The sequence below is a fragment of the Streptomyces sp. NPDC054883 genome (assembly GCF_053610645.1).
The window spans coordinates 1-111,407 of record NZ_JBSGYT010000010.1 but is presented as its reverse complement, the minus strand read 5'-3'; the positions used below and the strand labels follow the sequence as shown (position 1 = coordinate 111,407).

Below are 111,407 nucleotides of genomic sequence, written 5' to 3'. Positions count from 1 at the left end.
GGCCCGCTCGGTCAGCGTCTTCCACACTTCGCGGACCTGCGGCGCCAGTTCCTCCAGCGGCCCGTCGTTGTCGATCACGAGCGTCGCCACCGCCAGCCGCTGCTCCCGCGTGGCCTGCGCCGCCATCCTGGCCCGCGCCTCTTCCTCGGACATCCCGCGCAGCCCCGTCAGCCGGGCCAGCTGCGTCTCCGGCGCCGCGTCCACCACCACGACCAGGTCGTACAGCGGTGCCAGGCCGTTCTCGGCGAGCAGCGGTACGTCGTGCACCACGATCGCGTCGGTGCCCGCCGTGCCCTCCAGCTCGGCGGACCGGGCCCCGACCAGAGGGTGCACGATCGCGTTCAGTATCCGCAGTTTCTCCGGGTCGGAGAAGACGATCGCGCCCAGCCTGGGCCGGTCCAGCGCCCCCGCATCCGTCAGCACGGACTCCCCGAACGCCGCCACGACGGCCGCGAGCCCGGGTGTTCCGGGCTCCACGACCTCGCGCGCGATGCGGTCGGCGTCCACGATGACCGCCCCGTACCCCGCCAGCAGCCGCGACACTTCGCTCTTGCCGGCTCCGATTCCGCCCGTCAGGCCCACTTTCAGCATGCCCGGCAGCCTAAGGGCTGACCCGGAGGGATCAGCCCTCGCCCTCGCGCTCGGCCAGGAACCGCTCGAACTCCCGCCCCAGCTCCTCCGCCGAAGGGATCTCGGCGGGCTCCGCGATCATGTTGCCCCGGCTCTCGGCCCCGGCCGCCGCGTCGTACTGGTGCTCCAGCCCCTGGACCAGGGCGACCAGTTCCTCGTCGCCCTCCCGGATCTGCCGGTCGATCTCCGTCTGCGTGCGGTGGGCCTCGGTGCGCAGGGCGTGCGCCACGGCCGGCAGCACGAGCCCCGTCGCCGCGGTGATCGCCTCCAGGACGGTCAGCGCCGCGTCCGGGTACGGGGAGCGGGCGACGTAGTGCGGTACGTGCGCCGCGACGCCCAACACGTCGTGCCCGGCCTGGCCCAGCCGGAACTCGACCAGCGATTCCGCGCTGCCCGGCACCTGCGCCTCGTCGAACGGGCTGCGGTGCCCCGGCATCAGGTCGGTGCGGTTGCCGTGCGGGGTGATGCCCACGGGCCGGGTGTGCGGGACGCCCATCGGGATGCCGTGGAAGTTGACGGAGAGCCGCACGCCCAGGCGCTCGACGATCTGCCGCACGGCGACCGCGAAGCGCTCCCACTCCACGTCCGGCTCGGGGCCGGACAGCAGCAGGAACGGCGCGCCGGTGGCGTCCTGCACGAGGCGCACCTCCAGCTTGGGCTCCTCGAAGTCCGTCCAGTGGTCGCGCTGGAACGTCAGCAGCGGGCGCCTGGCCCGGTAGTCCACGAGCCGGTCGGCGTCGAAGCGGGCCACGACCTGGTGGGGCAGGGTGTCCAGGAGCCGCTCGACGATCTGCTCACCGGCCTCTCCCGCGTCGATGTACCCCTCGAGGTGGTAGAGCATGACCAGCCCGGCCGAGTCCTGGGCGAGCGCCAGATCGGCCACCGCCAGGCCCTTGGCGTCCCATTCGTACAAACCCTGTGGATCAAGCACCGCCACCACTCCTCCTCGCCGCGTTCTCTGCAAGAACGCCCAAGGGGGCGGCGCCATTCCCCAGTTGGCCGCTTTCCCGCGGAATCGGTCCGGGGCGGCGCGGAACGCGGGGGAAACGCGATGAGGCCCGCCCCCCGAAGGGGACGGGCCTCACCGTTCAGCTCAGCTCACTCGCGCGCCGGGCGCGGAGCGTGCCGCGTTGCTGCGATCAGCTCTGGCCGCCGGCCAGCTTCTCGCGGAGCGCGGCGAGGGCCTCGTCCGACGCCAGGGCGCCGGAGGTCTCGTCCGAACCCTCGGAGGAGTAGGAGCCACCCGAGATGTTGCCCGCACCGGCGTTGCCACCGGCGGCCGGGGCGGCAGCGCCCTCGGCAGCAGCGGCCTCGTCGGCCTCGCGGCTCTTGATGACCTGCGCCTGGTGCTGCTCGAAGCGGACCTGCGCCTCGGCGTACTGGCGCTCCCACGTCTCGCGCTGGGTCTCGTAGCCCTCGAGCCAGTCGTTGGTCTCGGGGTCGAAGCCCTCGGGGTAGATGTAGTTGCCCTGGTCGTCGTAGGACGCGGCCATGCCGTACAGGGTCGGGTCGAACTCGACCGACGCCGGGTCGGCACCGAAGGACTCGTTGGCCTGCTTGAGGGACAGCGAGATCCGGCGACGCTCGAGGTCGATGTCGATGACCTTGACGAAGATCTCGTCGTTGACCTGGACGACCTGCTCCGGGATCTCCACGTGGCGCTCGGCCAGCTCGGAGATGTGGACCAGACCCTCGATGCCCTCGTCCACGCGGACGAACGCACCGAACGGAACCAGCTTGGTGACCTTACCCGGGACGACCTGACCGATCTGGTGGGTCCGGGCGAACTGCTGCCACGGGTCCTCCTGCGTCGCCTTCAGCGACAGGGAGACACGCTCGCGGTCCATGTCGACGTCGAGGACCTCGACGGTGACCTCCTGGCCGACCTCGACAACCTCGGAGGGGTGGTCGATGTGCTTCCAGGACAGCTCGGAGACGTGGACGAGACCGTCGACGCCGCCCAGGTCCACGAAGGCACCGAAGTTGACGATCGAGGAGACGACGCCGGAGCGGACCTGACCCTTCTGCAGGGTGGTGAGGAACGTCTGGCGAACCTCGGACTGGGTCTGCTCGAGCCAGGCACGGCGGGACAGGACCACGTTGTTGCGGTTCTTGTCCAGCTCGATGATCTTCGCCTCGAGCTCCTTGCCCACGTAGGGCTGGAGGTCGCGGACGCGACGCATCTCGACGAGAGAGGCCGGCAGGAAGCCGCGGAGGCCGATGTCGAGGATGAGACCACCCTTGACGACCTCGATGACGGTACCGGTGACGATGCCGTCTTCTTCCTTGATCTTCTCGATCGTGCCCCAGGCACGCTCGTACTGAGCGCGCTTCTTGGACAGGATCAGACGGCCTTCCTTGTCCTCCTTCTGGAGAACCAGGGCCTCGATCTCGTCGCCGACCTTGACGACCTCGTTCGGGTCGACGTCGTGCTTGATCGAGAGCTCGCGGCTCGGGATCACGCCTTCGGTCTTGTAACCGATGTCGAGGAGAACCTCGTCCCGGTCCACCTTGACGATGACGCCGTCGACGATGTCGCCGTCGTTGAAGTACTTGATCGTCTCGTCGATCGCCGCGAGGAACGCGTCCGCGTCGCCGATGTCGTTGACCGCTACCTGCGGAGGGGTGGTGGCGGTGGTCTCGGTGCTGCTCGTCATGTGGGAAAGGGCTCCGGTTACGGACAGAAAGTCGTAGGTACTGCTACGCCGGGAGCCCTTATCGGCAACTGCCGAAGCCGGACAGCCAAGGAAGCCCCGAATCCGCGCGAGCGGGAGGCCTCGAAAACCGAGGGGACATCAACAGAAGCAAGCGCAGCCTGCTAGGTCTGAGGAGCACAGGCTCGCAGCGCAACTTGTAGCATACGGGGGCAGCCGGACAGGGTCAATGCGCGAAGGCGCACACCCCGGGCGGATCGCCGCATTACCGGCACAAATCGTGGGCGGGGAAGGCCCGCTGGCTCTCCCTCCCCACTTCTCGCAGACTACGACGACGGGCCCCATGAACAAAGAGGACTACCTCCCCGGAGACGCGTTCGAAATCGCCGACGGCGACGGGGACGGTTCCGACGCCGAGGCCACCCGCCGCGCGGCCGGCGAAGCCGAGAGCAGCCGGGCGAGCCGGGGCTGGTGGGACCGCAACGCCGACGAGTACCAGAGCGAGCACGGCGCGTTCCTCGGCGACGACCGCTTCGTCTGGGGACCCGAGGGCCTGGACGAGGAGCAGGCGGCCCTCCTGGGACCGGCCTCCTCCCTCCGGGACAAGGACGTCCTGGAGATCGGCGCCGGCGCCGCCCAGTGCTCGCGCTGGCTGGCCGCCCAGGGCGCCCGCCCGGTGGCCCTCGACCTCTCCCACCGCCAGCTCCAGCACGCCGTGCGCATCGGCGACGGCGACGGGCCGGGGGTGCGGCTCGTGGAGGCCGACGCCGGCCGCCTGCCCTTCCGCACCGGCTCCTTCGACCTGGCCTGCTCCGCCTACGGGGCCGTCCCCTTCGTCTCCGACCCGGTGAACGTCATGCGCGAGGTCCACCGCGTGCTGCGCCCCGGCGGCCGCTGGGTGTTCTCCGTCACCCACCCGATCCGCTGGGCCTTCCCCGACGAACCCGGCCCCGAGGGGCTGTCCGTCGCGGCCTCCTACTTCGACCGGACGCCGTACGTCGAGCAGGACGAGCAGGGCCGCGCGGTGTACGTGGAGCACCACCGCACCCTGGGGGACCGGGTCCGCGACGTCGTCGCGGGCGGGTTCCGCCTGGTGGACCTGGTCGAGCCGGAATGGCCCGCCTGGAACACCCAGGAGTGGGGCGGCTGGTCCCCGTTGCGCGGCAACCTGATCCCCGGGACCGCGGTCTTCGTCTGCGAGAGGGACTGAGCCCTTGATCCGCACCGCCGACCTGGACGCCCTTCCCGTACGGGCGGCCGTACCCGCCCTCGTCTCGGCGCTGGACGCGCACGGCGCGGCGGTGCTGTGCGCACCGCCGGGGACCGGCAAGACCACGCTGGTTCCGCTGGTGCTGGCCGGGCTGGTGGGGGGCGGCGAGCGGCGCCGGGTCGTGGTGGCCGAACCCCGGCGGATCGCCGCCCGGGCGGCGGCCAGGCGGATGGCGTGGCTGCTGGGCGAGGCCGTCGGCGGGTCGGTCGGCTTCACCGTGCGCGGCGAGCGGGTGACCGGCCCGCGCACGGCGGTGGAGGTGGTGACCTCCGGGGTGCTGCTCCAGCGGCTCCAGCGGGACCAGGAGCTGGCCGGCGTCGACGTGGTGGTCCTGGACGAGTGCCACGAGCGGCACCTCGACGCGGACACGGCCGCCGCCTTCCTCCTGGACGTACGCGCGGCCCTGCGCCCGGAGCTGCGCCTGGTCGCGGCCTCCGCGACGACCGACGCGGCCGGCTGGGCCCGGCTGCTGGGGGACGCGCCGGTGGTGGCGGCAGAGGGGGCCTCGTACCCGGTGGAAGTGGTGTGGGCGCCGCCGGCCCGGCCGGTGCGGCCGCCGCAGGGGATGCGGGTGGATCCGGCGCAGCTGGCGCACGTGGCCTCGGTGGTGCGGCGGGCGCTGGCGGAACGTTCCGGCGACGTCCTGTGCTTCCTGCCCGGCGTCGGCGAGCTCGCCCGGGTCGCCGGGCAGCTGGACGGCGTGGCCGCGGAGGTGCTCCAGGTGCACGGCCGGGCCGCCGGCTCCGTGCAGGAGGCGGTGCTGGCGCAGGCCGCGCACCGCCGGGTGATCCTGGCGACGGCGGTCGCGGAATCGAGCCTGACCGTGCCCGGCGTACGGGTGGTGGTGGACTCGGGGCTGGCCCGCGAGCCGCGGGTGGACCACGCGCGGGGCCTGGGCGCCCTGGCGACCGTACGGGCGTCGCGCGCGGCGGGCCGTCAGCGGGCCGGGCGGGCCGGTCGTGAGGCACCGGGGACGGTGTACCGCTGCTGGTCCGAAGCGGAGGACGGGCGGCTGACGGCGTACCCGGCGCCGGAGATCCGGATGGCCGACCTGGCGGCGTTCGCGCTCCAGGCGGCCTGCTGGGGCGACCCCGACGCGTCCGGGCTGGCCCTGCTGGACGCGCCGCCCGCCGGGGCGATGGCTGCCGCACGGGAGGTCCTGCGGGCGGTCGGCGCGGTGGACGGCGCCGGGCGGCCGACCCCGCGCGGGCTGCGGATGGCCCGGCTGGGGCTGCACCCCCGGCTGGCGCGGGCCCTGCTGGACGGCGCGGCCGTGCTGGGCGCGCGGCGGACCGCACAACTGGTGGCGCTGCTGAGCGAGGAGCCGCCGCGGGAGTACGGGGACGACCTGGCGGCCGCCTGGCGCGCCGCCCGGCACGGCGGCGACGCCTACGCGGGACGCTGGCGCGCGGAAACCCGCCGCCTGGAGCGCGCGGTGGGCGACCCGGCGGCCCCCGCCCCGGCTGACACCCCGGGCCCGCCGGCGTCCGGGGCGCGGGGCCCGGGGCGCCCCGGCTCCCTCCCCGACGACGCCGCCGCCGGGCTCGTCGCCGCGCTGGCGTTTCCCGAGCGGGTGGCGAAGGCCAAGGGCGGCGGGGCGTTCCTCATGGCCTCCGGGACGGCGGCCGAGCTCGGTGACGGGTCGGGGCTGCGCAGCGCGCCCTGGCTGGCCGTCGCCGTCGCCGACCGCCCCTCGCACTCCGCGTCCGCCCGGGTGCGGACCGCGGCGGTCATCGACGAGGACACCGCCCGGACCGCCGCCAACCACCTGCTGGCTTCCGGTGAGGAGGTGCGCTGGGAGAACGGGGACGTGGTGGCCCGGGCGGTGGAGCGGCTCGGCGCGGTCGAGCTGGTCGCCCGGCCGCTGCGCGACCCCGGCCCCGGGCAGGTCCGGGCCGCCCTCCTCGAAGGACTGCGCACCGAGGGACTCGGCCTGCTGCGCTGGTCCCCGGACGCGCGGACGCTACGGGCCCGGCTGGGCTTCCTGCACCGCACGCTGGGCGGCGCGTGGCCCGACGTGACGCAGGACGCGGCGCTGCTGGAGCGGGCCGACGACTGGCTGGAGCCCGAGCTGTCGCGGGCCCGGCGCCGCGCCGACCTCGCACGGATCGACGCGGGCCAGGCCCTGAACCGGCTGCTGCCCTGGGCCACCGGCGAGGCGGCCCGGCTCGACGAGCTGGCGCCGGAACGCCTGGAGGTGCCCAGCGGTTCGCGGATCCGCGTCGACTACGGCGCGGAGCACGGCCAGCCCGTGCTCGCCGTGAAGCTCCAGGAGCTGTTCGGCATGGCCGAGACCCCGAAGGTGGCGGGAGTGCCCGTCCTCGTCCACCTGCTGTCGCCCGCCGGGCGGCCCGCCGCCGTCACGGCCGACCTCGCCTCCTTCTGGCAGGGCGGCTACCGCGCCGTGCGCGCCGAGCTGCGCGGCCGCTACCCCAAGCACCCCTGGCCGGAGGATCCCGCGACCGCCGAGCCGACCCGGCACACCAACGCCCGGCTCAGGCGGTGAGTTCCCCGGCCCGGCGCCGGCCGCGCGCCTCCAGCCACAGCGCGAGCGCGAGGAGCACGAGCGCGCCGGCCGTCAGGCCCAGGGGCGCGTAGGTGTGCAGGGCGAGGACCTTCGTACGGTTCGACCGCACCAGGTCCACGGTGTACGCGGAGTAGTCCGGCCGCATCTTCACGTCGCCGGCGAAGACGGTCAGCCTGCCGTCGGGCGCGCCGGCCGCGATGCCGCCCCGCATCTCCTGCTGGATCTGCTGCTCGGCGTTGACGGGCGCGCCGGTCACCGGGTCGACCCAGAACATCGCCTTGACCGTGTACCAGAGGCTGGTTCCGGTGCTCTGCTCGAACGTCTTGGGGTCGATGCCCTCGATCGGCATCTTCTTGGGCAGCGGGACCTTGGTCCAGGGGACGGTCTGCTCGAAGTAGTAGACGTCCATGCCCTTGAACGTGCGGGGGCCGACGTAGTGGATGGGTGAGGAACTGCGCGTCTGCGCGTCGAAGTAGAGGTAGTCGCGCGGCTCGGTGAAGAACGGCCACTTGAACTCGATGCCCTCGCGCTCGACCGGGTCCCCGTCGACCATCTCGCCGGTGGCGTGGACCGGGTCCTGGGTGTGGGCGTCGAAGACGTACCGCTCGGGGATCTGGGAGACCATCTTGCCGTCCGGGCCCATGATGTAGGACAGGGTGTCCCAGACGACGACGTCCTTTCCGGCGCTCGCCTCGATCTCCTTCGACGCCTCGACGTTGCCCTTGAGCGTCTGGACGATCGTGACCTTGTCGACCTTCTTCGGCTGCATGCCGGCGGTGTAGTCGAGGAGGGTGGCGTCCTTCGCCTCCAGGACCATCTCCTGGTACTGGTCCGGCGGGATCTTGGCGAGGCGGGGGTACGCGTACCAGCGCAGCAGTGGTGCGAGCGCTGCGCAGAACACGGCTGCGGCAAGCAGGACGAGGCTGGCTCTGCGTCGCACGGCCGGGCCCTCCTCTACTTTCCGGGCGCGGGGGGCGCGGTGGTCAGCAGGGGCTTGGGCGAGGTAGTGCCTTCGGGCACCCCGAGCGCCGTGACGGCGAAGACGAGGGCCAGCGCGGCGGCCAGCCCGACGGCGGCGGCGGCGAGTGCGCGCATGCGGGGCTCCGGATCTGATGGGGTGTCAGGGAGGGGGCACCGTAGCAACGCGGGGCGGAGATGAGAACCGTTCGACTACGGGGTTTCGGAGCGGCTCGCGGAGGGCGTGGGGCCGGACTTCGGGGCGGAGGTGGGGGACGGCTTCGGGGCGGGGGTCGAGGTGGGGCTGGGCTTCGGCGTGGGCCTGGGGGTCGGCTTCGGCGTGGGCGTGGGGGTCGGCTTCGGCGTGGGCCTGGGGGTCGGCTTCGGCGTGGGCGTGGGGGTCGGCTTCGGAGTCGGCGTAGGCGTAGGCGTAGGGGACGGTGTCGGGGTGGGCGTGGGTGTGGGTTTCGGGGTGGGGGACGGCGTGGGCGTCGGCGTAGGGGTGGGCTCCGGCGCCGGTTCGGGACCCGGCTTCGTGGGGGTCGCGGTGCCCGTGCCGCCCTCGTCGGGTACCTCGTGCGCCCCGCCCAGGTAGTACGCGTACCAGGACCGCACGGTCCTCAGGTACTCCCCGGACTGGTTGTACGACAGCACGGCCCGGTCCAGGTCGGCGGCCGCCCCCAGGTCCCGGCTCCCCGCGCACAGGTAACGCCCGGCGGCCAGCGCCGCGTCGTACACGTTGTTCGGGTCCCGCCGGCCGTCGCCGTTGCCGTCCTGGCCCCAGACCGCCCAGGTGGACGGGATGAACTGCATCGGCCCGACGGCCCGGTCGTAGCGGGCGTCGCCGTCGTACGCGCCCGCGTCGGTGTCGGCGATGTCCGCGAAGCCGTTGCCGTCGAGGACGGGCCCGAGGATCGGGCGCAGTGTGGTGCCCGCGGCGTCCACCCGGCCGCCCCCCGCCTGCCCCGACTCGACCTTGCCGATCGCCGCGAGCAGTTCCCAGCGCAGCCCGCATCCGGGGTCGGTGTCCGCGACCTTCCGCTCGGCGCGCCGGTACGCCGCGAGCACGCTCGCGGGGATCCCCCGTGCGCCCACCGCCCCGCCGTGGGCCACCGGCTCGGTGTACGGCGCGGCTGCCTCCGCGGGCGCGGGCGACGCGGACCCGCCGGCCGACGGGGTCTCGGGCGGCTGCGGCCCGGCGGGCGGCGGGAGTTCGGTGGAGTAGGCGGTGTCCCCGCCCTGCCCGGCGGCCGCGGCGGGGCCGGGACCGGTTCCGGCCGCCAGGGGCGGCTTGTCCTCGCTCCCCGATGCGGGCCCCTGGGAGGCGGTCACCGCGGCCACCACCAGCGCCGAGACCAGGGCGGCGGCGCCGCTCCTGCGCAGCCAACCGAACCGGGCCGATATTCGTCCCCGCATGAGCCGGACTCCTCCCCGTCGACGTCCGCGTGACCCTACGTCAACTGCCTGCACAAGACACGTACAGCAGCCGGGACTTCACCATTTCCCCACGTCGTGCGCGGGTCGCGCATACTGTCCCGACCGATCGGAGACCGGAAGGGGCACCCGTGCCGTTCACTCTCAGCCATGCGGCGGCCGTGCTTCCGGCCGTGCGGCGGACCGGGCGGGCCCGTGGGCCGCTGATCGCCTCCGCCCTGGTACTGGGCTCGTTCGCCCCGGACACGTTCTACTTCCTGGACGCGGTCGTGGAAGGCGTGATGGGGTACGGCGATTTCACCCACTCCCTCCTCGGCGTGGTGACGGCCGACGCCGCGCTGACCGCCGCCCTGGCCGCCTGCTGGCTTCTTCTGCGCGAGCCGCTGGTCGCGCTGCTGCCGCGCGCCTGGCAGGGCAGGGTGCACGCTTTGGTGCGGGGCGAGGACTGGCGGGCCCGCCGCCGGCTGCCCGCGCTCGCGCTCCGGTTCTACCTCTCGGCGGTGCTCGGCTCCCTGACGCACGTGGTGTGGGACAGCTTCACCCATCTCGACCGGTGGGGAACGAACGCGCTGCCCGGGCTGGGAGAGCCGCTCGCCTTCGGTCTGCCCCTCTACTCCTACCTCCAGTACGGCAGTTCGGCGCTGGCCGGCTGTGCCCTGCTGTGGTTCACGGTGACGGCCCTGCGCCGCCTGCCGGCCTCGCCCGTTCCGCCGTCCGTGCCGTCGCTGGGGCGGGCGGAGCTCTGGTGCGCCGTCGCGCTGCTGGTGGCCTGCGTGGGGGCGGGGGTGACGATGCGGGTGCTGCGCTTCTTCACGTTCTTCGACCGGATCCGTACGCCCCTGGACATCATCCCGACCGTCTGTTTCGGCGCGGGCGGCGGCCTGGTTGTGGCGCTGCTGCTCTACGGGGCGCTGGTGCGCCTGCGCCACCGCGGCGGCGGCGAGCGGCACGACGGCGGCGAGCGGCACGACAACGACGGGCAAACGCGGACGCCCGTCCCCATCGCGTAGCGGGGACGGGCGCCGGTCCGGTGCCGGGCCGGGTCAGTGCGCGGCGGACTCCCAGTCCGGGCCGACGCCCACGGACACGTCCAGCGGGGCGCGCAGCTCGACGGCGGCCGCCATCTCGCGGCGCACCAGCTCCTCCACCTTCTTCCGCTCGCCGGGCGCGATCTCCAGCACGATTTCGTCGTGGACCTGGAGCAGCATGCGCGAGGTGAGCCCGGCGCCGGTGAGGGCCCGGTCGACGCGCAGCATCGCGACCTTGACGATGTCGGCGGCGGTGCCCTGGATGGGGGCGTTCAGCGCCATCCGCTCCGCTGCCTCACGGCGCAGCCGGTTGTCGCTGTTGAGGTCGGGCAGGTAGCGGCGGCGGCCCAGCACCGTCTCGGTGTACCCGGTGGCGCGGGCCTCCTCGACGACGCGCTGGAGGTAGTCGCGGACGCCGCCGAACCGCTCGAAGAACGTCTCCATCAGCCCGCGCGCCTCGGCGGGTTCGATGTTCAGCTGCTGCGAGAGACCGAAGGCGGACAGCCCGTAGGCGAGGCCGTACGACATGGCCTTGATCTTGCGGCGCATCTCGGCGTCGACCGCGGACCGCGCCACGCCGAACACCTGGGAGGCGACGGTGGTGTGGAGGTCCTCGCCCGACAGGAAGGCCTCGATCAGGCCCGCGTCCTCGGAGAGGTGGGCCATGACGCGCAGCTCGATCTGGCTGTAGTCAGCGGTCATGAGGGACTCGTAGCCCTCGCCGACGACGAAGCCGCGGCGGATGGCACGGCCCTCGTCGGTGCGCACCGGCACGTTCTGCAGGTTCGGGTCGGTGGAGGACAGGCGTCCGGTCGCGGCGACGGTCTGGCTGAAGCTGGTGTGCACGCGGCCGTCGGCGGCGATCGACTTGACCAGGCCCTCGACGGTGACGCGCAGCTTGGCCTGCTCGCGGTGGCGCAGCATGATCACGGGCAGTTCGTGGTCGGTCTGCGTGGCCAGCCAGGCCAGCGCGTCCGCGTCCGTGGTGTACCCGGTCTTGGTCTTCTTCGTCTTGGGCAGGTCCAGCTCGCCGAAGAACACTTCCTGGAGCTGCTTGGGCGAGCCCAGGTTGAACTCGTGGCCGACGGCCGCGTGCGCCTCCTTCACCGCCTGCTGCACGGCTCCCGCGAACTGCTGCTCCATGCCTTCGAGGTGGTCGCGGTCGGCGCCGATGCCGGCCCGCTCCATCCGGGCCAGCAGCTCGGAGGTCGGCAGTTCCATGTCGTGGAGCAGCTCGGCGGCGCCCACCTCGGCGAGCTTGCCGGTGAAGGCCTCGCCCAGGTCCAGGACGGCGCGGGCCTGCGCCATCAGGGCCTCCGCCTCGGCGGTCTCGTCGGCGCCGAAGGCGAGCTGGCCGTCGGCGGCGGCCGGGGCCAGCTCCCGGTGCAGGTACTCGTTGGACAGGGCGTCCAGCGCGAAGGAGCGGCGGCCCGGCTTGACCAGGTACGCGGCGAGCGCGGTGTCCATGGTGACGCCCGCGAGCGTCCAGCCGTGCTCCGGGAAGACCCGCATCAGACCCTTGGCGTTGTGCACGACCTTGGGCCGGGCCGGGTCGGCGGCCCAGGCGGCGAAGGCCTTCTCGTCGGCCTCGTCCAGCTCGGACGGCTCGAACCAGGCGGCGGGCCCGCCCGCCGACGCCAGCGCGATCTCGCTGACGTTGCCCTGGCCCAGGCCCCAGCTGTCGACGGTCGAGACACCGAGGGCCTCGCCCGCGTGGCTCTCCAGCCACGGGGCGAGCTCGCCCGCACCCAGCACGGACCCGTCCAGCTCCACCCCGGCCGCCGGGGCGGGGGCCGGCACCTCGGCCGCGCCCGGGTCCATCGCCAGCAGCCGCTCGCGCAGCGAGGCGTTGCGGATCTCCAGCACGTCCAGCACGCCGGTCACGGCCTGCCGGTCGTAAGGCAGGCGGGCCAGGTCGGCGGGGGCCTTGTCCAGCTCGACGTCCTTAACCATCTCCGTCAGGACGCGGTTGAGCTTCACCGACTCCAGGTGGTCGCGGAAGTTCTGCCCGGCCTTCCCCTTGACCTCCTCGGCGCGCTCCACCAGCTCCTTGAACGACCCGAACTGCGTGATCCACTTGGCCGCGGTCTTCTCGCCGACGCCCGGGATGCCCGGCAGGTTGTCGGACGGGTCGCCGCGCAGCGCCGCGAAGTCCGGGTACTGCTGCGGGGTGAGGCCGTACTTCTCCTCGACCTTCTCCGGCGTGAACCGGGTCAGCTCGGAGACGCCCTTCGTCGGGTAGAGCACGGTGGTGTGCTCGGAGACGAGCTGGAAGGAGTCCCGGTCGCCCGTGACGATCAGCACCTCGAAGCCCTCGGCCTCCGCCTGCGTGGCCAGCGTCGCGATGACGTCGTCGGCCTCGAAGCCGTCGATCGCGAAGCGCGGCACCTTCATCGCGTCCAGGAGCTCGCCGATCAGCTCGACCTGCCCCTTGAACTCGTCGGGCGTCTTGGAGCGGTTCGCCTTGTACTCGGGGAACTCCGTCGCCCGCCACGTCTTGCGGGACACGTCGAACGCCACCGCGAAGTGCGTGGGCGCCTCGTCGCGCAGCGTGTTCGCCAGCATCGACGCGAAGCCGTAGATGGCGTTGGTCGGCTGGCCCGTAGCGGTCGTGAAGTTCTCCGCGGGCAGCGCGAAGAACGCCCGGTACGCCAGGGAGTGCCCGTCCATGAGCATCAGGCGGGGGCGGTCCGCTGCGGTCGGCTGGTCGGTCTTCTTCGATGCTGAATCTGCCACGCCTCCGATCCTAGGCGTCCGCTGTGACAATCCGGGACGGCCGCTCTCGGCGTCCGCGATGCCGGCGGGGCGTGACAGGATCGGCCCGATACGCCACCGCTCGGCCCGCCCGACGCGATGTCCGACTGCTCGAAGGGGAGCGACATGGCCACCAAGCCGCCCGCAGGTGATCCCGTACAGGACGCGCCGCAGGTCGGGCCCCCGCAGCACGCGGCGGCCGGCCTGCCCGCGATCGTGCACACCCTCAAGATCGCCGAGCGGCAGATGGGCCTGACCCGCACCGCCCGCACCCTCCTCAAGGTCAACCAGAAGGACGGCTTCGACTGCCCCGGCTGCGCCTGGCCCGAGGGCGACGAACGCCACACCGCCGAATTCTGCGAGAACGGCGCGAAGGCCGTCGCCGAAGAGGCGACGCTGCGCCGGGTGACCCCCGCCTTCTTCGCCGAGCACCCGGTGTCCGAGCTCGCCGCCCGCAGCGGCTACTGGCTCGGCCAGCAGGGCCGCATCACCCAGCCCGTGTACCTGGCGGAAGGATCCGACCACTACGAGCCGGTGTCCTGGCAGCGGGCCTTCGAGATCATCGCGGAGGAACTGCGCGCCCTCGACTCCCCCGACGAGGCCCTCTTCTACACCTCCGGCCGCACCAGCAACGAGGCCGCCTTCCTCTTCCAGCTCTTCGCCCGCGAGTTCGGCACCAACAACCTGCCGGACTGCTCCAACATGTGCCACGAGTCCTCGGGCTCCGCACTGAACGAGACCATCGGCATCGGCAAGGGCAGCGTCTCCCTGGAAGACCTCCACCAGGCCGATCTGATCATCGTCGCGGGCCAGAACCCGGGCACCAACCACCCGCGCATGCTCTCCGCCCTGGAGCGGGCCAAGTCCGCCGGCGCGAAGATCATCTCGGTGAATCCGCTGCCCGAGGCCGGCACCGAGCGGTTCAAGAACCCGCAGAAACCGCTCGGCATGCTCAAGGGAACGGCCCTGACCGACCTGTTCCTGCAGATCCGCATCGGCGGCGACCAGGCCCTCTTCCGCCTCCTGAACAGGCTCGTCATCGAGGCCGACGCGGCCACCGACGAGGCGTTCATCCGCGAGCACACCCATGGCTACGAGGAGTTCGCGGCCACCGCGAGGAAAGCCGACTGGGACGAGACCCTCACCGCCACCGGCCTGACCCGCCCCGACATCGAACGCGCCCTGGCCATGATCCTGGCATCCGAGCGCACCATCGTCTGCTGGGCCATGGGCCTCACCCAGCACAAGCACGCCGTCGCCACCATCCGCGAGGTCGTGAACCTGCTCCTGCTGCGCGGCAACATCGGCCGGCCCGGCGCCGGCGTCTGCCCCGTCCGCGGCCACTCCAACGTCCAGGGCGACCGCACCATGGGCATCTTCGAACGGCCCGCGCCCGCGTTCCTCGACGCCCTGGACCGGGAATTCGGCATCACCTCGCCCCGCCACCACGGCTACGACGTGGTCCGCTCCATCCAGGCCCTGCGCGACGGCCACGCCAAGGTGCTCTTCGCCATGGGCGGCAACTTCGTCGGCGCCACCCCCGACACCGACGTCACCGAAGCCGCGATCCGCCGCGCCTCCCTCACCGTCCACGTCTCCACCAAACTGAACCGCTCCCACGCGGTCACCGGCAAGCGCGCCCTGATCCTGCCCACCCTCGGCCGCACCGACAAGGACGTACAGGCCGCCGGCAAGCAGTTCGTCACCGTCGAGGACTCCATGGGCATGGTCCACGCCTCGCGCGGCAACCTGCCGCCCGCCTCCCCCCACCTGCTCTCCGAGCCCGCGATCGTCGCCCGCCTCGCCCGCACCGTGCTGGGCGACGCCTCGCGCACCCCGTGGGAGGAGTTCGAGAAGGACTACGCCGCCGTCCGCGACCGGATCTCCCGCGTCATCCCCGGCTTCGAGGACTTCAACGCCCGCGCCGCCCGCCCCGGGGGATTCCGCCTCCCCCACGCCCCGCGCGACGAGCGCCGCTTCCCCACCAAGACCGGCAAGGCCAACTTCACCGCCGCGCCCGTGGAGTACCCGAAGCTCCCGGCGGGCCGGCTGCTGCTGCAGACCCTGCGCAGCCACGACCAGTACAACACCACCATCTACGGCCTCGACGACCGCTACCGCGGGATCACCGGCGGCCGCCGCGTCGTCATGGTCCACCCCGAGGACGCGGCCGAGCTCGGCCTCGCCGACGGCTCGTACACCGACCTCGTCGGCGAGTGGTCGGACGGCGTGGAACGGCGCGCCCCCGGCTTCCGCGTCGTGCACTACCCGACGGCCCGCGGCTGCGCCGCCGCGTACTACCCCGAGACCAACGTGCTGGTCCCGCTGGACTCCACCGCCGACACCAGCAACACCCCCGCGAGCAAGTCCGTCGTCGTGCGCTTCGAACCGGCCTGATAGAACGACCCCAGGACAAGATGGTTAACGAACGTTGACACACGAACGGAGCCGGCCGATGGGCGAGCAGCACGCAGTGAAGTTCCCGCAGGAGGTCCTCGACGAGTACGCGGCCCTGGGCGTCGACCTGCCCGCCCTGTTCTCGGCGGGCGACCTCGGCGAGCGCATGGACATCCGCATCCTGGAGGCCTCGGCCGACCGCGTGGTGGGCACCATGCCCGTCAAGGGCAACACCCAGCCCTACGGACTGCTGCACGGCGGCGCCTCCGCCGTCCTCGCGGAGACCCTCGGCTCGGTCGGCGCGATGATGCACGGCGGCATCAACAAGATCGCCGTCGGCGTCGACCTGAACTGCACCCACCACCGCGGCGTCCGCTCCGGCCTGGTCACCGGCGTCGCCACCCCCGTCCACAAGGGCCGCTCCACCACCACCTTCGAGATCGTCATCACCGACGAGCAGGACAAGCGCGTCTGCACGGCCCGCCTCACCTGCCTCCTGCGCGACACGAACTCGTAACGCCCGTTCCGCCGACAGCAGTTGTGCTGTCACCGGCGCCGGTCTAGCGTTCCCGCCATGGGATCCGGACCGGCGCCGCGGCGCGTCACCGCCGCCTGCGCGGCGACCGCCCTCCTGAGCACCGCACTCCTCGGCTGCACCACCGCCCCACGCGCGGGCGCGCCCTCCCCGAGCACGACCCCGCCCGGGGAACTGTGCGCCGCCCTGATCACCCACTGGGCCGCGGTCATCCTCGACGGCGGCGAAGGCCGCGACCCCGTCAGCCTCGACTACCAGGCGATGGGCCTGTCCGGCGGGCAGAACGACATCCTGCGCGCCGTCGTCGATGACGCCCGCGCCGAGCAACGCGCCCACGGCCGGGAAGCCGCCCGGGAACTCACCGGCCGGGAGGCCGGGCGGCGTTGCGCCGAGCGCTACCGTTCCGGCACTCCGACCGGCGGGCCCTGGCAGTGAGCGGCGGCATCGGGCCCGTCGAGCCCGGCGAGGGCACCTCGGGCGACGAGACCCCGCGCCCGGGGCCCCGTGGACCGGCGGCGGCCCGGGGCCGCTCCCGCTTCCGGGGCAGCCGCCGGACGGTCATCGCCCTCACGGCCCTGGCCTGCGCCGCCGCACTGGCCGTCGCGGGCGCCCACCGGTACGCCGGGCGCTCCCGGCCCGCGCCGCGGACACCGGCGGCGCCCTCCCAGAGCGTCTCTTTCGGCTACGGCGAACCGGTCGACACCCCCGCCCCGGCCCTGGCGTTCGCCTTCACTGTGCGTGTGCGCAGCGAGTCCGCCCGGCCCGTCTCGGTGGAACGGATCAGCCAGCCCTCGCGGGCACTGAGCGTAGTGATCCAGCCGGCGCTGCCCGTCGTGGTGGCCAGCGGGGAGCTCCGCGAGCTCGTGATCGGGATTCGGGTCGACGACTGCGTGCATGTGGCACGGAATTCCGGGTTGCCTTTCCTCGAAGTAACCCTCAGTAATGATTTCGGGAAAGAGGAGCACAGTTACATCCCGGGTGACCGTTATGCCAGGGATCTTTCCGCCGCTCTGACCAGGGCCTGTCCCGAAGATCGAGACAGCCGGACGCCGACACCGTCATGAGCAAAACGCCCCAGAGTCCTGGAAAGACAGGACTCAAACCACCGGACAGTCCTGCACCATCTCAACATCCGGACTGCACGAACCGGCCGGAATTCCCCCGTTCCACCCTCAGGGGTCCGGTATGTATTACGCCGTGGCATAACAAGAGAGTCACATCATTGGCCTGAGCCCTCCATAACGTCCGAAGTCCCGCTTAGAGTCACCGCCAGTTACCGCGACCACCGGATTCCATTCAGTTCGGTTCCGCGCGTTCGACTCGACGCGTCCCAGGGGGGACGCGGCGCCAGGAAAGGACTGATCGTGCGTCATCGTCAGCTCATCGCCGTGACGGCCGCCCTCGCCGCAGGCGCTCTCACTCTCACCGCCTGTGGTTCGCGCAACGACAAGGCCGGCTCCACCGGTGACGGTGGCAACACCACGGTCGTCATAGGCGTCGACGCCCCGCTGACCGGCGACCTCTCCGCCCTCGGCCTCGGCATCAAGAACTCCGCCGACCTCGCCGCGAAGCAGGCCAACGAGAAGAAGTACGTCAAGGGCGTCACCTTCAAGATCCAGGCCCTCGACGACCAGGCCCAGGCCTCCTCCGGCCAGCAGAACGCCACCAAGCTCACCGCCGACAAGGACGTCCTCGGCGTCGTCGGCCCCCTGAACTCCTCGGTGTCCGAGTCGATGCAGAAGGTCTTCGACGACGCCAAGCTGGCCCAGATCTCCCCGGCCAACACCAGCCCCTCCCTGACCCAGGGCCCCAAGTGGGCCGAAGGCCAGAAGGTCCGCACCTACAAGAGCTACTTCCGCACCGCGACCACGGACGCCATCCAGGGCCCGTTCGCCGCCCAGTACCTCTTCAACAAGGCGGGCAAGAAGAAGGTCTTCATCATCGATGACAAGAAGACCTACGGCGCCGGCCTCGCCGGAACCTTCAAGGGCGAGTTCACCAAGCTCGGCGGCCAGGTCGCCGGCGAAGGCCACATCGACCCGGAGTCCAAGGACTTCTCCGCGATCGTGACCCAGGTCAAGAGCTCCGGCGCCGACGTCGTCTACTACGGCGGCGAATACCCCGCGGCCGGCCCCCTCAGCAAGCAGATCAAGGCCTCGGGCACCAACATCCCGCTCGTCGGCGGCGACGGCATGAAGGACAAGAAGTACGTCGAGCTCGCCGGAGCCGAAGCCCAGGGCGACCTGTGCACCTCCGTCGGCGCGCCCGTCGAGACCCTGCCCTCCGCCAAGGACTTCATCGCCAACTACAAGAAGGCCGGCTACAAGGACGACTACTCCGCCTACGGCGGCTACTCGTACGACTCCGCCTGGGCCGTCATCGAAGCCGTCAAGAAGGTCGTCGAGGCCAACGACGGCAAGCTCCCCTCGGACGCCCGCGCCAAGGTCCTCGAAGCCGTCCAGGGCGTCAGCTTCGACGGCGTGACCGGCAAGGTCTCCTTCGACGAGTTCGGTGACGCCACCAACAAGCAGCTGACCGTCTACAAGGTCGACGGCGACGACTTCAAGACCGTCGAGTCCGGCACCCTCGGCAGCTGACCTCCCTCCGCTAGCTCGCTAGCAGCTCACCCCCTCACCAGCCGCGCGGGGCGCGCACACAGCGCCCCGCGCGGTGTCACATCCGTCGAAAGACTCGGAGGACCTGCGGTGCACGAACTGCCGCAACAGCTGGTCAACGGCCTGCTACTGGGATCCATGTACGGGCTCGTCGCCATCGGCTACACGATGGTCTATGGCATCGTCCAGCTCATCAACTTCGCGCATGGCGAGATCTTCATGACCGGAGGCTTCGGAGCCCTCACGGTCTGGCTGATGCTCCCCACCGGCACCACCATGTGGATCGCGCTGCCGCTCATGCTCATAGGCGCGGTCATCGTCGCCACCACCATCGCCGTCGGAGCCGAACGCTTCGCCTACCGGCCGCTGCGCAGCGCGCCCCGGCTCGCCCCGCTCATCACCGCCATCGGCCTCTCCATCGTCCTCCAGCAGGCGGTATGGGCCTGGTACCCCGACGCGAAGTCCTCCGTAGTCTTCCCCCAGATCCCCGGCGGCGCCTTCCACCTCGGCAGCATCACCATCCAGACCGGTGACGTCTTCCTCCTCATCGCCGCCCCCATCTCCATGGCCTTCCTCGGCTTCTTCGTCAAGAAGACCCGCACCGGCCGCGGCATGCAGGCAACCGCCCAGGACCCCGACACCGCCAAGCTCATGGGCATCAACACCGACCGCATCATCACGGTCGCGTTCGCCCTCGGCGCCGCCTTCGCCGCCGTCGGCGCGGTCGCCTACGGCCTCAAGTACGGCGAAGTCAACTACCGCATGGGCTTCATCCTCGGACTCAAGGCCTTCACCGCCGCCGTCCTCGGCGGCATCGGGAACATCTACGGCGCCATGATCGGCGGCCTGGTCCTCGGCCTCGCCGAGACCCTCACCACCGCCTACATCGCCGACGTCCCCGGCATGAGCCAGCTCGGCGGCCAGTCCTGGGGCAACACCTGGGCGTTCGTACTCCTCATCCTCGTGCTCCTCCTGCGGCCCCAGGGCCTGCTGGGCGAGCGCGTGGCGGACAGGGCGTGAGAACCATGACGACCATCACCGCGGACACCGCGAAGACCACCGCAGCCCACACCGGCTTCATCGCGATCCCCGAGAAGACGGCCCGCCTCCTCGCCACCGCCGGCGGCGTTCTCACCATCCTCTCCTGCTTCATGTCCTGGACCTGGACCGCAGCCTTCCCCGGAGACCTCACCGTCTACGGCTACCCCGGCGGCCTCCAGTGGCTCGTCCTCATCGGCGGCGCCCTCACCACCCTCTTCGGACTCGCCTCCTACGGAGTCAAAGGCCTCGGCTGGCTCACCCCCGCAGGCGCCGACGCGGCACTCAAACTCGCCGCACTCGCCGCCTTCGCCACCGCCTGGTACACGGTCATCACCATCACCGTCACCCTCGGCGGCGTCGTCAACCTCGAACCCGGCGGCTACGCCGTGGCCGCGGTCACCCTCCTCGCCCTGACCGGCGCCCTCGCACTCCCCTTCGAGCGCCCCGTCCTGGACGCACCGGACCCCGACGACACCCCCTGGGAACAGCGCAAGCACCACCTGGGCAACACCTGGACGACCGTCAAGGCCGCCCTCGCCAACCACACCCCGCGCCCCGCCCGCACGCTCCCGGCCTGGGCCGAGATCCTGCTGATCGCGGCCGTCCTCGCCATCACCCTCGGAGTCTTCACCTACGGCATCACCACGCCGTACCAGGAACTCTTCCTCGGCTTCCTCATCACCGCGGGCTTCGGCTTCGCCGCCCTCAACAAGGCCGGCCTCCTCGCCCGCTTCACCGCCCTCACCACCAAGCACCGCAACGTCGCCCTCGTCGGCGCCTTCGCCGCGGCCGCCGCCTTCCCGCTCACCCAGACCGACGACCAGTACGCGACCCTCGGCGTCAACATCCTCATCTTCGCCACCGTCGCCCTCGGCCTGAACATCGTCGTCGGCCTCACCGGCCTCCTCGACCTCGGCTACGTCGCCTTCCTCGGCGTCGGCGCCTACACCGCGGCCCTGGTCTCCGGCTCCCCCAACTCCCCCTTCGGAGTACACCTCCCCTTCTGGGCCGCGATCCTCCTCGGCGCCGGCGCCTCCATGGTCTTCGGCGTCCTCATCGGCGCCCCGACCCTGCGCCTGCGCGGCGACTACCTCGCCATCGTCACCCTGGGCTTCGGAGAGATCTTCCGGATCTCGATGAACAACCTCGACGGAGTCTCCGGCCCCGACCTCACCAACGGGCCCAACGGCATCGCCGGCGTCCCCAACGTCGACCTCTTCGGCTTCGACTTCGGCGCCAACCACACCATCGCCGGATTCACCGTCGGCCGCTTCGCCAACTACTTCCTGCTGATGCTCCTGGTCACCCTCATCGTGATCATGGTCTTCCGCCGCAGCGCCGAATCCCGCATCGGCCGCGCCTGGGTCGCCATCCGCGAAGACGAAACCGCCGCCGAAGCCATGGGCATCAACGGCTTCCGCGTCAAGCTCGTCGCCTTCGCCCTCGGCGCCACCCTCGCCGGCCTCGCCGGCGCCGTACAGGCCCACGTGAACTACACCGTCACCCCGGACCAGTACGTCTTCGCCAACGCCGTCCCCCCGAACTCGGCATTCCTCCTCGCCGCAGTCGTCCTCGGCGGCATGGGCACCATCTCCGGCCCCCTCGTCGGCGGCGCCCTGCTCTTCATGATCCCCAACAAGCTCCAGTTCCTGGGCGAATACCAGCTCCTCGTCTTCGGCATCGCGCTCGTCATCCTCATGCGCCTGCGCCCCGAAGGCCTCATCCCCAACCGGCGCAACCAGCTCGAACTCCACGCGGACCTCGAAGCGCCCACAGTCCTCGGCAAGACAGGGGCCTGACCCATGACGACGACCACCACGGCAACCGCCGAGACCGTCCTCGACGCCCGCGGCGTCACCATGCGATTCGGCGGCCTCACCGCCGTCAAGAACGTCGACCTCACCGTCCGCAGCGGCGAGATCGTCGGCCTCATCGGCCCCAACGGCGCCGGCAAGACCACCTTCTTCAACTGCCTCACCGGTCTCTACATCCCCACCGAGGGCGAAGTCCGGTACAAGGGCACGGTCCTGCCCCCCAAGTCGTACAAGGTCACCGCCGCCGGCATCGCCCGCACCTTCCAGAACATCCGTCTCTTCAACAACATGACGGTCCTGGAAAACGTGCTCGTCGGCCGGCACACCCGCACCAAGGAAGGCCTCTGGGCGGCCCTCCTGCGCCTGCCCAGCTTCGGCCGCGCCGAAGAAGCCAGCCGCGAGAAGGCCATGGAACTCCTCGAGTTCATCGGCCTGGCCCACAAGGCCGAACACCTCGCGCGCAACCTGCCGTACGGCGAGCAGCGCAAGCTGGAGATCGCCCGCGCCCTCGCCAGCGACCCCGGCCTCATCCTCCTGGACGAGCCCACCGCCGGCATGAACCCGCAGGAGACCCGGACCACCGAAGAACTCATCTTCGCCATCCGGGACATGGGCATCGCCGTCCTCGTCATCGAGCACGACATGCGCTTCATCTTCAACCTCTGCGACCGCGTCGCCTGCCTCGTCCAGGGCGAAAAGCTCATCGAAGGCACCGCCACCGAAGTCCAGAGCGACGAGCGCGTCGTCGCCGCCTACCTTGGCGAACCCTTCGAAGGTGCCCCCGGCGCCGAGGAGATCGCGGAGGTCGAAGCCGCCGAAGCTCCGGCGGCCGGCGAAGCTCCCGAAGCTCCCGAAGCTCCGGAGACCGCCGCGGCCGCGGAAGCCACCGAGACCCCTGAGGCTCCGGAAACCACCGAGACCGCCGAGGCCACGGAAACTCCCGAGACCACGGACACCGCGGAGGCGCACAGCACCACCAGCACGGACGGAGAAGCCAAGTGACCGCACTCCTCGAGGTCGAGGACCTCCGCGTCGCCTACGGCAAGATCGAAGCCGTCAAAGGCATCTCCTTCAGCGTCGACGAGGGCGAGATCGTCACCCTCATCGGCACCAACGGCGCCGGCAAGACCACGACCCTCCGCACCCTCTCCGGCCTGATCAAGCCGCGCGGCGGCCAGATCAAGTTCCAGGGCAAGTCGCTCAAGAAGGTCCCCGCGCACGACATCGTCGCGCTCGGCCTCGCCCACTCCCCCGAGGGGCGGCACATCTTCCCGCGCATGACGATCGAGGACAACCTCCTCCTCGGCGCCTTCCTGCGCAGCGACAAGGATGGCATCCAGAAGGACGTCCAGCGCGCCTACGACCTCTTCCCCATCCTGGGAGAGCGCCGCAAGCAGGCCGCCGGCACCCTCTCCGGCGGCGAACAGCAGATGCTCGCCATGGGCCGCGCGCTCATGTCCCGGCCGAAGCTGCTCATGCTGGACGAGCCGTCGATGGGCCTCTCGCCCCTCATGATGCAGAAGATCATGGCGACGATCGCCGAACTCAAGTCCCAGGGCACGACCATCCTGCTGGTCGAGCAGAACGCCCAGGCGGCGCTCTCGCTCGCCGACCAGGGCCACGTCATGGAGATCGGCAAGGTCGTCCTGTCCGGCCCCGGCCGCGAACTCCTCGTCAACGAGGACGTCCGCAAGGCCTACCTCGGCGAGGACTGACCCGCCCGCTGTACACGCGTGAGGCCCGCCACCGGAATCCGGTGGCGGGCCTCACGCATGCTCCGCGCCCCTACTTGGCGGCGTTCTTCTTCTCCTCGGCGTCCTCGATGACCGCCTCGGCGACCTGCTGCATGGACATGCGACGGTCCATGGAGGTCTTCTGGATCCACCGGAAGGCAGCCGGCTCGGTCAGCCCGTACTGGGTCTGCAGGATGCTCTTCGCCCGGTCCACCAGCTTGCGGGTCTCCAGCCGCAGCGAGAGGTCCGCGACCTCCTTCTCCAGCGCCCGCAGCTCCGCGAAACGAGACACGGCCATCTCGATGGCCGGGACGACGTCGCTCTTGCTGAACGGCTTCACCAGGTACGCCATGGCCCCGGCGTCACGGGCCCGCTCCACGAGGTCGCGCTGCGAGAACGCGGTCAGCATCAGGACCGGGGCGATGGACTCCTCCGCGATCTTCTCGGCGGCGGAGATCCCGTCGAGGACCGGCATCTTCACATCGAGGATCACCAGGTCGGGCCGGTGCTCGCGGGCCAGCTCGACGGCCGTCTGCCCGTCCCCGGCCTCGCCGACGACGGCGTAGCCCTCCTCTTCGAGCATCTCTTTGAGGTCGAGACGGATGAGCGCCTCGTCCTCGGCGATGACGACGCGGGTCGTCAGCGGCGGAACGTGCGACTGGTCGGCGTCGGGCGTGGGCGTCGACTCGTGCTCGGCGGTCACGGGGGCTCCTCCTTGCGGGGCACAACAAGCTCCCCCGAGCCTACCTAGCTGCGGTAAGGTGGACTCGCAGCGGGTCGGGGCAAACCTTCGATTCGCTGGGCCCCGGTAGCCCAATTGGCAGCAGGCGATGGATTCAAAACCCATTCAGTGTCGGTTCGAGTCCGACCCGGGGCACTTTTCCTCATTTTCCAAGGTCACGCGAAAATCGAGCGACCTTCACTCGTATCGGCGTACTACCCAAAAATGCACAACGTGAGCGAATTCCTCACGGCAGCGTCGACCGCATGTACGGCCTCGCGACCCGCCGAAACGCACCGGCCCTGCTCTCCGCCGGGCGCAGCCTGAACTCGGTCAGCAAACAAGCCTGGGCGACGGTTGCATCAGCCCCCATCCCCTGGGAGTTCCTGAGGGGGCTGATCCATTCCGACGGGTGCCGGGTGACCAACTGGACCGTACGGAACGGGAAGCGGTACGAGTACCCCCGGTATTCCTTCACCAACAGGTCGGACGACATCCGCAGGCTCTGTACGGACACCCTGGCGAAGGACGGGGTCCAGTGGACGATCCTCGCGCGCGGCAGTGCCCCCACCTCAACGTCTCCATCGCCCGCAAGGCGTCGGCGGCCCTGATGGACGCGTTGCCGCACCAGCCCGGGAGGAGGGCCGCCCTGGCCGGGCCGATGGCGTGGCTGCTGATGGCCCAAGCGCTGGTGAAACCCATGGGTGGACGGTAGCGGGAGGGTCTGTCAGCAGGGATCAGGGGAGGTCGGCGTTGCCGCCGAGGTTGGCGACCATGCGGCGGAGGGTGTCGATGGTGGCGGCGTAGGTGGGGGTGTCGATGCCCTGGCGGATGCGGGTGTGGACGGCTGCGTTGCGGTCGTGGGCGCGCAGGCGGCCGGCTTCGCCTTCGACGGTGAGGGCGAGGGTGCCGTTGGTGGTGGTGAGCCAGCCCCGGGTGGTGAGGTCGTCGTAGACGGCTTCGAAGTCGGTGTGCTGGTCGTCGAATCGGGTGAGTTTGCCGGTGAGGGCGGTTCTGGTCCAGGCGCCGGGGGCGCCGGCCACGTGGTTGAGGATCCACCAGTGGGGCTGGGTGAGGTCTTCTTCGGCGAGGGCGGTGCGCAGGCCGGTGATGACGAGGTTGGCGGCTTCGCGGCTCCAGTAGCCGATGGCTTGGGCGGCGAGCTGTTCCTGGGGGTAGGGCTTGAAGTCCATGCGGTGAAGATAGGACCTCAAGTTAGCTTGAGGTCAAGGTGTTATGCGGGGTCGGCCGTCGGTCTCCAGGCGTTCTCCAGCGGTCGGAGAGAATCGGAGCGGTCCGGCGAACCGAGGGAGTGGGCAGTGCGGTTGCGTGATGTGGAGCTCGGCGATGTCGATGCGTACGTGAGGATGCGGTGCGATCCCGCGATGATGGGCGATCTGGGCGGGCCGTTGCCGCGTGCGGGTATGGAGGAGAAGGTCGAGCGGGACGTCCGCAGGGCGGCGGCGGATCTCGACTGGATCAAGATGATCGTTCCGGATCCGGCCGCGCCGGCGGTGGTGGCGGGCTCGGTGACCTTGTGGTCCCACGAATCGGAGGACGGTCCGGTGTCGGAGATCGGGTGGATGGTCCTGCCGGAGTTCCAGGGGCGGGGGCTGGGCAAGCGTGCCGTCCGCAGTTTGCTGGAGCGGGCGCGGGAGGAGGATCGCTGGGGGTTGGTGCACGCGTTTCCGGCGGTGGGCAACGGCGCTTCGAACGGTATCTGCCGGTCTCTTGGTTTCCGGCTCCTCGCCGCGCGTGAGGTGGTGTTCGCGGGGCGGGTGCTGGCGGCCAACCATTGGGCGGTCGATCCGCGTACCGACCTGGTGTGACGGCGTCCCGCCGGGAGCGGGTGCTCCCGGCGGGCCGGTTGTACGCGGGCGGCCCGGCGCCGTCAGCTGACGGCGTCGCCGATGTGGTGGACGCGGACCAGGTTGGTGGAGCCGGTGACGCCGGGGGGTGAGCCGGCGGTGATGACGACGATGTCGCCGGGTACGCAGCGGCCGATCCGCAGGAGTTCTTCTTCGACTTGGTCGACCATGGCGTCGGTGGAGTCGACGTGGGGGCCGAGGAAGGTTTCCACGCCCCAGGTGAGGTTGAGCTGGGAGCGGGTCGCGGGGTCGGGGGTGAAGGCGAGGAGGGGGATGGGTGAGCGGTAGCGGGAGAGCCGGCGGACGGTGTCTCCGCTCTGGGTGAAGGCGACGAGGAATTTGGCGCCGAGGAAGTCGCCCATTTCGGCTGCGGCGCGGGCGACGGCGCCGCCTTGGGTGCGGGGCTTGCTGCGTTCGGTGAGGGGCGGCAGGCCCTTGGCGAGGATGTCCTCTTCGGCGGCTTCGACGATGCGGGCCATGGTGCGTACGGTTTCGACGGGGTATTTGCCGACGCTGGTTTCCCCGGAGAGCATGACGGCGTCGGTTCCGTCGATGACGGCGTTGGCGACGTCGGAGGCTTCGGCGCGGGTGGGCCGGGAGTTCTCGATCATCGAGTCGAGCATTTGGGTCGCGACGATGACGGGTTTGGCGTTGCGCTTGGCGAGTTTGATGGCGCGCTTTTGGACGATGGGGACTTGTTCGAGGGGCATTTCGACGCCGAGGTCGCCGCGGGCGACCATGATGCCGTCGAAGGCGGCGACGATGTCGTCGATGCTGTCGACCGCCTGCGGCTTTTCGATCTTGGCGATGACGGGGAGGCGGCGGCCTTCTTCGTCCATGATGCGGTGGACGTCTTCGATGTCGCGGCCGCTCCGGACGAAGGAGAGGGCGATGATGTCGGCGCCCGCGCGCAGGGCCCAGCGGAGGTCGTCGATGTCTTTTTCGGAGAGGGCGGGTACGGAGACGGCGACGCCGGGGAGGTTGAGTCCCTTGTGGTCGGAGACCATGCCGCCTTCGATGACGAGGGTCTGGACGCGGGGGCCGTCGATGCCGATGACCTGGAGGGTGACGCGGCCGTCGTCGACGAGGATGCGTTCGCCGGTGGTGACGTCTGCGGCGAGGCCTTTGTAGGTGGTGCCGCAGGTGTGGCGGTCGCCTTCGTGGTCTTCGACGGTGATGGCGAATTCGTCACCGCGTTCAAGGAGTACGGGTCCTTCGCGGAAGCGGCCGAGTCGGATCTTCGGGCCTTGAAGGTCGGCGAGGATGCCGACGCTGCGGCCGGTCTCGTCGGAGGCCTTGCGTACGCGCTGGTAGCGCTCCTCGTGTTCGGCGTAGGTGCCGTGGCTGAGGTTGAGGCGGGCGATGTCCATTCCGGCTTCGACCAGGGCTTTGATCTGGTCGTACGAGTCGGTGGCGGGTCCCAGGGTACAAACGATTTTCGCTCGGCGCATGGAACGAGCGTATGCCCCTACCAGGGAGTAGGAAATTGGTTCCGGGTGTCCACACAACAACCGTTGGGCAAAGGGTTGTTGACATTTGTTGAATGTGCGTGGGGGTGCTCCGATGAGCACCCCCGGATGTCGTGCGGAGGGGGTTTTCAGAGCTGGGGCGGGGTCATGGTGAAGCGGGCGTTGACCTGGGCGTAGACGGTCTGGCGCTGGGGTTCGAGGTCGAGGGGCGGGGCGCCGGCGTCTTCGGCGGGGGCGCCGTAGGCCATGGTGCGCATGCCGGAGCCGGGGGCCGCGGGGAAGGGGGTGGCGTTCTCGGCGCCGAGGTCGGCGAGTTCGACGAGGGCGGCGAGCCGGGCGCCGAGGGCTTCGGCGTACTCGCGGGCGCGCTGGACGGCTTCGAGTACGGCTTGGCGGCGGGCTTGGCCGTGGGCGGGCGAGGTGGGGCGCAGGGCCCACCAGGGGCCGTCGACGCGGGTGAGTTCGAGGTCGGCGAGGCGGGTGGTGAGTTCGCCGAGGGTGGTGAAGTCGTTGAGTTCGGCGGTGATGTGGACGCGGCCGTGGTATGCGCGGACGCGTTCGGCCCGGCCGTGTCGGGTGAGTTCGGGGGTGATGGAGAAGGCGCCGGTTTCGAGTTTCTCGACGGGGTCGCCGTAGCTCTTGATGAGGTCGAGTACGGCGTTGTTGCGGCGGGTGAGGTCTTCGAGGGCGGTGCGCCGGTCGGTGCCGCGGGCGTTGACGGTGACGCCGATGCGGGCGATCTCGGGGTCGACTTCGATCCGGGCTTCGCCGCGGACGGCGACGCGCGGGACTTCGGGGGTTCCGTAGGGCTGGTGCGCGGGGTCCTGGGTCATGGCTTCACTCTCGCACTGCCGCTCGTACAGGTGTGGTCATCGGATCGAAACCTGGTGGGGGTGTTGTGCCTTGTTACCTGTGGGTCAGAATCTACGCGCGTTGCCCGTACTTCTGAACAGCGCCTCACAAGGGGAGATGGCATGGCGTTCGACCGCAGGACATTTTTGGGTACTTCGGCTGCGACGGGTGCGGCTGTGGCGTTGGCGGGGGCCACGAGCACCCCGGCCGCGGCCGCGGCGGGCGGGCGGCCGGGGCCGCGGACGTACTCGTTCACGGTGATGGGGACGACCGACCTGCACGGGAACGTCTTCAACTGGGACTACTTCACCGACAGGGAGTTCGACGACAAGGCACACAACGACGTCGGTCTGGCGAAGATCTCGACGCTGGTGGAGCAGGTGCGGGCGGCGAAGGGGCGGTGCAACACGCTGCTGATCGACGCGGGTGACACGATCCAGGGCACGCAGCTGGCGTACTACTACGCCAAGGTGGATCCGATCACGGCGCGGCGAGGGCCGGTGCATCCGATGGCGCAGGCGATGAACGCGATCGGGTACGACGCGGCGGCGCTGGGCAATCACGAGTTCAACTACGGCATTCCGGTGCTGCGCAAGTTCCAGGAGCAGTGCCGTTTCCCGCTGTTGGGGGCCAACGCGCTGGACGCGAAGACGTTGCAGCCGGCGTTTCCGCCGTACAGCATGCACCGGTTGCGGACTCCGCACGGGCGGGACGTGAAGGTGGCGGTGCTGGGGCTGACGAACCCGGGGATCGCGATCTGGGACAAGGCGAACGTGCAGGGGAAGATGACGTTCCCGGGTCTGGAGGAGCAGGCGGCGAAGTACGTGCCGCGGCTGCGTTCGATGGGGGCCGACGTGGTGATCGTGTCGGCGCATTCGGGGTCGAGCGGTACGTCGAGCTACGGGGACCAGTTGCCGTACGTCGAGAACGCGGCCGGGCTGGTGGCGGAGCAGGTGCCGGGGATCGACGCGATCCTGGTGGGTCACGCGCACACGGAGATCCCCGAGTACCGGGTGCGGAACAAGGCGACGGGCAGGGACGTGGTGCTGTCCGAGCCGTTGAAGTGGGGGCAGCGGCTGACGCTGTTCGACTTCGAGCTGGTGTGGGAGCGGGGCCGGTGGTCGGTGGCGAAGGTCGCGGCGCAGGTGCTGAACTCGAACACGGCGGTGGAGGACCCCAAGATCACGCGGTTGTTGTCGGACGAGCACCGCAAGGTCGTCGCGTACGTCAACCAGGTCATCGGCACGTCGGTGGGGGCGATGGATTCGGCGGACGGGCCGGTGAAGGACGTCCCGATCATCGATTTGATCAACCATGTGCAGGCGGAGACGGTGAAGGCGGCGCTGGCGGGCACGCAGTGGGCGGCGCTGCCGGTGCTGTCCCAGGCGTCGTGTTTCTCCCGGACGGCGGCGATTCCGGCGGGCCAGGTGACGATCAAGGATGCGGCGGGGTTGTACCCGTTCGAGAACACCCTTGAGGCGCGACTGCTGACCGGCGCGCAGTTGAAGGACTACCTGGAGTACTCGGCGCGGTACTACGTGCGTACCGCTCCGGGTGATGTGGTGGATCCGGCGAAGCTGACGAACTCCGAGGGCGTCCCGGACTACAACTACGACGCGGTGTACGGCCTGACGTACGACATCGACATCGCGCAGCCGGTGGGGTCCCGGATCGCGGGGTTGTCCTTCCAGGGGAAGGCCGTGGATCCGGCGGCGCGGTTCGTGTTCGCGGTGAACAACTACCGGGCCTCGGGCGGGGGGAACTTCCCGCACGTCCCGCAGGCCGAGCAGTTGTGGTCGAACTCGGAGGAGATCCGCAACACGATCATCCAGTGGGTGAAGGCGAAGGGGACGATCGACCCGGCGGCCTTCGCTTCGGTGGACTGGCGGCTGACGCGGGCCGGGGTGCCGGTCTTCTCGTAGTCGCCGCTTGACCCGGTTGCGGTCAGGGGTGTTCGACCAGCGGGAGCAGTTCGCTCGTGGGGTGGGGGCGGGCGTGTTCCCGCTGGTCGAGGCCGAAGGTGGTGAAGGCGGTGCGGGCGGGCTGGGGGTAGGGCTCTTTGCCGGTGAGGGTGTTGAGGATGGCGGCGCTGCGCCAGGCGGCGAGGCCGAGGTCGGGGGCCCCGACGCCGTGGGTGTGGCGTTCGCCGTTCTGGACGTAGACGCTGCCGGTGATGCTGGGGTCGAGGATCATCCGGTAGCGGTCGTCGATGCGCGGGCGGCCGGCGGAGTCCTTGCGGAGGTAGGGGTCGAGACCGGCGAGGAGGCTGGTGAGGGGGCGTTCTCGGTAGCCGGTGGCGAGGACGACGGCGTCGGTGGTGAGGCGGGAGCGGGTGCCCTGCTGGGTGTGTTCGAGGTGGAGTTCGACCTTGGTGGTGGCGACGCGGCCGGCGGTGCGGACGCTGACGCCGGGGGTGAGGACGGCGTCGGGCCAGCCGCCGTTGAGGGTGCGGCGGTAGAGCTCTTCGTGGATGGCGGCGATGGTCTCGGCGTCGATGCCTTTGTGGAGTTGCCACTGGACGGGGACGAGCTGGTCGCGAACGGGTTCGGGGAGCGAGTGGAAGTAGCGGGTGTAGTCGGGGGTGAAGTGTTCCAGGCCGAGCTTGGAGTACTCCATGGGGGCGAAGGCGGGGGTGCGGGCCAGCCAGGTGAGGCGTTCGCGGCCGGCGGGGCGGGCGCGGAGCAGGTCGAGGAAGACCTCGGCTCCGGACTGGCCTGAGCCGATGACGGTGACGTGTTCGGCGCCGAGGACGCGTTCGCGGTTGTCGAGGTAGTCACAGGAGTGGATGACGGGGACGGTGGGGGCTTCGGCGAGGGGGCGCAGGGGTTCGGGGACGAAGGGGGCAGTGCCGATGCCGAGGACGAGGTTGCGGCTGTAGGTGCGGCCGAGGGCTTCGGCTTCTCCGGCGGCGTCGAGCTGGGTGAAGTCGACTTCGAAGAGGTCGCGTTCGGGGTTCCAGCGGACGGCGTCGACCTGGTGGCCGAAGTGGAGTCCGGGGAGGCGGTCGGCGACCCAGCGGCAGTAGGCGTCGTATTCGGTGCGCTGGATGTGGAACTGCTCGGCGAAGTAGAAGGGGAAGAGCCGTTCCTTGTGCCTGAGGTAGTTGAGGAAGCTCCATGGGCTGGTGGGGTCGGCGAGGGTGACGAGGTCGGCGAGGAAGGGGACTTGGAGGGTGGCTCCGTCGATGAGTAGTCCGGGGTGCCAACGGAAGTCCCGGCGCTGGTCGTAGAAGGCGGTGGCCAGTTCGCCGGTGCCTTGGCGGGGCAGGCCGTGGGCGAGGGCCGCGAGGGAGAGGTTGAAGGGGCCGATGCCGATTCCTGCGAGGTCATGGGGTGCGTCGGGCTGCGCGGTCATCGGTGGGTGCTGCCTTCCGGGAAGGGGACGGGGACGGGGCCAGGAGGGTGACGAGCGCTTGCAGGTCCTGGGGCGTGGTGTGGGGGTTGAGCAGGGTTGCTTTGAGCCAGAGCCGGCCGTCGGCGGTGGCGCGGCCGAGTACGGCGCTGCCGTCGAGGAGGTGGGTGCGGCGCAGGGCCGCGAGGTGGTCGTCGTCCGTGGGGGTGGGGCGGAAGAGGACCGTGCTGATGGTGGGGGGCGCGTGGAGCTCGAAGCGGGGGTGGGCGTCGAGGAGTTCGGCGAGCCGGTGGGCTGCGGCGCAGGTGAGGTCGATGAGCTGGGCGAGTCCGTCGCGGCCGAGTGAGCGCAGGGTGGTGGCGATCTTGAGGGCGTCGGGGCGGCGGGTGGTGCGCAGGGAGCGGCCGAGGAGGTCGGGCAGGCCGGCTTCGGTGTCGTCGGTGGCGTTGAGGTAGTCGGCCTGGTGGGCGAGGGGAGCCAGCAGGGCGGTGTCGGGGACGGCGAGGAGTCCTGCGGCGACGGGTTGCCAGCCGAGTTTGTGCAGGTCGAGGGTGAGGGAGTGGGCGCGGGAGAGGCCGGCGACCTTGGCGCGGTGACGGGGGCTGAGGGCGAGGAGGCCGCCGTAGGCGGCGTCGATGTGGAGGTCGGCGCCGTGCTGGTGGCAGAGGTCGGCGAGGGGGCCGAGGGGGTCGATGAGGCCGGCGTCGGTGGTGCCCGCGGTGGCGGCGACGAGGACGGGGCCGGTGGTGCGGGTGAGGGCTTCGGCGAGGTGGTCGGGGTCGAGTGTCCCGGTGGGGGTGGGCAGGGCGATGGCGGGGGGCAGTCCGAGGAGCCATGCGGAGCGGGGGATGGAGTGGTGGGCGTTGGCTCCGTGCAGGACGGTGAGGCGGGGTCCGTGGCGTTCGCGGGCCAGCAGCAGGGCGAGCTGGTTGGCTTCGGTGCCGCCGGTGGTGACGAGGGCGTCGGCGCGGGGGGTGCCGTAGAACTCGGCGGCGAGAGTGCGGGTGAGGAGCGCTTCGACGGCGGAGGCGGCGGGGGCCTGGTCCCAGGAGTCTAGGGAGGGGTTGAGGGCGCTGGCGGCGAGGTCCGCGGCGGCGGCGACGGCCAGCGGCGGGCAGTGCAGGTGTGCGGCGCACAGCGGGTCGGCGGGGTCGGCTGCGCCGGCGGCGAGGATGTGGACGAGGGTGCGCAGGGCTTCGTGGTCGCCGGTGCCGTGGGTGGGGAGTACGTCGCCCAGGGCGGCCCGGACGCGGGCGGTGACGGTTGCGGGGCCGCCGGCCGGGAGGGGTCCGCCGCGTTCTCGGGCTCCGGTGCGCAGCGCGTCGAGGACGGTGTCGAGGAGGGGCCGCAGGGCGTCGGCGCCGCCGGGGCCGCCGGCGAGCGGGGGCAGCGGCGGGGGGCCGGGCGGGCTGGTCATCCGGTTGTCCTTAACGGAGTCTGGGCGGGGACAGCCTGGTCCCCGCCCAGCACAACGATCAGACCCGAATGGGGTAACCGCCGGGGTTTGTCTGATTGCCCCGTACGGGTGGGGTGCACGTCCGCCCGTTCGACCCCAGCCCCGCCTGCGGCGGGGCGCCGACCGGGGCCCTCCCGGGCGGCGCGGTGGCCCGGCGCGTGCGGCGGGCGCGGAAGCGCCGCGGGCGGGCCGGCGGCCCGGAGCGTGCAGCGGCCCCAGCAGGCCGGTCGGCGCGGGCAGTCGCCCGACACGGGCCGGCTGACGCGGGCGCGGCGGTGGCCCGGCGTGTGCGGACGGGTGCGGCAGCGCCGCGGGCGCGGGCAGCGCGGCGGCGGCCCGGCGCGTGCAGTCGCCCGACACGGGCCGGCTGACGCGGGCGGTCGGCTGATGCCGGTCCCCCGCGCCCGGCCTCCGGGGCGGCGGCCCGGAGCGTGCGGTCGGCCCTGCCGGGCAGAGCGGTGGCTGGACGCGTGCGGCGGAACAGGCGGCAGGCGGCGGGCGGGCCGGTGGCGGCTCCGCGCACGCGCCGACGCCGGCCGGCCAGTGGCGGGGGTGGGCCGACGCGGGTGGTCGGCCGATGCCGGACATCCCGCGCCGGTCAGACCCCGGGGCCGGGCCGCGGTCCGGCGCGTGCGGCGGAGCCGGAGGCCGGCCCCAGGCCGGCGGCCCAGTGCCGGCCGGGCGGGGCCGGTCAGGGCGGCCCGGGCGGGGCCGCGGTCCGGCGCGTGCGCCGGCGGTACCGTGTCGGCCGGCCGGGGCCCCGCCCACGCCTGCCGGACGCCGGCCGATGCCCGGCCCGGGTCGGCGACCCCGCAGCGGGCAGATCCTCCACGGCCGGCCGCCCGGGTCGCGGGCGGGGGCGGCCGGTTGGGGGGATCGGTCAGGCCGGCGTGCGGACGCGGAGGGCGCGGGCGAGGTCGTCGAGTTGGTCGACGAGCTTGCGCCGCAGCAGCGGGATCAGGTCGGGGTCGTCCAGGCAGGCCCGCCCGGCGCGGAGGTTGTCCTCGTCGACGGCGTGGGCGGGGAAGGCCCAGCGGCCGGCGGCGTCGCCGATGGCGGGTCCGCGGCGGGCCGCGACGGCCACCGCCTCGGGATAGTAGCGGGGGACGTAGTCCTGGACGAGGTCGGCCTGTTCGGGCTGCCAGAAGCCCTGGGCGGTGGCGCTGAACAGGTAGTTGGACAGGGAGTCGTCGTGGAAGAGCCGGTTCCAGGCGGCTTCCTTGGCCTCGGCGGTCGGCAGTGCGGCGCGGCAGCGGGCGGCGCCTTCCTCGCCGGTGGCGGTGGGGTCGGCGGCGAGGGCGGCGGCGATCTCGTCCTCCCCGACGGCGCCGAGTACGGCGAGCCGGGCGAGGATGCGCCAGCGCAGCTCGGGGTCGAGTTCGGGGCCGCCGGGCACGGTGCCGTCGGCCAGCCAGGTGGCGAGGGTGTCGGGCTGGGTGGCGCTGTCGATGCGCACGCGTACGGCGGCCAGGCGCAGGCCGGGGTCCGAGCCGTCCTCGGTGCGCCGCAGCAGGGCGCGGGCGGTGTCGGTGATGGTGGCGAGGGCGGCGGTGCGCTGCCGGGGGGCGACGTAGCGGGCGGCGATGTGGGTCCGGGCGAAGGCCAGTACGCCCTGGACGACGGCCAGGTCCTGCTCGTCGGGGAGGTGGGCGCGGGCGGTCTCCAGGTAGGCCTGGGGTGCCAGTTCGCCGTCGCGGACCATGTCGCGCAGCGAGTTCCAGACGACGGCGCGGGTGAGCGGGTCGGGCAGGGCGGACAGGTCATGCAGGGCGGTCTCGACGGAGGTGGCGTCGAGGCGGACCTTGGCGTAGCTGAGGTCGCCGTCGTTGAGGAGGATCAGCGCGGGGCGCGGACCGCTGACGGAGAGGACCTCGTCGGTGGGGACGTCGAGGCTGAGGCGTTCGCGCAGTTCGAGGCCGCCGCCGGCCGGGTCGCGGTCGTAGAGGCCGACGCCGATGTGGTGCGGGCGGCTGCCGTGGTGGCCGACGGTGAGGGTCCAGCCGGCGGTGTCCTCCTCGATGTGGGGGCTGAGGGTGTCGATGCCGGTGGTGCGCAGCCATACGTCGGCCCAGGCGTGGACGTCGCGTTCGGTGTGGGCGGCGAGGGAGTCGACGAAGTCGGCGAGGGAGGCGTTGGCGAACTTGTGGCGGGTGAAGTGGGTGTTGATGCCGGCGAGGAAGTCCTTCTCGCCGAGCCAGGCCACGAGCTGGCGCAGTGCGGAGGCGCCCTTGGCGTAGGAGATGCCGTCGAAGTTGAGGAGGGCGGAGGCGGTGTCGGGGACGGCGTCGGGGGCGACGGGGTGGGTGGAGGGCCGCTGGTCGGCGTCGTAGCCCCAGGGCTTGCGTTCCATGCCGAACTCGGTCCAGGTGCCGGTGAAGCGGGTGGCTTCGACGAGGGTCTGGTAGCCCATGTACTCGGCGAAGGACTCGTTCAGCCAGATGTCGTCCCACCAGCGCAGGGTGACGAGGTCGCCGAACCACATGTGGGCCATCTCGTGGGCGATGACCATGGCGCGGCGCTGGCGTTCGGTGTCGGTGACGGCGGAGCGGAAGATGAATTCGTCGCGGAAGGTGACGAGGCCGGGGTTCTCCATGGCGCCCGCGTTGAACTCGGGGACGAAGGCCTGGTCGTAGGAGTCGAAGGGGTACGGTTCGGCGAACTTCTCGTGGTAGCGGTCGAAGCAGTCCTTGGTGACGGACAGGATCTCCTCGGAGTCCGCGTCCAGGTAGGGGGCCAGGGAGCGCCGGCAGTGGATGGCGAAGGGCAGTCCGGCGTGGTCGGTGCGGACGCTGTGCCAGGGGCCGGCGGCGATGGCGGCGAGGTAGGTGGAGATGACGGGGGTGGGGGCGGAGGTCCAGGTGCCGGCGCCGTCGGTGTCGCGGTCGCCGGTGCGGGTGGTGATGCCGTTGGCGAGGACGTACCAGTGGGAGGGGGCGGTGACGGTGAACTCGAAGACGGCCTTGAGGTCGGGCTGGTCGAAGGCGGGGAAGACGCGCTGGACGTCGTCCATGAACATCTGGGTGTAGACGTACGTCTCCCCGTCTTCGGGGTCGGTGAAGCGGTGCAGGCCTTCCCCGGTGCGGGAGTAGCGCATGCGGGTGTCGACGCGCAGTTCGTGGGGGCCTTCGCCGAGGCCGGTGAGCGGGAGGCGGCTGCCGGTGAGGGTGGCGGGGTCGAGGGGGCGCCCGTCGAGCTGGGCGGAGCGCAGTTCGTCGGGTTTCAGCTCCAGGAACGTGTCGCCGGAGGTACGGGCGCTGAACCGGATGACGGTCGCGGAGTCGAAGGTCTCGTCGCCGGTGGTGAGGTCGAGGGAGACGGCGTAGTGGTGGACGTCGAGGAGCTGGGCTCGGAGCTGCGCTTCGTCGCGCGTCAGTGCGGATGCCATGGGGCCCATGCTGCCGGAAACGGCGGCCGGGCCCCAGGGGTCCGGGGCTCCCGGGGGCGGGGGGTCCGGGGGGCGGGGGGTCCGGGGGCCTGCGGGTCCGGGCCGTCCTGCCCTGGTCCGCCGGTGATCCCCTACTCTTCGCCCGCGGCGATCGTCTCGTGGTGCCGGATGACCTCGGCGATGATGAAGTTGAGGAGTTTTTCCGCGAAGGCCGGGTCGAGTTTGGCGTTCTCGGCGAGCTGGCGCAGGCGGGCGATCTGGCTGGCCTCGCGGCTCGGGTCGGCGGGGGGCAGCTGGTGGCGGGCCTTGAGGTGGCCGACCTGCTGGGTGCACTTGAAGCGCTCGGCGAGCATGTGGACCACGGCCGCGTCGATGTTGTCGATGCTGTCCCGCAGGCGGGCCAGTTCGGCGGTGACGTCCTCGCCGGTCGTCTCGCCGCTCTCGTCGGTGTCGCTGGTGTTCATGGTTCCCGAGAATACGTGGCGCGGGCGGCTTCTCCGCTGGTCGGCCGGACAGTGAGACGCCCGGGCCGGCCGCCCGGGCGTGCGGTGACGGTGGGGATGCGGGCGGTGACGGACGGCTGCCCCGGCCTTCCGGTGCGTGGTGGGCCGGAAGGCCGGGGGAGGTGTCAGAGGCCTGCGGCCGCCGCCCGGATGTCGGCGGCGAAGGTGGAGACCTCCGAGTAGACGCCGGGGTAGCCGGGCCGGGCGCAGCCCTCGCCCCAGCTGACTATGCCGACCTGGATCCAGGCGTTGGTGTTGTCGCGGCGGAACATCGGGCCGCCGGAGTCGCCCTGGCAGGTGTCGACGCCGCCCTGGTCGTAGCCGGCGCAGATCTCGTCACCGGGGACGAGGTCGCTGCCGTACGCGCTCTGGCAGGCGGCGTCGGAGACGAAGGGGACGGTGGCCTTGAGCAGGTAGCGCTGCTGGCTGCCGCCTTCGCGGGCGGCGCCCCAGCCCGCGATGGTGAAGGTGCCGTTGTCGTAGGCCTTGGTGTCGGCGATCTTGAGGGTGGGGAGGTTGATGGGTTTGGCGAGCTTGATGAGTGCCCAGTCCTTGCCGGAGCCGTTGTAGCCCGGGGCCTGGAGCACCTTGGTGGACTTGACCTTGATGGCGCTGGTGCTGTTGAGGTCGACGACCCCGGCGGTGGCGGTGATGGAGGTGTTGTTGCCGGAGCCGTTCACGCAGTGGGCGGCGGTGAGGACGATCTGCTGGGTGTAGAGGGCGCCGCCGCAGCCCATGGAGAGGCGGACCATGAACGGGAACTCGCCCTGGGCGGCCCGCGTTCCACCGACGACGGGGGTCGGTGAGGCGGTGGCGGATCCGGGCTGGAGGCTGACGGCCGCGAGGGCGACCGCGCCGACGGCCAGGGTGCGCTTGAGGAGGGTGGCAAGGGTGGACACAGTCGACACGCTGCCTTTCGTGGGGGGTTGGGCCGTGCGCGTCACGGGTGATGACGCGTCCATGACACAACGCCCCTTGCAGGGCGACAAGAACGTGTTTTCGGACAACTTCCACGAGTCGCCGCGGTGATTGCGGCGAGGAGGCCGGCATGACGGAGAACGGCAGGCACAGCAGTCCCGTCGCCCACGGATTTCCGCATCTGGAAACGGTGCGCAGGGCGATCACGGCGCTGTTCCGGCGGCTCTCGCACGAGGGGATCCTGGCCTACGGAGCGAGCATCGCCCCCGCCGACGCGGCCTTCGGCGACGACGACGACCTGTACCTCGGCGCACACCGCGTGGCTTCCGCCGTGGTGCGCGCGCTGCGGCTGCCCGATGCCCGGATGGTGGTCGGCTTCCGGACGATGACGGAGGCGGCCGCCGTGGAGCTGACGGCCGGACCCGAGTACTTCGTCGAGGTGAACGACCGTTTCCGCACCCATCGCCGCGACCTGGCGGCCGCCCTGGCCCACGAGGCGGCCCACGTTCTGCTGCACCGGCTGGACCTGCGTTTTCCCACCACCGCCGAGAACGAGATCCTCACCGACACCGCGGCCGCCTACCTCGGGGCGGGCTGGCTGCTGCTCGACGCCTACCGCGAGGACGCCCTCACCCACCAGAAGCTCGGCTACCTCACCCCCGAGGAGTTCGGCTACGTCCTCGCCAAGCGCGGCCGGCTGCTCGGCGAGGACCCCTCCACCTGGTTCACCAGCCCCCAGGCCTACGAGGCCTACGTGCGCGGCCGCGCGCTCGCGGACCGGGACCACCGCCGGCCCCCGCTGGCGGCCGCGCCCTGGTCCGAACGCCGGCGCTACGCCCGCGACCGCCGGACGAGTACGGCCGCGCCGCAGGCCCCGTACCGCTTCGCGGACCCGGGCTCGGGGCGGCGGGTGAGCTTCCCCTGCCCGCTCTGCGCCCAGTGGCTGCGGCTCCCGGCCGGCCGCGGCCCCTTCACCGCGCGGTGCGGTCTGTGCCGTACCGAGCTCGACGTGGACACCTGAGCGGCGGAGCGGCAGCCGCCGCGCCGGGGGCCGTCAGTGGAGGAAGAAGCCGGTGGCGAGGCGCTGGAAGTCCTCGGCGGCCTCGCTCTGCACCAGGTGGCCGCACCGGGGGAACACGTGGAGCCGGGCGTCGGGGATGGCCCCGAGCGCGACGAACGCCCCGTCGAGGGGGGCCACGCGGTCCTCGCGGCCCCAGGTCAGCAGCACCGGGCAGCTGATGCGGTGGGCCTCGCGCCACAGTTGCGCGCCCTCGGGCCACTTGGCGAACGAGGCGGCCGTCCGGGCACTGCCGAGCCTGGCCCGCTCCTCGGTGGCCCGGGCGTAGCGCTCCTCGACGAGCGCCTCGGTGACGCGCGAGGGATCGTGCACGAGGGTGGTGAGGAAGGTCCGCATCTGCTCGCGGGTCGGTTCGGGCGACCCGCCGAACTCGATCAGCTTGCGCAGGCCCTCGCTGGGCGCCGGGGAGAAGAGGTTGAAGGAGATGCCGGCAGGCGCGTTGAGCAGCAGTTTGGCCGCGCGTTCCGGGTGATCGACGGCGATCCGGGCGGCGACGCCGCCACCGAGCGAGGTCCCGAGGAACTGTGCCCGGGGTACGGCCAGTTCGTCCATGAGGGCGACGACGGCACGGGCGCTGTAGGAGAAGTAGTCGCGGTCGGGTTCGGGCAGGTCGGAGCGGCCGTAGCCGGGCTGGTCGACGATCAGGGTACGGAAGTGCTGCGCGAAGTGGGGAAGGTTGGCGGCGAAGTTGCCCCAGCCGGAGGCGCCCGGGCCGCCGCCGTGCAGCAGGACGAGCGCCGGGCCGTCGGCCGGGCCGGCCTCGTGGTAATGGAGGCTGAGCGGACCGGCCTTGGCGGTGCGCGAGGTGTTCTCGTACGAGTGAATCGGCATGATCACAGCATTGCCGATGGGATGTCGGGCCCAGGATGGTTCAGCGGGGATGCGTAGCGGGTAGTCATATCCCAACGCACGCAAGAAGCTTCCGGACCCGACCCCTCGCCAGGGGGCCGGGCCCGGGGTGCGTTCGGGGCCCTTCTCCTGCCCGGTTGCCCCGCCTGCTCGGCCCCATTCCTCCGCGCCGCCCCGTGTCCGCCGCGCTATTCCGCCGCGCCGTAGACCGCTCCCGGCGCCGGCGACCGCGCCAGCAGTGCCGCCGCGGCCTCGCCCGCCTCCGCCGGGGTCCAGCGTGCGCCGCGCTCGGTGGTCGGGCCGGGCCGCCAGCCCTCCATCACCGTGATCCGGCCCCCTTCGGCCTCGAAGACCCGCCCGGTCACCCCGGCCGAGGCCTGCGAGCCCAGCCACACCACCAGCGGCGACACGTTCTCCGGGGCCATCGCGTCGAAGCCGCCCGCGTCCGGCGCCGCCATCGCCTCCGCGAACACACGTTCCGTCATCCGGGTCCGGGCGGCCGGTGCGACGGCGTTGACCTGGACCCCGTACCGGCCCATCTCCGCCGCCGCGACCAGCGTCAGCGCCAGGATCCCCGCCTTGGCGGCGCTGTAGTTACCCTGCCCGACCGAGCCCAGCAGTCCCGCCCCGGACGAGGTGTTGACCACCCGCGCCGCGACGGGGCGCCCCGTCTTCGCCTCGGCCCGCCAGTACGCCGCCGCGTGCTTGAGCGGCAGGAAGTGGCCCTTGAGGTGGACCCGGACCACCGCGTCCCAGTCGTCCTCGGCCAGGTTCACCAGCATCCGGTCCCGCAGGAACCCGGCGTTGTTGACCAGCGTGTCGAGCCGCCCGAACGCCGCGAGGGCGCACTCGACCAGGGACGCCGCGCCCTCGCCCGTGGCGATGTCCCCGCCGTGCGCGACTGCCTCCCCTCCCCCGGCCTCGATCTCCGCCACGACGCGGGCGGCCGGGCTGTCCGGGCCGGGCAGCCCGTCCAGTCCCACGCCGAGGTCGTTGACCACGACCCGCGCCCCTTGCGCCGCGAAGGCCAGCGCGTGGGCCCGGCCAAGTCCCCGCCCGGCGCCCGTCACGATGACCACGCGTCCCTCGGCAAGTCCCATGTCAGCTCCCCTTGTTGGTGGTTGCCGCGTCCAGAAAGGCGGGCCGCTCCCCGCCGCCGTGCACCAGCAGGCTCGCCCCGCTGACGTACGCCGCCCGGTCGGAGGCCAGGAACACCGCCGCCGCCCCGATGTCGGACGGTTCCGCGAGCCGCCCCAGCGGGACCGTGGCGGCGACCGCCTCGACGCCCGCCGCGTCCCCGTAGTGCAGGTGCGCCAGTTCGGTCCGCACCAGGCCCGGGACCAGGGAGTTCACCCGCACCTCGGGTGCCCACTCGACCGCCATGGAGCGGGCCAGGTTCTCCAGCCCCGCCTTCGCCGCCCCGTAGGCGGCCGTACCGGGCGAGGGCCGGGTGCCGCTCACGCTTCCGATCATCACCACCGAGCCGCGGGACGCCCGCAGCCACGGGTAGGCGGCGAGCGAAGCCGTCATCGGCGCCAGCAGGTTCAGCTCGACGACCCGGGCGTGCCGCGCCGCCTCGCCCTCCGCCAGCAGCCGGTACGGGGTGCCGCCCGCGTTGTTCACCAGGCAGTCCAGCCGCCCGTACTGCTCGGCGACCGCCTCGAACACCGCGTGTACGGCGGCGGCGTCGCGCAGGTCGACGGCGGTGAAGGAGGCCTGGCGGCCACCTTCGGCGACCGGCCGCTCCGGCGGCCGGCGCGCGCAGACGACCACCCTGGCGCCCGCCGCGAGGAACGAGCGCGTGATGCCCGCTCCGACGCCCCGGGTTCCGCCGGTGACGACGACCACCCTCCCCTTGAGCTCCATCGGCTGCTACCTTCCTCACCTAACAAATGTTTGGTGGAAAGGTAGCTGATCCTCCCATGGGTGTCTCCACCACCGTCCCGGACGAGGGCACCGCCCTGGTCACCGTCGACTTCCCGCCCGTCAACGCCCTCCCGGTGAGCGGCTGGTACGAACTCGCCGACGCGCTGCGCGCGGCGGGCCGCGACCCCGCCGTCCGCTGCGTCGTCCTGGCCGCCGAAGGCCGGGGCTTCAACGCCGGGGTCGACATCAAGGAGATGCAGCGCGACAGCAGCCACGGCTCCCTCATCGGCGCCAACCGCGGCTGCTACGAGGCCTTCGCCGCCGTGTACGAGTGCGAGGTGCCGGTGGTGGCCGCCGTCCACGGCTTCTGTCTCGGCGGCGGGATCGGGCTGGCCGGGAACGCCGACGCGATCGTGGCCTCCGACGACGCCGCCTTCGGCCTCCCCGAGCTGGACCGGGGCGCACTCGGCGCCGCCACCCATCTGGCCCGCCTGGTCCCCCAGCACCTGATGCGCGCCCTGTACTACACCTCCCGGACCGCGACGGCGGCCGAGCTGCACGCCCACGGCTCGGTGTGGAAGGTGGTCCCGCGCTCGGAGGTCCGCGGCGCCGCCCTGGAGCTGGCGGCGGAGATCGCCCGCAAGGATGGCTACCTGATCCGGCTGGCCAAGGCGGCCATCAACGGCATCGACCCCGTCGACGTACGGCGCAGCTACCGCTTCGAGCAGGGGTTCACCTTCGAGGCCGGTCTCAGCGGGGTCGCCGACCGGGTCCGCGGCTCCTTCGGGAAGGAGCGGGACGCATGACCGACAAGTCGATGACCCCCGAGGAGGTGGTGGGGCGGCTGCGCAGCGGGATGACCCTCGGCATCGGCGGCTGGGGCTCGCGGCGCAAGCCCATGGCGCTGGTGCGGGCACTGCTCCGCTCCGAGATCACCGATCTCACCGTCGTCTCGTACGGCGGCCCGGACGTCGGGCTGCTGGCCGCCGCCGGGCGGATCCGCCGGCTCGTCGCGCCCTTCGCCACCCTCGACTCGATCCCGCTCGAGCCGCATTTCCGGGCCGCCCGGGAGCGGGGTGCGTTCACCCTGACCGAGCTGGACGAGGCCATGTTCATGTGGGGCCTGCACGCCGCCGCGAACCGGCTGCCCTTCCTGCCCGTGCGCGCCGGTCTCGGCTCCGACGTGATGCGGGTCAATCCCGAGCTGCGGACCGTCACCTCCCCGTACGCCGACGGCGAGGAGTTCGTCGCCGTCCCGGCCCTGCGCATGGACGCGGCCCTGGTCCACCTGAACCGGGCCGACCGCCTCGGCAACGCCCAGTACCTGGGCCCCGACCCCTACTTCGACGACCTGTTCTGCGAGGCCGCCGACGCCGCCTACGTCTCCTGCGAGCGGCTCGTGGAGAGCGCCGGCCTCGCCAAGTCCGGGCCGCCGCAGTCGCTGCTGGTCAGCCGCCACAGCGTCACCGGCGTCGTCGAGACCCCGCACGGGGCGCACTTCACCTCCTGCGTCCCCGACTACGGCCGCGACGAGCCCTTCCAGAAGCTGTACGCGGCCACCCCCTGGCCCGAGTTCGCCGCCCGCTTCCTGTCCGGGCCGGACGAGCACGCCTACCAGTCGGCCGTCCAGGCCTGGCACGAGGAGCAGCAGCGGTGACCAGTGAGCCGACCCGCGCCGAATACTGTGTGATCGCCTGCGCCGAGGCCTGGCGCGGCGACGGTGAGGTCCTGGCCAGCCCCATGGGCCTGGTGCCGTCCGTCGGCGCGCGGCTCGCGAAGCGGACCTTCAGCCCCGACCTGCTCCTGACCGACGGCGAAGCGATGCTCGTCGGTCTCGACGGCACGGTGGAGGGCTGGCTTCCGTACCGCCGTCACCTCGCCATGGTCACCGGGGGCAGGCGGCACGTGATGATGGGCGCCAGCCAGATCGACCGGTACGGCAACCAGAACATCTCCTGCATCGGGGACTGGGAGCGGCCCGTCCGCCAGCTCCTCGGGGTGCGCGGCGCTCCCGTCAACACCCTCAACAACCCGGTGAGCTACTGGATCCCGCGGCATTCGCCCCGGGTCTTCGTGGAACGCGTCGACATGGTCAGCGGCGTCGGTCACGACCGGGCCGCGGCCGCCGGGGTGGCCCGCTTCCACCGCCTGCCCCGGGTGGTCAGTGATCTCGGCGTCTTCGACTTCGGGACTCCCGACCGTTCGATGCGTCTGGCCTCCCTGCACCCCGGGGTCACCGTCGAACAGGTCCGGGCCGCAACCGGCTTCGCCCTCGCGGTGGCCGATGACGTCCCGTACACGCGGCAGCCGAGCGCCGCGGAGCTGCGGCTGATCCGCGAGGTGATCGACCCCGAGGGCCTGCGCGAGCGGGAAGTACGGGGCTGAGGCGGTGGAAACGGCATTGACCAGGCTGGTGGGGGTCCGGTACCCGATCGTGCAGACGGGCATGGGCTGGGTGGCCGGCCCGCGGCTGGTGTCGGCGGCGGCGAACGCGGGCGCCCTGGGGATCCTGGCCTCGGCGACGATGACGCCGGACCGGCTGCGGGCGGCGGTGCACGAGGTGAAGTCCCGTACGGACGCGCCGTTCGGGGTCAACCTGCGCGCCGACGCCGGTGACGCCGCCGAACGGGTCCGGCTGATCATCGACGAGGGGGTGCGGGTCGCGTCCTTCGCCCTCGCGCCGTCCCAGGAGCTGATCGCCCGGCTCAAGGACGCGGGGGTGGTGGTCATCCCGTCGATCGGGGCCCGCCGGCACGCGGAGAAGGTCGCGGCGTGGGGCGCCGACGCGGTGATCGTGCAGGGCGGTGAGGGCGGCGGGCACACGGGCGAGGTGGCCACGACCGTCCTGCTGCCGCAGGTGGTCGACGCCGTGGACATCCCCGTCATCGCGGCGGGCGGCTTCCACGACGGGCGGGGTCTGGTCGCGGCCCTCGCCTACGGGGCGGCGGGCATCGCGATGGGCACCCGTTTCCTGCTGACCTCCGATTCGACCGTCCCGGACGCCGTCAAGGCCGAGTACCTCAAGGCCGGCGTCAAGGACGTCACCGTCACCACGGCCGTGGACGGGCTGCCGCACCGGATGCTGCGCAGCGAGCTGGTCGCCTCGCTGGAACGGGCGGGCCGGGCCCGGGCGCTGGCCCGGGCGGTGCGGCACGCGGCCGGTTTCCGGAAGCTGTCCGGTCTGTCCTGGTCGCGGATGGTGCGGGACGGGCTGGCGATGAAGCACGGCAAGGACCTGTCCTGGAGCCAGGTCCTGCTCGCCGCCAACACCCCGATGCTCCTCAAGGCCTCCATGGTCGAGGGCCGCACGGACCTCGGCGTCATGGCATCCGGGCAGGTCGCGGGGGTGATCGAGGACCTCCCGTCCTGTGCGGAGCTCGTGGGCCGGGTCATGGCCGAGGCGCAGGGCGCACTTCTGCGACTGCACGCGCACGACACCCCGTCCCCACCGGGGTGGGTCCCCTTCCCCTCCTCCCAGGAGCCGCCCGGATGAGCCGTGCCCGTATCCGCCTGGCGACGGCGGTCCTCGCTTCCGCCCTCGCCGTCACCACCGCCACCGCCGCCTCGGCGCAGGCGCCCGGCCGCACCGCGCGGTGGCAGACCGCCGCCGCCACCGCCACCGCCGCCGCCACCGCCACCGCCGCCGCCGCCGCCGCCGCCGCTGAAACGATTCGCCAGATCCCCCTCCAAGGCGCGGTCAACTTCCGCGACTTGGGCGGCTACCGCACCTACACCGGCGGCCAGGTGCGCCAGGGGCTGGTCTACCGCTCCGACGCACTGGGCAAGCTGACCGCCGCCGACCTCACCACGGTCGCCGGCCTCGGCCTCACGAAGGCCGTCGACTTCCGCATCCCGACGGAGGTCCAGTACGACGGTGCCGACCGGCTGCCCGCGGGGCTCACCCCCACCTCGCGCCCGGTCAGCGACCTCGGTCTGTACGCGACGCTGCTCACCGCCATCTCCAGCGGCGACCCCGCCACGCAGGAGCAGATGCTCGGCGGCGGCCGCGCCGAGGCCTACATGCGCGACATCTACCGCACCTTCGTGACCAGCCCCGAGAACCGGGCGCGGTTCGCGGCGACGCTGCGGGAGATCGCGGACGGCAACGGACCGCTGCTGTACCACTGCACGTCGGGCAAGGACCGGACGGGCTGGATGAGTTACGTGCTGCTGCGGGCGCTCGCCGTCCCCGAGCCCACCGCCGGGCACGACTACCTGGCCTCGAACACCTTCCGGGCGGCCTACGACGCCCAGGTGCGGGCGGTTCTCAAGCAGTCGGGCCGGATGCGGAACCCGGACCTGCTGATCCCGCTCCAGGAGGTCCGCCAGGACTACCTGGACGCCGCGACCGCCCGGATGGACGCGGACTACGGCGGCTTCTACGGCTACCTGACGAACGGCCTCGGCCTGGACCTGCGAACCCTGTCCAAGCTCCAGACCCGGCTGGTCCGGCCGTAGCAAAAGCCACGCCGGGCTCCGCGCGCTGTGCGCGGAGCCCGGCGTAGCGGGGTACGGCTGGGGGGTCAGGCCGAGCGGCGGCGGGACTGGCCCGGGGTGCCGACGCGGCTGCGGGACGAAGCCGCCGCCGCGCCGCCGGAGGAACCGCCGCCGGTACGCCGGCCGCGCTCGCCCTGGCCGGCCGCCTGGCCGCGGCGGGCCTGGCCCGACCCGGTCGCGGGGGCCTGCCCGGCGCTGCCGCCACCGGAGCGGCGGCCGCGGCCACCGCCGGCGGCCGGGGCCGCGCCCGCGGCGGAGCCCGAACGGCGGCCCGAGCCGGAACGCGCCTTGGGCTGCGCGGGCTGCGGAACCTCCAGCACCACCGGGATGCCGGACGGGGTCTTGGCGCCGGTCAGGCGGGACAGTTCCTCGTCGGAGGACTTGATCTGCGCGGTGCGCGGGGAGATCCCGGCGTCCGACATCAGCCGGGTCATGTCGCGCTTCTGGTCGGGCAGGACCAGCGTGACCACGCTGCCGGACTCGCCGGCGCGGGCGGTACGGCCGCCGCGGTGCAGGTAGTCCTTGTGGTCGGTGGGCGGGTCCACGTTGACGACGAGGTCCAGGTCGTCGATGTGGATGCCGCGCGCCGCCACGTTGGTGGCGACGAGCGCGGTGACCTCGCCCGTCTTGAACCAGTCCAGGGTGCGGTTGCGCTGCGGCTGCGAGCGGCCGCCGTGCAGACCGGAGGCGCGGACGCCGTCGGCCAGGAGCTTCTTGACCATGCGGTCGACGCCGCGCTTGGTGTCGACGAACATGATCACCCGGCCGTCACGGGCCGCTATGCGCGTGGCCACGGCCTTCTTGTCGGTCTCGTCCATGACGTACAGGACGTGGTGTTCCATCGTGGTGACGGCGCCGGCCGACGGGTCGACGGAGTGGCCGACCGGGTCGGTCAGGAACATCTTGACGAGTTTGTCGATGTTCTTGTCCAGCGTCGCGGAGAACAGCATCGTCTGGCCGTCCGGCCGGACCTGCTTGAGCAGCGCGGTGACCTGCGGCATGAAGCCCATGTCGGTCATCTGGTCGGCCTCGTCGAGGACCGTGATCGCGACCTCGTCGAGGATCGCGTCGCCGCGGTCGATCAGGTCCTTGAGCCGGCCGGGGGTGGCGACGAGCACCTCGGCGCCGCGCCGCAGGGCGCCGGACTGCCGGTTGATCGACATGCCGCCGACGACGGTGGCGATGCGCAGGTTGACCGAGGTGGCGTACGGCGCCAGCGCGTCGGTGACCTGCTGCGCCAGCTCCCGGGTCGGTACGAGGACCAGCGCGAGCGGCGACTTCGGCTGTGCGCGGCGGCCGGCGGTGCGGGCGAGCAGCGCCAGGCCGAAGGCCAGCGTCTTGCCGGAGCCGGTGCGGCCGCGGCCGAGCAGGTCGCGCCCGGCGAGGGAGTTCGGCAGGGTCGCGGCCTGGATGGGGAAGGGTTCGGTGACGCCCTGGGCGGCGAGGGTCTTCAGCAGCGCCTCGGGCATGTCCATGTCCTCGAACGCGGCGACCGGCGGCAGCGCCGGGGTCAGCGGTTCGGGCATGGTGAATTCCTGGGGCCTGGCGACGGGAGCGGATTTCTGCCGTCCCGCGCCAGCCTTCGGACGTCCCTGGGCCGCTCCTCGGCCCCGGGCGGGACGGCGGCTGGGTCGTGCGGAGCTGGAGCTGGTCATGCGAGAAAGCCCTCCTGAAACCGGCAGGTAAAACAAAGGTCGAAACAGCAGACAAGCCGGGGCCCGCACCTCGCGGTGCGGACCCCGGCATGCTGAATGCGTCAGGCAGGCAGGATGTTCTCGGCCTGCGGGCCCTTCTGGCCCTGGGTGACGTCGAAGGACACGCGCTGGCCCTCGGTGAGCTCACGGAAGCCCTGGGTGGCGATGTTCGAGTAGTGGGCGAAGACGTCCGGGCCGCCACCGTCCTGCTCGATGAAGCCGAAGCCCTTTTCCGAGTTGAACCACTTCACGGTGCCAAGTGCCATTTTAAATCTCCTGAATAGGCGGCAAGGGCCCCATCCGGAGATCCCGGTAAAAAACAAAAGCGCCTGTCGGAGCATTCCCGTCAGGCGCACATAAGTTTCATGGGTACCACAACTGCAACGCGTCCAAAGCTAGCACACGACGGCCGGGGACGGTCAATAGCAATGTGTGATGTACGTCCCCGGCGCCCGACCTGCACCGTTACAGGCGCTCGATGATCGTCACGTTGGCCTGGCCGCCACCCTCGCACATCGTCTGGAGGCCGTAGCGGCCGCCCGTGCGCTCCAGCTCGTGCAGGAGGGTGGTCATGAGCTTGACGCCCGTAGCGCCCAGGGGGTGGCCCAGTGCGATGGCGCCGCCGTTGACGTTGACCCGGTCGGGGTCGGCGCCCGTCTCCTTCAGCCAGGCGAGGACGACGGGCGCGAACGCCTCGTTGATCTCCACCAGGTCGATGCCGTCCAGTGACAGCCCGGTCTTCTTGAGCGCGTGGGCCGTCGCGGGGATGGGGGCCGACAGCATCCGGATGGGGTCCTCGCCCCGTACCGACAGGTGGTGGATGCGGGCCCGGGGGCGCAGGCCGTGTTCGGAGACCGCCCGTTCGGAGGCCAGCAGCATCGCGGCGGCGCCGTCGGAGACCTGGGAGGAGACGGCCGCGGTGATGGTGCCGCCTGCGACGACGGGCTTCAGGGCCGCCATCTTCGCCAAGGTGGTGTCCCGGCGCGGTCCCTCGTCGGCGCGCACGTCCCCGTACGCGACGGTCTCGCGGTCGAAGCGGCCCTCGTCGGCGGCCCGTACGGCCCGCTGGTGGGAGCGCAGGGCGAACTCCTCCATGTCCCGGCGCGAGATGCCCCACTTGGCGGCGATGAGCTCGGCGCCGTGGAACTGGTTGACCGGCGCGTCCCCGTACCGGGCCCGCCAGCCCATCGAGCCGGCGAAGGGGCCCCCGGTGAGGCCGAGCGGCTCCGCCGCCTGCCGGGAGGCGAAGGCGATGGGGATCATCGACATGTTCTGCGTGCCGCCCGCGACGACCAGGTCCTGGGTTCCGGACAGCACGGCCTGCGCCGCGAAGTGGACCGCCTGCTGCGAGGAGCCGCACTGCCGGTCGACCGTGACGCCGGGCACCTCCTCGGGCAGGCCGGCCGCGAGCCACGCCGTCCGGGCGATGTCGCCGGCCTGCGGACCGACGGTGTCGAGGCAGCCGAAGACCACGTCCTCCACCGCCGCCGGGTCCACGCCGGACCGGTCCATCAGGGCCCGCAGTACGTGCGCGCCGAGGTCGGCGGGGTGGACGGCCGACAGGCCTCCTCCGCGCCGCCCCACAGGGGTGCGTACCGCGTCGACTATGTAGGCCTCGGGCATCGGGACTCCTCCGGATCGGGTCAGGTTCGCAGGGCGATCCCGTCCAGCACCATCGACAGGTACTGGCGGGCGATCTCCTCGGGGCTGTGCTGTCCGCCGGGCCGGTACCAGGAGGCCGCGACCCATACCGTGTCGCGTACGAAGCGGTAGGTGAGGCGGATGTCCAGGTCGGCCCGGAAGACCCCGTCGGCCACCCCGCGCTCCAGCGTCCCGAGCCAGGCCTCCTCGAACTTGCGCTGGGAGTCGGACAGGTAGTGGAACCGGGGCTGTGCCGAGAGGTGGCGGGACTCCTTCTGGTAGATCGCGACGGCGGCGCGGTGCCGGTCGATCTCGCGGAAGGACTCGGTGACGAGGGCCTCGATGGTCTCGCGGGGGCCGAGACCGGCCGCGAGGACGGTGTCGTACCCCTCCCACAGCTCGTTCAGGAAGGCCGAGAGGATCTCGTCGAGCATCGATTCCTTGGAATCGAAGTGGTAGTAGAGGCTGCCGGCGAGCATGCCCGCGGCGTCGGCGATCTTGCGGACGGTGGTGGCGTTGTAGCCCTGTGCGGCGAAGACCTCCGCGGCGGTGTCGAGGAGCTCGCGGCGCCGCTCGGGTGATGCGGTCACCTGGGTTTTCTTCTTGTTCGTTGGCACGCGCCCATTGTCGGTCGTCGGTTGCCGGTCGGGGCCGGCCCCTAGGGGTGCTGGCTGCTGACGGAGACGGTCTCGCCCGTCATGTAGGAGGAGTAGCCGCTGGCCAGGAACACGATGACGTTGGCGACCTCCCACGGCTCGGCGTGGCGGCCGAACGCCTCGCGGGCGGTGAGTTCGGCGAGCAGTTCCTCGCTGGTGACCTTCACCAGGTGCGGGTGCATGGCCAGGCTCGGCGCGACCGCGTTGACCCGTACGCCGAACTCCGCGGCCTCCAGCGCCGCGCAGCGGGTCAGGGCCATCACCCCGGCCTTGGCGGCGGCGTAGTGGGCCTGGCCGCGCTGGGCGCGCCAGCCGACGACGGAGGCGTTGTTGACGATCACGCCGCCGGCGCCGGCCGCCTTGAGGGAGCGCAGGGCGGCGCGGGTGCAGCGGAAGGTGCCGCCCAGGGTGACGTCAAGGACCCGGCCCCACTGTTCGTCGGTCATGGCGACGAGGTCGGCGGTGCCGCCGAGACCGGCGTTGTTGACGACGATGTCGAGCCCGCCGTGGGCCTGCTCGGCGTGCGCGAACAGGGCGCGCACCTGGTCCTCGTCGGTGACGTCGCAGGGCAGGGAGGTCACCCGGTCCGCGCCGAACTCGGCGGCGAGCGCGGTCTCGGTCTCCTTGAGCCGGCGGGCGTGCGCGTCGCCGATCACGATGCGGGCGCCTTCCTCCAGGAAGCGGCGCGCGGTGGCCCCGCCGATGCCGGCGCCGGCGGCGGCGGTGATGACGGCGGCGCGGTCCGCCAGCAGCCCGTGTCCCGGCGTGTACCGCGCTGTGCGGTCGAACTCCTCGACGCTGCTCATGGCCGTACGTTAACCTACCTAACACTTGTTAGGGAAGCGAGGAGGCGGACCCTGATGGAGCTGACGCACACGGCCGCGGTGCGGGACTTCCGCGCCGAGGCCCGGGACTGGCTCGCCGCCCACGTGCCCGCCTCGCCGCTGCCGTCCCTGGAGACGCAGGAGGGGTTCGCCGCGCACCGGGCGTGGGAGGCGCTGCTGCACGCCGGCCGGTGGGCGGTGGTGTCCTGGCCCGAGGAGTACGGCGGCCGGGGGGTGGACCTGGAGCACTGGCTGGTGTTCGAGGAGGAGTACTGGGCCGCCGGCGCCCCGGGGCGCGTCTCGCAGAACGGCATCAGCCTGCTCGCCCCCACCCTCTTCGCCCACGGGACGGCGCGCCAGCGGGCCCGGGTGCTGCCCTCGATGGCGAGCGGCGAGGTGATCTGGGCGCAGGCCTGGTCGGAACCCGGCGCGGGCTCGGACCTGGCCGCGCTGACCTCGCGGGCGCAGCGCACCGAGGGCGGCTGGCTGCTGTCGGGGCAGAAGACGTGGTCCTCGCGGGCGGCGTTCGCGGACCGGGCGTTCGGGATCTTCCGCTCCGACCCGCAGGCCGCGAAACCGCACCAGGGCCTGACCTATCTGATGTTCGACCTGCGGGCGCCCGGGGTGACGGTGCGGCCCATCGGCCGGCTGGACGGGAAGCCGGCCTTCGCGGAGCTCTTCCTGGACCGGGTCTTCGTCCCGGACGAGGACGTGATCGGCGAGCCGGGGCAGGGCTGGCGGATCGCGATGTCGACGACCGGCAACGAACGCGGGCTCACCCTGCGCTCCCCCGGCCGCTTCCTGGCGGCGGCCGACCGGCTGGTGGCGCTGTGGGAGGCGGCCGGTGACCCGGGGGACACGGCGCTGCGGGACCGGGTGGCGGACGCGGTGGTCGGGGCGCGCGCGTACGAGCTGTTCACCTGGGCGGCCGCCGCCCGGCTCGCGGCGGGCGGGACGATCGGCGCCGAGTCCAGCCTGAACAAGGTGTTCTGGTCCCAGTACGACATCGCCTTGCACGAAACGGCGCTGGACCTGCTGGGCGCGGACGCGGAACTGGCGGACGGCGCCTGGGCCGAGCCGTGGGTGTTCTCCCTGGCCGGCCCGATCTACGCGGGCACCAACGAGATCCAGCGCGACATCATCGCCGAGCGGCTGCTCGGCCTCCCGAAGGGCCGCCGCTGATGCGTTTCCTGCCGACCGACGAGCAACGCGACTTCGCACGTTCGCTGCGCGGCCTGTTCGGCGCCGCGGACGTCCCGGCGGCCGCCCGGGCCTGGGGGGCGGGCGACCACGGGCCGGGGCGGGCACTGTGGGCCCGGGCCGCCGGGACGGGGCTGTTCGCGCTCGCCGCCGACGAGGCGCACGACGGGCTCGGACCGCTGCCGGTGGAGACGGCGTCCGGCTTCGTGGAGTGGGGCCGGTCGGGCATGCCGGGCCCGGCGGTGGAGACGGCGGCGGTGGCGGTGCTGCTGTCCCGGCTGGGTGACGAGGCGCTGGCGAAGCGCTTCCTGCCGGGCCTGCTGGCGGGCGAGGTGCTCGCCACGCTGACCCTGCCGGGCGGGGGTCCGTACGCCCTGGACGCGGACGCGGCGGCGTACCGGTTCCACGTGTCGCAGGCGGGCGAACTGTCGCTGGCGCCGGCACCGGGGGAACCGCTGCGGTCCACGGATCCGGCCCGGCGCCTGTTCCGGGCCGCCCACGCGGGGGGCGAGCCGCTGGCCGCGGGGCCCCGGGTGGTGCAGGCGGCGCGGGCCGCGCTGGACTGGGCGCGGCTGCTGACCGCGGCCCAGTGCCTGGGCGTGGGCGAGGCCCTGCTGGCGCGCACGGTGGAGTACGCGAAGCGGCGCACGCAGTTCGGGACGCCGATCGGCGGCTTCCAGGCGGTGAGGCACCGGCTGGCCGACACGCTGCTGGCCCTGGAGTTCGCCCGGCCGCTGCTCTGGGCGGGGGCACTGTCGCTGGAGCGGGGCGAGGTCGCGGCGGCGAAGCTCACGGCGGGCGAGGCGGCGTACGCGGCGGCGATGACGGCGCTCCAGTTGCACGGCGCGATCGGCTACACGGAAGAGCTGGACCTCTCGCTGTGGCTGCGCAAGGCGCGCCCGCTGCGGGACGCGTGGGGCACGCCGTCGCAGTGCCGGGCGGTGGTGCTGGAGGCGCGGCGGCCGCTCAGAGGACGGCCACGCTGAGACCGACGACGTACCGTTCCTCGACGACGCCGTCGGGGAACAGGGCCTCCAGCCGGGCCCGTTCGGCGTCCATGAAATCCCGGGTGCCGGCCTCGCCGAGCATCAGGAACGCGGAGTGGCTGGCGTGGTTGGCCAGGTGGGCGGCCAGGGGGACGCGGCGCGACCAGCGGATCCGACGGGTGGTGAAGGTCAGCCCGGGCGGCAGCCGGCGGAAGGTGGCGGAGCCGTCGGCTCCGAACAGGGCGGCGATCCGGGCGTCCTGCTCGGCGACCCAGGGGACGGTGGAGTCCATGTCGTTCCACCACAGCGCGAGCGCGCCGCCGGGACGCAGCACGCGCCGGGCCTCTGGGACGGAGTGCGCCGGGTCGGTCCAGTGCCAGGCCTGGGCGTACGTGACGAGGTCGAACCCGGCGGTGACCAGGGGCAGCCGGTTGCCGTCGCCGCGGACGAGCGGGATGCGGGGGTGCGCGCGGCGGAACTCGGCGGCCATCCCGTCGCCGGGCTCGACGGCTACGACGTCGGCGCCCCGCGCGCTCAGCGGGCCGGAGGCGATCCCGGTCCCGGCGCCGACGTCGGCGACCCGCGCCCCGGCCAGGGGTCGCCCCGCCGCCTCCTCGACGGCGTCGAAGAGGGCGTCGGGGTAGCCGGGCCGGCCGGCGGCGTACAGGGACGCGGCGGCGTCGAAGGACCGCGCCCGTATCCGGGGTGTCGTCATCGCTCCATCATCTCGCGGAACTCCCGCACCACCTCGATGCGTCCGACGATGTGCCGGTCGAACTCGTCCGGTTCCTCCGCCGGGACCGACAGCTCCGGGACCGTCTCCCCGCCCGCCGGACCGGGTACCGCTCCAGGAAGGCCGAGTCCACCTCGAAGCGCGTCACGAAGCCCGCCGGTCGTGCGGGACGTTCCGGTCGCGGGCGATGCGGACCGGCACCAGACGGCCGGCCGCGCACCAGCCACCGGGTTCCCGGGGGGAAATCGAGGTGCGCGCGGCCGCGCCGGTCGTTTAAGTTCCGTGCCAAGGGCGGGGTCGTAGCACAGAGGTAGTGCGCCTACACAGCATGGAGGAGGACGCCGGTTCGAATCCGGCCGCCCCGCCCCCCTACTCCGCGAGCCACGCCGCGGCCGCCGCCAGGGCCGAGGCGCCCGCCGGCAGCGGCAGGCCCAGGAAGCCGTGGAAGACGCCCGGGTACAGCTGCACCGCGCAGTCGACCCCCGCCGCGGCCAGTCGGCGCGCGTAGGCCAGGCCCTCGTCCCGCAGGACGTCGCAGTCGGCGAGGATCATCAGCGTGCGCGGCAGCCGCGACACGTCGGCGGCCGCGGGCGGCGAGAGGTGCGGGTGTTCCGGGTCGCCCCCGTACTGCTCCCAGTACCAGGCCATGTGCGCGGCGGTGTGGAAATAGCCCTCCGCGAAGCGATGGGCGGACCGGGACCGCATCGACGGGTCCAGCGGCGGGTAGACCAGCAGTTGCCCCGCGACCGGTCCGGGCGCCCGCAGCGCGGTCACCGCCGCCAGGTTTCCGCCGCTGGAGTCCCCCGACACCGTGACCCGGGCCGGATCGCAGCCCAGCCGGGCCGCCTGCGCGCGGGCCCACAGCAGCACCGTCAGCGCGTCGTCGGCCGCCGCCGGCCAGGGGTGTTCCGGGGCCAGTCGGTAGTCGGCGGAGACGACCACCGCCCCGGAGCCCGCCGCCAGCGTCCGGCAGACCGGGTCGTGGGTGTCCAGGCCGCACATCACCCAGCCGCCCCCGTGGAAGTAGACGACCAGCGGCCGCCCCGCCGCGCCCGGGGCCGGGTCGTAGACCCGTACGGGAACGCCCGCGGCGTCCGTGTCGTACACGGCGGCCACCGCCGGGCCCCCGGCGCGGGCCCCACCGGCCGCCGCCCGCAGCGCCGCCGCGTCGCCCGGGCCGGGGAAGCCCGCCGTCAGCGCGTCGCACAGTGCCCGCGCGGCCGGGGACAGCGGATCGGTCCTCGAACCGTCGTCCCGGCTCATCGGGCCGTCATCCCGCCGTCCACCGGGAACTCGGCGCCCGTCACGTACGACGAGGCGTCCGAGCAGAGGAACCGCACGAGTTCACCGACCTCCTCCGCCCGCCCCATCCGCCCCAGCGGCACGTGCGACCAGTCCCGCCCCGCGACCGCCTCCGCGACCATCGGGGTGTCGACGGCCCCCGGGTGCACCGAGTTGACCCGGATCCCGTCACCGGCCAGGTCCAGCGCCGCCGACCGGGTCAGCCCGCGCAGGGCGAACTTGGTGGAGCCGTACGCCGCGTGGCCGGGTATCCCGACCAGTCCCGCCGCGGAGGAGACGTTGACGATCGAGCCGCCGCCCGCGGCGCGCAGCAGCGGGGCCACGGCCTGGATCCCCAGGAACGGGCCGAGCAGGTTGACCCGCAGCAGCTCCTCGAAGTCGGCGAGGCGCTGCCGCTCGACGTGCGCGGTGCGCCACAGCGCCGCGTTGTTGACCAGTGCCGAGACCGTGCCGAAGGCCGCGACCGCCGCGCGCACGACCGCCGCCCAGCCGTCGGGGTCGCTCACGTCGTGCCGTACGTACAGCCCTTGGTCGCCGAGCGCCGCCGCGACCGCCCGGCCCTCGTCCTCCCGTACGTCGGTGACGACGACCCGGGCGCCGGCTTCGGCGCACATCCGGGCTTCCGCGGCTCCTTGGCCGCGTGCGGCGCCGGTGATGACGACGACCTTCCCGTTCAGCGTGATCACGAGGCCTCCTGTCGAACGCATGGCGTTCATCTGACGGGTGCGCACGCTTCTTACCGCATACTGCTAATCAGCATATTTCTAGCAGTCATATACCGGAGGGCGGAAGGGCTGTGGCGCGTACCGGCCATAGACTGCGCTGCGTGCCAGACGAGACGAACAAGCGCGCGCTGCCCGCCACCGGCTGGGCGGTGCTCGGACTGCTCTCCTTCGGCGAGGAGCTCTCCGGTTACGACGTGAAGAAGTGGTCGGACCGTTCGTTGCGCTTCTTCTACTGGAGCCCTTCTTTCAGCCAGGTGTACAGCGAGCTCCGGCGCCTGGAGGAGGCCGGCTACGCCTCCTCGCGCCGGGTCGGCCCGCAGGACGGCGCCCGCGACAAGCGGGTGTACCGGATCACCGAAGCCGGTATGGAGGCCGTACGGGCGTGGGCGCGCGAGGCGCCGGTCGATCCGCCGGTCCTCAAGCACGGGCCGATGCTGCGCATGTGGCTGGGCCATCTGCTGGAGCCGCAGCAGATGCGTGAAGTCCTCGGGCGGCACCGGGAGTTCGCGGAGGAGATGCGCCGCCGCGCGGAGGCGGACGCGGCCGCCGCCGCGGGCGAGGAGGCCTGGGCGTACCCCACGCTCACCTTGAAGTGGGCAGAGCGGTACTACGCCTGCGAGCGGGACCTCGCGGCGGCGATGCTGGACGACATCGAGGCGCTCGCCGCCGAACGCGGACCCGGGGGCGGTACCTGACGCACGGCGGTGCGCCCGAGCGGCGCTCGCCGGGAGCCCGCGCTTTGATGGACGCATGACGACGAACAACTGGGCAGCGTTCGAGAAGGCGGAACCGGACTTCGCGCAGGCCGTCCGGGCCCGCTTCGCTCAGCGGCCCCACCACGTCCTGGCCACCCTCCGCCGGGACGGCTCCCCGCGCCTGAGCGGGCTCAATGTCGACGTCCGCGGCGGGGAGCTGTGGCTCGGCATGATGGCCGGCTCGATGAAGGCCAGGGACCTGCGGCGCGACCCGCGGTTCGCCCTGCACTCCAACCCGGGCGAGGACGAGGCGATGCCCGGCGGGGACGTACGGGTCTCAGGGCACGCGCTGGAGCTGGTGGACCCGCCGGAGCTGCACCGGTACGCGGAGGAGACCGAGACCCCGCACCCCTTCGACCTCTTCCACGCCGATCTGACGGAGGTCGTCCACGTCACGGTCGAGGGCGCGGACCTGGTGATCCGCACCTGGACGCCGGGCCACCCGGTGCGCACGCTGCGCCGCGGCAACGACGACGAGCCGCCGCGCGAGGCGTGACCCCGCTCAGGTGAACGGGATCAGGTCCCGGCCGCGGCGCAGCGGGGGGAGGGCGGCCGGGTCGACGTCGAGCCGGCTGCGGTCGATGTTGATCGTGACGTCGCCGTACGTGGCGTCGTGGCCGCCGCGGAACTGGTGGGCTCGGCGGTGCCCGGACCACTGGGTGCCGCCGGCGGGCAGGCCCATGTCGGCGTCCGAGACGGTGGCGGAAAGGTTCCAGCGGGCCACCCACAGCACGTCCGGCATGTCCTGCGGCACCTGGTGGTAGTGGGCGCTCAGCGCCAGGGCGCCGGACGCGGCGTGTACGTAGGCCGCCGCGCGGTAGCCCAGCTCGTGCAGCCTCCTCGTCCAGGCCGTGAGGTAGGCGACGACCGGGGCGTCCCAGGTGTCGCGGTCCGTGTAGTGCTCCAGGTCGTTGTAGAGCACCGTGCCCGCGCCCAGGCCCAGCGAGCGGGCCGCCTCGACCGCGCCCTCGGCGGCTTCGACGCCCTCTTCGTCGGCTTCGGAGGGGTCGGTGGACAGGCCGGTGCTGGAGCTGTCCCAGGGCTGCGGGCCCACCCAGATCGGCATCAGGTGCCAGCCCGCCTCGGACTGGCGGCGGATCCAGGTGGCGGTCAGTCGCGGCTGGGCGCAGGCGCGGGCGCGGCCGCCGATGTAGATGCCGACAGCGCCGAAGGGCGAGTCGGCCCGCCAGGTGTCCATGGCGCTCTGGCTGGGAGCGGTGCAGGCGTCGAAACCGGTGCCGTTGAAGGCGGGTTGGCCGGTGCGGGGGCGGCCGGCGAGGGTGGGGGTCAGCGGGCCGGCGGCCGGCGGTCCCGCGGTGGCGGGGGTGGTCGTACGGGCACGGGCCAGGAGTTCCCGTACGGCCTCGGGGCTGTCCCCGTAGGAGATGGTGGCCATCACCCCGGAGCCGCGGAGCGCGTAGCGGACCTCGCGGCTGTCGCCGGACGGCGCCGGCGGCAGGCCGCTCCCGTCGGCACGGACGGTCGGGACGTCGGCGCGCTCCGGGGCGTCGCCGAGGGGTTCCAGGTGCAGGGTGTCGGCGCGGCTGCGTACCGCGCGGCCGCTGCATTCGCCCTGGCCGCCGGCGTGCCCGAGATAGAGGGTGGGCAGGTCGAGGCGCAGACAAGCGTCGGGGTGGCGGTCGAGGTCCACGACGCGCCAGTGCGCGGGGACGGTCAGGCGCAGCCCGTGGTACTCGACGGTCCGCCCGTCGGCGACGGCGGGCGGAGCGGGCGCGAGCAGGGCGGCACCCAGCAGAGAGGCCAACATCATTCGGGACGGCATGGGCCCCACAGTTACCAGACGTTGCCGTCCTGAACTGCGCCGTTCTCCGCGCCGGTTACTCCGTCCGGCGTACACCGCGGCCGGTTCGCGCGGGCCGCTCCACCCGGCAGGGGAGGTGGCCTCCCGCTCCCCCGGTACCGCCGGGCCGGTCGGCTCCGTGCGGCGGCGGAGCCCCCGCGGACCTCCGGGTGGCGGTCACCCGCACGAGCGACCCGACTCGGCCCGGTTACCCCGGCGACGGCGCCTCCTCCCACCCGTGTACGGGCCGGAGTTGGGGACGTGGGGCGGCTTGGCCCGGGCGCGGGAGCCGTGCATATGATCGGGTTCTTGCCGACGGGGAGGCTGAAAATGGCAGGCGATCTCGAGCAGGACCCGGCTTCGGGCACGGCCGGCGCGGACCAGCAGGTGGGCATGCGGCTGAACCACGTACCGCCGGAGCCGTCGGGTCCGGGGCCGTCGTCCCCGCCCGTGTACGGGCCGTTCGCCCCGGGCAAGGGGCCCGGCGGCTTCGCCTCGACGCCGGCGCAGAAGAAAGCGGCCGCGGGCACGATCGAGACCGAGCTGCAGCCGAACACGAAGAAGGCCGCGGTGCACGCGGACGAAGCCACCAACGCCGCCCACAAGGGCTTCGACGGGTGGGACACGGCCGCCGGCCTCAAGAAGGTGGCGGACACCTGGGACCAGCAGGTGAAGAACCTGATGGCCCGGCTGGACGCGGAGAAGACCGCGCTGCGCGGCGCCTCGGGCCTCTTCAAGGGCAATGACACCGGTATCCGCAACCAGTTCGCGAGCCAGTCAAAGCTGAACGGCCTGTAGGAGGTAGCGGTGCCGAACTACCACGAGGTCATGACCACGAACCTGGGTCTGCTGACGACGGCCGCGGGCAAGTGGGAGGCGATGGCGGGCGAGCTGAACAAGGTCGAGACCCGCTACGGAGACTCCGTCCAGAAGATCACCATGGGCGACACCTGGTCCGGGGTCAGCGCCGGTACCGCCCGGTCGGGCTTCGACGGGACCCGGTACGAGTACTCGGCGGCGCAGATCCAGGCCAAGGCGATCGGCAGCCTGCTGCGGGACGCCCACGAGAAGTTCACCGACCTGAAGTCCAAGCTCGAAAGCGCGCGCGACGACGCGATAGCCGCCGGCATGACCGTCTCCGAGCAGGGCCACGTCGCGTTCGACTGGGGCAGGCTCACTCCTTCCGAGCGCACCGCCTACCACCACGACCCCGACGGCGAGGCCGCCATCCGCACGGCCGTCACCAAGTGGCAGCAGCACATCGACGACCGGGTGAAAGCCGTCACCGAGCTCGACCAGAACGTCAAGCTGGCGCTCGAGGCCGAAGTCGTGGACAGCAACAAGGACGCTCTGGGCAAGGGCGCCGACATGTCGCTGTCTGGGTTCAACGCGGGCGCGGACGGCGATCTGACCAAGGCCGTGAAGGCCGCCAAGGCTGCGCAGGCCGACGAACACGACACCAAGAAGCCCGACGACGGCCTCAAGATCACCGGACCTGACGCGGGCTTCAAGCTGACGGGCGTCAAGAACGGCAAGGAGGGCTCGGCCAAGGCGTACGCCGACCTCTTCCACCTGAGCCAGACGGGGGAGGCGACCAAGGGCGGGGTCAAGTTCTCCGAGGTGTACGACGTCTACGGCGGTGCCCGGGCGACCGGGAACTACGGGTTCAACGAATCGGGCTTCACCGCCAAGATAGAGGGGTCCGCGGGCATCCGCGAACTGGTCGGCGGCAAGGCCGAGTACGGGGCGTTCACCGGCTACGGCCGGACCGAGGTCTTCGCCGGCGCCGAGGGCTCGGCCAACGTCGGGCTCGGCAAGGACGGCTTCAAGGGCAAGCTCCAGGCGTTCGCCGGGGCGAAAGCCGGCGTGACCGGCGGCGGCGAGGTCGCCGGGATCGGCGCCGGCGGTACGGCGGAGGGCTGGTACGGCGCGGCGGGTGCCGAGCTGAAGTGGGACTTCGGCAAGGGCGACGACGGCAAGTACCACTTCGGCGGCAAGGTCGGTGCGGCCCTGGGGGTGGGCGGCGCCGTGGGCGGCGAGTTCACGGTCGACCCCGGCAAGGTCACCCATGCGTTCGGCGAAGCGGCCGACGCGATCGGTGACACCGCCGGGTCGGTCAAGCACACCGTCGGCGGCTGGTTCGACTGATGTACGTTTCCCGTCCAGACGGAAAGAAGGCCCCGGATGCCCACGACCCTGCCCGTGCCGATCGAACTCAGCCTGCCGGAGGGCTGGCGGGCCGCGCCGCCGGACGAGGTCGGCGCACCGGACGTCGCCTTCATCGCCCTGTACCCGCAGCCGGATGACGGGTTCACGGCCAACATCACCGTCGACGGCGACTTCCTCCGGGAGGGAACGACCCTGGAGCAGCTGGCCGACGCGTCGGTGGAGCGGGTGCGGGAGGCCGCCGAGTCCGTGTCGGTGGCCGCCCGGCACCACGTCGACTCCGCGGCCGCGCCGGGCCTGACGCAGCGGCTGGCCCTGACGGCCGTCGTCGCCGGCGTGCGCCGCGACCTGGTGCAGACCCAGGTCTACATGGCCCTCGCGGACGCCGCGGACCCGCACCGGCGCGCGCTGATCCGCTCGATCCTGACCGCCACCGCCGCGCAGCACGAGGACGTCCTGGAGGACTTCCAGGCGTTCCTGCGCACGGTACGCCCGGACACCGGTGCGGGGGCCTGACGATGGGCCTCTTCGACAGGTTCACCGGCACCCGCCACCCGGACGGCGGCGCCGCGCCGCTGTCCGCCGCGCAGGTGCGGGAGGCGCTGCTCGCGGTCAACGGCCCGGACAAGCCGTACGTCGTGCGCAACGCGCGGCCGGCGGAGAAGGCCGACCTGGTGGCGGAGTGGCGGGTGCTGGAACCGGTCTGGCGCACCTTCTTCCTGGAGTCGAGGCTCGACCGGACCCTCAAGACGAGGATGCGCCTGGTCCCCGGCAAGCACGAGGTGCGGGCCCTGGACGAGGAACTGGAGGTCACCTGGGTCGGGGACACGCCCAAGCTGGCCGCGTCGGCCGAGTACCAACGGGGGCAGGTGACCACGGTGTCCAAGCGGTGGACGATCGAGCGGGGGCCGGACGGCCGTCGGCACCTGGTCGAGGAGTTCGCCTTCGACACGCGGGAGATGAAGGTCCCCTTGCAGAAGGCGGTCCTGGCCGCGGGATGGACCTGGCGCGGAGCCCTGTTCCGGCTCTGAACCCCGCGCACGCCACAGCGCCCGCCATCCCTGGTCGGGGACATGACGGGCGCTGTGTCGAGTGCCGCACACCGTTGTACGGACCGCATGAGGGGTCCTCCCCCGCGAGGGAGGGGCGCCGTGCCGAATGCCGCACACCGTTGCACGGACCGCATGAGGGGTCTTCCCCCGCGAGGGAGGGGCCCCGCACCGACGGCCGGAGGCCGACGCAGCCGGGCCGAAGCCCGAAAGGCCGCCCACGGCCGAACGGTGCGAGCACGGCATCCGAGAGGGCTACACGGTGAGGGAGCGGTCCGTCGGCTTGACCGGGTACGGGAGGGTGCTGGCGCCGGTCAGGAAGCGGTCCACACCGCGGGCGGCCGAGCGGCCCTCCGCGATGGCCCACACGATCAGCGACTGGCCGCGCCCCGCGTCGCCGGCGACGAAGACGCCGTCCACGTTGGTCGCGTACGAGGCGTCCCGCGCCACGTTGCCCCGGGCGTCCAGCTCCAGGCCGAACTGGTCCACCAGGCCGTTGGCCCGGTCGGTACCGGTGAAGCCCATCGCGAGGGTGACCAGCTGCGCGGGCAGGACCCGCTCGGTGCCCTCCTTCTGGACCAGCTTGCCGTCCACGAACTCCACCTCGATCAGGTGCAGCGCCTGGACGTTGCCCTCCTCGTCGCCCTCGAAGTGGGTGGTGGAGACGGAGTAGATCCGCTCGCCGCCCTCCTCGTGGGCCGAGGTGACCTTGTACAGCATGGGGAACGTCGGCCAGGGCATCCCCGTGGGGCGGTCCTCGGACGGCCTCGGCATGATTTCCAGCTGGGTGACCGACAGGGCGCCCTGGCGGTGGGCGGTGCCCACGCAGTCCGCGCCCGTGTCGCCGCCGCCGATGACGACGACGTGCTTGCCCTCGGCGGTGATGGGGGGCGCCACGAAGTCGCCCTCCTGCACCTTGTTGGCGAGCGGCAGGTACTCCATCGCGAAGTGGATACCCTTGAGCTCGCGCCCCGGCACCGGCAGGTCGCGGGAGACGGTGGCGCCCGCCGCGATGACGACCGCGTCGTAGCGCTTGCGCAGCTTCGCCGCGTCGATGTCGCGGCCGACCTCCACGCCCGTGCGGAACTTGGTGCCCTCCGCGCGCATCTGCTCGATGCGGCGGTTGATGTGCACCTTCTCCATCTTGAACTCGGGGATGCCGTAGCGCAGCAGGCCGCCGATGCGGTCCGCGCGCTCGTACACCGCCACGGTGTGCCCGGCCCGCGTCAGCTGCTGGGCGGCGGCCAGGCCGGCCGGCCCCGAGCCGATGACGGCGACGGTCTTGCCGGAGAGCCGCTCCGGGGGCTGCGGGGTGACGTCGCCGTTGTCCCACGCCTTGTCGATGATCGACACTTCGACGTTCTTGATGGTGACGGCCGGCTGGTTGATGCCGAGCACGCACGCCGACTCGCAGGGCGCGGGGCAGAGCCGGCCCGTGAACTCCGGGAAGTTGTTCGTGGCGTGCAGGCGCTCGGAGGCGGCCGTCCAGTCCTCGCGGTAGGCGAAGTCGTTCCACTCCGGGATCAGGTTCCCGAGCGGGCAGCCGTTGTGGCAGAACGGGATGCCGCAGTCCATGCAGCGGCCGGCCTGCTTGCTGATGATCGGCAGCAGGGAGCCGGGGACGTAGACCTCGTTCCAGTCCTTGACGCGTTCGGCGACGGGACGGGTACAGGCGGTCTCGCGCGGGGTGGTGAGGAAGCCCTTCGGGTCAGCCATGGGTCGCCGCCTCCATCATCTTCTCAGTGGTCTCGGACTCGGAGAGTCCGGCCCGCTCAGCGGCGTCCTTGGCGGCGAGCACTGCCTTGTACGTGGTCGGGATGATCTTGCTGAAGCGGTCCGCGGACACGGACCAGTCAGCCAGGAGCTTCGCGGCCACGGTCGAGCCGGTCTCCTCCTCGTGGCGGCGCACCACATCGTGCAGCCACTGCTTGTCGGCGTCCGAGAGGGCCTCCACGGCCCCGGTGTTGCCGGCGTTGACGTTGCGCGGGTCGAGGTCGACGACGTACGCGACACCGCCCGACATGCCGGCCGCGAAGTTGCGGCCCGTCTCGCCGAGGACGACGGCGGTGCCGCCGGTCATGTACTCGCAGCCGTGGTCGCCCACGCCCTCCGAGACGACCAGCGCGCCGGAGTTGCGGACGCAGAAGCGTTCGCCGGTGCGGCCGCGCAGGAACATCTCGCCGCCGGTGGCCCCGTAGCCGATGGTGTTGCCGGCGATGGTCGAGTACTCGGCGAGGTGGTCGGCGCCGCGGTCGGGGCGGACCACGACCCGGCCGCCCGACAGGCCCTTGCCGACGTAGTCGTTGGCGTCGCCCTCCAGGCGGAGGGTGATGCCCTTCGGCAGGAAGGCGCCGAAGGACTGGCCCGCGGAACCGGTGAAGGTCAGGTCGATGGTGTTGTCGGGCAGGCCCGCGCCGCCGAACCGCTTGGTGACCTCGTGGCCGAGCATGGTGCCGACGGTCCGGTTGATGTTCCGGATCGCGACCTGGGCCCGGACCGGCTGGGCCTCCTCGGCGCCGGCCGCGCCCAGGGCCTCGGCGGCGAGCTCGATCAGCTCGTTGTCGAGGGCCTTCTCCAGCCCGTGGTCCTGCTCGATCAGGGCGTGGCGGACCGCGCCTTCGGGCAGCTCGGGCACGTGGAACAGCGGCTCCAGGTCGAGGCCCTGCGCCTTCCAGTGCGTGACGGCCTTGCTGGTGTCGAGCAGCTCGGCGTGGCCGACGGCCTCCTCGATCGAGCGGAAGCCCAGCTCGGCGAGCAGCTCGCGCACCTCCTCCGCGATGAACTCGAAGAAGTTGACGACGAATTCGGGCTTGCCGGAGAACCGGTCGCGCAGGACGGGGTTCTGCGTGGCGATGCCGACGGGGCAGGTGTCCAGGTGGCAGACGCGCATCATGATGCAGCCGGAGACGACGAGCGGAGCGGTCGCGAAACCGAACTCCTCGGCGCCGAGCAGCGCGGCGATGATCACGTCGCGGCCGGTCTTGAGCTGGCCGTCCGTCTGGACCACGATGCGGTCGCGCAGCCCGTTGAGCAGCAGGGTCTGCTGGGTCTCGGCGAGGCCGAGCTCCCAGGGGCCGCCCGCGTGCTTGAGCGAGGTGAGCGGGGAGGCGCCCGTACCGCCGTCGTGGCCGGAGATGAGGACGACGTCCGCGTGCGCCTTGGAGACACCGGCGGCGACGGTGCCGACACCGACCTCGGAGACCAGCTTCACGTGGATGCGTGCGGCCGGGTTCGCGTTCTTGAGGTCGTGGATCAGCTGGGCCAGGTCCTCGATGGAGTAGATGTCGTGGTGCGGCGGCGGGGAGATCAGGCCGACGCCCGGGGTGGAGTGCCGGGTCTTGGCGACCCACGGGTAGACCTTGTGGCCGGGCAGCTGGCCGCCCTCGCCGGGCTTGGCGCCCTGCGCCATCTTGATCTGGATGTCGTCGGCGTTGACCAGGTACTCGCTGGTGACTCCGAAGCGGCCGGAGGCGACCTGCTTGATGGAGGAGCGGCGCGCCGGGTCGTACAGGCGGTCCGGGTCCTCGCCGCCCTCACCGGTGTTGGACTTGGCGCCCAGCTGGTTCATGGCGACGGCCAGCGTCTCGTGCGCCTCCTTGGAGATGGAGCCGTACGACATGGCGCCGGTGGAGAAGCGCTTGACGATGTCCGCGACGGACTCGACCTCGTCCACGGGGATCGACGGGCGGTCGCTGTTGAAGCCGAACAGGCCGCGCAGCGTCATCAGCCGCTCGGACTGCTCGTTCACCCGCTCGGTGTACTGCTTGAAGATGTCGTAGCGGCGGTTGCGGGTGGCGTGCTGGAGGCGGAAGACCGTCTCCGGGTCGAACAGGTGCGGCTCGCCCTCCCTTCGCCACTGGTACTCGCCGCCGATGTCCAGCGCGCGGTGCGTGGCCGCGATGCCGGTGGCCGGGTACGCCTTGGCGTGGCGCGCGGCCACCTCCTTGGCGATGACGTCGAGGCCGGCGCCGCCGATCTTGGTGGCGGTGCCGCTGAAGTACGTACCGACGAACTCCTCGTTCAGGCCGACGGCCTCGAAGACCTGGGCACCGCGGTAGGAGGCGACGGTGGAGATGCCCATCTTCGACATGACCTTCAGGACGCCCTTGCCGAGCGCGTAGATCAGGTTCTTGATGGCCTGTTCCGGCTCCAGGCCGGACAGGAAGGTACCGGCGCGCAGCAGGTCCTCGACGGACTCCATGGCGAGGTACGGGTTGACGGCGGCCGCGCCGTAGCCGATCAGGAGCGCGACGTGGTGGACCTCGCGGACGTCACCGGCCTCGACCAGCAGGCCCACCTGGGTGCGCTGCTTGGTGGCGATGAGGTGGTGGTGCACGGCGGAGGTCAGCAGCAGCGAGGGGATCGGTGCGTGCTCGGCGTCCGAGTGGCGGTCCGAGAGGACGATCAGGCGGGCGCCGTTCTCGATGGCGGCGTCGGCCTCGGCGCGGATCTCCTCGATCCGCGCGGCCAGTGCCTCGCCGCCGCCGGAGACCCGGTAGAGGCCGGAGAGGGTGGCGGCCTTCATGCCGGGCATGTCGCCGTCGGCGTTGACGTGGATGAGCTTGGCCAGCTCGTCGTTGTCGATCACCGGGAAGGGCAGGGTGACGCTGCGGCAGGACGCGGCGGTCGGCTCCAGCAGGTTGCCCTGCGGGCCCAGCGAGGACAGCAGCGAGGTGACGAGCTCCTCGCGGATGGCGTCCAGCGGCGGGTTGGTGACCTGCGCGAACAGCTGCGTGAAGTAGTCGAAGAGCAGCCGGGGGCGCTCGGACAGGGCCGCGATCGGGGAGTCCGTGCCCATGGAGCCGAGCGGCTCGCCGCCGGTACGGGCCATCGGCGCGAGGATGACGCGCAGCTCTTCCTCGGTGTAGCCGAAGGTCTGCTGGCGGCGGGTGACCGAGGCGTGGGTGTGCACGATGTGCTCGCGCTCGGGCAGGTCCGTCAGCTCGATCTCGCCGGTCTCCAGCCACTCCGCGTACGGGGCGGCGGCGGCCAGCTCGGCCTTGATCTCGTCGTCCTCGACGATGCGGTGCTGGGCGGTGTCGACGAGGAACATCTTGCCGGGCTGGAGGCGGCCCTTGCGGACGACCTTCGCCGGGTCGATGTCGAGGACGCCGACCTCGGAGGACAGCACGACCAGGCCCTCGTCGGTGACCCAGTAGCGGCCGGGGCGCAGGCCGTTGCGGTCGAGGACCGCGCCGACCTGGGTGCCGTCGGTGAAGGTGACGCAGGCCGGCCCGTCCCAGGGCTCCATCATCGTGGAGTGGTACTGGTAGAAGGCGCGCAGGGCCGGGTCCATGGAGGTGTGGTTCTCCCACGCCTCCGGGATCATCATCAGCACGCTGTGCGGCAGCGACCGGCCGCCGAGGTGGAGCAGCTCCAGGACCTCGTCGAAGGAGGCCGAGTCGGAGGCGTCGGGCGTACAGATGGGGAAGATGCGCTCCAGCGCGCCCTCGCCGAAGACGTCCGAGGCCAGCTGGGACTCGCGGGCCTCCATCCAGTTCCGGTTGCCCTTGACCGTGTTGATCTCGCCGTTGTGCGCGACGAAGCGGTACGGGTGCGCGAGCGGCCAGGACGGGAAGGTGTTGGTCGAGAACCGGGAGTGGACCAGGGCGAGCGCCGACGCGAAGCGGCGGTCGGAGAGGTCCGGGAAGAAGGGCTCCAGCTGGCCGGTGGTCAACATGCCCTTGTAGACGATGGTGCGGGCGGAGAGCGAGGGGAAGTAGACCCCGGCCTCGCGCTCGGCGCGCTTGCGCAGTACGAAGGCCTTGCGGTCGAGCGCGAGGCCGGTGCTGGTGCCGTCGGTCACGAAGACCTGGCGGAAGGCGGGCATGGTGGCGCGGGCGCCGTTGCCGAGCAGGTCCGGGGTGACCGGGACCTCGCGCCAGCCCAGGACCGTGAGGCTCTCCTCGGCCGCGATCGCCTCGATCTGCTCCACGGCGACGGCCTGTGCGGGGCCGTCGGCGGGGAGGAAGGCGATGCCGACGGCGTAGGCGCCGGCCTCGGGGAGGGCGAAACCGGCCACTTCGCGCAGGAACGCGTCGGGGACCTGGGAGAGGATTCCGGCGCCGTCGCCCGAGTCCGGCTCGGATCCGGTGGCGCCGCGGTGTTCGAGGTTCCGCAGTACGGTCAGCGCCTGCTCGACCAGCGCGTGGCCGGCCTCGCCGCTGAGGTTGGCCACGAAGCCGACGCCGCAGGCGTCGTGCTCGTTGCGCGGGTCGTACATGCCCTGGGGGGCGGGGCGACCGTCCATGGGCGACCAGGCAGTGGTGCTGGGGCCGGTCGCGGAGTGCGTGGATGCGGAACGCATCGGCTCTCCCGTCGTCGTCGTGGCAAAGGTGCGTGCCGAGGGACGACGTTGGCCCTCTGCGAAATTTCGTGCAGGTTACATGATGACTGCGATCCCGCGAAGCGGATATCACGTTCCAGCATGCGGACACTGCGCGAGTGTGACGCAGGTAAGAAAAGAAAGGTCCCGGAGCCGGGATGCGGGCTTCGTTGCCCTGGGGGGGCGGGCTTCATTGCCCTGAAGCTCCCCGCGGCGGCAGCCGGGAGGAGCTCTGGTGTGATGCCCCGCGGTGATGCGTTCGAAACCGCGGGGTAATCATTAATTTATGCGTCGCTCTGCATAGTGTCTCACTCCTGCGCCGGTCAGCCTACGACGCCGCCGATCCAGGTTCCCAGGATGTACGTCACACCGGCGGCCGCGCCACCCAGGACCAGCTGGCGGACACCGCTGAACCACCACGACCTGGCGGTGACCCGGGCGACGACCGCACCGCAGGCGAAGAGACCCGCCAGGGCCAGCAGCACGGCCGGCCACAGGGCGGTAGCGCCGAGCAGGTAGGGCAGGACGGGCAGCAGCGCGCCCAGGGCGAACGAACCGAAGGAGGAGACGGCGGCGACCAGCGGCGACGGCAGGTCGTCGGGGTCGATGCCCAGCTCCTCGCGGGCGTGTATCTCCAGCGCCTGCTCCGGGTCGCGGGACAGCTGCATCGCCACCTCGCGGGCGAGGGCGGGCTCCACGCCGCGCGATACGTACAGCTCGGCCAGCTCCTCCATCTCGTCCACCGGGTGCTTGCGCAACTGCTGCCGCTCGACGTCGAGTTCCGCGAGGACCAGCTCGCGCTGCGAGGCGACCGAGGTGTACTCGCCGGCGGCCATCGAGAAGGCGCCGGCGGCCAGCCCGGCCAGCCCGGTGATGACGATGGTCTGCGGGGCCACCGCACCGCCCGCCACACCGGTCATGAGGGCGAGGTTGGAGACGAGCCCGTCCATGGCCCCGAACACGGCCGGCCGCAGCCATCCGCCGTTGACGTCGCGGTGGGTGTGGTTGTCGCGGTGGGCGGTGTGCAGTGGTGCTTCGGTGTCGATGATGGACATGCGCCGGATCTCCCCTGTCGAGCTTTGCCGAGCGAGCTTCGCCGAGCTTCGCCGAGCCTCTTCGTGCGAGCGGGTACGCGAAGGCGACCCGCAGGCGCCACTCCCCCTGAACACCTCGAAACTACGCACGATTTCCTTCGGCCGCCAGCAAGGAAGGCCGTACTTACCTGGGGTTTCGCGGGTCGGCGACCGGGTGACGGCGGCGTTCGGGGGGTGTTTCGCGACATGCGACAAACGTCATCCCGTGGCACAAATCCCCCATGGGCTCATGATGAGTCCCATCAAGTGGAGAGGCGCGCGATGGAGCTGATTGCATGCGATCCGCAGATCCTCCTCGAACGGGCCAGGGGCGCACTTCTGGGACTGGCGGTGGGTGACGCGCTGGGCGCCCCGGCGGAGAACATGAAGCCGTCGCAGATCAGGGCGAAGTGGGGGCGGATCGAGGGCTTCGTGTCCGACGATCCGGCGGGCACCGACGACACCGAGTACGCGATCTTCTCCGGGCTGCTGCTGGCGCGCCACGGGTCGGCGCTCGCGGTCGCCCACGTGGAACGGGCCTGGCACCACTGGATCGCCGACCTGGACGAAGGGCCGTTCCGCGGCGCGGGCTTCTCGGAGCGCGGCACCCTGGAGAACCTCCGCCGGGGCCTGGCGGCGCCGATCTCGGCGCAGCACCGGCACGCCTGGTCGGACGGGCTGGCCATGCGGGCGGCCCCGTTCGGGGTCTTCGCGGCCGGGCGGCCGGCGGAGGCCGCACGGCTGGTGGCGATCGACGGGTCGGTCAGCCACGACGGGGAGGGCATCTACGGCGGCCAGGCGGTGGCGGCGGGGGTCGCGGCCGCGATGGCCGGCGGCTCACCGGCGTCGGTCGTCTCGGCGGCCCTGTCGGTGATCCCCTCGGACTCCTGGACGGCGCGCTCGCTGCGCCGGGCCGTGACGGCGGCCCCGCGCGGCGAGCGGGCGGTGCGCTCGGCGGTGGTGATCGGCGGCTACCCGTGGACGGACCTGGCCCCCGAGGCGGTGGGCCTGGCGTTCGGGGCGTTCGCGGCGGCGCGCGGGGACTTCGCCGAGTCCGTGCTCACGGCGGTCAACATGGGGCGCGACGCGGACACCACGGCGGCGGTGGCGGGAGCGCTGTCCGGGGCGCTGTCGGGGGTGCGGGCGATCCCGTCTCAGTGGTCGTCGGCGATCGGCCCGGTCCGGGGCAGCTGCCTGCCCTCGATGCGGGGCTACCACGTCCTGGACATCGCGGACCTCCTCACCCCGGAAACCGAGCCGCCCCGATGACCCCGCCCCCTCCCTACGACCCACCCCGCCACCCGGACCGCCCCGTCGTCCCACCGCCCGGCCCGGCGACTGCCGCCCCGCCACCGGCAGGACCGGCCCCCGCCCGGACCCCGCCGGCCGACCGGGCGGGAGCAGGCGGCCCGGAACAGGCGGAGCCCCGCCCCACCCCGGGCGACCGCCGCCCCGCACCCGGGGCGGCCGGGCCGGACCCCGCCCGGCCCCCCGACCTGGGCGCCGCCACAGCGGAGTTCGGCCGCTGGGTACGCCAAGGCGCAACCGCCCCCGGCCCGGACCCCTGCAGCCGGGCCGGCACGGGCGACCCGGGCGGACACCCCACGCGTACTCCGGGCGACCGCCACCCCGCACGGGAGGCGGCCGGGCCGGACCCCGCCCGGGCCCTGGCGGGCGACCTCCGCCCGGTACCCGGGGCGGCGCCGCCGGACCCGGCCCCGGCGGCGGACCTCCCGGGAACCCGCGGCCCGGAGCCCGCGGACCCCCGCGGGGCCCGAGGCGCCGCCCCGACGGCACCCGGCAGTGGTTGGGTGCGCCAGGCCGGAGCCACCGCCGGCCCGGTGGCCGAGCGGCGCCCCGACGGACCCCCGGGCGGCAGCCGGGACAGCGCGGGCGACCCGTCCGGGCCCGAGCGCGCGCGGCCCCGTACCGTCAGCGGGACGGTCCTGCGGGCCGGGGCCGATTCCGGCATGCGGGACGCCGACGCCGGGCCCGCCGCCGCGGAGGCGGTCACCGTGCCGGTTCCCCCCGACGGACCCCGGCGCATCGAGGGGTTGCTGCTCGGGCTCGCCGCAGGCGACGCGGCCGGGTGGCCCGCCGCCCGGCACCGGGCCAGCCGGATGCCCGAATGGACCCGCCGCCTCACCCGCGAGCTGGACACCTTCGCCGAGCAGAACGCCACCACCACCCTCCCCGTCCCCATCGCCCTCAACCAGCCCCCCGAACCCCTGCGCCTCGGCCCCTCCGACGACGCCGAATGGGCCGCCTTCGCCGCCGAGTCCGTCCTGACCGCCGCCGGCGTCCTGCTCAGCGACCTCTCCCGGTCCCGCCGGATGCGCGCCGCCATCGACCTCGCCTGGAACGCCCTGGCCAGCGAGGTCGCCGCCGCGGCCGAACGCGCCCCCGAGGTCGAGTCCGCCGTCCTCCCCCTGCGCGCCCGCATCTCCGTCCGCGCCGGCCTCGGCAACCTCGCCGCCGGCCTGCGCCCGCCCGCCACCGGCCACGACAACCCGCACTACTTCGACGACGCCGCCTGCATCCGCGCCTGCGTCCTCGCCGTCGTCCACCCCGGCGACCCCCGGGCGGCGGCGGACCTCGCCGAGTTCGACGCCCGCTACACCCAGGACGGCGACGGGGTCCACGGCGCCCGGGCCATGGCCGCCGCCATCGCCACCGCGCTCGCCGGCGCGGACGCCGACGCCGCCGTCGACGCCGCCCTGGAGCAACTCCCCGAAGCCACCGAGATCGGCCGCAACGCCCGCCACGCCGTCAAGCTCGCCCGTACCGACGACGGCGCCGGTGCCTTCGCCCTCGTCCCGCTCCTCGAGCACCAGATCGTCGACCACGTCTACAGCTACGGCATCGCCGCCGCCGAAACCGTCCCCGTCGCGCTCGCGCTGGTCACGGCCGCCCGTGGCAACGTCGCCGAGGCCGTCCCCGCCGCCGCCTGCCTCTCGCGCGTCGCGGACTCCGCCCCCGCCCTCGCCGGAGCCCTCACCGGCGCCCTCGGCGGCGGCGACTGCCTCCCGGCCGCCTGGCGCGAGGCCTGCCGCACCCTCTCCGGCTGCGCCCTCCCCCGCCTCGCCGGTACCGACCTGGTCGAACTCGCCGCGCTCCTCGCCCGTACGGAACTCACCTCGCCCAAAGCCCGCGCCGCCCACGCGGCCCAGCCACCCCAAGGGATGATTCGGACATGACGCTGACCCCCCTCACCCTCGACGACCGGGCGGCCGGCTGTCTCGTCGGCGCGGCCGTCGGCGACGCGCTCGGCGGCCCGGTGGAGGGCTGGTCACCGGACCGGATCGTCGAGCGGCACGGCGGCCGCGTGCGCGGCATCGTCGGCCCCTGGTACGAGGACTGGCGCACCGCCCGCCCCATCGCGCCGTACCACAAGGGGGACGGGCACGTCACCGACGACACCCTGATGACCCATGCCCTGGTACGGGTCTACGAGGCCGTACGGGACCACCTCGACGCCTACGCGGTCGCCGAGCACCTGGTCCCGGACCTGATGACCAACCCGCGCTGGATCCCGGAGCTCGAAGCCGAAGCCCTGCCGCTCCAGCGGATCTTCCTCGCGGAGAAGTGGATCGTGACCCGGCTGCACTACGCGCACGCCGACCCGCGGGAGGCGGGCACCGGCAACATCGTCAACTGCGGGGCGGCGATGTACATGGCACCGGTCGGGCTGGTCAACGCGGGCCATCCCGAGGCCGCGTACGCGGAGGCGCTGGACGTCGCCGGGGCGCACCAGTCCTCGTACGGGCGGGAGGCGGCGGGCGTGTTCGCGGCGGCGGTGGCCGCGGCGTGCGTGCCGGGGGCGACGGCGGGCTCGGTGGTGGACACGGCCGTGTCCCTGGCGAAGGACGGCACCCGGGCGGCCATCGAGGCGGTCCGGGACGTCGCCCGCGGCCACCGGGACTTCGAGTCGGCGCTGGTCCCGCTACGGGAGGCGGTCGCCCCGTACGACTCGGTGGGACCGGACTACCGCCGGCCGTCGCTCGGCGCCCGGCGGCCGTCGCGGCTGCACTCGATCGAGGAGCTCCCGATCGCGCTCGGCATGCTGCTGGTCGCGGACGGGGCGTACGAGGGTGCGGTGCTCGGAGCCGTCAACTACGGGCGGGACTGCGACTCGACGGCCACGATGGCGGGGGCGCTGTCCGGGGCCCTGAACGGCCTCGCGGCGGTACCGGAGGGCTGGGCGAAGCAGGTCGCGGAGGCGAGCCGGCTCGACCTGCACGCCCCGGCGGCGGCGCTGGCGGCGGTGGCCCGGGAGGTCTTCGCCCGCGACCGCACCCGCCGCCGCGCCCACGAATCGGCGTTCACCTCGATCGCGGACCCGGCATGCTGACCCGCCCCGGCCCGGTCCGGCCGACGTACGCCCAGCCACCCGCCGGGACCGGCCGGCGCCCCCACCCGACGGCGCCCGCAGCGCCCCGGCCGATTGGCCGTCACCCCCGCAGCGGCCGTCGCGGACCCGCGGTGACCGGCCCCGCCGCGGCGTCGTGCCCCCGGCCCCCGGACCCGGCCCGACACCGCTCCCCCCTGACGACGTCCGCGGCGGCCGAGCCGGAACCGCTACGGCTGACCCGGGACCGGCCCGATCCACGCCCACGGGGCGGGAAAGGCCGTCCGGCAGCGACCGGGCCCGCACGGCTCGCGTGCGCCCGGCCCCACGGGAGGACCTGGCAGAGCCCCCGCCCGACGGCGCCCACAGCGACCCGGCTACGGCCGACCGGCCCCGCACGGCCGACGTACGCCCAGCCACCCGCCGGAACCGGCCGGCGCCCCCACCCGACGGCGCCCGCAGCGCCCCGGCCCGGCCCGGCCCGGCTGACCGGTCCCCACCCCCGAGGGGGCCGCCCCGGACGGCCCGCACGGCTCACGTCGGTCCGGCCCTGCGGGCAAGCCGGACCCTCCGCCCGCGAGGCGGCGTGCACGGTGAGCGCGGGGCCACGGTGACCGGGCCCGGGCGGGTGACGTGGGTCCAGCCCGAGGACCTGGTCGGCCACGAGCTGCGGCAGGCCGCGCAGGACGGGCGGGACGCGGAGCCGCTGCTGCGGGTCTGGCTCGCGGCGGGCGGCCACCCGGCGCCGGAGCGGGCCGGCGCCTCCCCGGTCCCCGCCGGTCCGGAGCTGCGGGAGCTGGCGTGCCGCCTGCTGACCCGACTCGCGGCGCTCCCCTGCCCCTCGGCACCCGACGAGCCGGAGTCCTGGCAGGCCATCACCGCCACCTGGAACACCCCCGCCAAGGCCGGCCCCCACCCCCGCCCGTCCTTTCTCCCGGAGCCGGACCTCGGGCCGAGGCCGGTGGAACGGCACCACGCCCAGCCCTCGGCACGCCCCGCCCCCCGGCCGACGACCACCCCTGCCCCGCAGCCCTCCGCGCACCCCGGCCCGCACCCGGGACAGCACCCGGTCGCGCAGCCGGCCACACGCCCCCGCCCCTCCGCGGAGCCGGACCTCGGGCCAAGGCCCGTAGAACGGCACCGGGCGCAGCCGGAGCAGCACCCGGCTCCGCGGACCGGGGCCCCCGCCGGCCCGCAGCCGACCGCGCGGCCCCGCCCACCCTCGGGGCCGCAGCCGCAGGCACCCGACGTGGGGCGGTTGGAGGCCGCGTGGGTCGGGCGCGCCGTCGGGTGTGTGCTCGGCAAGCCCGTCGAGAAGCTGCCCCTGGAAGGGATCCGCGCGCTCGCCCGCGCCACCGGCAACTGGCCCCTGGACGACTGGTTCACCGCCCGCGGCGTCCCCGCCGAGTTGCTGGCCGCCTACCCCTGGAACCGCCGTTCCGCCCCCACCTCCCTCGCCGAGAACATCGACGGCACCCCCGAGGACGACGACCTCAACTACCCGCTCCTCGGCCTGCTCCTCCTCCAGCGCCACGGCAAGGGCTTCACCACCGCCGACGTCGGCCGCCTCTGGCTCGACGAGCTCCCGGCCGGCCGGACGTTCACCGCCGAGCGCATCGCGTACCGCAACCTCCTGCACGGCCTGGAACCCCCGGCCACCGCCACCCACCACAACCCCTTCCGCGAGTGGATCGGCGCCCTCATCCGCGCCGACGTCCACGGCTGGACCAACCCCGGCGACCCGGCCGCCGCCGCGGCCCAGGCCTACCGCGACGCCGTGCTCACCCACACCGCCAACGGCCTCTACGCGGCCCTCTTCACCGCCGCCGCCATCGCCGAGGCCGCCACCGGCCTGGCCGACGTGCACACCGCGCTCCGCGCCGGACTGGCCGTCGTACCGCCCCGCTCCCGGCTCGCCGCCGCCGTCCGGCACGCCGTCGACACCGCCGGGCGGTACGCCGATTTCGACCGCGTCGTGGACGAACTCCACGCCCGCCACGGCCACTACCACTGGGTCCACGCCGTCCCCAACACCGCCCTCGTGGCCGCCGCCCTCACCCACGCCGACGGCGACTTCAGCCGCTCCGTGTGCCGCGCCGTGTCCGGCGGCTGGGACACCGACTCCAACGGCGCGACCGCCGGTTCCCTCGCCGCCCTCGTCGCGGGCGCGGTCCCGCACCGCTGGGCCGCGCCCCTGAAGAACCGCCTCGCCACCACCGTCGCCGGTTTCGACGGCGTCGGCTTCGACACCCTCGCCCACCTCACCGCTCAGGAGGCAGCCCGCTCATGACGGCCATCGCCGTGCTCGGCAGTACGAACATGGACCTCGTCGCCTACGTCCCCAAGGCGCCCCGGCTCGGCGAGACCGTCACCGGGACCTCCTTCCGTACCGTCCCGGGCGGCAAGGGCGCCAACCAGGCGGTGGCCGCGGCCCGTTGCGGCGGGCAGGTGGTGATGATCGGGGCGGTGGGGGCCGACGCGTTCGGCGTACGGCTGCGGGACGCGCTCGCGGCGGCCGGGGTCGAGACGGCCGCCCTGCGCACCGTCGAGGGCGCCAGCGGCACCGCGCACATCACCGTCGACGGGGAGGGCGCGAACAGCATCATCGTCATCCCGGGCGCCAACGGCCTGGTGACCGGCCTGGAGGCGGGCGACGCATCCCGGATCGGCGCCGCCGACTGTCTGCTCCTCCAGCTCGAACTCCCCATGGAAGCCGTGCTCGCGGGGGCGCGGGCCGCCCGGGCCCACGGCGTACGGACCGTCCTCACCCCGGCCCCGGCCCAGCCGTTGCCGCCCGAACTCCTCGGCCTCACCGACCTGCTGGTGCCGAACGAACACGAGGCCGCCGCCCTCACCGGCCTGACCGACCCGCACGCGGCGGCCGAGGCCCTGCTCCGGGACGTGCCCGAGGTGGTGGTCACCCTCGGGGCGGCCGGGGTCCGCTACGCGGCCCGGGACCGCGAGCCGCTGACCGTACCCGCGCCCCGCGTCCGGGCGGTGGACACCACCGCCGCCGGGGACACCTTCGTCGGAGCCCTCGCCGTGGCGCTCGGCGAAGGCCGCCCGACGCCCGAGGCCCTGCACTGGGCGGCCGCGGCCGCCGCGCTGTCCGTCCAACGGTCCGGCGCCCAGGACTCGATGCCGACCCGCGCCGAAACCGACGCCTTCGCGGCGGCGCTGTCATGACCGGCGACGCCGCACGCGCTACCGCTCCCCTCGCCGGGCTGCGCGTCCTCGACCTGGCGACCCTCTTCGCCGGGCCCCTCGCCGCCACCCTGCTCGGCGACTTCGGCGCCGAGGTCGTCAAGGTCGAGCACCCGGTGCGCCCGGATCCCTCCCGGGGCCACGGCCCCGCCAAGGACGGCATCGGGCTGTGGTGGAAGCTGCTGGGGCGGAACAAGCGGACGATGACCCTCGACCTGTCCGCCCCGGGAGGCCGGGACACCCTGCTGCGGCTGGCCGCCACCGCCGACGTGGTCATCGAGAACTTCCGCCCCGGCACCCTGGAGCGGTGGGGGCTCGGCTGGCCGGAGCTTTCCGCCGCCAACCCGCGCCTGGTCCTGGCCCGCGTGACGGCGTTCGGCCAGCACGGCCCGTACGCCCGCCGCCCCGGATTCGGCACCCTCGCGGAAGCCATGAGCGGCTTCGCCGCGATCACCGGGGAGCCGGACGGTCCGCCGGCGCTGCCGCCGTTCGGGCTCGCGGACTCGATCGCCGCGCTGACCACCGCGTACGCCGTGATGACGGCGCTCGCGGGCCGCGACCGCACGGGGCAGGGGCAGGTCGTGGACCTGGCCATCATCGAGCCGATCCTCACCGTGCTCGGCCCGCACCCGCTCTGGTACGACCAGCTGGGCTACGTCCAGCCGCGCACCGGAAACCGCTCCACCAACAACGCCCCGCGCAACACTTACCGCAGCGCGGACGGCCGCTGGCTGGCGGTGTCCACCTCGGCGCAGTCCGTCGCGGAGCGCGTCCTGCGCCTGGTCGGCCGGCCCGAACTGATCGCCGAGCCCTGGTTCGCGACCGGCTCCGGCCGGGCCGCCCACGCACCGGTGCTCGACGAGGCGGTCGGCGGCTGGATCGCCCGGCACAAGGCCGACGACGTGATCGCCGCCTTCGAGCAGGCCGAGGCGGCGGTCGCCCCGGTCTACGACGTACGGGACGTGATGGCAGATCCGCAGTACGCGGCGCTCGGCACCCTCACCGAGGTCGAGGACCCGGAGCTGGGACCGCTGCGGATGCAGAACGTCCTCTTCAGGCTGTCCGGGACGCCGGGCGCGATCCGCTGGGCGGGGCGTCCGCACGGCGCGGACACCGACGCCGTCCTCACCGAACTCGGTCTCACCGAGGCCGAGATCACCGCTCTCCGCAAGGAAGGGGCCCTATGATCCTTAGCTGGCTGTACGCACCCGGTGACCGGCCCGAAGTGGTCTGGAAGGCCCTGCACTCGGGGGCCGACGCCGTCATCGTGGACCTGGAGGACGCGGTTTCGCTCTCCCGCAAGGAGTACGCCCGCGCCGCGACCGCCGAACTGCTCACCGACCGGCCGCCGGTGCCCGTCCACGTCCGGGTCAACGCCCTGGACTCCCCCTGGGCGGGCGCCGACCTCACCGCGCTGACCGGGCTGCCGGGCCTCGCGGGCCTGCGCCTGCCCAAGATCTGCGCGCCCGAGCAGATCGCGGCGGTCGCCGACCGCACCGGCGGGGTGGCCCTGTACGCCCTGCTGGAGTCCGCGCTGGGCGTGGAACGGGCCTACGAGATCGCCCGCGCCCACCCCGCCCTGCACGGGCTGTCCCTCGGCGAGGCGGATCTCCGGGCCGACCTCGGCATCAGCTCCGAGGCGGGCCTGGACTGGCCGCGCTCCCGGGTGGTGATCGCGGCCCGGGCCGCCGGGCTGGCCCCGCCCGCGCAGTCGGTGTTCCCCGACATCCGGGACCTGGAGGCGCTGGCCGTCTCCTGCGCCCGGGGGCGTTCGCTGGGTTTCCTGGGCCGGGCGGCGATCCACCCCCGCCAGCTCCCGGTCATCGAACGGGCCTACCTGCCCGGCCCGGAAGAGGTCTCCGCCGCCGAGCAGATCATGGCCGCGGCCCGGCTCACCCCGGGCGCGGTGGCCCTCCCCGACGGCCGTTTCGTCGACCCGGCGGTGCTGGCCGGCGCGGAACGCGTGGTCGCGCTCTCCCGCCGCGGCTCGCAGATCCCCTCCTGACCGGCGCCCCGGCCCCCGGTACACGCAAGGGGGGCGCAGCGCGGTCGCGCGGCGCCCCCCGTTGGCGTTCCGGCCGGGCCGGATCAGAGCTTCTTGGCCTCGGGCGCGGATTCGGCGTCCCGCGTGCCCTGCGGGTCGCCCGGCTCCCCCGGCCCCTGACCGGCGGATCCGGTCGTCGTCGCGGATCCCGCCTCGGCGTCGGAGTCCACGGCAGCGCCGGCGCCGTCCTCGGCAGCGGGGCCGACGGACGCGGGCTCCGCGTCCCCGGCGTCCGTTGCCGGGCCCCCGGCCGCCGGACCCCGGTCCGGCTCCACGACCTCTTCCCGACCCGGCCGCAGCTTCTGCGACAGGACCAGGTAGACCACGGCGAGCACGAAGACGACGATCGCCGTCCAGACGTTCAGCCGCACGCCGAAGACGTGGTGCGCCTCGTCGACCCGCATGTACTCGATCCAGCCGCGCCCGGCGCAGTACGCGGCCACGTACAGGGCGAACGCCCGCCCGTGTCCGAGCTTGAAGCGGCGGTCGGCCCAGATCACCAGCAGGGCGACACCGACGCACCACAGGGACTCGTAGAGGAAGGTGGGGTGGTAGGTACCCGCGACCCGGTTCGGGCCCTCGCTGATCTTCAGGGCCCAGGGCAGGTCGGTGGGCCGCCCGTACAGCTCCTGGTTGAACCAGTTGCCCCAGCGACCGCAGGCCTGGGCCAGCGCGATGCCCGGGGCCAGGGCGTCCGCCCAGGCCGGCAGCGGGATCCCGCGCAGCCGGCAGCCGATCCAGGCACCCACCGCGCCGAGCGCGATCGCGCCCCAGATGCCGAGGCCGCCCTCCCAGATCTTGAAGGCGTCGACCCAGTTCCGGCCCTCGCCGAAGTAGAGCTGGTAGTCGGTGATCACGTGGTAGAGGCGGCCGCCGACCAGGCCGAACGGCACCGCCCACACGGCGATGTCCGCGACCGTGCCCGGCTTTCCGCCGCGTGCGATCCAGCGCTTGTTGCCGAGCCAGACGGCGACGAAGACGCCGATGATGATGCAGAACGCGTAGCCGCGAAGCGGGATCGGTCCGAGATGGATCACGCCGGTCGACGGGCTGGGGATATAGGCAAGTGTCATGGCAGGACCGACGCTACCTTGCCGGGCGGTACCCACCGCAACCCGCCCGGCAACCTGCCGTGAAATCGATACTCAGTCCTCCGCGGCGCCCGCCTTGGCGGATCCCCCGCCCTTGCTCCCGGACGAAGCCGTGCCCGACGTTGCGGACGAGGAGGACTTCCCCGTGCCCGGACCGGAGGAGGACGACGACGCCGCGGAGCCCGAGGGCGAGGCCGAGGCCGAGGGCGAGCCCTTCCCGCCGGGGGTCGTCGCCGCACCGCCGTTCCCCTTGGCGGCGGCTTCCACCGCTTCCTTGATCTTCTGCGGGGTCAGCGGGTTCGCCTGGTCGGCGAAGATGTCCTTGCCGTTGAGCAGCACGCTCGGGGTGCCGCGGAACTTCGCGGCCTGGAACGCCTCGTGCGACTTCGCGACCCAGCTGTTGTGGGTGCCGGCGTTCACGCAGGAACGGAACGCCGGGGTGTCCAGCCCCTGCACCTTGCCCGCCAGTTCCAGCAGCCTGGCGTTCTTGCCGTAGGCGTCGTCGGTCTCCTGCGGCTGGTTCTGGAAGAGCACGTCGTGGTACGCGGGGAACTTGCCGGCGTCCTGCGCGCAGGCGGCCGCGTTCGCCGCGTTCAGGGATCCGGTGCCGCGCATGTTCCCGTCGATCAAGGTGACCAGGTGGTAGTCGACCTTGAGCAGTCCTCTGGCCTCCAGGTCGTGGACCGTGGTCCGGTAGTTGTCCTCGAAGGCCTTGCAGGCCGGGCAGCGGAAGTCCTCCCACACGGTGAGGGTGGACTTGGCCTCGGGCTTGCCCGTCTGGATGGCGAGCGCGTCCTTGCCGGTGGCCCCCGACGGGGCGGCCACCGGGCCCGCCTTGGCGGACTTGTCGCCCTTGCCGGTGTTCGCCGCGATCAGGCCGACGACCGCGGCCAGCCCGAGTACGCCGACGACCGCCGCGGACACGATGAGGGTCCGGCGGCGCTTGTCCTTCTTCTTCTGCCGCTCGCGCTCCGCGAGGAGTCGCTCCCGGGCCGATCGTTTCGTCGCATCGCGGTTCGTACCGTCGTTCTTCTCGCTCACGTTCGGCCAAACGAAGCGGGGAGGCACTCGCGTGCCTCCCCGCTCCCACTTCCACTCGATCGGGCTACAGAACTTCCGATCGGGCCCGCAGGGCGTCAGGACCTGCGTACGCCTTCCGCGAGCTCGCCCGCCAGCGCCCGTACGCCGTCCAGCCCGGATTCCAGGTCGGGGGCGTCCAGCAGCAGCTTCACGAAGGCCGAGCCGACGATCACCCCGTCCGCGAAGCCGGCGACCTGCTTCGCCTGCGCGGCGTTGGACACGCCGAGGCCCACGCACACCGGCAGGTCGGTGGTGGCCCGGGTGCGGCGCACCAGGTCCTGGGCCTGGTCGCCGACCGACTCGCGGGTGCCGGTGACGCCCATCAGGGAGGCGGCGTAGACGAAGCCCGAGCCGGCCGCGGTGATGGTGGCCAGGCGCGCGTCCTGGCTGCTCGGGGCGACGACGAAGACGGTCGCCAGCCCGTGCTCGCGCGCGTGCTCGCGCCACAGCGCGGACTCCTGGACCGGCAGGTCGGGCAGGATGCAGCCCGCGCCGCCCGCGGCCGCCAGTTCGGCGGTGAACCGCTCGACGCCGTAGCGGTCGATGGGGTTCCAGTACGTCATGACCAGGATCGGCACGCCGGTGGCCTCGTACGCCTCGCGCACGGTGCGCATCACGTCGGCGATCTTCACGCCGCCGCGCAGGGCGATGTCGTCGGCGGTCTGGATGACCGGGCCGTCCAGGACCGGGTCGCTGTGCGGCAGGCCGATCTCGACGACGTCCGCGCCGCCGGCCACGACGGCCTTGACGGCCTCGATGCCGCCGTCCACGGTCGGGAAGCCGGCCGGGAGGTAGGCGACGAGGGCGGCCCGGTCCTCGGACTTCGCCTTGGCGAGGGTCGCGCTCAGCAGCTCGATGTTTCCGTTGGCGCTCACTTGTCGTCCCCCTCGGCGAACTCGTTCTCGGCGACTTCCCCGTCCGTGTCGTACAGCCCGAAGTAGCGGGCGGCGGTGTCCATGTCCTTGTCGCCGCGGCCGGACAGGTTGACCACGATCAGCCCGTCGGGGCCGAGTTCCCGGCCCAGGTCCAGCGCGCCCGCGAGGGCGTGCGCGGACTCGATCGCCGGGATGATGCCCTCCGTGCGGGAGAGCAGGCGCAGGGCCTGCATCGCGGCGTCGTCGGTGACCGCGCGGTACTCGCCGCGCCCGCTGTCCTTGAGGTAGGAGTGCTCCGGGCCGATGCCCGGGTAGTCCAGGCCGGCCGAGATCGAGTAGGGCTCGGTGATCTGGCCCTCCTCGTCCTGGAGGACGTAGGAGCGGGAGCCGTGCAGGATCCCGGGCTCGCCGGCGGTCAGCGTGGCCGCGTGCTCGCCGGTCTCCACGCCGTGCCCGGCGGGCTCGAAGCCCACCAGGCGCACGTCCGTGTCGGGGATGAAGGCGTGGAAGAGGCCGATGGCGTTGGAGCCGCCGCCGACGCAGGCCGCGACGGCGTCGGGCAGGCGCCCGGCCCGCTCCAGGATCTGGCGGCGGGCTTCGACTCCGATGACGCGGTGGAAGTCGCGGACCATGGCCGGGAAGGGGTGCGGGCCGGCGACGGTGCCGAAGAGGTAGTGGGTCTGGTCCACGTTGGCGACCCAGTCCCGGAACGCCTCGTTGATGGCGTCCTTGAGGGTGCGGGAGCCGGACTTCACGGCGATCACCTCGGCGCCCAGCATGCGCATGCGGGCCACGTTGAGGGCCTGGCGCTCGGTGTCGATCTCGCCCATGTAGATGGTGCAGTCGAGGCCGAAGAGGGCGCAGGCGGTGGCCGTGGCCACGCCGTGCTGGCCGGCGCCGGTCTCGGCGATGACGCGGGTCTTGCCCATGCGCTTGGTGAGCAGCGCCTGGCCCAGCACGTTGTTGATCTTGTGCGAGCCGGTGTGGTTGAGGTCCTCGCGCTTGAGGAAGATCCGTGCGCCGCCGGCGTGCCCGGCGAAGCGGCGGACCTCGGTCAGGGCGCTGGGGCGGCCCGTGTAGTTGACCATGAGCTCGTTGAGCTCGGCCGCGAAGGACGGGTCGCCCTTGGCCTTCTCGTACTCGACGGCGACCTCGTCCACGGCGGCGACGAGCGCCTCCGGGATGAACTTGCCGCCGAAGTCGCCGAAGTAGCCCTCGGCGTTGGGGACCAGACCCTGCGGGTCCGGGATGAAGAACGAGTGGGTGGACATGTCCACGTACTCCTACGGGGTGCGACGGGATGGCTTCACCGTATTGCGCCGCCGGCCCGCGGCCCGCGCACCCCGCTGGCGGGGGTGCTGGGGATACGGACAGCGGCCCGGGCCCGGGGCCGGCGGCTCGGGGCGGCGGACCGTACGAGGGTGCCCGGCCGGTACCTCAGGGGTACCGGGGCGGGGCAGCCGTCGTCACGGCGCGGGCGAAGGGCGCCATCGCATGCCGTTGACCTGTCCGGGCTCGGAGCCGATCACGTACCGCACCCGCCGGCCGTGCACGCGCCGGGCGGGGGCGCGGCAGCCGCGGGGGCGGCAGCCGCGCGCCAGCGGCGCGTGCGCCGTCGGCACGCCGGCCGGGCCGTGGCCCGGGCGGGTGCGGACGGAGGAGCGGGAGACGGGCACGGGCGGGGTCAGCTCCGCCCGTGCCGCAGGGCGGGGTGGGCGCCGGCGGCCACCAGGTCGGCCACGGCCGCCTTCGGGTCGCGTCCGGTGACCAGGGACTCCCCGACGAGGACGGCGTCGGCGCCCTCGTTGGCGTACGCGATCAGGTCGTGCGGTCCGCGCACCCCGGACTCGGCGACCTTGACGATGTGGTCGGGGATGGCCTCGACGACGCGCTCGAAGGTGGAGCGGTCGACCTTGAGGTCCTTGAGGTTGCGCGCGTTGACACCGATGATCTTGGCGCCGGCGGCGACGGCGCGCTCGACCTCCTCCTCGTCGTGGACCTCGACCAGCGGGGTCAGCCCGATGGACTGGGCCCGCTCGATGAGGGAGACGAGGGCTTCCTGCTCCAGGGCCGCGACGATCAGCAGGGCGAGGTCGGCGCCGTAGGCGCGGGCCTCCCACAGCTGGTACGCCGTGACGATGAAGTCCTTGCGCAGGATCGGGATGTCCACGCGGGCACGGACGGCCTCCAGGTCGGCCAGCGAGCCGCCGAAACGACGCTGCTCGGTGAGGACGGAGATGACCGCCGCACCGCCCGCCTCGTAGTCGGCGGCGAGCCCGGCCGGATCGGCGATCGCGGCGAGCGCGCCCTTGGAGGGGCTGGAGCGCTTCACCTCGCAGATCACCTTGACGCTGTCGCCGCGCAGGGCGGCGACACCGTCCTTGGCCTGGGGCGCCTTGGCGGCACGCTCCTTGAGCTCGTCGAGGCTCACGCGGGCCTGCCGTTCGGCAAGGTCTTCGCGGACCCCTTCGATGATCTCGTCGAGCACACTCACGCGAGCGGCCCCCTTCCGGGTCGATGACGGTCGGCCGCCTTGCAGACACGTACCACTGCAAGGTCAGCACTCAAATGGTATCCGCAGGTCGCCACGGCCTCCGCACGGAGCGTGGGGGTGTCCCATGGACTGGACAGTCGGAATGTGCGGTTCCCCCGGAATCCCGGCTTCCCCTCGCGCCCCGCCCGTCTCAGGGGGCCAGGGCGGATCCGAAGGGGAGGTTGCGGACCACGGCGAAGGCCAGTACGACCGCTCCCACGACCCACCAGTACACCGGTGGCAGGGCGATCCTCGGCGGCGGCCCGCCGCGCGCGGCCAGGACCAGCCAGCGGCCCAGGAAGGCGGCGAAGAGGAAGTAGCCGAGGACGGCGACGGCGTTGTCGCCGAGCGCGGTCACCAGATCGCCGTGGGCGAAGGCGTGCGCGCTGCGCAGCCCGCCGCAGCCCGGGCACAGGATCCCGGTCAGCCGCAGGAGCGGGCAGACCGGATAGTGGCCCGGCTGGTTGGGGTCGACGGCGCCCACGTACGCGAACGCGGCGACCGTCCCGGCCAGCGTGAGCACGGGGGCGGCCAGGCTCCGGGCCCGGGAGACCGGGGACGGCGCGCCGGGCGGTACGTGCGCGGGGGCGGGGGGGTGAGGGGCGTCCACGCGGTGATTGTCTCCGCTCATGACAAAAGGCGCAGCCCGACGGGCCGCGCCTCTCGAAACCGCGCCTTGCCGGAGGCGCGTCCGGCCGGGTGGCGCGGCGGCCGACGTCCGGCTCAGACCTTCGCGGCGACCTTGTTGGCGGCGATGACCTGTGCGAGGTCGTCGTGGGCGGGCTTCGGGGCGCCCATTCCCGCCGACTTCATCGCCAGGCCGACGACACCGCCGAGCGCGACGACGACCAGGCCGGCCCAGAAGCCGAGCGGGTTCGCCAGCACCATGAAGGCGCCGGAGATGCAGAAACCGATGAAGGCGATGATGACACCGGTCCAGGCGGCCGGGGTGTGTCCGTGGTGCGTGCCCGCCATGAGTTGCTCCTCGTTGCTCTGTCGCGCAGTGCTGTATCGCGGTCTGTGTCGAACGCTCGATGACCATTGTCCCGCACCGGGCGGGGCGCGCTGTCAGTGGGTCGGGTCCTCGCCCCGGTCCAGAGCCTTCCACAGGTCCTCGGGCCGGTCCGGGTCCACCACCGCGGTCTTGCGCGGCCGCGGGCTGCCGTCGCGTTCGTAGCGGCCGCCCATCGCGGGCCAGGCGCTGCCGAAGCGCAGCGCGAGCAGCCCGGCGAGCAGGATCAGGACCGCTCCGCCGGCGGTGACGTACGGCCACGGGGTGTGGGTCAGCCCGGCCACCCGGGCGGCGGTGTCGGCCGTCGTGGAGGCGGCCTTCTCGTCCAGGGCCCGGCGGTCGTCGGCGGCGGCCACCGCGGCCAGCGCGGCGCCCAGACCGCTCAGCGCCAGCAGGGCGGAGACCAGCAGCCGGCTCTTGCCGCGTACGGCGAACACCGCGACCAGGGCGGCGAGCCCGACGATGGCCAGGGCGGCGGGCAGCCCGGTGACGGCCTGCCCGTCCGCGCTCAGCGGGAGCGACCCGCCGGCGACGACGGCGCTGCCCCGGGCCCAGACCCGGCCGGAGGCGAGCAGGACGACGGTGGCGCCGAGCGCACCGAGCAGCAGGGCGACGGCCACGCTGCGGCGGCCGCCGCGGCTGTCGGTGGCCACGGGCTCGGACGCGGACTCGGCATCGGTTCGGGGCGGGGGTACGGCACTCACGTACCCCACTATCCCCTACCGGGTCAGACGCCGTGGAGGCGGTTCGCCGCTCCCACCGCGCGGAGCACCGCGGCGGCCTTGTTGCGGCACTCGTTGTCCTCCAGCTCGGGCACCGAATCCGCGACCACACCGGCCCCGGCCTGCACGTACGCGGTGCCGTCGCGCAGCAGGGCGGTACGGATGGCGATGGCCGTGTCGGAGTCGCCGGCGAAGTCGAGGTAGCCGACGCAGCCGCCGTACAGGCCCCGGCGGGAGGGCTCCAGTTCCTCGATGATCTGCATGGCGCGGGGCTTGGGCGCGCCGGAGAGGGTGCCGGCCGGGAAGCAGGCGGTGAGCACGTCGAAGGCGGTCTTGCCCTCGGCGACCCGGCCGGTGACGGTCGAGACGATGTGCATCACGTGCGAGTAGCGCTCGATGCTCATGAAGTCGACGACCTCGACGGAGCCCGGCTCGCACACCCGGCCCAGGTCGTTGCGGCCGAGGTCGACGAGCATCAGGTGCTCGGCGCGCTCCTTGGGGTCGGCCAGCAGCTCCTCGGCGAGCTCGTTGTCCTCCTGCGGGGTGGCGCCGCGGTGCCGGGTCCCGGCGATGGGGTGGACCATGGCCCGGCCGTCCTCGACCTTGACCAGGGCCTCGGGGCTGGACCCGACGACGTCGAAGCCGTTCTCGAACCGGAAGAGGTACATGTACGGGGAGGGGTTGGTGGCCCGCAGGACCCGGTAGACGTCCAGTGCGGACGCCTTGCACGGGGTCTCGAACCGCTGCGAGGGCACGACCTGGAAGGCTTCCCCGGCCCGGATCCGCTCCTTGACGTCCTCGACGGCGGCCTGGTACTTCTCGCCGCCCCACAGCGCGGAGAACTCGGGCAGTTCCGAGGCGGGCAGCGGCGTCGGCACGTAGGGCGCGGGCCGGGCGAGGTCGGCCTCCATGGCGTCCAGGCGGGCGACGGCGTCCGCGTGGGCCTCGTCCACGCCCGTGTCGAGGTCGTTGTGGTTGATGGCGTTGGCGATGAGCTGGACCGTACCGTCCCAGTGGTCCATGACCGCCAGGTCGGAGGTGAGCAGCATGGTCAGCTCGGGCAGCCGCAGGTCGTCGGAGGTGTGCTCCCCGATGCGCTCCAGGCGGCGCACGATGTCGTAGCCGAGGTAGCCGACCATGCCTCCGGTGAAGGGCGGCGTCCCGGCCGCGTTGTCGCGGGGAGTGTGCAGGGCCTCGACCGTGGCGCGCAGGGCGTCGAGGGGGTCTCCGGCGGTGGGGACGCCGACGGGGGCGGCGCCGATCCAGTGGGCCTGTCCGTCGCGGACGGTCAGCGTGGCGTCGGAGCGCACGCCGATGAAGGAGTAGCGGGACCAGGACCGGCCGTTTTCCGCCGACTCCAGCAGGAAGGTGCCGGGGCGTTCGGCGGCGAGCTTCCGGTAGAGGCCGACCGGGGTGTCTCCGTCGGCGAGCAGCTTGCGGCTGACGGGGATGACGCGGCGGTCGGCCGCGAGCTTGCGGAACGTCTCAAGATCCATGGCGTGGGACCCTACCTAGCTATTCGGCGGCCAGCGGGAGGACATCGGCGTCGAAGCAGGTCCGGGCACCCGTGTGGCAGGCGGCTCCGACCTGGTCGACCTTGACGAGCACGGTGTCGGCGTCACAGTCGAGGGCGACGGACTTCACGTGCTGGAAGTGGCCGGAAGTATCGCCCTTGACCCAGTACTCCTGGCGGCTGCGGGACCAGTAGGTGCAGCGTCCGGTGGTCAGGGTCCGGTGCAGGGCCTCGTCGTCCATCCAGCCGAGCATGAGCACCTCACCGGTGTCGTACTGCTGGGCGATGGCCGGTACCAGGCCGTCCGCGGAGCGCTTGAGGCGGGCGGCGATGGCGGGGTCGAGGGAGGTCGTACTCATGGGGCCATTGTGCCGGGCGCGGGTGACGATCATCGATGTCTGTCCGCCTGATGAGCAGGCGCGGGGCGGGTTCCGGCCGTAGGCTGGCCACCATGTCTACCCATGCGAAGCGTGAACGCCTGCTGCTGGCCGATCTGTTGGAGGCGGCGGGTCCGGAGGCGCCGACGCTGTGCGACGGCTGGCGCGCGCGGGAGCTGGCGGCGCACGTGGTCGTCCGGGAGCGCCGCCCCGACGCGGCCGGCGGGCTGCTCCTGAACGTGCTCAAGGGCCGGCTGGACAAGGCGATGGCCGAGTACGCGGCCAAACCGTACGAGGAACTGATCCGGCTGATCCGTACCGGGCCGCCGCGGATGTCCGTGTACGCGGTCAAGCAGATCGACGAGGCGGCGAACGCGGTCGAGTTCTACGTCCACGCCGAGGACGTCCGGCGGGCCCAGCCCGACTGGTCCCCGCGCCAGCTGGACCCGGTCTTCTCGGACGTGCTCTGGTCCCGCCTGGAGAAGCTGGCCCGCCTGACGGGCCGCCGTTCGCCGGTGGGCCTGGTGCTGCGCCGCCCGGACGGCCGCACGGCGGTCGCCCACAAGGGGACCCCGGTGGTGACGGTGACGGGCGAACCGGGTGAGCTGACGCTGTTCTGCTTCGGCCGCCAGGAGGCCGCCGCGGTGGAACTGGACGGCGCGCCGGAGGCCGTGGCCAAACTGACGGTGGCGGAGCTGGGCATCTGACGCCCCGCCCGTGCTCCGGCCGGGCGGGCCGGAGCACGGGACGCCGTCAGCGGACCGGGTGGCCCGCCTCGCGGAGGGTGTCCTTGACCTCGCCGATGCGCAGGTCGCCGAAGTGGAACACCGAGGCGGCGAGCACCGCGTCGGCGCCGGCGGCGATGGCCGGCGGGAAGTGCTCCAGCTTGCCCGCGCCGCCCGAGGCGATCACCGGGACGCGGACGTGCTTGCGCACCGCCGTGATCATCTCGGTGTCGTAGCCGTCCTTCGTGCCGTCGGCGTCCATCGAGTTCAGCAGGATCTCCCCGGCGCCCAGCTCGGCGGCCCGGTGCGCCCACTCGACGGCGTCGATGCCGGCGCTCTTGCGGCCGCCGTGCGTGGTGACCTCGAACGTGCCGGACGCGGTGCGCCGGGCGTCGACCGAGAGCACCAGCACCTGCCGGCCGAACCGCTCCGCGATCTCCCGGATGAGTTCGGGCCGCTCGATGGCGGCCGTGTTCACGCCCACCTTGTCCGCGCCCGCCCGCAGCAGCCTGTCCACGTCGTCGGCGGTGCGTACGCCGCCACCCACGGTCAGCGGGATGAAGACCTGTTCGGCGGTCCTGCGGACCACGTCGTAGGTGGTCTCGCGGTTCCCGGAGGACGCCGTGATGTCGAGGAAGGTCAGCTCGTCCGCGCCCTCGGCGTCATAGAGCTTGGCCATCTCCACCGGGTCACCGGCGTCCCGCAGGTTCTGGAAGTTGACCCCCTTGACGACCCGGCCGTTGTCCACGTCCAGGCAGGGGATCACCCGTACGGCGAGCGTCATGCCGCCCCTCCTTCACAAGCGCCGGGGCCCCGGTACGCCTCGACCTCCACCTCGACGACCATGGACGGGTCGACGAAGCCGGAGACGATGATCATCGATGCGGCGGGGCGCACCGCGTCGAACAGCTCCTTGTGGGCGCGGCCGACGTCGTCCACGTCCCGGGCGTGCGTCAGGTACATCCGGGTGCGGACCACGTGCTCGGCGCCGAGACCGGCCTGCTCCAGCGCCTTGATGGCGACGCCGAAGGCCGTGATGGCCTGCTCGTAGGGGCCGCCGCCGTCGGCCGCGGTGCAGCCGGAGACCAGGACCAGGCCGTTGGGGAGCTGCACGGCCCGGCTGTAGCCGATGACGTCCTCGTAGGCGCCGCCGGAGGAGAAGCGGCGCACGTCGTCGGGGGCGCTCATGCGGACACCACCCGCAGGGCCTCTTCCAGGGTGAAGGCCTTCGCGTACAGGGCCTTGCCGACGATGGCGCCCTCGACGCCCAGCGGCACCAGCTCGGACAGCGCCCGCAGGTCGTCCAGCGAGGAGATGCCGCCGGAGGCGACGACGGGCCGGTCCGTGGCGGCGCAGACGCTCCGCAGCAGCTCCAGGTTGGGGCCGGTCAGCGTGCCGTCCTTGCCGATGTCGGTGACGACGTACCGGGCGCAGCCCTCGGAGTCCAGGCGGGCGAGGGCCTCGTACAGGTCCCCGCCCTCGCTGGTCCAGCCGCGGCCCTTGAGGGTGGTGCCCCGCACGTCGAGCCCGACCGCGATCTTGTCGCCGTGCTCGGCGATCGCCTTGGCGACCCACTCGGGGGTCTCCAGGGCGGCGGTGCCGAGGTTGACGCGGGTGCAGCCGGTCGCGAGGGCGGCGGCGAGCGAGGCGTCGTCGCGGATGCCGCCGGACAGCTCGACCTTGATGTCCATGGCGCCGGTGATCTCGGCGACCAGGGCCCGGTTGTCGCCGGTGCCGAAGGCGGCGTCCAGGTCGACCAGGTGCAGCCATTCGGCGCCGGCGCGCTGCCAGGCGAGGGCCGCCTCCAGCGGGGAGCCGTACGAGGTCTCGCTGCCGGACACGCCGTGCACGAGGCGTACGGCCTGGCCGTCGCGGACGTCGACCGCGGGGAGCAGCTCAAGCGTGGGTGCGGGCATCACAGGGTCTCGATCCAGTTGGTGAGGAGCTGGGCCCCGGCGTCGCCGGACTTCTCGGGGTGGAACTGGGTGGCCCACAGGGCCCCGTTCTCCACCGCCGCGACGAAACGCTCGCCGTGGGTGGCCCAGGTGACCTTGGGGGCGCGGATCAGCGGGTTGGTGACCTCCAGGCTCCAGCCGTGCGCCGCGTAGGAGTGCACGAAGTAGAACCGGGCGTCGTCGTCCAGGTCCTTGAAGGCCTGGCTGTCGGCGGGGGCGTCGACGGTGTTCCAGCCCATGTGGGGCACGATCGGGGCCTTGAGCGGGCCGACCGTGCCGGGCCACTCGTCGAGGCCCTCGGTCTCCACGCCGTGCTCGATGCCGCGCTCGAAGAGGATCTGCATGCCGACGCAGATGCCCATGACGGGCCGGCCGCCGGACAGCCGGCGCCCGATGATCCAGTCGCCGCGGACGTCCTTGAGGCCCTGCATGCAGGCGGAGAAGGCACCGACGCCGGGCACGAGGAGCCCGTCGGCGTCCATGGCCTTGTCGTAGTCGCGGGTGATCTCGACGTCCGCGCCGACGCGCGCGAGCGCCCGCTCGGCGGACCGGACGTTGCCGAAGCCGTAGTCGAAGACCACGACGGTCTTGGTGGGGCGCGCTGCGCTCATTCCCAAATCCCCTGGATCCGCAGGACTCCGGCGGCGAGGCACATCGCGGAGCCGATGGCGAGCAGGACGATGACCGACAGGGGCATCTTCTGCTTGTGGAAGGAGTAGACGCCCCCGGCCAGGAACAGGCCGAGGACGATCAGGATGGTGTTGAGGCCGTTCACGGCTAGAGGGCGCCCTTCGTGGAGGGCAGGATTCCGGCCGCGCGCGGGTCGAACTCGGCAGCGTAGCGCAGAGCCCGGGCGAGGGCCTTGAACTGGCACTCCACGATGTGGTGGGCGTTGCGCCCGTACGGGACGTGGACGTGCAGGGCGATCTGGGCCTGCGCGACGAAGGACTCCAGGATGTGCCGGGTCATCGTCGTGTCGTACGAGCCGATCATCGGCGCCATGTTCTCGGGCTCGGTGTGCACGAGGTAGGGGCGGCCCGACAGGTCGACGGTCACCTGGGCGAGGGACTCGTCCAGCGGGACGGTGCAGTTGCCGAAGCGGTAGATGCCGACCTTGTCGCCGAGGGCCTGCTTGAAGGCGGCACCGAGGGCGAGGGCGGTGTCCTCGATGGTGTGGTGGCTGTCGATGTGCAGGTCGCCGTCGGTCTTGACGGTGAGGTCGAAGAGGCCGTGGCGGCCGAGCTGGTCGAGCATGTGGTCGTAGAAGCCCACGCCCGTGGAGACGTCGACCTTGCCGGTGCCGTCGAGGTTTATCTCGACGACGACCGAGGTCTCCTTCGTGGTCCGTTCGACCCGTCCGATGCGGCTCATGCGTGCTGCTCCTTCTTCAGTGCGCGAACCGCTTCCAGGAACGCGTCGTTCTCGGCGGGGGTGCCCGCGGTGACCCGCAGCCATCCCGGTACGCCGTTGTCCCTGACCAGGACACCCTGGTCGAGGATCTGCTGCCAGGCGGTGTGGGAGTCCTCGAACCTGCCGAACTGGATGAAGTTCGCGTCGGACTCGGTGACCTCGTAGCCGGCGGCCCGCAGTTCGCCGACCAGGCGGTCCCGTTCGGCCTTGAGCTGCTCGACGTAGCCGAGCAGCGTGTCGGTGTGCTCCAGGGCGGCCAGCGCGGTCGCCTGGGTGACGGCCGACAGGTGGTACGGCAGCCGTACGAGCTGCACGGCGTCGACCACGGCGGGGTGCGCGGCGAGGTAGCCCAGGCGCAGGCCGGCGGCGCCGAAGGCCTTGGACATGGTCCGCGAGACCACCAGGCACGGCCGGCCCTCGATGAGCGGGAGGAGGGAGTCCCGGTGGGAGAACTCGACGTACGCCTCGTCCACGACGACGAGGGAGGCCGAACCCCGATCGGCACGCGCCGCCTGGGCGGCCTCGTAGAGGGCGAGGACCGTCTCGGCCTCGACCGCGGTGCCCGTGGGGTTGTTGGGGGAGGTGATGAACACGACGTCGGGTGCGTGCTCGGCGATCGCCCGCTCGGCGGCCGCCACGTCGATCCTGAAGTCCTCCCGGCGCGGGCCGGAGATCCAGCCGGTGCCGGTGCCCCGGGCGATCAGGGCGTGCATCGAGTACGACGGCTCGAAGCCCATCGCGGTGCGGCCGGGGCCGCCGAAGGTCTGCAGCAGCTGCTGGATGACCTCGTTGGAGCCGTTGGCGGCCCATACGTTCTCCCGCGCAACCGGGTGCTTGCCGGTACGGGTCAGGTACGCGGCCAGCTCGGTCCGCAGCTCCACCGCGTCCCGGTCGGGGTAGCGGTTGAGGGTGCGGGCGGCGTCGGCGACGCGCTCGGCGATGCGCCGCACGAGCGGTTCGGGCAGCTCGTACGGGTTCTCGTTGGTGTTCAGCTGGACGGGCACGTCGAGCTGCGGGGCGCCGTACGGGGACTTGCCGCGCAGCTCGTCCCGGATGGGGAGGTCGTCGATGCCGGTCACTTGCCAGGTACCTTCCAGCCGAAGCGGGCCTTCAGGGCGGCCCCGTGCGCGGGCAGGTCCTCGGCCTCGGCCAGCGTCACCACGTGGTGGGCGACCTCGGCGAGCGCGTCGCGCGTGTAGTCCACGATGTGGATGCCGCGCAGGAAGGACTGCACGGACAGCCCGGACGAGTGGCAGGCGCAGCCGCCGGTGGGCAGCACGTGGTTGGAGCCGGCGCAGTAGTCGCCGAGCGAGACCGGCGCCCAGGGGCCGACGAAGACCGCGCCGGCGTTGCGCACCCGGGCGGCCCACGCGGCGGCGTCGGCGGTCTGGATCTCCAGGTGCTCGGCGCCGTACGCGTCGACCACGCGGAGGCCGTCCTCCAGGCTGTCGACCAGCACGATCGCGGACTGCTTGCCCGCGAGGGCCGGCTTGATCCGGTCCTCGACGTGCTTGGTGGCCGCGACCTGCGGGGCCAGCTCCTTCTCGACGGCCGCGGCGAGGTCTTCGGAGTCCGTGACCAGGACGGCCGCGGCCAGCGGGTCGTGCTCGGCCTGGCTGATCAGGTCGGCGGCGACGTGCACCGGGTCGGCGGTGGAGTCCGCGAGGACCGCGATCTCGGTCGGGCCGGCCTCGGTGTCGATGCCGATCCGGCCGGTGAAGTAGCGCTTGGCGGCCGCGACCCAGATGTTGCCGGGGCCGGTCACCATGTTCGCGGGCGCGCACTCTTCGGTGCCGTAGGCGAACATCGCGACGGCCTGGGCGCCGCCGGCCGCGTACACCTCGTCCACACCGAGCAGGGCGCAGGCGGCGAGGATCGTCGGGTGCGGCAGGCCGCCGAATTCGGCCTGCGGCGGGGAGGCGAGCGCGATCGACGCGACACCGGCCTCCTGGGCGGGGACGACGTTCATCACCACGGACGACGGGTACACCGAGCGGCCGCCCGGCGCGTACAGGCCCACGCGCTCGACGGGAACCCACTTCTCGGTCACGGTGCCGCCGGGGACCACCTGGGTGGTGTGCTCGCTGCGGCGCTGGGCCCGGTGCACGATCCGGGCCCGGCGGATCGACTCCTCCAGGGCGGCGCGGACGGCCGGATCCAGCTGCTCCAGGGCGGCGGTGACCGCCTGCGCCGGAACCCGGACCTGCGACAGCTCGACCCCGTCGAACTCGCGCGCGTAATCGATCAGCGCCGCCGTGCCGCGATGATGCACGTCCTCGCAGATGGGCCGCACCTTCTCCAGGGCGGCTTCCACGTCGAACTCGGCACGGGGCAGCAGATCGCGCAGGGCGGCACCCTCGGGGAGGGTGTCACCGCGCAGGTCGATACGAGAGATCACGTCCCAATTCTCTCAGACCGGCTCACGGCACCGTCCGCCTGTATCACTGGCTGATACACGCCCCGGATGTCACAGGCGGCCCTTAGCGTTCCCCTACACGTATGTGACTGCCGCGTACGTGACCGCGGAGGGGGGCCGCCATGACCGAGGTACGCGCGGAGACGGGACCGGTGGATCTGACCGCCGCCGAGCGCCGCATGTGGGAGGCCTACCGCACGGGCCGCACCTGTGATCTCAGTGTGCGTGTCGCGGCGCGCGACGACCCGCACGCCGGGTCGCCCTGGGGCCCGGAGCGCAGCGTCCGCGCCGAGGTGGTGGCGCTGCTGCTGCTGCACGGCCCGCCCCCGGTCCCGGGCCGGGTGGTGGCGCTGAAACTGCGCGGCGTACGGATCCTGGGGCGGCTGGAACTGTCCGGGGGCCGCGTCGAGCCGTACGTCGAGTTCCAGTCGTGCCGCTTCGACAGCGAGATCCAGCTGTCCGAGACCCGGGTCTGCACCTTGCGCCTGGTGAACTGCGCGATCCCCCGGGTGGAGGCGGCCCGGCTGCACACCGAGGGGGACCTGCACCTGCTGGGTTCCCGGGTGGCGCGCGGGATCCGGCTGACGGACGCCCAGATCGGCACCGACCTGCTGATCAGCCGCGCCGTGGTGCGGCCCGACAACAAGGGCCGGGCGATCACCGCCGACGGCATGTCGGTCGCCCAGGACTTCCAGGGCGACATGCTGGAGACGTACGGCGAGATCAGCCTGCGCGGCGCGAAGGTCGGCGTGTCGATGAACCTGCGCGGGGCCCGGCTGCGCAACCCGGGCGGCCGCCGGGCACTGAACGCACCGCAGCTGACGGTCGAGCGGACCCTGTACCTGACCTCGATCGCGCTGTACTCCTCCCCGGGTGATTCGGGCTCCGGCACGCCCCCGTACGGCGTGGGCCAGACCCCGGCGCCGGGCCGGGCCTCGCAGGCGTTCGAGTGCCAGGGCGGGATGCGGCTGGACGACGGCCGCTTCGGCGACGCGGTCGACTTCTACGGGGCCCGGTTCCAGCTGTCGCCGGACCAGGAGCTCTCGCTGCGGCGGATCAGCACGCCGGAGCTCCGCTTCGTCGGCGGGCAGCCCGAGCAGGGCCGGGTCGTGCTGTCGGGGGCGAAGGTGGTCAAACTGGTCGACCTGTCCACCAGCTGGCCGGGCCCGGGCCGGCTGGTGATGGAGGGGTTCTCGTACGAGATCCTCGCGCCCCGCGGGCACTTCCCGCTGCCGCGCCGGCTGGCCTGGGTGGAGTCGGCCACCGTGGAGTACTCGCCGGAGCCGTACGAGCGGCTGGCGGCGGTGCTCCGGGCCAGCGGGGAGGACTCCGACGCGCGGGAGGTGCTGCTGGCCAAGCAGCGGCGGCGGCGCGAGACCCTGCCGCCCGCGGTGAAGGCCTGGGGCTACCTCCAGGACTGGACGGTGGTGTACGGGTACCGGCCGGGGCGGGCGGCGCTGTGGATGGCGGTCCTGTGGGCGGCGGGCACGCTGCTGTTCTCGCAGCACCCTCCTGCGCCGATCAAGGAGGACGAGCACCCGCAGTGGAGCGCCGCCCTGTACGCCCTGGACCTGCTGCTGCCGGTGATCGACTTGGGTCAGGAGGGCCAGTGGAAGCCGGGCGGAGCCTGGCAGTGGGGGGCATCGGCTCTCGTGGTGCTGGGGTGGATCCTGGCCACGACGGTGGCGGCGGGCGCGTCCCGGCTGCTGAGGCGGGGGTGACGGCCGCGGGCCCCCGGCCACTACCCTGTGCCTCGTGACCACCGTTCGCCTGCCCCTCTTCCCGCTGAACTCGGTGCTGTTCCCCGGCCTCGTGCTGCCGCTGAACATCTTCGAGGAGCGTTATCGCGCCATGATGCGCGAGCTGCTGAAGACGGGCGAGGACGAACCGCGCCGCTTCGCGGTAGTCGCGATCCGGGACGGCTGGGAGGTCGCCCCGACCGCTCCCGGCCTGCCGGACCAGACGATCCTGCCGGAGCGCGGCCCGGCCGCGGGCTTCGGCGCGGACCCGATCCAGGCCTTCCACCGGGTGGGCTGCATCGCGGACGCGGCGACGATCCGGGAACGGGAGGACGGCAGCTTCGAGGTGCTGGCCACCGGCACCGCCCGGGTGCGCCTGCTGTCGGTCGACGCCTCGGGGCCCTACCTGGTCGCGGAGCTGGAGGAGCTGGCGGAGGACGCGGGCGAGGGCGCCGGGGAGCTGGCCGAGGGCGTGCTGCGGGCGTTCCGGAACTACCAGAAGCGGCTGGCGGGAGCGCGCGAGCGGTCCCTGGCCGCGCCGCCCGACCTGCCCGACGAGCCGTCGGTGGTCTCGTACCTGGTCGCCGCGGCGGCCGTACTGGACATCCCGGCGAAGCAGCGGCTGCTCCAGGCCCCCGATACGGCGACCCGGCTGGCGGAGGAGCTGAAACTGCTGCGCGCGGAGACGGCCGTGATCCGGCACCTGCCGTCGCTGCCGGCGGTGGACCTGACGCGCGCGCCGACGAGCCCGAACTGATGGCGAGGAAGAAGGCGGGGGCGGCCGGGGCGGCGACCCCGGCGATCGCGGCCCTGACGTCGGCCGGCGCAGAGTTCACCACGCACGCCTACGAGCACGACCCGGCGCATCCGTCGTACGGGGAGGAGGCGGCGCAGAAGATGGGCGTCGCCCCGGAGCAGGTGTTCAAGACGCTGGTCGCGGACGTGGACGGCGTACTGACGGTGGCGGTGGTCCCCGTCTCGGGCTCGCTCGACCTCAAGGCGCTGGCCGGCGCGGTGGGTGCGAAGCGGGCGGCGATGGCGGACCCGGCGCTGGCGGAGCGGACGACGGGGTACGTGGTGGGGGGCATCTCGCCGCTGGGGCAGCGGCGGGCGCTGCGGACGGTGGTGGACGCGTCGGCGGCGGAGCACCGCACGATCTGCGTGTCGGCCGGGCGGCGGGGGCTGGAGGTCGAGCTGGCTCCGGACACGTTGACGGCGTTGACGTCGGCCACGGTGGCCCCGATCGCACGGTAACCCGCGGCGGCCGTGCGGGGGGGGTGTGCGGCCTGGGGGGGCGGGGCTGGGTTTCCCCGCCCCTCAAACGCCGGCGGGGCTCGATGGCCAGGCCGGTTCCGGGCGGGTGAAGACGGCCGTCAGGGCCAGGTGGGCCGCTACCGCCACCAGGGGCCAGACCAGCAGCGTCCCGTGGGCCAGCAGCTGGAGCGGGGCGTCGAACGGGACGCCCTTGCCCGCCTTCGCGGCCGCCGCCGGGAGGTTCGCGGACGGGCCGAGCCGCAGGCCCAGCCGCCAGCCCACCAGCGCCGCGAACACGGACCCCGCGCCGAGCCCGATCACCAGCGGGACGCCGCCCCGGCGCCGCCACAGGAAGACCGCGACCGCGCTCAGCAGCCCGAATCCGGCCGCGAGCAGCAGGAACGTGCCGTCGGCGCCGATCCGTGCCTCGCTCTCGGAGTTCCGCAGGAACACGGCCTCCCCGTTGGAGACGTACTGGACCTTCGGCGCGAGCCACGCCCACAGCACCCCGAGCAGCACTCCGGCCACCGCCACCACCAGGGCGACGGCGGCCCCGTCCCGGACGTCGCCCGGCGTGGTCTTCCCGGGCGGCGGCGCGCCCTGGCCGAACGGCAGCGGGGCGGGGGACGGCGGCGGGGTCACGGCTTCGGTCACCCGCACATCGTGCCAGGTCGCCCGGCCGCCGGTGTCAGCGGACCGCTGCCCGCCGGTAGGCCCAGGTGGCGACGGCCAGGGACAGCACGCCCACCGCCCCGCAGACGCCGAGGTCGAGCAGGACGGCCGCCCAGTCGGGGTCGGGGGCGAACGTCCGGGCGAAGGCTTCCACCCCGTACGTGGACGGCAGCAGGTCGCGCGTCCACACGATCACGTCGGGCATCCGCTCCGGCGGCAGCACTCCCAGCAGCAGCGCCGCCGACATGCCGAGCTGTCCGGCCAGCGTGGCCAGCTCCTGCCGGGGCGCCAGCAGACCCAGTGCCGCGCCCAGCCCGGCCAGCGCCGCCCCGGCCAGCGGCACCACCGCGCCCAGGATCCACAGACCGCCCATCGGCAGCCCGAACAGCAGGCACCCGAATCCCGCCGTCACCAGCGTTCCCGGCACCGTGAAGGAGGCGTAGGCGGCGGCCGCGCCCAGCACCACGGAGGGCGGCGGCACCGGCAGCGTGGCGTAGTGGTCGAGCCCCCCGCCGGCCCGCAGCTGGCCGAAGTACTGGGCCAGCAGGTTCAGCGCGACGAAGGCGACGACCAGTACGGACGATCCGGCGACGACGGCCCGCGCCTCGGAGCCGCCGTCCACCACCCCACGCATGAGGATCATGATCCCGACCGACTGGAAGGTGGCCACGAACAGCAGCGGGATCCGCGCCACCCGCGCCCGGGACAACTGCGCCCGGTACACGGCGGCGAGCGCCGGGAAGAACCGGGCCCGGGGGGCCAGCGGTCCGGGTTCGTGGGCCCGGGGCGCCGGGGTCGCCGGCGCCCCCGCGGTGACGGCGGTGGTCACGATTTCACCAGCCCCTTCGAGGCGCGGCCCCCCAGGGCCAGGTAGACGTCCTCCAGGCTGGGCGTGGCCAGGGTGAAGTCGTCGAGCGCGGCGAAGGCCGGCCCGCCGGTCACCGCGGCCACGGCGGCGCGCGCCCGGTCGGGCGTCAGCCGCAGTACCCAGCGCCGCCCGGACACGACGGCGGCGGGGGCCAGCTCCGCGACCTCCGGCACCTCCAGCGGCGCGGTGGTGCGCCACACCAGCTCCAGCCTGACCTCGCCGGACACCTTCGCCCTGAGTCCGGCCGGGGTGTCACAGGCGATGACCTTGCCGTGGTCGATGACGGCGACCCGGTCCAGCACGGTCTCGGCCTCTATGACGTTGTGCGTGACGAGAAGGATCGTGGCGCCGTGGCGGGCGCGGCGCCGGTCGACGGCGCTCCACACGGCCCGCCGGGCCACCGGGTCCATTCCGGTGGTGGGCTCGTCGAGGACCAGTACGGGCCGCTCGCCGACCAGCGCGGCCGCGAAGCAGGCCAGGCGGCGCTGACCGCCGGAGAGCTTCTTCAGGGGCCGCCCGGCGAGGGGCGTCAGCCCGAGTTCCTCCAGTACGGAGTCCCGGGCGGCGCGGGCCGCGCGGGCGTCGAGTCCGCGCAGCCGGCCGGTGGTCTCGGCGGCCAGCGCCACGGTGAGCTCGTCCAGGGCGGTGGATTCCTGCCCCAGGTAGGCCAGCAGCCGGGAGGCCCGCTCGGGGTGGCGCACGAGGTCGTGGCCGAGCAGGGTGACGGTGCCCGCGTCGGGCCGCATCAGTCCGGTGAGCTGGCGTACGAGGGTGGACTTGCCGGCGCCGTTCGGACCGAGCAGGCCGAAGATCTCGCCGCGCCGGACGTCCAGGCGGATCCCGTCGTTGGCGCGGGTCTCGGGCAGGGCGGGGGCCCCGCGCCGGCCGCGCACCGCCGGGTAGGTCTTGACCAGGTCACGTACCGCGCAGACGACGTCGGCACCCGCCTCGGAGGTCACAGCCGCGGCCGGTGCCGTGTCCTGTTTCGCGCCTGCTGTGCCCGTGCTCACGAGGGAGCAGCCTACGCGGCTTTCATCCCTGGTCGGCCGCCGGGGTCGGCGCCGACCCGGGCACGGCGGCGACCGGGCCCGCCACGTGCTCGGCGGCGGCGCGGACGTCGATCTCCCGCCAGAACCCGGCGCGGATGGCGTAGCGGTCGTGCTCGTCGATCTGGTCGTCCTTGTGGGCGAGCAGGCCGAACCGGGCGGCGTAGCGCAGCAGCTCCCCGTCGATGCGGTGCGGGATCCGCGGATACATGGTGGCGAGTTTCTGCAGGTGGCCGGTTTCCGGGAGCCGCTCCATCCAGCGCCGGGCGAACACCTGGCCGACCTCGAACGGGTCACCGCCGACGGTGGTGATGTCCTCCTCCCGGTCCGCCCAGCGCTGTTCGGCGCTGGTGAGCTGGGCGAGGGTGGGCAGCGAGGCGGTCTCGGCGGGTTCGCCGAGCGGTCCGGCCCGGTCGATCCAGCCCTTGTCGGAGGACCAGCGCAGGGCGCTGCCGGCCGGGCTGGCCGCCGGGCCGGCCGCGTTCTGCGGGGCGGCGGTGACGCCGGGGGCGCGCAGGGCGGCGAGGTCCTTGGGGGTGGGTACGGGTCTGGCCCCCTCGCCGGTGCTCTCGGCGGCGGGCGCCGGTACGGACGCGGGACGCTCGGCGGTGTCGGCGGCGCCCGTCGGGGCGCCGTTGCGGGCGGCCTCGGCGAGCGCCGCCTCGGGCAGCGGGGCGGACAGGATGGCGGCGATCTCGGGGCGCGGGGCGGGTGCCGGGGAGCACAGTCCGGTGAAGTCCTTGGCGCGGACGGCGCGGGTGATCCAGGCCCGGTCCAGGACGCGGCGCTCGTCGGCTTCGGCGACGAGGTCCTCGGACTGGTTGTAGTCCCCGTCGGCGGCCTGGACGGCCCAGAGGTGGACGGCGACGCCGTGTTCCTTGGCGGACATCAGCCCGGGCAGCAGGTCGCCGTCGCCGGTCACGAGGACGACGTCCGAGCAGGCCCGGTTGCGGGCCAGTTCGGTGAGTTCGGCGTGCATGGCGGCGTCGACGCCCTTCTGTGCCCAGCGTCCGTCGCTGCGGGTCAGGGCGCCGAGGCGGACGGTGACGCGGGGCATCACGCGCAGCCGCCGGTGTTCGGGCTGGGGCACCCGGTCGGGGGCGCCGTCGAACCAGTAGATCCGCAGCAGCGGCTGCTGGGTGTCGGCCTCCGCGCGCTCGCGCAGGCCCTGGATGAGGGCGGCGTGGTCGACGGTGATGCGGGAGCGGGACGGCTCCCCCGCGAGAAGGCTGGCGGCGGCGCCCAGCAGATAGCCGGCGTCCACCAGGACGACGCAGCGGTCCACGTTCCACCCTCTTCCCTGGGGGTCCTCGATAGGTTTTCCCCGAGTCTGCCCGACCGCAAGGGTGTTGACGGCCGGAACTCGATCATCGGCGTGGCGTATCTCACTCCGGGCCCGGAGGGGGCCCGCGACTACGGACGGCAATGATCCAAAATGCGCGGTTTCTGTTGCTGTGTGAGTGTGAAGGCGGCCCTGGCCCCTACACCCCCCACGGAGGCTTCCCATGGCCAAGAACAAGAACCGCCAGCAGCCCGTCAAGACCTCGGACCGCGCGCAGGCCCAGGATCAGGCGAAGAGCTCGGTGCAGTCGTCCCCCGAGCCGTCGTCGGCCCCGAGCCCGATGCACATGGCGGGCAAGCGCAAGGAAAAGAAGTTCGGCCACAACTGACGGCACCCGCAGCTGCGGGAAGGGCGCGCCCGGAGTTCCGGGCGCGCCCTCGCGCGTGCGGGCCGGCCGGCGGCTACCCGGCCAGACAGGACGGGCCGAGGAGCACCTTGAGGTCGCCGAAGAGGGCCGGGTCGGGCTGCACCCGGTGCTTGTCCAGGCGCAGGACGGTGGTCGTGCGCGGTCCCTGGAGCTTGATCCGCACCTCGGTGTTGCCCCGGTGGTGGCGCAGGATCTCCCCCAGACGGGTCACCATCGGCGGGGTGACCTTGACGGTCGGGATGGTCAGGACGACGGGGGCGTTGGTTCCGGCGGAGGACAGGTCGGGGACCATCATCTCCATGGCCACCAGGCGGGGCACGTCCTCGCGCTTGTCGAGGCGGCCCTTGACGAAGACGACCGTGTCCTCGACCAGCTGGGTGGAGACGAGCTGGTAGGTCGCCGGGAAGAACATGCACTCGATGGAGCCGGCCAGGTCCTCGACGGTGGCGATGGCCCAGGCGTTGCCCTGCTTGGTCATCTTGCGCTGGAGGCCGGAGATGATGCCGCCGATGGTGACGACGGCGCCGTCGGAGTGTTCGCCGCCGGTGAGCTGGGAGATGCCGGCGTCCGTCTTGTCGGACAGGACGTGCTCCAGGCCGAACAGCGGATGGTCGGAGACGTAGAGGCCGAGCATCTCGCGCTCCTGGGCGAGCAGGTAGGACTTCTCCCACTCCACGTCGGAGAACTCGACGTCGAGGCCGAAGCCGGGTTCGTCGCCGGCGTTCTCGTCGCCCATTCCGCCGAACAGGTCGAACTGGCCCTCGGCCTCCTTGCGCTTGACCGCGACCACGTTGTCGATCATCGATTCGTGGTGGGCGACCAGGCCCTTGCGGGTGTGGCCCATCTCGTCGAAGGCACCGGCCTTGATCAGCGACTCGACGGTCCGCTTGTTGCAGACGACGGCCTCGACCTTGTCCAGGAAGTCGGGGAAGGAGGAGAACTTCCCCTTGGCCTTCCTGGTCTTGATGATCGAATCCACGACGTTCTGGCCGACGTTGCGAACGGCGGTGAGGCCGAAGAGGATCACGTCGTCGCCCTGGGCGGCGAAGTTCGGCTCGGACTCGTTGACGTTCGGCGGGAGCACCTTGATGCCCATGCGGCGGCACTCGTTCAGGTAGATCGCGGACTTGTCCTTGTCGTCCTTGACCGAGGTGAGCAGGCCGGCCATGTACTCGGCCGGGAAGTTCGCCTTGAGGTAGGCGGTCCAGTAGGAGACCAGGCCGTAGGCGGCGGAGTGCGCCTTGTTGAACGCGTAGCCGGCGAAGGGGACCAGCACGTCCCACAGGGCCTGGATGGCCTGGTCGCTGTAGCCGTTCTTGCGGGCGCCGGCCTGGAAGATGGTGAAGTTCTTCGCCAGTTCCTCGGGCTTCTTCTTGCCCATCACGCGGCGCAGGATGTCGGCCTCGCCGAGCGAGTACCCGGCGATGATCTGGGCGGCCTTCTGGACCTGCTCCTGGTAGACGATCAGGCCGTAGGTGACCGCGAGCACCTCTTCGAGCGGCTCTTCCAGCTCGGGGTGGATCGGGGTGATCTCCTGCTGCTTGTTCTTGCGCAGGGCGTAGTTGGTGTGCGAGTTCATGCCCATCGGGCCCGGCCGGTACAGGGCGGACACGGCGGAGATGTCTTCGAAGTTGTCGGGCTTCATCAGGCGCAGCAGGGAGCGCATGGGCCCGCCGTCGAACTGGAAGACGCCGAGGGTGTCACCGCGGCCGAGCAGCTCGAAGGTCTTCGGGTCGTCGAGCGGCAGGGCCAGGAGATCGATGTCGATCCCCTTGTTGGCCTTCACCATCTTGACGGCGTCGTCCATGATCGTGAGGTTGCGCAGGCCCAGGAAGTCCATCTTCAGCAGGCCGAGCGACTCGCAGCTCGGGTAGTCCCACTGGGTGATGGTCACCTGGTCCGTGTGCCGCACCCAGACGGGTACGTGGTCGGTGATCGTCTCGCTGGACATGATCACGCCGGCGGCGTGCACGCCCATCTGGCGGACCAGGCCCTCGACGCCCATGGCGGTGTCGATGACCTTCTTCACGTCCGGCTCGTTCTCGTACATCCCGCGGATCTCGCCGGCCTCGCTGTAGCGGGGGTGCTTCGGGTCGAGGATGCCGGAGAGCGGGATGCCCTTGCCGAGGACGTCGGCGGGCATGGCCTTGGTGAGCCGGTCGCCCATCGCGTACGGGTAGCCGAGGACGCGCGCCGAGTCCTTGATCGCGTTCTTGGCCTTGATGGTGCCGTAGGTGCCGATCATGGCGACCTTGTCCTGGCCGTACTTCTCCGTCACGTACCGGATCACCTCGACGCGCCTGCGCTCGTCGAAGTCGATGTCGACGTCGGGCATGGAGACGCGCTCGGGGTTCAGGAAGCGCTCGAAGATCAGGCCGTGGGTGAGCGGGTCGAGGTCGGTGATGCCCATGGCGTACGCGACGATCGAGCCGGCCGCGGAGCCTCGGCCCGGGCCCACCGCGATGCCCTGGTTCTTGGCCCACATGATGAAGTCGGCGACGACGAGGAAGTAGCCCGGGAAGCCCATCGAGATGATCGTGTCCATCTCGTACTCGGCCTGCTTCATCCGGTCCTCCGGGATGCCTCCCGGGTAGCGGCGGTGCATGCCGCGCATGGTTTCCTCGCGGAACCAGCTGACCTCGGTGTGGCCCTCGGGGATGTCGAACTTCGGCATCAGGTTCCGGAACTGGAACATGCCCTCGGTGTCGACCTGCTCGGCGACCAGCCGGGTGTTGGCGCAGCCCTCCTGCCAGGCGTCCGAGGAGTCGATGGCGTACATCTCGTCCGTGGACTTCAGGTAGTAGCCGGTGCCGTCGAAGCGGAAGCGGTCCGGGTCGGAGAGGTTCTTGCCGGTCTGGATGCACAGCAGGGCGTCGTGGGCGGTGGCCTCGTGCGCGTACGTGTAGTGCGAGTCGTTCGTGACCAGCGGCGGGATGCCGAGCTTCTTGCCGATCTCCAGCAGCCCGTCGCGGACCCGGCGCTCGATCTCGATGCCGTGGTCCATCAGCTCCAGGAAGTAGCGCTCCTTGCCGAAGATGTCCTGGTACTCGGAGGCGGCCTTGAGGGCCTCGTCGAACTGGCCCAGGCGCAGGCGGGTCTGGAGTTCGCCCGAGGGGCAGCCGGTGGAGGCGATCAGCCCCTCGGACCACTTGGCGATGGTCTCCTTGTCCATGCGCGGCCACTTCGTGAGCCAGCCCTCGGCGTACGCGTCGGAGGACAGCCGGAAGAGATTGTGCAGGCCGGTGGCGTTCGCCGCCCAGATCGTCTTGTGGGTGTAGCCACCGGAGCCGGAGACGTCGTCGCGCTTCTGGTGGGGCTGGCCCCACTGGATGCGGCGCTTGTTGCGCCGGGACTCGGGGGCGACGTACGCCTCGATGCCGATGATCGGCGTGACGCCGGCCTTCTTCGCGGAGTGGAAGAAGTCGTAGGCGCCGTGCAGGTTGCCGTGGTCGGACATCGCGATGTGGGTCATGCCCATCTCGTTGCACGCGTTGAACATGTCCTTGAGCCGCGCGGCACCGTCCAGCAGCGAGTACTGGGTGTGGACGTGCAGGTGCGTGAACGGCGGCTTGGTCACGGTGGGGGTCCTCCGGCGACGGGAGTGGGGGGCGACTTCGAATCCTACGTCGGGCCGGTGACACATCCGGGGCACTCACCGGTACGGTCATGCGTTGCACCGGCCAGGAGCACCTGTCCGAAAACCGATTGGCACACGCGCCACCAGGAGGAACCCGCCATGGCGGTCCCCGAGACGACGAACGAGCAGCGCGCCGAGCAGATACTCGACGTGTTCGACACCGCTTTCGGTGAGCTGCTCGCCGCCGACCCCGCTGCCTTCCAGGTCAAATTCCGGAAGATGGCGGCCTCCGCCTTCGCCTTCTACCGTGGTACGGCCTGCCTGTTCTACGCCGACCTGGAGCGGGACCGGCACGGCGGCCCGTACCTGGACGAGCGGACGGGCCGGGTGTGGATCCACGGCGATCTGCACGCCGAGAACTTCGGCACGTACATGGACTCCAACGGCCGGCTGATCTTCAACATCAACGACTTCGACGAGGCGTACGTCGGCCCCTTCACCTGGGACCTCAAGCGGTTCGCGGCCTCCGTCGCCCTGCTCGGCTACACCAAGGCGCTCAGCGACGGTCAGATCAGCGAGCTGGTGCGGATCTACGCGGCCGCCTACCGGGAGCGGATCCACCTCCTGGCGGCCGGCGCCAAGCACGAGGAGGTCCCCTCCTTCACCCTGGACACCGCCGAGGGACCGCTGCTGGGCGCCCTGCGCGCGGCCCGGTCGCGGACCCGGTTCGAGCTGCTGGCGTCGATGACCGAGATCAGGGACTACGAGCGCCGCTTCGCCTCCGGTCCCGGCACGCTGGAGCTGGACGCCGCCACCCGCTACAAGGTGCTGGCCGCCTTCGACGGGTACCTGGAGACCCTGCCGGAGGAGTCCCTGGTGCGGCCGGACTCCTACCGGGTCAAGGACGTGGTGGGGCGGCGCGGCGTGGGCATCGGCTCGGCCGGGCTGCCCTCGTACAACATCCTGCTGGAGGGGCACAGCGACGCCCTGGAGAACGACGTCGTGATCTACCTCAAGCAGGCGCAGACCCCGGCGGTGTCCCGGCACGTCACCGAGCGGGCGGTGCGGGAGTACTTCCTGCACGAGGGGCACCGCACGGTGATCTCCCAGCGGGCCCTGCAGGCGCACGCCGACCCCTGGCTGGGCTGGACGGAGCTGGACGGGGCCGGCCAGCTCGTGGCGGAGGTCTCCCCGTACGCCGTGGACCTGGACTGGACCGACCTGGACGACCCGGAGGAGATCGCGGCCGTGGTCGCGGACCTCGGCCGGGCGACGGCGACCATGCACGCGTCGGCGGACGAGGCGGGGAGCGGCCATTCCCTGGTCCCCTTCTCCACCGAGCGGGCCATCGACGCGGCGATCGCCGCCGACGAGGAGGGCTTCGGCGCGCTGCTCGTGGACTTCGCCCACGCCTACGGAGCCCGGGCGCGCGCGGACCACCAGATCTTCGTGGACCTGTTCCGCAACGGCCGTCTCACGCCGTAGTCCGGGCCGGTGCGGTCCCCGGGCCCTGATTCACAGGGAGTCGTGGCAGACTCGCCGGGATGGACATATCCGGTGCAGGGCTTCGGGGGCTGCGGGCCGCGCTGTTCAGCGCGCTCGTCGTGCTGCTCTCGACGGGCTCGCACGTCCTGCTGTCCCGGGCGCCGCTGCCGCCCGCGCTGGTGGGCGGGGCCTTCGCCGCCGTGTTCGCGCTCGCCTTCGCGCTGGCCGGCCGGGAGCGGGGCTTCGGTCCGATCGCCGCGCTGCTGGTGCCGCTGGAGCTGGCCGCCGACACCGTCTTCACCGCCGGACAGCACTTCTGTTACGGCCCGGCAGGCGGTCCGGTGGCCGGTCCGCTGCACGCGCTGGGCCTGGACGGGCTCTGCGGCGGCGCCCCGGTGGGCGGCCCGCTGACCGGGGTGGCGGGACGCGCCGCCGACCCGGTGGCGCTCCTGGCCTCGCCCGGGCCGTGGACGCCCTGGCTGCTGCTGGGCGCGCACGTGTCGGCCGGTCTGCTGGCCGCCGCCTGGCTGCGGTACGGGGAGCGGGCGCTGGGCCGGCTGCTGCGGGCGGTGGGCGTCCTCGCCTTCCGGCCGCTGCTGCTGGCGGTGGCCGCGGTGGTGGCGGCCGCGGGCCCGGCGCGGGCGGCGGTACGGCCGGCGCCGGGGCACGCCGGGGCCCGGACCCGGTTCCCGGCGCATTCCGTGGGACGCAGGGGACCTCCCGTACGGCACCGGGCGCTCGCGAGCGCCTGAGCGGTACGTCAGACCCCCCATCCTTCGCATCACGGCAGAACCACGGAGACGGACATGAGTGCACGCAACAGCCACGCCAACAAGGCGGCAGCCCGCGAGCGGCTGCGCATCGAGCGGGAGAAGCAGGCCAAGAAGGCCAAGGCGCGCCGCCAGCTGTTCGTGGCGGGCGCCGTCGTCGCGGCCCTCGCGGTCGCGGGCGGCGTCGGCTACCTGGTCGTGCAGAACACCAAGCCCTCCCACTGGGAGAAGGCCGCCACGGCGGAGCTGGTCAAGCCGAAGAACACCACGGGTGACGACGGTCTGACGGTCGTCGTCGGCAAGGCGGACGCGAAGAAGACCCTGGAGCTCTACGAGGACCCGCGCTGCCCGGCCTGCGCGGCCTTCGAGCAGTCGGTCGGCGCGCAGGTGCGCAAGGACGTCGACGCGGGCAAGTACAAGCTCCACTACTTCGGCGCCACCTTCATCGACAACGGCGCCAAGGGCGAGGGCTCGAAGAACGCGCTGAGCGCGCTGGGCGCGGCGCTGAACGTCAGCCCGGAGGCCTTCCTCGACTACAAGGCCGCGCTGTACTCCAAGGAGCTGCACCCGGAGGAGACGGTCGACAGCTTCGCCAAGGACGACTACCTGATCAAGGTCGCGGACACGGTTCCGGCGCTCAAGGGCAATGCCGAGTTCAAGAAGGCCGTCGAGGACGGCACGTACGACCGGTGGGCGATGGACATGGCCAAGGCCTTCAACAAGTCCGGGGTGACGGGTACCCCGACGCTCAAGATGGACGGCAAGAAGATCGACACCCCGTCGACGCCCGAGGCGTACACGGCGGCGATCGACAAGGCCCTGGCGGGCTGATCTCCGCCGGCGGACCACGGGCGGGCGAACTCCCGGAGTTCGCCCGCCCGTTGCCTTACCGAGGGTATTCCGGACGTGTACCGATCAGTAATATGATCGGCCGTGACCAGTCATCTCTCTTCTGCCGCCTCGGCAAACCCCCGCCGCCGTACGGTCGTTCTGGCCGCCGCGGCCACGGCCGCGCTCACGCCGATCGCGACCCTGGGCGCCACCGCCGCCCACGCGGCGGAGTCCGCCCCCGCCTTCCTGCACGGCGTGGCCTCGGGCGACCCGCTGCCCGACGGGATCCTGCTGTGGACCCGTGTCACCCCCACCGCCGACGCCGTGCCCGGCTCCGGCGCCGGCCCGGACACCCCGGTCGGCTGGGAGGTGGCGGAGGACAAGTCCTTCTCCCGTGTCGTCGCGAGCGGGTCCGTCACCGCGACCGCCGCCGCCGACCACACCGTCAAGGCTGACGTGCGCGGCCTGCGGCCCAAGACCGTCTACTGGTACCGGTTCACCGCCGGCACCGCCGTCTCCCCCGTGGGCCGCACCCTGACCGCCCCGGCCGCCGACACGAGCACGGCGGGGGTGCGCTTCGGGGTGGTCTCCTGCGCCAACTGGGAGTCCGGCTACTTCTCCGCCTACCGCCACCTGGCCGCCCGGGCCGACCTGGACGCGGTCCTGCACCTCGGCGACTACATCTACGAGTACCAGACCGGGGGTTACCCGGAGGCGAACTACGTCGTGCGCCAGCACGAGCCGAAGCACGAGATCCTCTCGCTCGCCGACTACCGCACCCGGCACGGCAAGTACAAGACGGACGCCGACCTCCAGGCCCTGCACGCCGCGCACGCGGTCATCGCCATCTGGGACGACCACGAGTTCGCCAACGACTCCTGGTCGGGCGGGGCGCAGAACCACACCCCGGGCACCGAAGGCGACTGGGCGGCCCGCGCGGCCGCCGCCAAGCAGGCCTACTTCGAGTGGATGCCCGTACGCCCCTCCATCGCCGGCACCGTCTACCGGCGGCTGCGTTTCGGCACCCTCGCCGATCTGCACCTGCTGGACCTGCGGACCTTCCGCTCGCAGCAGGCCACGATCGGCAGCGGCGCGGTGGACGACCCGGAGCGCACCATCACCGGGCGCGCCCAGCTGGACTGGCTCAAGTCGGGACTGTCGGCCTCGCGCGCGACCTGGCAGCTGGTCGGCACCTCGGTGATGATCTCGCCGGTGGCCTTCGGTTCCCTGCCCGCACACCTGCTGCAGCCGCTCACCAAGCTGCTCGGACTGCCCGAGGGCGGCATAGCGGTCAATGTGGATCAGTGGGACGGCTACACCGACGATCGCAGGGAACTCCTGGGCCACTTGAAGGACCAGGGCATCAAGAACACGGTGTTCCTCACCGGCGACATCCACATGGCGTGGGCCAACGACGTCCCGGTGAACAAGGCGACGTATCCGGCCTCGGGCTCGGCGGCGACGGAGTTCGTGGTCACCTCGGTGACTTCCGACAACATCGACGACCTGCTGCACGTGCCGGCCGACACCGCCTCGCTGGCCGCCGAAGCGGCCGTCAAGGCAGCGAACTGGCACGTCAAGTGGCTGGACATGGACGCGCACGGGTACGGCGTCCTGGACGTGACGGCCGAGCGCTCGCAGATGGACTACTACATCGTTTCCGACAAGCGGCGCCCGGACGCCACGTCGGCGTGGGAGCGCTCGTACCGCACGCTGAGCGGGACGCAGCGGGTGGAACGGGCCGACCGCCCGGTTCGCTGACGTAGCGTCAAATTTGCGGTCCGAGGGGGTGCCTGGTTCACACCAGGCACCCTTTCGGCATCCTCGGCAACAAATCTTTAACCTACGAGATCTTGCCATTCTAATGACATGCACACGTAAGCTGCGCGTCAGCGTGAGGACGTCCCTCACCCCCCACCACGCTTCGCGAGGAGTCAACGTGCGCGCCAACGCCCGCATATCCCCCCTGCTCCGCCGCCGCCTCATGGGTACGGCCGTCCTGGCCGGCACCCTGGCCTTCGCCCCGCTGACGGCTCCCACGACCGTCGCCGCCGCCAAGTCCGCCGAGGCGTGTACCGGCCAGTCCGCCGAGGCGTCGGCCAACGCCCGCGTCGCCCGCCCCAAGGACCACCACGCGGCCGACCCCAACGAGATCTCGGACGCCCAGGTCAAGGCCATGGACGCCGACCTCAAGAAGAAGCTGTCCCAGGCGTCCCCCCAGCAGTTGGACGGCCTGCGCGCGGGCGCCACCGCCGCGACCACCATCCCGGTGTACGTGCACGTCATCACCTCCGGCACCGCCGGCAAGCTGACCGCCACCGACATCAACAACCAGCTCTCGGTGCTGAACGCGGCCTACAGCGGCAATGGCACCGGCAACGTGGACTCCGGCTACCAGTTCAGCCTGGCCGGCACGGACTACACGGACAACGCCGCCTGGTACAACGTCTCCGACGGCACCCAGGCCGAGAAGGACATGAAGAACGCCCTGCGCAAGGGCGGCAAGAACGCGCTGAACCTCTACACCGCCAACCTCGGCGGCGGGCTGCTCGGCTGGGCCACCTTCCCCAGCTCCTACGCCTCGCAGCCGAAGATGGACGGCGTGGTCATCCTCAACACCTCGCTGCCGGGCGGTTCCGCCACGAACTACAACGAGGGCGACACCGCGACCCACGAGGTCGGCCACTGGATGGGCCTCTACCACACCTTCCAGGGCGGCTGCTCGGGCAGCGGTGACTCCGTCGCCGACACCCCGGCCGAGCAGAGTGCCGCGTTCGAGTGCCCGACGGGCCGCGACAGCTGCGCCAACAAGACGGGTGTCGACCCGATCCACAACTTCATGGACTACACGTACGACTCCTGCATGTACCAGTTCACGGCCGGCCAGGTGTCGCGGATGAAGAGCATGTGGACCGCCTACCGCGCCTGATCAGCACCTACCGTGCCTGACCGGCGCCCGTCGCGGCGGCGGCGGACGGCGACCACGTGAACAGGGGCCCGGCCCGGCGCAAGCCGGGCC

General features: G+C 72.5%; 100 protein-coding genes, 2 tRNA genes and 2 pseudogenes (1 of these 104 running past the window's edge). 48 read left to right on the top strand and 56 right to left on the bottom strand.

Annotated features, from left to right (window positions below):
- The 3 genes from coaE to rpsA all read right to left on the bottom strand — a co-directional run.
- Nucleotides 1-591, bottom strand: the 5' portion of a protein-coding gene (coaE, locus tag ACWGH1_RS10635) for a dephospho-CoA kinase (protein WP_453355487.1). It extends 51 nt beyond the left edge of the window; 591 of the gene's 642 nt are visible here — the first part of the coding sequence; the start codon lies at nt 589-591; its stop codon lies beyond the left edge, outside the window.
- A gap of 31 nt (nt 592-622) precedes the next feature.
- On the bottom strand, nt 623-1,561 hold the full coding sequence (locus tag ACWGH1_RS10630) for a PAC2 family protein (protein ID WP_136217145.1): 939 nt from the start codon (nt 1,559-1,561) through the stop codon (nt 623-625).
- A gap of 208 nt (nt 1,562-1,769) precedes the next feature.
- Complete coding sequence (rpsA, locus tag ACWGH1_RS10625) at nt 1,770-3,287, bottom strand: 30S ribosomal protein S1 (RefSeq protein ID WP_329194365.1); 1,518 nt, start codon at nt 3,285-3,287, stop codon at nt 1,770-1,772.
- 340 nt (nt 3,288-3,627) lie between these two features.
- Between rpsA and ACWGH1_RS10620 the strand changes: the two genes are divergently transcribed.
- Nucleotides 3,628-4,494: a class I SAM-dependent methyltransferase gene (locus ACWGH1_RS10620; RefSeq protein ID WP_453355486.1), complete on the top strand. Its 867-nt coding sequence runs from the start codon at nt 3,628-3,630 to the stop codon at nt 4,492-4,494.
- Between the two features lie 4 nt (nt 4,495-4,498).
- Nucleotides 4,499-7,060 carry an ATP-dependent helicase HrpB gene (gene hrpB, locus ACWGH1_RS10615; RefSeq protein WP_453408617.1) on the top strand — a complete coding sequence of 854 codons (2,562 nt, stop codon included), beginning with the start codon at nt 4,499-4,501 and terminating at the stop codon, nt 7,058-7,060.
- Here the strand turns inward: hrpB and ACWGH1_RS10610 are convergent.
- From ACWGH1_RS10610 to ACWGH1_RS10600, 3 genes are all read right to left on the bottom strand, one after another.
- On the bottom strand, nt 7,050-8,021 hold the full coding sequence (locus tag ACWGH1_RS10610) for a DUF3068 domain-containing protein (protein WP_453353125.1): 972 nt from the start codon (nt 8,019-8,021) through the stop codon (nt 7,050-7,052). The two genes, hrpB and ACWGH1_RS10610, sit on opposite strands and share 11 nt — an antisense overlap.
- 14 nt (nt 8,022-8,035) lie before the next feature.
- Nucleotides 8,036-8,176: an SPW_0924 family protein gene (locus tag ACWGH1_RS10605; RefSeq protein ID WP_453353124.1), complete on the bottom strand. Its 141-nt coding sequence runs from the start codon at nt 8,174-8,176 to the stop codon at nt 8,036-8,038.
- A 75-nt stretch (nt 8,177-8,251) separates the two neighbouring features.
- Complete coding sequence (locus ACWGH1_RS10600; protein WP_453408616.1) at nt 8,252-9,454, bottom strand: lytic transglycosylase domain-containing protein; 1,203 nt, start codon at nt 9,452-9,454, stop codon at nt 8,252-8,254.
- A gap of 149 nt (nt 9,455-9,603) precedes the next feature.
- Here ACWGH1_RS10600 and ACWGH1_RS10595 point away from each other — a divergent pair, with 149 nt between their 5' ends.
- Entirely contained in the window at nt 9,604-10,482 is an 879-nt protein-coding gene (locus tag ACWGH1_RS10595) for a DUF4184 family protein (RefSeq protein WP_453353122.1), read from the top strand.
- Between the two features lie 33 nt (nt 10,483-10,515).
- Here ACWGH1_RS10595 and polA read toward each other — a convergent pair whose 3' ends face one another.
- Entirely contained in the window at nt 10,516-13,236 is a 2,721-nt protein-coding gene (gene polA, locus ACWGH1_RS10590) for a DNA polymerase I (RefSeq protein WP_453353121.1), read from the bottom strand.
- 144 nt (nt 13,237-13,380) lie between these two features.
- On the opposite strand from polA, the gene ACWGH1_RS10585 reads away from it, so the two are divergent.
- From ACWGH1_RS10585 to ACWGH1_RS10545, 9 genes are all read left to right on the top strand, one after another.
- Entirely contained in the window at nt 13,381-15,651 is a 2,271-nt protein-coding gene (locus ACWGH1_RS10585; RefSeq protein WP_453353120.1) for an FdhF/YdeP family oxidoreductase, read from the top strand.
- Between the two features lie 58 nt (nt 15,652-15,709).
- A complete protein-coding gene (locus ACWGH1_RS10580; RefSeq protein WP_453353119.1) occupies nt 15,710-16,168 on the top strand; it encodes a PaaI family thioesterase in 459 nt (152 codons plus the stop codon).
- Nucleotides 16,169-16,225: 57 nt separating this feature from the next.
- Nucleotides 16,226-16,621, top strand: a complete 396-nt coding sequence (locus tag ACWGH1_RS10575) for a hypothetical protein (protein WP_453353118.1) — start codon at nt 16,226-16,228, stop codon at nt 16,619-16,621.
- 305 nt (nt 16,622-16,926) lie between these two features.
- On the top strand, nt 16,927-17,250 hold the full coding sequence (locus ACWGH1_RS10570; protein WP_453408615.1) for a hypothetical protein: 324 nt from the start codon (nt 16,927-16,929) through the stop codon (nt 17,248-17,250).
- Between the two features lie 300 nt (nt 17,251-17,550).
- The gene (locus tag ACWGH1_RS10565) at nt 17,551-18,783 is read left to right on the top strand and encodes a branched-chain amino acid ABC transporter substrate-binding protein (protein ID WP_453353116.1); all 1,233 of its coding nucleotides are present in this window, start codon (nt 17,551-17,553) and stop codon (nt 18,781-18,783) included.
- A 108-nt stretch (nt 18,784-18,891) separates the two neighbouring features.
- A complete protein-coding gene (locus ACWGH1_RS10560; protein WP_453356239.1) occupies nt 18,892-19,821 on the top strand; it encodes a branched-chain amino acid ABC transporter permease in 930 nt (309 codons plus the stop codon).
- Nucleotides 19,818-21,641 (top strand): branched-chain amino acid ABC transporter permease, encoded by a 1,824-nt coding sequence (locus tag ACWGH1_RS10555; protein ID WP_453356240.1) that lies wholly within the window; start codon nt 19,818-19,820, stop codon nt 21,639-21,641. Before ACWGH1_RS10560 ends, ACWGH1_RS10555 begins: the two co-directional genes overlap by 4 nt.
- 3 nt (nt 21,642-21,644) lie before the next feature.
- Complete coding sequence (locus tag ACWGH1_RS10550; RefSeq protein WP_453356241.1) at nt 21,645-22,658, top strand: ABC transporter ATP-binding protein; 1,014 nt, start codon at nt 21,645-21,647, stop codon at nt 22,656-22,658.
- Complete coding sequence (locus ACWGH1_RS10545) at nt 22,655-23,371, top strand: ABC transporter ATP-binding protein (RefSeq protein WP_329194392.1); 717 nt, start codon at nt 22,655-22,657, stop codon at nt 23,369-23,371. The genes ACWGH1_RS10550 and ACWGH1_RS10545 overlap by 4 nt, the downstream gene beginning before the upstream one ends.
- 70 nt (nt 23,372-23,441) lie before the next feature.
- Here the strand turns inward: ACWGH1_RS10545 and ACWGH1_RS10540 are convergent, their stop codons facing one another.
- Entirely contained in the window at nt 23,442-24,092 is a 651-nt protein-coding gene (locus tag ACWGH1_RS10540) for an ANTAR domain-containing response regulator (protein ID WP_453357292.1), read from the bottom strand.
- 99 nt (nt 24,093-24,191) lie between these two features.
- Here ACWGH1_RS10540 and ACWGH1_RS10535 point away from each other — a divergent pair.
- Together ACWGH1_RS10535 and ACWGH1_RS10530 are read left to right on the top strand one after the other, a co-directional pair.
- Nucleotides 24,192-24,266, top strand: a tRNA-Leu gene (locus tag ACWGH1_RS10535).
- Between the two features lie 215 nt (nt 24,267-24,481).
- Nucleotides 24,482-24,729 (top strand): annotated as a pseudogene (locus tag ACWGH1_RS10530) (transcriptional regulator); the annotation flags it as partial.
- 118 nt (nt 24,730-24,847) lie between these two features.
- On the opposite strand, the gene ACWGH1_RS10525 reads toward ACWGH1_RS10530, so the two are convergent.
- Nucleotides 24,848-25,303 carry a MarR family transcriptional regulator gene (locus ACWGH1_RS10525; RefSeq protein ID WP_453357291.1) on the bottom strand — a complete coding sequence of 152 codons (456 nt, stop codon included), beginning with the start codon at nt 25,301-25,303 and terminating at the stop codon, nt 24,848-24,850.
- 126 nt (nt 25,304-25,429) lie between these two features.
- Between ACWGH1_RS10525 and ACWGH1_RS10520 the strand changes: the two genes are divergently transcribed.
- A complete protein-coding gene (locus ACWGH1_RS10520; protein ID WP_453357290.1) occupies nt 25,430-25,939 on the top strand; it encodes a GNAT family N-acetyltransferase in 510 nt (169 codons plus the stop codon).
- 62 nt (nt 25,940-26,001) lie between these two features.
- Here the strand turns inward: ACWGH1_RS10520 and pyk are convergent, their stop codons facing one another.
- Nucleotides 26,002-27,429: a pyruvate kinase gene (pyk, locus tag ACWGH1_RS10515; protein WP_453408614.1), complete on the bottom strand. Its 1,428-nt coding sequence runs from the start codon at nt 27,427-27,429 to the stop codon at nt 26,002-26,004.
- Nucleotides 27,430-27,575: 146 nt separating this feature from the next.
- Nucleotides 27,576-28,280: an SIMPL domain-containing protein gene (locus ACWGH1_RS10510; RefSeq protein ID WP_453355273.1), complete on the bottom strand. Its 705-nt coding sequence runs from the start codon at nt 28,278-28,280 to the stop codon at nt 27,576-27,578.
- A gap of 141 nt (nt 28,281-28,421) precedes the next feature.
- Between ACWGH1_RS10510 and ACWGH1_RS10505 the strand changes: the two genes are divergently transcribed.
- A complete protein-coding gene (locus tag ACWGH1_RS10505; protein WP_453355272.1) occupies nt 28,422-30,221 on the top strand; it encodes a bifunctional metallophosphatase/5'-nucleotidase in 1,800 nt (599 codons plus the stop codon).
- A gap of 22 nt (nt 30,222-30,243) precedes the next feature.
- On the opposite strand, the gene ACWGH1_RS10500 is transcribed toward ACWGH1_RS10505, so the two are convergent.
- The 5 genes from ACWGH1_RS10500 to ACWGH1_RS10480 form a co-directional block, all read right to left on the bottom strand.
- On the bottom strand, nt 30,244-31,653 hold the full coding sequence (locus ACWGH1_RS10500) for a lysine N(6)-hydroxylase/L-ornithine N(5)-oxygenase family protein (RefSeq protein WP_453408613.1): 1,410 nt from the start codon (nt 31,651-31,653) through the stop codon (nt 30,244-30,246).
- On the bottom strand, nt 31,625-33,067 hold the full coding sequence (locus ACWGH1_RS10495; RefSeq protein WP_453355270.1) for a pyridoxal phosphate-dependent decarboxylase family protein: 1,443 nt from the start codon (nt 33,065-33,067) through the stop codon (nt 31,625-31,627). The genes ACWGH1_RS10500 and ACWGH1_RS10495 overlap by 29 nt, the downstream gene beginning before the upstream one ends.
- A gap of 919 nt (nt 33,068-33,986) precedes the next feature.
- On the bottom strand, nt 33,987-36,491 hold the full coding sequence (gene pepN / locus ACWGH1_RS10490) for an aminopeptidase N (protein WP_453357071.1): 2,505 nt from the start codon (nt 36,489-36,491) through the stop codon (nt 33,987-33,989).
- 131 nt (nt 36,492-36,622) lie between these two features.
- Nucleotides 36,623-36,955 carry a chorismate mutase gene (locus ACWGH1_RS10485; protein WP_453408612.1) on the bottom strand — a complete coding sequence of 111 codons (333 nt, stop codon included), beginning with the start codon at nt 36,953-36,955 and terminating at the stop codon, nt 36,623-36,625.
- A gap of 164 nt (nt 36,956-37,119) precedes the next feature.
- Nucleotides 37,120-37,902 (bottom strand): serine protease, encoded by a 783-nt coding sequence (locus ACWGH1_RS10480; RefSeq protein WP_453408611.1) that lies wholly within the window; start codon nt 37,900-37,902, stop codon nt 37,120-37,122.
- Between the two features lie 140 nt (nt 37,903-38,042).
- Between ACWGH1_RS10480 and ACWGH1_RS10475 the strand changes: the two genes are divergently transcribed.
- A complete protein-coding gene (locus ACWGH1_RS10475) occupies nt 38,043-38,933 on the top strand; it encodes a hypothetical protein (protein WP_453408610.1) in 891 nt (296 codons plus the stop codon).
- A gap of 33 nt (nt 38,934-38,966) precedes the next feature.
- Here ACWGH1_RS10475 and ACWGH1_RS10470 read toward each other — a convergent pair whose 3' ends face one another.
- The 3 genes from ACWGH1_RS10470 to ACWGH1_RS10460 form a co-directional block, all read right to left on the bottom strand.
- Nucleotides 38,967-39,821, bottom strand: coding sequence for an alpha/beta fold hydrolase (locus ACWGH1_RS10470; protein ID WP_453354258.1), 855 nt, complete (start codon nt 39,819-39,821; stop codon nt 38,967-38,969).
- A 206-nt stretch (nt 39,822-40,027) separates the two neighbouring features.
- Complete coding sequence (locus tag ACWGH1_RS10465) at nt 40,028-40,939, bottom strand: SDR family oxidoreductase (RefSeq protein WP_453354257.1); 912 nt, start codon at nt 40,937-40,939, stop codon at nt 40,028-40,030.
- Between the two features lies 1 nt (nt 40,940).
- Entirely contained in the window at nt 40,941-41,705 is a 765-nt protein-coding gene (locus ACWGH1_RS10460; RefSeq protein WP_453354256.1) for an SDR family oxidoreductase, read from the bottom strand.
- Between the two features lie 56 nt (nt 41,706-41,761).
- Here ACWGH1_RS10460 and ACWGH1_RS10455 point away from each other — a divergent pair, with 56 nt between their 5' ends.
- The 5 genes from ACWGH1_RS10455 to ACWGH1_RS10435 are packed head-to-tail and all read left to right on the top strand — an operon-like array spanning nt 41,762 to nt 46,163.
- A complete protein-coding gene (locus ACWGH1_RS10455) occupies nt 41,762-42,511 on the top strand; it encodes an enoyl-CoA hydratase family protein (protein ID WP_453354255.1) in 750 nt (249 codons plus the stop codon).
- The gene (locus tag ACWGH1_RS10450) at nt 42,508-43,362 is read left to right on the top strand and encodes a CoA transferase subunit A (protein ID WP_453354254.1); all 855 of its coding nucleotides are present in this window, start codon (nt 42,508-42,510) and stop codon (nt 43,360-43,362) included. Before ACWGH1_RS10455 ends, ACWGH1_RS10450 begins: the two co-directional genes overlap by 4 nt.
- Nucleotides 43,359-44,090 carry a CoA-transferase subunit beta gene (locus tag ACWGH1_RS10445; protein ID WP_453354253.1) on the top strand — a complete coding sequence of 244 codons (732 nt, stop codon included), beginning with the start codon at nt 43,359-43,361 and terminating at the stop codon, nt 44,088-44,090. Before ACWGH1_RS10450 ends, ACWGH1_RS10445 begins: the two co-directional genes overlap by 4 nt.
- A 4-nt stretch (nt 44,091-44,094) precedes the next feature.
- Entirely contained in the window at nt 44,095-45,198 is a 1,104-nt protein-coding gene (locus ACWGH1_RS10440; protein ID WP_453354252.1) for an NAD(P)H-dependent flavin oxidoreductase, read from the top strand.
- Entirely contained in the window at nt 45,195-46,163 is a 969-nt protein-coding gene (locus ACWGH1_RS10435; RefSeq protein WP_453408609.1) for a tyrosine-protein phosphatase, read from the top strand. The genes ACWGH1_RS10440 and ACWGH1_RS10435 overlap by 4 nt, the downstream gene beginning before the upstream one ends.
- Nucleotides 46,164-46,228: 65 nt before the next feature.
- On the opposite strand, the gene ACWGH1_RS10430 is transcribed toward ACWGH1_RS10435, so the two are convergent.
- The 5 genes from ACWGH1_RS10430 to ACWGH1_RS10410 form a co-directional block, all read right to left on the bottom strand.
- Nucleotides 46,229-47,857, bottom strand: coding sequence for a DEAD/DEAH box helicase (locus ACWGH1_RS10430; protein WP_453408608.1), 1,629 nt, complete (start codon nt 47,855-47,857; stop codon nt 46,229-46,231).
- Nucleotides 47,858-47,958: 101 nt separating this feature from the next.
- A complete protein-coding gene (locus ACWGH1_RS10425) occupies nt 47,959-48,162 on the bottom strand; it encodes a cold-shock protein (RefSeq protein ID WP_008743912.1) in 204 nt (67 codons plus the stop codon).
- A gap of 199 nt (nt 48,163-48,361) precedes the next feature.
- Nucleotides 48,362-49,519 carry an acetyl-CoA C-acetyltransferase gene (locus tag ACWGH1_RS10420; RefSeq protein ID WP_453354951.1) on the bottom strand — a complete coding sequence of 386 codons (1,158 nt, stop codon included), beginning with the start codon at nt 49,517-49,519 and terminating at the stop codon, nt 48,362-48,364.
- Nucleotides 49,520-49,539: 20 nt separating this feature from the next.
- Entirely contained in the window at nt 49,540-50,154 is a 615-nt protein-coding gene (locus tag ACWGH1_RS10415; RefSeq protein ID WP_453354952.1) for a TetR/AcrR family transcriptional regulator, read from the bottom strand.
- 41 nt (nt 50,155-50,195) lie between these two features.
- Nucleotides 50,196-50,999, bottom strand: a complete 804-nt coding sequence (locus tag ACWGH1_RS10410) for an SDR family oxidoreductase (RefSeq protein ID WP_453354953.1) — start codon at nt 50,997-50,999, stop codon at nt 50,196-50,198.
- 54 nt (nt 51,000-51,053) lie between these two features.
- Between ACWGH1_RS10410 and ACWGH1_RS10405 the strand changes: the two genes are divergently transcribed.
- Complete coding sequence (locus ACWGH1_RS10405) at nt 51,054-52,199, top strand: acyl-CoA dehydrogenase family protein (protein ID WP_453354954.1); 1,146 nt, start codon at nt 51,054-51,056, stop codon at nt 52,197-52,199.
- Nucleotides 52,199-53,203: an acyl-CoA dehydrogenase family protein gene (locus tag ACWGH1_RS10400; RefSeq protein WP_453354955.1), complete on the top strand. Its 1,005-nt coding sequence runs from the start codon at nt 52,199-52,201 to the stop codon at nt 53,201-53,203. Before ACWGH1_RS10405 ends, ACWGH1_RS10400 begins: the two co-directional genes overlap by 1 nt.
- Here the strand turns inward: ACWGH1_RS10400 and ACWGH1_RS10395 are convergent.
- Both ACWGH1_RS10395 and ACWGH1_RS10390 read right to left on the bottom strand, forming a co-directional pair.
- Nucleotides 53,184-53,918 (bottom strand): class I SAM-dependent methyltransferase, encoded by a 735-nt coding sequence (locus tag ACWGH1_RS10395; protein ID WP_453408607.1) that lies wholly within the window; start codon nt 53,916-53,918, stop codon nt 53,184-53,186. The genes ACWGH1_RS10400 and ACWGH1_RS10395 overlap by 20 nt on opposite strands.
- Nucleotides 53,915-54,131 (bottom strand): annotated as a pseudogene (locus ACWGH1_RS10390) (hypothetical protein); the annotation flags it as partial. The pseudogene ACWGH1_RS10390 and the gene ACWGH1_RS10395, both read right to left, overlap by 4 nt.
- 96 nt (nt 54,132-54,227) lie before the next feature.
- On the opposite strand from ACWGH1_RS10390, the gene ACWGH1_RS10385 reads away from it, so the two are divergent.
- Nucleotides 54,228-54,302 (top strand) — tRNA-Ala (locus ACWGH1_RS10385).
- A 3-nt stretch (nt 54,303-54,305) separates the two neighbouring features.
- Here the strand turns inward: ACWGH1_RS10385 and ACWGH1_RS10380 are convergent.
- Both ACWGH1_RS10380 and ACWGH1_RS10375 read right to left on the bottom strand, forming a co-directional pair.
- On the bottom strand, nt 54,306-55,199 hold the full coding sequence (locus tag ACWGH1_RS10380) for an alpha/beta hydrolase (protein ID WP_453355829.1): 894 nt from the start codon (nt 55,197-55,199) through the stop codon (nt 54,306-54,308).
- Nucleotides 55,196-55,924, bottom strand: a complete 729-nt coding sequence (locus ACWGH1_RS10375) for a glucose 1-dehydrogenase (protein WP_453355830.1) — start codon at nt 55,922-55,924, stop codon at nt 55,196-55,198. The genes ACWGH1_RS10380 and ACWGH1_RS10375 overlap by 4 nt, the downstream gene beginning before the upstream one ends.
- 140 nt (nt 55,925-56,064) lie before the next feature.
- Between ACWGH1_RS10375 and ACWGH1_RS10370 the strand changes: the two genes are divergently transcribed.
- Complete coding sequence (locus ACWGH1_RS10370) at nt 56,065-56,658, top strand: PadR family transcriptional regulator (RefSeq protein WP_453355831.1); 594 nt, start codon at nt 56,065-56,067, stop codon at nt 56,656-56,658.
- A 55-nt stretch (nt 56,659-56,713) separates the two neighbouring features.
- The gene (locus tag ACWGH1_RS10365; protein ID WP_453355832.1) at nt 56,714-57,214 is read left to right on the top strand and encodes a pyridoxamine 5'-phosphate oxidase family protein; all 501 of its coding nucleotides are present in this window, start codon (nt 56,714-56,716) and stop codon (nt 57,212-57,214) included.
- A gap of 6 nt (nt 57,215-57,220) precedes the next feature.
- Here ACWGH1_RS10365 and ACWGH1_RS10360 read toward each other — a convergent pair whose 3' ends face one another.
- Nucleotides 57,221-58,489, bottom strand: a complete 1,269-nt coding sequence (locus ACWGH1_RS10360; RefSeq protein ID WP_453355833.1) for a DUF1906 domain-containing protein — start codon at nt 58,487-58,489, stop codon at nt 57,221-57,223.
- Nucleotides 58,490-58,849: 360 nt separating this feature from the next.
- Between ACWGH1_RS10360 and ACWGH1_RS10355 the strand changes: the two genes are divergently transcribed.
- From ACWGH1_RS10355 to ACWGH1_RS10340, 4 genes are read left to right on the top strand one after another with little or no spacing between them, the layout of a single operon-like run.
- Nucleotides 58,850-59,317 (top strand): hypothetical protein, encoded by a 468-nt coding sequence (locus ACWGH1_RS10355; protein ID WP_453408606.1) that lies wholly within the window; start codon nt 58,850-58,852, stop codon nt 59,315-59,317.
- Nucleotides 59,318-59,326: 9 nt separating this feature from the next.
- A complete protein-coding gene (locus ACWGH1_RS10350) occupies nt 59,327-60,667 on the top strand; it encodes a hypothetical protein (RefSeq protein WP_453408605.1) in 1,341 nt (446 codons plus the stop codon).
- A 36-nt stretch (nt 60,668-60,703) separates the two neighbouring features.
- On the top strand, nt 60,704-61,201 hold the full coding sequence (locus tag ACWGH1_RS10345) for a hypothetical protein (protein WP_453352839.1): 498 nt from the start codon (nt 60,704-60,706) through the stop codon (nt 61,199-61,201).
- Nucleotides 61,202-61,203: 2 nt separating this feature from the next.
- A complete protein-coding gene (locus ACWGH1_RS10340) occupies nt 61,204-61,716 on the top strand; it encodes a hypothetical protein (RefSeq protein WP_453352838.1) in 513 nt (170 codons plus the stop codon).
- A 273-nt stretch (nt 61,717-61,989) separates the two neighbouring features.
- Here the strand turns inward: ACWGH1_RS10340 and ACWGH1_RS10335 are convergent, their stop codons facing one another.
- The 3 genes from ACWGH1_RS10335 to ACWGH1_RS10325 form a co-directional block, all read right to left on the bottom strand.
- The gene (locus tag ACWGH1_RS10335) at nt 61,990-63,450 is read right to left on the bottom strand and encodes a glutamate synthase subunit beta (protein WP_453352837.1); all 1,461 of its coding nucleotides are present in this window, start codon (nt 63,448-63,450) and stop codon (nt 61,990-61,992) included.
- Nucleotides 63,443-67,984, bottom strand: coding sequence for a glutamate synthase large subunit (gltB, locus tag ACWGH1_RS10330; RefSeq protein ID WP_453352841.1), 4,542 nt, complete (start codon nt 67,982-67,984; stop codon nt 63,443-63,445). Before gltB ends, ACWGH1_RS10335 begins: the two co-directional genes overlap by 8 nt.
- A 398-nt stretch (nt 67,985-68,382) precedes the next feature.
- Nucleotides 68,383-69,114, bottom strand: a complete 732-nt coding sequence (locus tag ACWGH1_RS10325) for a VIT1/CCC1 transporter family protein (RefSeq protein ID WP_453352836.1) — start codon at nt 69,112-69,114, stop codon at nt 68,383-68,385.
- 300 nt (nt 69,115-69,414) lie between these two features.
- Between ACWGH1_RS10325 and ACWGH1_RS10320 the strand changes: the two genes are divergently transcribed.
- The 7 genes from ACWGH1_RS10320 to ACWGH1_RS10290 all read left to right on the top strand — a co-directional run bounded on the left by ACWGH1_RS10320 (nt 69,415) and on the right by ACWGH1_RS10290 (nt 78,689).
- Nucleotides 69,415-70,401, top strand: coding sequence for an ADP-ribosylglycohydrolase family protein (locus ACWGH1_RS10320; protein WP_453352835.1), 987 nt, complete (start codon nt 69,415-69,417; stop codon nt 70,399-70,401).
- 677 nt (nt 70,402-71,078) lie between these two features.
- Nucleotides 71,079-72,329, top strand: a complete 1,251-nt coding sequence (locus ACWGH1_RS10315; protein ID WP_453352840.1) for an ADP-ribosylglycohydrolase family protein — start codon at nt 71,079-71,081, stop codon at nt 72,327-72,329.
- Complete coding sequence (locus ACWGH1_RS10310) at nt 72,326-73,483, top strand: ADP-ribosylglycohydrolase family protein (RefSeq protein ID WP_453352834.1); 1,158 nt, start codon at nt 72,326-72,328, stop codon at nt 73,481-73,483. Before ACWGH1_RS10315 ends, ACWGH1_RS10310 begins: the two co-directional genes overlap by 4 nt.
- A gap of 583 nt (nt 73,484-74,066) precedes the next feature.
- The gene (locus ACWGH1_RS10305) at nt 74,067-75,770 is read left to right on the top strand and encodes an ADP-ribosylglycohydrolase family protein (protein ID WP_453408604.1); all 1,704 of its coding nucleotides are present in this window, start codon (nt 74,067-74,069) and stop codon (nt 75,768-75,770) included.
- Nucleotides 75,767-76,666 (top strand): ribokinase, encoded by a 900-nt coding sequence (gene rbsK / locus ACWGH1_RS10300; RefSeq protein WP_453408603.1) that lies wholly within the window; start codon nt 75,767-75,769, stop codon nt 76,664-76,666. The genes ACWGH1_RS10305 and rbsK overlap by 4 nt, the downstream gene beginning before the upstream one ends.
- The gene (locus ACWGH1_RS10295; protein ID WP_453357474.1) at nt 76,663-77,871 is read left to right on the top strand and encodes a CaiB/BaiF CoA transferase family protein; all 1,209 of its coding nucleotides are present in this window, start codon (nt 76,663-76,665) and stop codon (nt 77,869-77,871) included. The genes rbsK and ACWGH1_RS10295 overlap by 4 nt, the downstream gene beginning before the upstream one ends.
- A complete protein-coding gene (locus ACWGH1_RS10290) occupies nt 77,868-78,689 on the top strand; it encodes an HpcH/HpaI aldolase/citrate lyase family protein (RefSeq protein ID WP_453357473.1) in 822 nt (273 codons plus the stop codon). The genes ACWGH1_RS10295 and ACWGH1_RS10290 overlap by 4 nt, the downstream gene beginning before the upstream one ends.
- 83 nt (nt 78,690-78,772) lie before the next feature.
- On the opposite strand, the gene lgt is transcribed toward ACWGH1_RS10290, so the two are convergent.
- The 11 genes from lgt to hisI all read right to left on the bottom strand — a co-directional run bounded on the left by lgt (nt 78,773) and on the right by hisI (nt 87,913).
- Nucleotides 78,773-79,801 carry a prolipoprotein diacylglyceryl transferase gene (lgt, locus tag ACWGH1_RS10285; RefSeq protein WP_453408602.1) on the bottom strand — a complete coding sequence of 343 codons (1,029 nt, stop codon included), beginning with the start codon at nt 79,799-79,801 and terminating at the stop codon, nt 78,773-78,775.
- Nucleotides 79,802-79,873: 72 nt separating this feature from the next.
- Nucleotides 79,874-80,860 (bottom strand): DsbA family protein, encoded by a 987-nt coding sequence (locus tag ACWGH1_RS10280; protein WP_453408601.1) that lies wholly within the window; start codon nt 80,858-80,860, stop codon nt 79,874-79,876.
- A gap of 95 nt (nt 80,861-80,955) precedes the next feature.
- Nucleotides 80,956-81,774, bottom strand: coding sequence for a tryptophan synthase subunit alpha (trpA, locus tag ACWGH1_RS10275; protein ID WP_453357322.1), 819 nt, complete (start codon nt 81,772-81,774; stop codon nt 80,956-80,958).
- The gene (gene trpB, locus ACWGH1_RS10270; RefSeq protein WP_453357321.1) at nt 81,771-83,045 is read right to left on the bottom strand and encodes a tryptophan synthase subunit beta; all 1,275 of its coding nucleotides are present in this window, start codon (nt 83,043-83,045) and stop codon (nt 81,771-81,773) included. The genes trpA and trpB overlap by 4 nt, the downstream gene beginning before the upstream one ends.
- Before the next feature lie 195 nt (nt 83,046-83,240).
- Nucleotides 83,241-83,450, bottom strand: a complete 210-nt coding sequence (gene trpM / locus ACWGH1_RS10265) for a tryptophan biosynthesis modulator TrpM (protein ID WP_136215268.1) — start codon at nt 83,448-83,450, stop codon at nt 83,241-83,243.
- Nucleotides 83,451-83,458: 8 nt separating this feature from the next.
- Nucleotides 83,459-84,268 carry an indole-3-glycerol phosphate synthase TrpC gene (gene trpC, locus ACWGH1_RS10260; RefSeq protein ID WP_136215267.1) on the bottom strand — a complete coding sequence of 270 codons (810 nt, stop codon included), beginning with the start codon at nt 84,266-84,268 and terminating at the stop codon, nt 83,459-83,461.
- A 190-nt stretch (nt 84,269-84,458) separates the two neighbouring features.
- Nucleotides 84,459-84,938, bottom strand: a complete 480-nt coding sequence (locus ACWGH1_RS10255) for a DUF2752 domain-containing protein (RefSeq protein WP_453352703.1) — start codon at nt 84,936-84,938, stop codon at nt 84,459-84,461.
- A 92-nt stretch (nt 84,939-85,030) separates the two neighbouring features.
- A complete protein-coding gene (locus ACWGH1_RS10250; RefSeq protein ID WP_453352704.1) occupies nt 85,031-85,282 on the bottom strand; it encodes an HGxxPAAW family protein in 252 nt (83 codons plus the stop codon).
- Nucleotides 85,283-85,375: 93 nt separating this feature from the next.
- On the bottom strand, nt 85,376-86,032 hold the full coding sequence (locus tag ACWGH1_RS10245) for a TIGR02234 family membrane protein (RefSeq protein WP_453352705.1): 657 nt from the start codon (nt 86,030-86,032) through the stop codon (nt 85,376-85,378).
- 14 nt (nt 86,033-86,046) lie between these two features.
- Complete coding sequence (locus tag ACWGH1_RS10240; RefSeq protein WP_453352706.1) at nt 86,047-87,537, bottom strand: anthranilate synthase component I; 1,491 nt, start codon at nt 87,535-87,537, stop codon at nt 86,047-86,049.
- Between the two features lie 19 nt (nt 87,538-87,556).
- Nucleotides 87,557-87,913 carry a phosphoribosyl-AMP cyclohydrolase gene (hisI, locus tag ACWGH1_RS10235; RefSeq protein WP_136215262.1) on the bottom strand — a complete coding sequence of 119 codons (357 nt, stop codon included), beginning with the start codon at nt 87,911-87,913 and terminating at the stop codon, nt 87,557-87,559.
- A gap of 92 nt (nt 87,914-88,005) precedes the next feature.
- On the opposite strand from hisI, the gene ACWGH1_RS10230 reads away from it, so the two are divergent.
- A complete protein-coding gene (locus tag ACWGH1_RS10230) occupies nt 88,006-88,638 on the top strand; it encodes a TIGR03085 family metal-binding protein (RefSeq protein ID WP_453352707.1) in 633 nt (210 codons plus the stop codon).
- 46 nt (nt 88,639-88,684) lie between these two features.
- Here the strand turns inward: ACWGH1_RS10230 and hisF are convergent, their stop codons facing one another.
- The 8 genes from hisF to hisD are packed head-to-tail and all read right to left on the bottom strand — an operon-like array spanning nt 88,685 to nt 94,419.
- The gene (gene hisF, locus ACWGH1_RS10225; protein ID WP_453352708.1) at nt 88,685-89,440 is read right to left on the bottom strand and encodes an imidazole glycerol phosphate synthase subunit HisF; all 756 of its coding nucleotides are present in this window, start codon (nt 89,438-89,440) and stop codon (nt 88,685-88,687) included.
- Entirely contained in the window at nt 89,437-89,844 is a 408-nt protein-coding gene (locus tag ACWGH1_RS10220; RefSeq protein WP_453352709.1) for a RidA family protein, read from the bottom strand. The genes hisF and ACWGH1_RS10220 overlap by 4 nt, the downstream gene beginning before the upstream one ends.
- Complete coding sequence (priA, locus tag ACWGH1_RS10215) at nt 89,841-90,572, bottom strand: bifunctional 1-(5-phosphoribosyl)-5-((5-phosphoribosylamino)methylideneamino)imidazole-4-carboxamide isomerase/phosphoribosylanthranilate isomerase PriA (RefSeq protein WP_453352710.1); 732 nt, start codon at nt 90,570-90,572, stop codon at nt 89,841-89,843. Before priA ends, ACWGH1_RS10220 begins: the two co-directional genes overlap by 4 nt.
- Entirely contained in the window at nt 90,572-91,222 is a 651-nt protein-coding gene (gene hisH / locus ACWGH1_RS10210) for an imidazole glycerol phosphate synthase subunit HisH (protein ID WP_453352711.1), read from the bottom strand. The genes priA and hisH overlap by 1 nt, the downstream gene beginning before the upstream one ends.
- Nucleotides 91,219-91,386, bottom strand: a complete 168-nt coding sequence (locus ACWGH1_RS10205) for a hypothetical protein (protein WP_388836934.1) — start codon at nt 91,384-91,386, stop codon at nt 91,219-91,221. The genes hisH and ACWGH1_RS10205 overlap by 4 nt, the downstream gene beginning before the upstream one ends.
- Before the next feature lie 2 nt (nt 91,387-91,388).
- Entirely contained in the window at nt 91,389-91,982 is a 594-nt protein-coding gene (gene hisB, locus ACWGH1_RS10200) for an imidazoleglycerol-phosphate dehydratase HisB (RefSeq protein ID WP_030855496.1), read from the bottom strand.
- Nucleotides 91,979-93,100, bottom strand: a complete 1,122-nt coding sequence (locus ACWGH1_RS10195; protein WP_453352712.1) for a histidinol-phosphate transaminase — start codon at nt 93,098-93,100, stop codon at nt 91,979-91,981. Before ACWGH1_RS10195 ends, hisB begins: the two co-directional genes overlap by 4 nt.
- Nucleotides 93,097-94,419: a histidinol dehydrogenase gene (gene hisD / locus ACWGH1_RS10190; protein ID WP_453352713.1), complete on the bottom strand. Its 1,323-nt coding sequence runs from the start codon at nt 94,417-94,419 to the stop codon at nt 93,097-93,099. Before hisD ends, ACWGH1_RS10195 begins: the two co-directional genes overlap by 4 nt.
- A gap of 140 nt (nt 94,420-94,559) precedes the next feature.
- Between hisD and ACWGH1_RS10185 the strand changes: the two genes are divergently transcribed.
- The 3 genes from ACWGH1_RS10185 to ybaK are packed head-to-tail and all read left to right on the top strand — an operon-like array spanning nt 94,560 to nt 97,430.
- Complete coding sequence (locus tag ACWGH1_RS10185) at nt 94,560-96,158, top strand: oxidoreductase (RefSeq protein WP_453352714.1); 1,599 nt, start codon at nt 94,560-94,562, stop codon at nt 96,156-96,158.
- A gap of 34 nt (nt 96,159-96,192) precedes the next feature.
- Nucleotides 96,193-96,933: an LON peptidase substrate-binding domain-containing protein gene (locus tag ACWGH1_RS10180; protein ID WP_453352715.1), complete on the top strand. Its 741-nt coding sequence runs from the start codon at nt 96,193-96,195 to the stop codon at nt 96,931-96,933.
- Nucleotides 96,933-97,430 (top strand): Cys-tRNA(Pro) deacylase, encoded by a 498-nt coding sequence (ybaK, locus tag ACWGH1_RS10175; RefSeq protein ID WP_453352716.1) that lies wholly within the window; start codon nt 96,933-96,935, stop codon nt 97,428-97,430. Before ACWGH1_RS10180 ends, ybaK begins: the two co-directional genes overlap by 1 nt.
- Nucleotides 97,431-97,493: 63 nt before the next feature.
- On the opposite strand, the gene ACWGH1_RS10170 is transcribed toward ybaK, so the two are convergent.
- The 4 genes from ACWGH1_RS10170 to ACWGH1_RS10155 are packed head-to-tail and all read right to left on the bottom strand — an operon-like array spanning nt 97,494 to nt 101,301.
- Nucleotides 97,494-98,084, bottom strand: coding sequence for a hypothetical protein (locus ACWGH1_RS10170; protein ID WP_453352717.1), 591 nt, complete (start codon nt 98,082-98,084; stop codon nt 97,494-97,496).
- A 34-nt stretch (nt 98,085-98,118) separates the two neighbouring features.
- Nucleotides 98,119-98,934 (bottom strand): ABC transporter permease, encoded by an 816-nt coding sequence (locus ACWGH1_RS10165; protein ID WP_453408626.1) that lies wholly within the window; start codon nt 98,932-98,934, stop codon nt 98,119-98,121.
- On the bottom strand, nt 98,928-99,980 hold the full coding sequence (locus tag ACWGH1_RS10160; RefSeq protein WP_453408600.1) for an ABC transporter ATP-binding protein: 1,053 nt from the start codon (nt 99,978-99,980) through the stop codon (nt 98,928-98,930). The genes ACWGH1_RS10165 and ACWGH1_RS10160 overlap by 7 nt, the downstream gene beginning before the upstream one ends.
- 22 nt (nt 99,981-100,002) lie before the next feature.
- The gene (locus ACWGH1_RS10155; protein ID WP_453408599.1) at nt 100,003-101,301 is read right to left on the bottom strand and encodes an NYN domain-containing protein; all 1,299 of its coding nucleotides are present in this window, start codon (nt 101,299-101,301) and stop codon (nt 100,003-100,005) included.
- A 220-nt stretch (nt 101,302-101,521) separates the two neighbouring features.
- Here ACWGH1_RS10155 and ACWGH1_RS10150 point away from each other — a divergent pair, with 220 nt between their 5' ends.
- Nucleotides 101,522-101,686, top strand: a complete 165-nt coding sequence (locus ACWGH1_RS10150) for a hypothetical protein (RefSeq protein ID WP_453408598.1) — start codon at nt 101,522-101,524, stop codon at nt 101,684-101,686.
- Between the two features lie 73 nt (nt 101,687-101,759).
- On the opposite strand, the gene dnaE is transcribed toward ACWGH1_RS10150, so the two are convergent.
- Nucleotides 101,760-105,302 (bottom strand): DNA polymerase III subunit alpha, encoded by a 3,543-nt coding sequence (gene dnaE, locus ACWGH1_RS10145; RefSeq protein WP_453355222.1) that lies wholly within the window; start codon nt 105,300-105,302, stop codon nt 101,760-101,762.
- Between the two features lie 159 nt (nt 105,303-105,461).
- On the opposite strand from dnaE, the gene ACWGH1_RS10140 reads away from it, so the two are divergent.
- The 5 genes from ACWGH1_RS10140 (at nt 105,462) to ACWGH1_RS10120 (ending at nt 111,317) form a co-directional block, all read left to right on the top strand.
- Nucleotides 105,462-106,787, top strand: a complete 1,326-nt coding sequence (locus tag ACWGH1_RS10140; protein WP_453355221.1) for a DUF2252 domain-containing protein — start codon at nt 105,462-105,464, stop codon at nt 106,785-106,787.
- A gap of 59 nt (nt 106,788-106,846) precedes the next feature.
- Nucleotides 106,847-107,539 (top strand): hypothetical protein, encoded by a 693-nt coding sequence (locus ACWGH1_RS10135; protein WP_453355220.1) that lies wholly within the window; start codon nt 106,847-106,849, stop codon nt 107,537-107,539.
- 54 nt (nt 107,540-107,593) lie between these two features.
- Nucleotides 107,594-108,388 (top strand): thioredoxin domain-containing protein, encoded by a 795-nt coding sequence (locus ACWGH1_RS10130; RefSeq protein ID WP_453355219.1) that lies wholly within the window; start codon nt 107,594-107,596, stop codon nt 108,386-108,388.
- A 102-nt stretch (nt 108,389-108,490) separates the two neighbouring features.
- Nucleotides 108,491-110,149 (top strand): alkaline phosphatase D family protein, encoded by a 1,659-nt coding sequence (locus tag ACWGH1_RS10125; RefSeq protein ID WP_453357098.1) that lies wholly within the window; start codon nt 108,491-108,493, stop codon nt 110,147-110,149.
- A 223-nt stretch (nt 110,150-110,372) separates the two neighbouring features.
- Nucleotides 110,373-111,317, top strand: a complete 945-nt coding sequence (locus ACWGH1_RS10120; protein WP_453357099.1) for a zinc metalloprotease — start codon at nt 110,373-110,375, stop codon at nt 111,315-111,317.
- Nucleotides 111,318-111,407 lie beyond the last annotated feature (90 nt).

What these genes read in the sequence shown, in the direction of transcription:
- ACWGH1_RS10405 (WP_453354954.1), top strand. Translation starts at nt 51,054, where the DNA reads ATGGAGCTGACGCACACGGCCGCGGTGCGGGACTTCCGCGCCGAGGCC.
- ACWGH1_RS10325 (WP_453352836.1), bottom strand. Translation starts at nt 69,114, where the DNA reads ATGTCCATCATCGACACCGAAGCACCACTGCACACCGCCCACCGCGAC.
- ACWGH1_RS10295 (WP_453357474.1), top strand. Translation starts at nt 76,663, where the DNA reads ATGACCGGCGACGCCGCACGCGCTACCGCTCCCCTCGCCGGGCTGCGC.
- trpB (WP_453357321.1), bottom strand. Translation starts at nt 83,045, where the DNA reads ATGTCCACCCACTCGTTCTTCATCCCGGACCCGCAGGGTCTGGTCCCC.
- ACWGH1_RS10430 (WP_453408608.1), bottom strand. Translation starts at nt 47,857, where the DNA reads ATGACCAGCTCCAGCTCCGCACGACCCAGCCGCCGTCCCGCCCGGGGC.
- priA (WP_453352710.1), bottom strand. Translation starts at nt 90,572, where the DNA reads ATGCCCGCACCCACGCTTGAGCTGCTCCCCGCGGTCGACGTCCGCGAC.
- ACWGH1_RS10220 (WP_453352709.1), bottom strand. Translation starts at nt 89,844, where the DNA reads ATGAGCGCCCCCGACGACGTGCGCCGCTTCTCCTCCGGCGGCGCCTAC.
- hisB (WP_030855496.1), bottom strand. Translation starts at nt 91,982, where the DNA reads ATGAGCCGCATCGGACGGGTCGAACGGACCACGAAGGAGACCTCGGTC.
- ACWGH1_RS10460 (WP_453354256.1), bottom strand. Translation starts at nt 41,705, where the DNA reads ATGGAGCTCAAGGGGAGGGTGGTCGTCGTCACCGGCGGAACCCGGGGC.
- hisH (WP_453352711.1), bottom strand. Translation starts at nt 91,222, where the DNA reads ATGAGCGCAGCGCGCCCCACCAAGACCGTCGTGGTCTTCGACTACGGC.
- ACWGH1_RS10290 (WP_453357473.1), top strand. Translation starts at nt 77,868, where the DNA reads ATGATCCTTAGCTGGCTGTACGCACCCGGTGACCGGCCCGAAGTGGTC.
- rbsK (WP_453408603.1), top strand. Translation starts at nt 75,767, where the DNA reads ATGACGGCCATCGCCGTGCTCGGCAGTACGAACATGGACCTCGTCGCC.
- ACWGH1_RS10420 (WP_453354951.1), bottom strand. Translation starts at nt 49,519, where the DNA reads ATGCCCGAGGCCTACATAGTCGACGCGGTACGCACCCCTGTGGGGCGG.
- ACWGH1_RS10510 (WP_453355273.1), bottom strand. Translation starts at nt 28,280, where the DNA reads ATGACCCAGGACCCCGCGCACCAGCCCTACGGAACCCCCGAAGTCCCG.
- ACWGH1_RS10465 (WP_453354257.1), bottom strand. Translation starts at nt 40,939, where the DNA reads ATGGGACTTGCCGAGGGACGCGTGGTCATCGTGACGGGCGCCGGGCGG.
- ACWGH1_RS10185 (WP_453352714.1), top strand. Translation starts at nt 94,560, where the DNA reads ATGACCGAGGTACGCGCGGAGACGGGACCGGTGGATCTGACCGCCGCC.
- ACWGH1_RS10600 (WP_453408616.1), bottom strand. Translation starts at nt 9,454, where the DNA reads ATGCGGGGACGAATATCGGCCCGGTTCGGTTGGCTGCGCAGGAGCGGC.
- ACWGH1_RS10250 (WP_453352704.1), bottom strand. Translation starts at nt 85,282, where the DNA reads ATGGCGGGCACGCACCACGGACACACCCCGGCCGCCTGGACCGGTGTC.
- ybaK (WP_453352716.1), top strand. Translation starts at nt 96,933, where the DNA reads ATGGCGAGGAAGAAGGCGGGGGCGGCCGGGGCGGCGACCCCGGCGATC.
- pyk (WP_453408614.1), bottom strand. Translation starts at nt 27,429, where the DNA reads ATGCGCCGAGCGAAAATCGTTTGTACCCTGGGACCCGCCACCGACTCG.
- ACWGH1_RS10450 (WP_453354254.1), top strand. Translation starts at nt 42,508, where the DNA reads ATGACCGACAAGTCGATGACCCCCGAGGAGGTGGTGGGGCGGCTGCGC.
- ACWGH1_RS10505 (WP_453355272.1), top strand. Translation starts at nt 28,422, where the DNA reads ATGGCGTTCGACCGCAGGACATTTTTGGGTACTTCGGCTGCGACGGGT.
- ACWGH1_RS10410 (WP_453354953.1), bottom strand. Translation starts at nt 50,999, where the DNA reads ATGAGCAGCGTCGAGGAGTTCGACCGCACAGCGCGGTACACGCCGGGA.
- ACWGH1_RS10580 (WP_453353119.1), top strand. Translation starts at nt 15,710, where the DNA reads ATGGGCGAGCAGCACGCAGTGAAGTTCCCGCAGGAGGTCCTCGACGAG.
- ACWGH1_RS10355 (WP_453408606.1), top strand. Translation starts at nt 58,850, where the DNA reads ATGGCAGGCGATCTCGAGCAGGACCCGGCTTCGGGCACGGCCGGCGCG.
- ACWGH1_RS10550 (WP_453356241.1), top strand. Translation starts at nt 21,645, where the DNA reads ATGACGACGACCACCACGGCAACCGCCGAGACCGTCCTCGACGCCCGC.
- ACWGH1_RS10470 (WP_453354258.1), bottom strand. Translation starts at nt 39,821, where the DNA reads ATGCCGATTCACTCGTACGAGAACACCTCGCGCACCGCCAAGGCCGGT.
- gltB (WP_453352841.1), bottom strand. Translation starts at nt 67,984, where the DNA reads ATGGACGGTCGCCCCGCCCCCCAGGGCATGTACGACCCGCGCAACGAG.
- ACWGH1_RS10585 (WP_453353120.1), top strand. Translation starts at nt 13,381, where the DNA reads ATGGCCACCAAGCCGCCCGCAGGTGATCCCGTACAGGACGCGCCGCAG.
- ACWGH1_RS10525 (WP_453357291.1), bottom strand. Translation starts at nt 25,303, where the DNA reads ATGGACTTCAAGCCCTACCCCCAGGAACAGCTCGCCGCCCAAGCCATC.
- ACWGH1_RS10230 (WP_453352707.1), top strand. Translation starts at nt 88,006, where the DNA reads ATGTCTACCCATGCGAAGCGTGAACGCCTGCTGCTGGCCGATCTGTTG.
- ACWGH1_RS10425 (WP_008743912.1), bottom strand. Translation starts at nt 48,162, where the DNA reads ATGGCACTTGGCACCGTGAAGTGGTTCAACTCGGAAAAGGGCTTCGGC.
- ACWGH1_RS10620 (WP_453355486.1), top strand. Translation starts at nt 3,628, where the DNA reads ATGAACAAAGAGGACTACCTCCCCGGAGACGCGTTCGAAATCGCCGAC.
- rpsA (WP_329194365.1), bottom strand. Translation starts at nt 3,287, where the DNA reads ATGACGAGCAGCACCGAGACCACCGCCACCACCCCTCCGCAGGTAGCG.
- ACWGH1_RS10345 (WP_453352839.1), top strand. Translation starts at nt 60,704, where the DNA reads ATGCCCACGACCCTGCCCGTGCCGATCGAACTCAGCCTGCCGGAGGGC.
- ACWGH1_RS10380 (WP_453355829.1), bottom strand. Translation starts at nt 55,199, where the DNA reads ATGAGCCGGGACGACGGTTCGAGGACCGATCCGCTGTCCCCGGCCGCG.
- ACWGH1_RS10310 (WP_453352834.1), top strand. Translation starts at nt 72,326, where the DNA reads ATGACGCTGACCCCCCTCACCCTCGACGACCGGGCGGCCGGCTGTCTC.
- ACWGH1_RS10120 (WP_453357099.1), top strand. Translation starts at nt 110,373, where the DNA reads ATGGGTACGGCCGTCCTGGCCGGCACCCTGGCCTTCGCCCCGCTGACG.
- ACWGH1_RS10150 (WP_453408598.1), top strand. Translation starts at nt 101,522, where the DNA reads ATGGCCAAGAACAAGAACCGCCAGCAGCCCGTCAAGACCTCGGACCGC.
- ACWGH1_RS10255 (WP_453352703.1), bottom strand. Translation starts at nt 84,938, where the DNA reads ATGAGCGGAGACAATCACCGCGTGGACGCCCCTCACCCCCCCGCCCCC.
- ACWGH1_RS10340 (WP_453352838.1), top strand. Translation starts at nt 61,204, where the DNA reads ATGGGCCTCTTCGACAGGTTCACCGGCACCCGCCACCCGGACGGCGGC.
- ACWGH1_RS10575 (WP_453353118.1), top strand. Translation starts at nt 16,226, where the DNA reads ATGGGATCCGGACCGGCGCCGCGGCGCGTCACCGCCGCCTGCGCGGCG.
- hisI (WP_136215262.1), bottom strand. Translation starts at nt 87,913, where the DNA reads ATGAGTACGACCTCCCTCGACCCCGCCATCGCCGCCCGCCTCAAGCGC.
- ACWGH1_RS10365 (WP_453355832.1), top strand. Translation starts at nt 56,714, where the DNA reads ATGACGACGAACAACTGGGCAGCGTTCGAGAAGGCGGAACCGGACTTC.
- ACWGH1_RS10605 (WP_453353124.1), bottom strand. Translation starts at nt 8,176, where the DNA reads ATGCGCGCACTCGCCGCCGCCGCCGTCGGGCTGGCCGCCGCGCTGGCC.
- ACWGH1_RS10360 (WP_453355833.1), bottom strand. Translation starts at nt 58,489, where the DNA reads ATGATGTTGGCCTCTCTGCTGGGTGCCGCCCTGCTCGCGCCCGCTCCG.
- ACWGH1_RS10435 (WP_453408609.1), top strand. Translation starts at nt 45,195, where the DNA reads ATGAGCCGTGCCCGTATCCGCCTGGCGACGGCGGTCCTCGCTTCCGCC.
- ACWGH1_RS10475 (WP_453408610.1), top strand. Translation starts at nt 38,043, where the DNA reads ATGACGGAGAACGGCAGGCACAGCAGTCCCGTCGCCCACGGATTTCCG.
- ACWGH1_RS10455 (WP_453354255.1), top strand. Translation starts at nt 41,762, where the DNA reads ATGGGTGTCTCCACCACCGTCCCGGACGAGGGCACCGCCCTGGTCACC.
- ACWGH1_RS10500 (WP_453408613.1), bottom strand. Translation starts at nt 31,653, where the DNA reads ATGACCGCGCAGCCCGACGCACCCCATGACCTCGCAGGAATCGGCATC.
- ACWGH1_RS10485 (WP_453408612.1), bottom strand. Translation starts at nt 36,955, where the DNA reads ATGAACACCAGCGACACCGACGAGAGCGGCGAGACGACCGGCGAGGAC.
- ACWGH1_RS10240 (WP_453352706.1), bottom strand. Translation starts at nt 87,537, where the DNA reads ATGGATCTTGAGACGTTCCGCAAGCTCGCGGCCGACCGCCGCGTCATC.
- ACWGH1_RS10395 (WP_453408607.1), bottom strand. Translation starts at nt 53,918, where the DNA reads ATGACGACACCCCGGATACGGGCGCGGTCCTTCGACGCCGCCGCGTCC.
- pepN (WP_453357071.1), bottom strand. Translation starts at nt 36,491, where the DNA reads ATGGCATCCGCACTGACGCGCGACGAAGCGCAGCTCCGAGCCCAGCTC.
- ACWGH1_RS10400 (WP_453354955.1), top strand. Translation starts at nt 52,199, where the DNA reads ATGCGTTTCCTGCCGACCGACGAGCAACGCGACTTCGCACGTTCGCTG.
- ACWGH1_RS10130 (WP_453355219.1), top strand. Translation starts at nt 107,594, where the DNA reads ATGAGTGCACGCAACAGCCACGCCAACAAGGCGGCAGCCCGCGAGCGG.
- ACWGH1_RS10140 (WP_453355221.1), top strand. Translation starts at nt 105,462, where the DNA reads ATGGCGGTCCCCGAGACGACGAACGAGCAGCGCGCCGAGCAGATACTC.
- ACWGH1_RS10135 (WP_453355220.1), top strand. Translation starts at nt 106,847, where the DNA reads ATGGACATATCCGGTGCAGGGCTTCGGGGGCTGCGGGCCGCGCTGTTC.
- ACWGH1_RS10320 (WP_453352835.1), top strand. Translation starts at nt 69,415, where the DNA reads ATGGAGCTGATTGCATGCGATCCGCAGATCCTCCTCGAACGGGCCAGG.
- lgt (WP_453408602.1), bottom strand. Translation starts at nt 79,801, where the DNA reads ATGACACTTGCCTATATCCCCAGCCCGTCGACCGGCGTGATCCATCTC.
- ACWGH1_RS10495 (WP_453355270.1), bottom strand. Translation starts at nt 33,067, where the DNA reads ATGACCAGCCCGCCCGGCCCCCCGCCGCTGCCCCCGCTCGCCGGCGGC.
- ACWGH1_RS10335 (WP_453352837.1), bottom strand. Translation starts at nt 63,450, where the DNA reads ATGGCTGACCCGAAGGGCTTCCTCACCACCCCGCGCGAGACCGCCTGT.
- hisF (WP_453352708.1), bottom strand. Translation starts at nt 89,440, where the DNA reads ATGACGCTCGCCGTACGGGTGATCCCCTGCCTGGACGTGGACAACGGC.